General features: G+C 69.7%; 112 protein-coding genes and 3 pseudogenes (1 of these 115 cut by a window edge). 47 read left to right on the top strand and 68 right to left on the bottom strand.

Annotated elements, in window-relative coordinates; genetic code table 11:
• From ACVV2G_RS27865 to ACVV2G_RS27855, 3 genes are all read left to right on the top strand, one after another.
• A protein-coding gene (locus ACVV2G_RS27865) for a MerR family transcriptional regulator (protein ID WP_453845521.1) crosses the window boundary here: on the top strand, positions 1-566 show its 3' portion. 508 nt of this gene lie to the left of the window's left edge; the window shows 566 of its 1,074 coding nt (coding positions 509-1,074); its start codon lies beyond the left edge, outside the window; it ends in the stop codon at positions 564-566.
• Positions 567-606: 40 nt separating this feature from the next.
• Positions 607-1,260, top strand: coding sequence for a hypothetical protein (locus ACVV2G_RS27860; protein ID WP_453845520.1), 654 nt, complete (start codon positions 607-609; stop codon positions 1,258-1,260).
• Positions 1,261-1,502: 242 nt separating this feature from the next.
• Positions 1,503-2,672: an IS630 family transposase gene (locus tag ACVV2G_RS27855; protein ID WP_453845519.1), complete on the top strand. Its 1,170-nt coding sequence runs from the start codon at positions 1,503-1,505 to the stop codon at positions 2,670-2,672.
• 214 nt (positions 2,673-2,886) lie between these two features.
• Here ACVV2G_RS27855 and ACVV2G_RS27850 read toward each other — a convergent pair whose 3' ends face one another.
• On the bottom strand, positions 2,887-3,546 hold the full coding sequence (locus ACVV2G_RS27850) for an HNH endonuclease family protein (RefSeq protein WP_453845518.1): 660 nt from the start codon (positions 3,544-3,546) through the stop codon (positions 2,887-2,889).
• A 233-nt stretch (positions 3,547-3,779) separates the two neighbouring features.
• Here ACVV2G_RS27850 and ACVV2G_RS27845 point away from each other — a divergent pair, with 233 nt between their 5' ends.
• Positions 3,780-4,073: a DUF6207 family protein gene (locus tag ACVV2G_RS27845; RefSeq protein ID WP_453845517.1), complete on the top strand. Its 294-nt coding sequence runs from the start codon at positions 3,780-3,782 to the stop codon at positions 4,071-4,073.
• Here ACVV2G_RS27845 and ACVV2G_RS27840 read toward each other — a convergent pair.
• Positions 4,060-4,893, bottom strand: a complete 834-nt coding sequence (locus tag ACVV2G_RS27840; protein ID WP_453845516.1) for a hypothetical protein — start codon at positions 4,891-4,893, stop codon at positions 4,060-4,062. The genes ACVV2G_RS27845 and ACVV2G_RS27840 overlap by 14 nt on opposite strands.
• Positions 4,894-5,176: 283 nt before the next feature.
• Between ACVV2G_RS27840 and ACVV2G_RS27835 the strand changes: the two genes are divergently transcribed.
• Positions 5,177-6,190 (top strand): ATP-dependent DNA ligase, encoded by a 1,014-nt coding sequence (locus ACVV2G_RS27835; protein ID WP_453845528.1) that lies wholly within the window; start codon positions 5,177-5,179, stop codon positions 6,188-6,190.
• A gap of 255 nt (positions 6,191-6,445) precedes the next feature.
• Here ACVV2G_RS27835 and ACVV2G_RS27830 read toward each other — a convergent pair whose 3' ends face one another.
• A complete protein-coding gene (locus tag ACVV2G_RS27830; protein ID WP_453845515.1) occupies positions 6,446-6,682 on the bottom strand; it encodes a hypothetical protein in 237 nt (78 codons plus the stop codon).
• A 297-nt stretch (positions 6,683-6,979) separates the two neighbouring features.
• On the opposite strand from ACVV2G_RS27830, the gene ACVV2G_RS27825 reads away from it, so the two are divergent.
• Complete coding sequence (locus ACVV2G_RS27825) at positions 6,980-7,675, top strand: hypothetical protein (protein ID WP_453845514.1); 696 nt, start codon at positions 6,980-6,982, stop codon at positions 7,673-7,675.
• Positions 7,676-7,756: 81 nt separating this feature from the next.
• Here ACVV2G_RS27825 and ACVV2G_RS27820 read toward each other — a convergent pair whose 3' ends face one another.
• Both ACVV2G_RS27820 and ACVV2G_RS27815 read right to left on the bottom strand, forming a co-directional pair.
• Positions 7,757-8,221, bottom strand: coding sequence for a hypothetical protein (locus tag ACVV2G_RS27820; RefSeq protein ID WP_453845513.1), 465 nt, complete (start codon positions 8,219-8,221; stop codon positions 7,757-7,759).
• A 428-nt stretch (positions 8,222-8,649) separates the two neighbouring features.
• Entirely contained in the window at positions 8,650-10,323 is a 1,674-nt protein-coding gene (locus ACVV2G_RS27815) for a replication-relaxation family protein (protein WP_453845512.1), read from the bottom strand.
• Positions 10,324-11,032: 709 nt separating this feature from the next.
• Between ACVV2G_RS27815 and ACVV2G_RS27810 the strand changes: the two genes are divergently transcribed.
• The gene (locus ACVV2G_RS27810; protein ID WP_453845511.1) at positions 11,033-11,476 is read left to right on the top strand and encodes a hypothetical protein; all 444 of its coding nucleotides are present in this window, start codon (positions 11,033-11,035) and stop codon (positions 11,474-11,476) included.
• 577 nt (positions 11,477-12,053) lie between these two features.
• Here the strand turns inward: ACVV2G_RS27810 and ACVV2G_RS27805 are convergent.
• Positions 12,054-12,401, bottom strand: a complete 348-nt coding sequence (locus ACVV2G_RS27805) for a hypothetical protein (RefSeq protein ID WP_453845510.1) — start codon at positions 12,399-12,401, stop codon at positions 12,054-12,056.
• Positions 12,398-14,221 carry a MobF family relaxase gene (mobF, locus tag ACVV2G_RS27800; protein WP_453845509.1) on the bottom strand — a complete coding sequence of 608 codons (1,824 nt, stop codon included), beginning with the start codon at positions 14,219-14,221 and terminating at the stop codon, positions 12,398-12,400. The genes ACVV2G_RS27805 and mobF overlap by 4 nt, the downstream gene beginning before the upstream one ends.
• A 159-nt stretch (positions 14,222-14,380) precedes the next feature.
• Between mobF and ACVV2G_RS27795 the strand changes: the two genes are divergently transcribed.
• The 4 genes from ACVV2G_RS27795 to ACVV2G_RS27780 all read left to right on the top strand — a co-directional run bounded on the left by ACVV2G_RS27795 (position 14,381) and on the right by ACVV2G_RS27780 (position 17,380).
• Positions 14,381-14,578, top strand: a complete 198-nt coding sequence (locus tag ACVV2G_RS27795; protein ID WP_453845508.1) for a hypothetical protein — start codon at positions 14,381-14,383, stop codon at positions 14,576-14,578.
• Positions 14,579-14,799: 221 nt separating this feature from the next.
• The gene (locus ACVV2G_RS27790; protein ID WP_453845507.1) at positions 14,800-15,102 is read left to right on the top strand and encodes a hypothetical protein; all 303 of its coding nucleotides are present in this window, start codon (positions 14,800-14,802) and stop codon (positions 15,100-15,102) included.
• Between the two features lie 158 nt (positions 15,103-15,260).
• Complete coding sequence (locus ACVV2G_RS27785; protein WP_453845506.1) at positions 15,261-16,409, top strand: ParA family protein; 1,149 nt, start codon at positions 15,261-15,263, stop codon at positions 16,407-16,409.
• Entirely contained in the window at positions 16,406-17,380 is a 975-nt protein-coding gene (locus tag ACVV2G_RS27780) for a ParB/RepB/Spo0J family partition protein (protein WP_453845505.1), read from the top strand. Before ACVV2G_RS27785 ends, ACVV2G_RS27780 begins: the two co-directional genes overlap by 4 nt.
• A 94-nt stretch (positions 17,381-17,474) precedes the next feature.
• Here the strand turns inward: ACVV2G_RS27780 and ACVV2G_RS27775 are convergent, their stop codons facing one another.
• The 34 genes and pseudogenes from ACVV2G_RS27775 to ACVV2G_RS27610 all read right to left on the bottom strand — a co-directional run bounded on the left by ACVV2G_RS27775 (position 17,475) and on the right by ACVV2G_RS27610 (position 39,439).
• Positions 17,475-18,002: a hypothetical protein gene (locus tag ACVV2G_RS27775; protein ID WP_453845504.1), complete on the bottom strand. Its 528-nt coding sequence runs from the start codon at positions 18,000-18,002 to the stop codon at positions 17,475-17,477.
• Positions 17,999-18,418 carry a RapZ C-terminal domain-containing protein gene (locus tag ACVV2G_RS27770; RefSeq protein ID WP_453845503.1) on the bottom strand — a complete coding sequence of 140 codons (420 nt, stop codon included), beginning with the start codon at positions 18,416-18,418 and terminating at the stop codon, positions 17,999-18,001. Before ACVV2G_RS27770 ends, ACVV2G_RS27775 begins: the two co-directional genes overlap by 4 nt.
• 88 nt (positions 18,419-18,506) lie before the next feature.
• Positions 18,507-18,698, bottom strand: a complete 192-nt coding sequence (locus ACVV2G_RS27765) for a hypothetical protein (RefSeq protein ID WP_319130216.1) — start codon at positions 18,696-18,698, stop codon at positions 18,507-18,509.
• Complete coding sequence (locus ACVV2G_RS27760) at positions 18,698-19,180, bottom strand: hypothetical protein (protein WP_453845502.1); 483 nt, start codon at positions 19,178-19,180, stop codon at positions 18,698-18,700. The genes ACVV2G_RS27765 and ACVV2G_RS27760 overlap by 1 nt, the downstream gene beginning before the upstream one ends.
• Positions 19,177-19,386: a hypothetical protein gene (locus ACVV2G_RS27755; protein WP_453845501.1), complete on the bottom strand. Its 210-nt coding sequence runs from the start codon at positions 19,384-19,386 to the stop codon at positions 19,177-19,179. Before ACVV2G_RS27755 ends, ACVV2G_RS27760 begins: the two co-directional genes overlap by 4 nt.
• Before the next feature lie 20 nt (positions 19,387-19,406).
• Positions 19,407-19,706, bottom strand: coding sequence for a hypothetical protein (locus ACVV2G_RS27750; RefSeq protein WP_453845500.1), 300 nt, complete (start codon positions 19,704-19,706; stop codon positions 19,407-19,409).
• A pseudogene (locus ACVV2G_RS27745) lies at positions 19,703-20,144 on the bottom strand (ASCH domain-containing protein). The gene ACVV2G_RS27750 and the pseudogene ACVV2G_RS27745 overlap by 4 nt, the downstream one beginning before the upstream one ends.
• The gene (locus ACVV2G_RS27740; protein ID WP_453845499.1) at positions 20,141-20,818 is read right to left on the bottom strand and encodes a GGDEF domain-containing protein; all 678 of its coding nucleotides are present in this window, start codon (positions 20,816-20,818) and stop codon (positions 20,141-20,143) included. Before ACVV2G_RS27740 ends, ACVV2G_RS27745 begins: the two are co-directional and overlap by 4 nt.
• A 90-nt stretch (positions 20,819-20,908) precedes the next feature.
• A complete protein-coding gene (locus ACVV2G_RS27735; protein WP_453845498.1) occupies positions 20,909-21,214 on the bottom strand; it encodes a hypothetical protein in 306 nt (101 codons plus the stop codon).
• Between the two features lie 112 nt (positions 21,215-21,326).
• Positions 21,327-21,632 (bottom strand): hypothetical protein, encoded by a 306-nt coding sequence (locus ACVV2G_RS27730; RefSeq protein WP_453845497.1) that lies wholly within the window; start codon positions 21,630-21,632, stop codon positions 21,327-21,329.
• 13 nt (positions 21,633-21,645) lie between these two features.
• The gene (locus ACVV2G_RS27725) at positions 21,646-21,840 is read right to left on the bottom strand and encodes a hypothetical protein (RefSeq protein ID WP_453845496.1); all 195 of its coding nucleotides are present in this window, start codon (positions 21,838-21,840) and stop codon (positions 21,646-21,648) included.
• Positions 21,837-22,337 (bottom strand): hypothetical protein, encoded by a 501-nt coding sequence (locus ACVV2G_RS27720; RefSeq protein ID WP_453845495.1) that lies wholly within the window; start codon positions 22,335-22,337, stop codon positions 21,837-21,839. The genes ACVV2G_RS27725 and ACVV2G_RS27720 overlap by 4 nt, the downstream gene beginning before the upstream one ends.
• Positions 22,338-22,448: 111 nt before the next feature.
• Positions 22,449-23,195, bottom strand: a complete 747-nt coding sequence (locus ACVV2G_RS27715; RefSeq protein WP_453845494.1) for a hypothetical protein — start codon at positions 23,193-23,195, stop codon at positions 22,449-22,451.
• A 184-nt stretch (positions 23,196-23,379) separates the two neighbouring features.
• Entirely contained in the window at positions 23,380-24,360 is a 981-nt protein-coding gene (locus ACVV2G_RS27710) for an AAA family ATPase (RefSeq protein ID WP_453845493.1), read from the bottom strand.
• Positions 24,357-24,698: a hypothetical protein gene (locus ACVV2G_RS27705; RefSeq protein ID WP_453845492.1), complete on the bottom strand. Its 342-nt coding sequence runs from the start codon at positions 24,696-24,698 to the stop codon at positions 24,357-24,359. The genes ACVV2G_RS27710 and ACVV2G_RS27705 overlap by 4 nt, the downstream gene beginning before the upstream one ends.
• Positions 24,695-25,291 (bottom strand): hypothetical protein, encoded by a 597-nt coding sequence (locus tag ACVV2G_RS27700; RefSeq protein ID WP_453845491.1) that lies wholly within the window; start codon positions 25,289-25,291, stop codon positions 24,695-24,697. Before ACVV2G_RS27700 ends, ACVV2G_RS27705 begins: the two co-directional genes overlap by 4 nt.
• Before the next feature lie 115 nt (positions 25,292-25,406).
• Complete coding sequence (locus ACVV2G_RS27695; RefSeq protein ID WP_453845490.1) at positions 25,407-25,565, bottom strand: hypothetical protein; 159 nt, start codon at positions 25,563-25,565, stop codon at positions 25,407-25,409.
• A 21-nt stretch (positions 25,566-25,586) separates the two neighbouring features.
• Complete coding sequence (locus tag ACVV2G_RS27690) at positions 25,587-25,868, bottom strand: hypothetical protein (RefSeq protein ID WP_453845489.1); 282 nt, start codon at positions 25,866-25,868, stop codon at positions 25,587-25,589.
• 292 nt (positions 25,869-26,160) lie between these two features.
• Complete coding sequence (locus tag ACVV2G_RS27685; RefSeq protein WP_453845488.1) at positions 26,161-26,931, bottom strand: hypothetical protein; 771 nt, start codon at positions 26,929-26,931, stop codon at positions 26,161-26,163.
• Positions 26,932-27,053: 122 nt separating this feature from the next.
• Entirely contained in the window at positions 27,054-27,608 is a 555-nt protein-coding gene (locus ACVV2G_RS27680) for a DUF6197 family protein (protein ID WP_453845487.1), read from the bottom strand.
• A gap of 93 nt (positions 27,609-27,701) precedes the next feature.
• Complete coding sequence (locus ACVV2G_RS27675) at positions 27,702-27,848, bottom strand: hypothetical protein (RefSeq protein WP_158101671.1); 147 nt, start codon at positions 27,846-27,848, stop codon at positions 27,702-27,704.
• A gap of 90 nt (positions 27,849-27,938) precedes the next feature.
• Complete coding sequence (locus ACVV2G_RS27670; protein ID WP_189985984.1) at positions 27,939-28,127, bottom strand: hypothetical protein; 189 nt, start codon at positions 28,125-28,127, stop codon at positions 27,939-27,941.
• A gap of 82 nt (positions 28,128-28,209) precedes the next feature.
• Entirely contained in the window at positions 28,210-30,354 is a 2,145-nt protein-coding gene (locus tag ACVV2G_RS27665; protein ID WP_453845486.1) for a chromosome segregation protein ParM, read from the bottom strand.
• An 89-nt stretch (positions 30,355-30,443) separates the two neighbouring features.
• On the bottom strand, positions 30,444-30,863 hold the full coding sequence (locus ACVV2G_RS27660; RefSeq protein ID WP_453845485.1) for a conjugal transfer protein TraB: 420 nt from the start codon (positions 30,861-30,863) through the stop codon (positions 30,444-30,446).
• A gap of 20 nt (positions 30,864-30,883) precedes the next feature.
• Complete coding sequence (locus ACVV2G_RS27655) at positions 30,884-32,677, bottom strand: ATP/GTP-binding protein (RefSeq protein WP_453845527.1); 1,794 nt, start codon at positions 32,675-32,677, stop codon at positions 30,884-30,886.
• A 561-nt stretch (positions 32,678-33,238) separates the two neighbouring features.
• The gene (locus ACVV2G_RS27650; protein ID WP_453845484.1) at positions 33,239-33,547 is read right to left on the bottom strand and encodes a hypothetical protein; all 309 of its coding nucleotides are present in this window, start codon (positions 33,545-33,547) and stop codon (positions 33,239-33,241) included.
• Positions 33,544-34,020, bottom strand: coding sequence for a hypothetical protein (locus ACVV2G_RS27645; protein WP_453845483.1), 477 nt, complete (start codon positions 34,018-34,020; stop codon positions 33,544-33,546). The genes ACVV2G_RS27650 and ACVV2G_RS27645 overlap by 4 nt, the downstream gene beginning before the upstream one ends.
• Positions 34,021-34,221: 201 nt before the next feature.
• Positions 34,222-36,261, bottom strand: a complete 2,040-nt coding sequence (locus tag ACVV2G_RS27640; RefSeq protein WP_453845482.1) for a coiled-coil domain-containing protein — start codon at positions 36,259-36,261, stop codon at positions 34,222-34,224.
• An 84-nt stretch (positions 36,262-36,345) separates the two neighbouring features.
• Positions 36,346-36,717, bottom strand: a complete 372-nt coding sequence (locus tag ACVV2G_RS27635; protein WP_453845481.1) for a hypothetical protein — start codon at positions 36,715-36,717, stop codon at positions 36,346-36,348.
• A gap of 112 nt (positions 36,718-36,829) precedes the next feature.
• A complete protein-coding gene (locus tag ACVV2G_RS27630) occupies positions 36,830-37,216 on the bottom strand; it encodes a hypothetical protein (RefSeq protein WP_453845480.1) in 387 nt (128 codons plus the stop codon).
• Between the two features lie 111 nt (positions 37,217-37,327).
• Entirely contained in the window at positions 37,328-37,519 is a 192-nt protein-coding gene (locus tag ACVV2G_RS27625) for a DUF5999 family protein (RefSeq protein ID WP_453845526.1), read from the bottom strand.
• A 189-nt stretch (positions 37,520-37,708) separates the two neighbouring features.
• On the bottom strand, positions 37,709-38,014 hold the full coding sequence (locus ACVV2G_RS27620) for a WhiB family transcriptional regulator (protein ID WP_453845479.1): 306 nt from the start codon (positions 38,012-38,014) through the stop codon (positions 37,709-37,711).
• A gap of 241 nt (positions 38,015-38,255) precedes the next feature.
• The gene (locus ACVV2G_RS27615) at positions 38,256-38,417 is read right to left on the bottom strand and encodes a hypothetical protein (RefSeq protein WP_453845478.1); all 162 of its coding nucleotides are present in this window, start codon (positions 38,415-38,417) and stop codon (positions 38,256-38,258) included.
• A 161-nt stretch (positions 38,418-38,578) separates the two neighbouring features.
• Positions 38,579-39,439, bottom strand: a complete 861-nt coding sequence (locus tag ACVV2G_RS27610; RefSeq protein ID WP_453845477.1) for a hypothetical protein — start codon at positions 39,437-39,439, stop codon at positions 38,579-38,581.
• Between the two features lie 347 nt (positions 39,440-39,786).
• On the opposite strand from ACVV2G_RS27610, the gene ACVV2G_RS27605 reads away from it, so the two are divergent.
• The 3 genes from ACVV2G_RS27605 to ACVV2G_RS27595 all read left to right on the top strand — a co-directional run bounded on the left by ACVV2G_RS27605 (position 39,787) and on the right by ACVV2G_RS27595 (position 42,326).
• On the top strand, positions 39,787-40,539 hold the full coding sequence (locus ACVV2G_RS27605; protein ID WP_453845476.1) for a GntR family transcriptional regulator: 753 nt from the start codon (positions 39,787-39,789) through the stop codon (positions 40,537-40,539).
• A 183-nt stretch (positions 40,540-40,722) separates the two neighbouring features.
• Positions 40,723-41,760 (top strand): AAA family ATPase, encoded by a 1,038-nt coding sequence (locus ACVV2G_RS27600; protein ID WP_453845475.1) that lies wholly within the window; start codon positions 40,723-40,725, stop codon positions 41,758-41,760.
• A complete protein-coding gene (locus tag ACVV2G_RS27595; RefSeq protein WP_453845474.1) occupies positions 41,757-42,326 on the top strand; it encodes a phosphotransferase-like protein in 570 nt (189 codons plus the stop codon). The genes ACVV2G_RS27600 and ACVV2G_RS27595 overlap by 4 nt, the downstream gene beginning before the upstream one ends.
• 7 nt (positions 42,327-42,333) lie before the next feature.
• Here the strand turns inward: ACVV2G_RS27595 and ACVV2G_RS27590 are convergent, their stop codons facing one another.
• Both ACVV2G_RS27590 and ACVV2G_RS27585 read right to left on the bottom strand, forming a co-directional pair.
• Positions 42,334-43,170, bottom strand: a complete 837-nt coding sequence (locus tag ACVV2G_RS27590) for a DUF1932 domain-containing protein (RefSeq protein ID WP_453845473.1) — start codon at positions 43,168-43,170, stop codon at positions 42,334-42,336.
• Positions 43,171-43,174: 4 nt separating this feature from the next.
• A complete protein-coding gene (locus tag ACVV2G_RS27585; protein WP_453845472.1) occupies positions 43,175-43,822 on the bottom strand; it encodes an HAD family hydrolase in 648 nt (215 codons plus the stop codon).
• 102 nt (positions 43,823-43,924) lie between these two features.
• Here ACVV2G_RS27585 and ACVV2G_RS27580 point away from each other — a divergent pair, with 102 nt between their 5' ends.
• The 5 genes from ACVV2G_RS27580 to ACVV2G_RS27560 all read left to right on the top strand — a co-directional run bounded on the left by ACVV2G_RS27580 (position 43,925) and on the right by ACVV2G_RS27560 (position 50,423).
• A complete protein-coding gene (locus tag ACVV2G_RS27580) occupies positions 43,925-44,203 on the top strand; it encodes a helix-turn-helix transcriptional regulator (RefSeq protein ID WP_453845471.1) in 279 nt (92 codons plus the stop codon).
• A 904-nt stretch (positions 44,204-45,107) separates the two neighbouring features.
• Positions 45,108-46,592 carry a transcriptional regulator gene (locus ACVV2G_RS27575; RefSeq protein WP_453845525.1) on the top strand — a complete coding sequence of 495 codons (1,485 nt, stop codon included), beginning with the start codon at positions 45,108-45,110 and terminating at the stop codon, positions 46,590-46,592.
• Positions 46,593-46,601: 9 nt separating this feature from the next.
• Positions 46,602-47,480, top strand: a complete 879-nt coding sequence (locus ACVV2G_RS27570; RefSeq protein ID WP_453845470.1) for a DciA family protein — start codon at positions 46,602-46,604, stop codon at positions 47,478-47,480.
• Between the two features lie 180 nt (positions 47,481-47,660).
• On the top strand, positions 47,661-48,530 hold the full coding sequence (locus ACVV2G_RS27565) for a DciA family protein (RefSeq protein ID WP_453845469.1): 870 nt from the start codon (positions 47,661-47,663) through the stop codon (positions 48,528-48,530).
• Between the two features lie 114 nt (positions 48,531-48,644).
• On the top strand, positions 48,645-50,423 hold the full coding sequence (locus ACVV2G_RS27560) for a hypothetical protein (RefSeq protein ID WP_453845468.1): 1,779 nt from the start codon (positions 48,645-48,647) through the stop codon (positions 50,421-50,423).
• Between the two features lie 116 nt (positions 50,424-50,539).
• Here the strand turns inward: ACVV2G_RS27560 and ACVV2G_RS27555 are convergent, their stop codons facing one another.
• The gene (locus ACVV2G_RS27555; protein ID WP_453845467.1) at positions 50,540-52,141 is read right to left on the bottom strand and encodes a hypothetical protein; all 1,602 of its coding nucleotides are present in this window, start codon (positions 52,139-52,141) and stop codon (positions 50,540-50,542) included.
• Positions 52,142-52,333: 192 nt separating this feature from the next.
• Here ACVV2G_RS27555 and ACVV2G_RS27550 point away from each other — a divergent pair, with 192 nt between their 5' ends.
• Together ACVV2G_RS27550 and ACVV2G_RS27545 are read left to right on the top strand one after the other, a co-directional pair.
• Positions 52,334-52,924 carry a hypothetical protein gene (locus ACVV2G_RS27550; protein WP_453845466.1) on the top strand — a complete coding sequence of 197 codons (591 nt, stop codon included), beginning with the start codon at positions 52,334-52,336 and terminating at the stop codon, positions 52,922-52,924.
• A 62-nt stretch (positions 52,925-52,986) separates the two neighbouring features.
• The gene (locus ACVV2G_RS27545) at positions 52,987-53,646 is read left to right on the top strand and encodes a hypothetical protein (protein WP_453845465.1); all 660 of its coding nucleotides are present in this window, start codon (positions 52,987-52,989) and stop codon (positions 53,644-53,646) included.
• Positions 53,647-53,704: 58 nt separating this feature from the next.
• On the opposite strand, the gene ACVV2G_RS27540 is transcribed toward ACVV2G_RS27545, so the two are convergent.
• From ACVV2G_RS27540 to ACVV2G_RS27510, 7 genes are all read right to left on the bottom strand, one after another.
• A complete protein-coding gene (locus tag ACVV2G_RS27540) occupies positions 53,705-54,445 on the bottom strand; it encodes a hypothetical protein (RefSeq protein ID WP_453845464.1) in 741 nt (246 codons plus the stop codon).
• Positions 54,446-54,561: 116 nt separating this feature from the next.
• Entirely contained in the window at positions 54,562-55,320 is a 759-nt protein-coding gene (locus ACVV2G_RS27535; RefSeq protein WP_453845463.1) for an Abi family protein, read from the bottom strand.
• Positions 55,321-55,498: 178 nt separating this feature from the next.
• Positions 55,499-57,205, bottom strand: coding sequence for a hypothetical protein (locus ACVV2G_RS27530; protein WP_453845462.1), 1,707 nt, complete (start codon positions 57,203-57,205; stop codon positions 55,499-55,501).
• 129 nt (positions 57,206-57,334) lie between these two features.
• A complete protein-coding gene (locus ACVV2G_RS27525; RefSeq protein WP_453845461.1) occupies positions 57,335-59,314 on the bottom strand; it encodes a hypothetical protein in 1,980 nt (659 codons plus the stop codon).
• A 181-nt stretch (positions 59,315-59,495) separates the two neighbouring features.
• Positions 59,496-62,213: a S1 family peptidase gene (locus ACVV2G_RS27520; protein ID WP_453845524.1), complete on the bottom strand. Its 2,718-nt coding sequence runs from the start codon at positions 62,211-62,213 to the stop codon at positions 59,496-59,498.
• A gap of 53 nt (positions 62,214-62,266) precedes the next feature.
• Positions 62,267-62,599, bottom strand: coding sequence for a trypco2 family protein (locus ACVV2G_RS27515; RefSeq protein ID WP_453845460.1), 333 nt, complete (start codon positions 62,597-62,599; stop codon positions 62,267-62,269).
• Positions 62,600-62,829: 230 nt separating this feature from the next.
• Entirely contained in the window at positions 62,830-64,062 is a 1,233-nt protein-coding gene (locus tag ACVV2G_RS27510; RefSeq protein WP_453845459.1) for a DEAD/DEAH box helicase, read from the bottom strand.
• A 799-nt stretch (positions 64,063-64,861) separates the two neighbouring features.
• Between ACVV2G_RS27510 and ACVV2G_RS27505 the strand changes: the two genes are divergently transcribed.
• From ACVV2G_RS27505 to ACVV2G_RS27495, 3 genes are all read left to right on the top strand, one after another.
• Complete coding sequence (locus tag ACVV2G_RS27505; RefSeq protein ID WP_453845458.1) at positions 64,862-68,467, top strand: laminin G domain-containing protein; 3,606 nt, start codon at positions 64,862-64,864, stop codon at positions 68,465-68,467.
• A gap of 125 nt (positions 68,468-68,592) precedes the next feature.
• Positions 68,593-75,141 (top strand): RHS repeat domain-containing protein, encoded by a 6,549-nt coding sequence (locus tag ACVV2G_RS27500; protein WP_453845523.1) that lies wholly within the window; start codon positions 68,593-68,595, stop codon positions 75,139-75,141.
• A 5-nt stretch (positions 75,142-75,146) separates the two neighbouring features.
• On the top strand, positions 75,147-75,554 hold the full coding sequence (locus ACVV2G_RS27495) for an Imm10 family immunity protein (RefSeq protein ID WP_453845457.1): 408 nt from the start codon (positions 75,147-75,149) through the stop codon (positions 75,552-75,554).
• Between the two features lie 159 nt (positions 75,555-75,713).
• On the opposite strand, the gene ACVV2G_RS27490 is transcribed toward ACVV2G_RS27495, so the two are convergent.
• Together ACVV2G_RS27490 and ACVV2G_RS27485 are read right to left on the bottom strand one after the other, a co-directional pair.
• Entirely contained in the window at positions 75,714-76,055 is a 342-nt protein-coding gene (locus ACVV2G_RS27490) for a thioredoxin family protein (RefSeq protein ID WP_453845456.1), read from the bottom strand.
• 174 nt (positions 76,056-76,229) lie between these two features.
• On the bottom strand, positions 76,230-76,394 hold the full coding sequence (locus ACVV2G_RS27485; protein ID WP_453845455.1) for a hypothetical protein: 165 nt from the start codon (positions 76,392-76,394) through the stop codon (positions 76,230-76,232).
• A gap of 17 nt (positions 76,395-76,411) precedes the next feature.
• Here ACVV2G_RS27485 and ACVV2G_RS27480 point away from each other — a divergent pair, with 17 nt between their 5' ends.
• From ACVV2G_RS27480 to ACVV2G_RS27450, 7 genes and pseudogenes are all read left to right on the top strand, one after another.
• Positions 76,412-76,786: a PIN domain-containing protein gene (locus tag ACVV2G_RS27480; protein ID WP_453845454.1), complete on the top strand. Its 375-nt coding sequence runs from the start codon at positions 76,412-76,414 to the stop codon at positions 76,784-76,786.
• A 967-nt stretch (positions 76,787-77,753) separates the two neighbouring features.
• Positions 77,754-78,209, top strand: coding sequence for a MarR family transcriptional regulator (locus ACVV2G_RS27475; protein ID WP_453845453.1), 456 nt, complete (start codon positions 77,754-77,756; stop codon positions 78,207-78,209).
• A complete protein-coding gene (locus ACVV2G_RS27470) occupies positions 78,209-78,529 on the top strand; it encodes a replication initiation protein, RepL2 (protein ID WP_453845452.1) in 321 nt (106 codons plus the stop codon). The genes ACVV2G_RS27475 and ACVV2G_RS27470 overlap by 1 nt, the downstream gene beginning before the upstream one ends.
• 142 nt (positions 78,530-78,671) lie before the next feature.
• Complete coding sequence (locus ACVV2G_RS27465; protein ID WP_453845451.1) at positions 78,672-79,157, top strand: hypothetical protein; 486 nt, start codon at positions 78,672-78,674, stop codon at positions 79,155-79,157.
• Positions 79,158-79,617: 460 nt separating this feature from the next.
• On the top strand, positions 79,618-79,962 hold the full coding sequence (locus ACVV2G_RS27460; RefSeq protein WP_453845450.1) for a hypothetical protein: 345 nt from the start codon (positions 79,618-79,620) through the stop codon (positions 79,960-79,962).
• 546 nt (positions 79,963-80,508) lie between these two features.
• The gene (locus ACVV2G_RS27455) at positions 80,509-81,066 is read left to right on the top strand and encodes a hypothetical protein (protein WP_453845449.1); all 558 of its coding nucleotides are present in this window, start codon (positions 80,509-80,511) and stop codon (positions 81,064-81,066) included.
• A 219-nt stretch (positions 81,067-81,285) separates the two neighbouring features.
• Positions 81,286-81,489: pseudogene (locus ACVV2G_RS27450) on the top strand (IS110 family transposase); the annotation flags it as partial.
• 536 nt (positions 81,490-82,025) lie between these two features.
• Here the strand turns inward: ACVV2G_RS27450 and ACVV2G_RS27445 are convergent.
• Positions 82,026-82,253 carry a DUF6207 family protein gene (locus ACVV2G_RS27445; protein ID WP_453845448.1) on the bottom strand — a complete coding sequence of 76 codons (228 nt, stop codon included), beginning with the start codon at positions 82,251-82,253 and terminating at the stop codon, positions 82,026-82,028.
• Between the two features lie 178 nt (positions 82,254-82,431).
• Positions 82,432-82,821, bottom strand: coding sequence for a hypothetical protein (locus ACVV2G_RS27440; protein WP_453845447.1), 390 nt, complete (start codon positions 82,819-82,821; stop codon positions 82,432-82,434).
• A gap of 260 nt (positions 82,822-83,081) precedes the next feature.
• Here ACVV2G_RS27440 and ACVV2G_RS27435 point away from each other — a divergent pair, with 260 nt between their 5' ends.
• On the top strand, positions 83,082-83,585 hold the full coding sequence (locus ACVV2G_RS27435; RefSeq protein WP_453845446.1) for a lamin tail domain-containing protein: 504 nt from the start codon (positions 83,082-83,084) through the stop codon (positions 83,583-83,585).
• 90 nt (positions 83,586-83,675) lie between these two features.
• Here ACVV2G_RS27435 and ACVV2G_RS27430 read toward each other — a convergent pair whose 3' ends face one another.
• The 3 genes from ACVV2G_RS27430 to ACVV2G_RS27420 all read right to left on the bottom strand — a co-directional run bounded on the left by ACVV2G_RS27430 (position 83,676) and on the right by ACVV2G_RS27420 (position 86,179).
• A complete protein-coding gene (locus ACVV2G_RS27430) occupies positions 83,676-84,338 on the bottom strand; it encodes an HNH endonuclease family protein (protein ID WP_453845445.1) in 663 nt (220 codons plus the stop codon).
• 594 nt (positions 84,339-84,932) lie between these two features.
• Positions 84,933-85,673: a hypothetical protein gene (locus tag ACVV2G_RS27425; protein ID WP_453845444.1), complete on the bottom strand. Its 741-nt coding sequence runs from the start codon at positions 85,671-85,673 to the stop codon at positions 84,933-84,935.
• Positions 85,670-86,179 carry a hypothetical protein gene (locus ACVV2G_RS27420; protein ID WP_453845443.1) on the bottom strand — a complete coding sequence of 170 codons (510 nt, stop codon included), beginning with the start codon at positions 86,177-86,179 and terminating at the stop codon, positions 85,670-85,672. The genes ACVV2G_RS27425 and ACVV2G_RS27420 overlap by 4 nt, the downstream gene beginning before the upstream one ends.
• Before the next feature lie 449 nt (positions 86,180-86,628).
• Between ACVV2G_RS27420 and ACVV2G_RS27415 the strand changes: the two genes are divergently transcribed.
• From ACVV2G_RS27415 to ACVV2G_RS27400, 4 genes are all read left to right on the top strand, one after another.
• Positions 86,629-86,838 (top strand): hypothetical protein, encoded by a 210-nt coding sequence (locus tag ACVV2G_RS27415; protein ID WP_453845442.1) that lies wholly within the window; start codon positions 86,629-86,631, stop codon positions 86,836-86,838.
• A 64-nt stretch (positions 86,839-86,902) separates the two neighbouring features.
• Positions 86,903-87,592 carry a restriction endonuclease gene (locus ACVV2G_RS27410; protein WP_453845441.1) on the top strand — a complete coding sequence of 230 codons (690 nt, stop codon included), beginning with the start codon at positions 86,903-86,905 and terminating at the stop codon, positions 87,590-87,592.
• A gap of 433 nt (positions 87,593-88,025) precedes the next feature.
• Entirely contained in the window at positions 88,026-88,496 is a 471-nt protein-coding gene (locus ACVV2G_RS27405; protein WP_453845440.1) for a hypothetical protein, read from the top strand.
• A gap of 356 nt (positions 88,497-88,852) precedes the next feature.
• A complete protein-coding gene (locus tag ACVV2G_RS27400; RefSeq protein WP_453845439.1) occupies positions 88,853-89,470 on the top strand; it encodes an NYN domain-containing protein in 618 nt (205 codons plus the stop codon).
• A gap of 123 nt (positions 89,471-89,593) precedes the next feature.
• Here ACVV2G_RS27400 and ACVV2G_RS27395 read toward each other — a convergent pair whose 3' ends face one another.
• Complete coding sequence (locus ACVV2G_RS27395) at positions 89,594-92,269, bottom strand: ATP/GTP-binding protein (protein WP_453845438.1); 2,676 nt, start codon at positions 92,267-92,269, stop codon at positions 89,594-89,596.
• Between the two features lie 160 nt (positions 92,270-92,429).
• Here ACVV2G_RS27395 and ACVV2G_RS27390 point away from each other — a divergent pair, with 160 nt between their 5' ends.
• Positions 92,430-92,717, top strand: a complete 288-nt coding sequence (locus ACVV2G_RS27390) for a hypothetical protein (protein WP_453845437.1) — start codon at positions 92,430-92,432, stop codon at positions 92,715-92,717.
• Here the strand turns inward: ACVV2G_RS27390 and ACVV2G_RS27385 are convergent.
• Together ACVV2G_RS27385 and ACVV2G_RS27380 are read right to left on the bottom strand one after the other, a co-directional pair.
• Positions 92,675-94,507, bottom strand: coding sequence for a zeta toxin family protein (locus ACVV2G_RS27385; protein WP_453845436.1), 1,833 nt, complete (start codon positions 94,505-94,507; stop codon positions 92,675-92,677). The genes ACVV2G_RS27390 and ACVV2G_RS27385 overlap by 43 nt on opposite strands.
• 53 nt (positions 94,508-94,560) lie before the next feature.
• Positions 94,561-94,962, bottom strand: coding sequence for a DUF4357 domain-containing protein (locus ACVV2G_RS27380; RefSeq protein ID WP_453845435.1), 402 nt, complete (start codon positions 94,960-94,962; stop codon positions 94,561-94,563).
• A gap of 260 nt (positions 94,963-95,222) precedes the next feature.
• Here ACVV2G_RS27380 and tap point away from each other — a divergent pair, with 260 nt between their 5' ends.
• Together tap and tpg (ACVV2G_RS27370) are read left to right on the top strand one after the other, a co-directional pair.
• A complete protein-coding gene (gene tap / locus ACVV2G_RS27375) occupies positions 95,223-97,565 on the top strand; it encodes a telomere-associated protein Tap (protein ID WP_453845434.1) in 2,343 nt (780 codons plus the stop codon).
• A gap of 12 nt (positions 97,566-97,577) precedes the next feature.
• Positions 97,578-98,135: a telomere-protecting terminal protein Tpg gene (tpg, locus tag ACVV2G_RS27370; RefSeq protein ID WP_453845433.1), complete on the top strand. Its 558-nt coding sequence runs from the start codon at positions 97,578-97,580 to the stop codon at positions 98,133-98,135.
• Between the two features lie 192 nt (positions 98,136-98,327).
• On the opposite strand, the gene ACVV2G_RS27365 is transcribed toward tpg (ACVV2G_RS27370), so the two are convergent.
• Together ACVV2G_RS27365 and ACVV2G_RS27360 are read right to left on the bottom strand one after the other, a co-directional pair.
• Positions 98,328-99,176: an EamA family transporter gene (locus ACVV2G_RS27365; protein WP_453845432.1), complete on the bottom strand. Its 849-nt coding sequence runs from the start codon at positions 99,174-99,176 to the stop codon at positions 98,328-98,330.
• Positions 99,169-99,714, bottom strand: coding sequence for a MarR family winged helix-turn-helix transcriptional regulator (locus ACVV2G_RS27360; RefSeq protein WP_453845431.1), 546 nt, complete (start codon positions 99,712-99,714; stop codon positions 99,169-99,171). The genes ACVV2G_RS27365 and ACVV2G_RS27360 overlap by 8 nt, the downstream gene beginning before the upstream one ends.
• A gap of 867 nt (positions 99,715-100,581) precedes the next feature.
• Here ACVV2G_RS27360 and ACVV2G_RS27355 point away from each other — a divergent pair.
• From ACVV2G_RS27355 to ACVV2G_RS27345, 3 genes are all read left to right on the top strand, one after another.
• Positions 100,582-100,812: a hypothetical protein gene (locus tag ACVV2G_RS27355; RefSeq protein ID WP_453845430.1), complete on the top strand. Its 231-nt coding sequence runs from the start codon at positions 100,582-100,584 to the stop codon at positions 100,810-100,812.
• A gap of 6 nt (positions 100,813-100,818) precedes the next feature.
• Entirely contained in the window at positions 100,819-101,937 is a 1,119-nt protein-coding gene (locus ACVV2G_RS27350) for a helix-turn-helix transcriptional regulator (RefSeq protein WP_453845429.1), read from the top strand.
• Between the two features lie 97 nt (positions 101,938-102,034).
• Positions 102,035-102,595: a hypothetical protein gene (locus tag ACVV2G_RS27345; protein ID WP_453845428.1), complete on the top strand. Its 561-nt coding sequence runs from the start codon at positions 102,035-102,037 to the stop codon at positions 102,593-102,595.
• Between the two features lie 8 nt (positions 102,596-102,603).
• Here the strand turns inward: ACVV2G_RS27345 and ACVV2G_RS27340 are convergent, their stop codons facing one another.
• The gene (locus ACVV2G_RS27340; RefSeq protein ID WP_453845427.1) at positions 102,604-103,068 is read right to left on the bottom strand and encodes a DUF6233 domain-containing protein; all 465 of its coding nucleotides are present in this window, start codon (positions 103,066-103,068) and stop codon (positions 102,604-102,606) included.
• A gap of 61 nt (positions 103,069-103,129) precedes the next feature.
• On the opposite strand from ACVV2G_RS27340, the gene ACVV2G_RS27335 reads away from it, so the two are divergent.
• Positions 103,130-103,639, top strand: a complete 510-nt coding sequence (locus ACVV2G_RS27335; RefSeq protein ID WP_453845426.1) for a hypothetical protein — start codon at positions 103,130-103,132, stop codon at positions 103,637-103,639.
• 10 nt (positions 103,640-103,649) lie between these two features.
• Here the strand turns inward: ACVV2G_RS27335 and ACVV2G_RS27330 are convergent, their stop codons facing one another.
• Positions 103,650-104,699: a tetratricopeptide repeat protein gene (locus ACVV2G_RS27330; protein WP_453845425.1), complete on the bottom strand. Its 1,050-nt coding sequence runs from the start codon at positions 104,697-104,699 to the stop codon at positions 103,650-103,652.
• 51 nt (positions 104,700-104,750) lie between these two features.
• The gene (gene uppS / locus ACVV2G_RS27325; protein WP_453845424.1) at positions 104,751-105,416 is read right to left on the bottom strand and encodes a polyprenyl diphosphate synthase; all 666 of its coding nucleotides are present in this window, start codon (positions 105,414-105,416) and stop codon (positions 104,751-104,753) included.
• 1,313 nt (positions 105,417-106,729) lie between these two features.
• Here uppS and tpg (ACVV2G_RS27320) point away from each other — a divergent pair.
• On the top strand, positions 106,730-107,320 hold the full coding sequence (gene tpg / locus ACVV2G_RS27320) for a telomere-protecting terminal protein Tpg (protein WP_453845423.1): 591 nt from the start codon (positions 106,730-106,732) through the stop codon (positions 107,318-107,320).
• Positions 107,321-107,341: 21 nt separating this feature from the next.
• On the opposite strand, the gene ACVV2G_RS27315 is transcribed toward tpg (ACVV2G_RS27320), so the two are convergent.
• Together ACVV2G_RS27315 and ACVV2G_RS27310 are read right to left on the bottom strand one after the other, a co-directional pair.
• Positions 107,342-108,046 carry a hypothetical protein gene (locus tag ACVV2G_RS27315; protein WP_453845422.1) on the bottom strand — a complete coding sequence of 235 codons (705 nt, stop codon included), beginning with the start codon at positions 108,044-108,046 and terminating at the stop codon, positions 107,342-107,344.
• Between the two features lie 6 nt (positions 108,047-108,052).
• On the bottom strand, positions 108,053-108,217 hold the full coding sequence (locus tag ACVV2G_RS27310; RefSeq protein ID WP_453845421.1) for a hypothetical protein: 165 nt from the start codon (positions 108,215-108,217) through the stop codon (positions 108,053-108,055).
• A gap of 450 nt (positions 108,218-108,667) precedes the next feature.
• On the opposite strand from ACVV2G_RS27310, the gene ACVV2G_RS27305 reads away from it, so the two are divergent.
• From ACVV2G_RS27305 to ACVV2G_RS27295, 3 genes and pseudogenes are all read left to right on the top strand, one after another.
• Positions 108,668-108,901 (top strand): hypothetical protein, encoded by a 234-nt coding sequence (locus ACVV2G_RS27305; RefSeq protein WP_030655479.1) that lies wholly within the window; start codon positions 108,668-108,670, stop codon positions 108,899-108,901.
• The gene (locus tag ACVV2G_RS27300) at positions 108,901-109,173 is read left to right on the top strand and encodes a hypothetical protein (RefSeq protein ID WP_453845420.1); all 273 of its coding nucleotides are present in this window, start codon (positions 108,901-108,903) and stop codon (positions 109,171-109,173) included. The genes ACVV2G_RS27305 and ACVV2G_RS27300 overlap by 1 nt, the downstream gene beginning before the upstream one ends.
• A 931-nt stretch (positions 109,174-110,104) precedes the next feature.
• Positions 110,105-110,958 (top strand): annotated as a pseudogene (locus ACVV2G_RS27295) (IS5 family transposase).
• Positions 110,959-110,965 lie beyond the last annotated feature (7 nt).

The following is a 110,965-nucleotide window of genomic DNA, read 5'->3' as shown; positions in this document are numbered from 1 at the left end:
CCATGCGCGTCCTGAGGCCGGCGGTACTCGACGGAGGGCCCTGCCGCCTGCTGGTGCACGCGGCTGACCTGATCGAGTTCGGGCAATGGGCGGCGCGAGTCCATGAGGTCACCATCCAGGTCGGACCGGACGGCACCCGCGCACGCAGTAAGTCAGAGTCCCGTGTCCTGGTGACGACCGATGGCCTGTTCCCTGCCTACCGCGAGATGCTCTCGGCTCTGGCCTCGCCCGAATACCGCGTGATCGTGGATCGCCTGGCTCTGCGTGAGGCGGTCAACAGTCACGCAGACGCTGCACGCATCGCTCTGAGCTTCTCCGGCGACGAGCTGGTCGTCTCGCTTGCCGATCACTCCAACGCCGCTACCCTGCCCGCGGTCTGTCATGAAGACCTGCCCCAGCGGATCGGCTTCGACCCCGCCGTCCTGGGCCCCGCTCTGGAGGCCAGTGTCGGGCCCGACGTTCTGTTGGAGATCTCCGCCGTAGATCGGCCTGTCGTGGTGCGCTCCGCGGACCAGGGCAGCTTCACCACGCTGGTCATGCCGGTCGCCCTCGACACCTCCAGCTGATTCTTCCTCAACACCGCACCCTCATCATCTCAGGAGATCCGTGACCGACCCAGAGAACATCGTCGTGCAGCTGTGCGCGCAGGGTATGCAGGCCGAGGCCGAAGGGCGAGATGTCCGAGCACGGGACCTGTTCCTTCAAGCCTGGGAAGCGGCCGAGGACGACTACGACGCCTGCATCGCCGCGCACTACCTCGCCCGGCACCAGCCGACCCCGCAGGAGACTCTGTACTGGAACCAGGAGTGCCTGACTCGGGCCGACAAGGTCGGCGACGACCGTGTCCGCAGCTTCTACGCCTCGCTTCACGGCAACATAGCCCGGGCCCACCGGGACCTGGGCCAGATCGACCAGGCCCGCGAACACTTCGAGTCCGCCGCCAGGCACATCGACGACGTCCCAGCCGGCCCCCACCAGCAATGGCTCCGCTACCGCATCGCCGCGGGACTGCGTGCCACCACTTCGGCCGCACCACAGCAGCACGAAGACCCGGTCGGCGAACTCCTCATCAAGCTCTGCGCACGCGCGGACCTCGAAGCCCTGAGTCTGCTGTTGCCCCCGTACATGGGCAGCCTCGGCACATCCGAGGACGAGGAACGCATCACCACCGCTCTGCACATGCTCCACGCCGAGCGTCGCCTTCCCGACGATGAGCAGACCGCCCTCAGCCACGCGATCAAGGGCCGGTCCGCCGCGTGAGGGCCCCCGACCCTCGGTGACACGCGAGACACGCGCGTAGGCCACCGACCGCCTTCCTGGGCGCCGACGAACCTTCAACGATCACGATGGCCCGCCGACCTGACGGTCGGCGGGCCATCAGCATGCCGGTCACTACCGCTCTTCTGCCTCCTTGAAGATCCAAACGAGGCGGAAGGAAGAGCGGTGGACAGTCGAAATCATTCAGGCTTACCAGCCTGCCGCAGGATCCGGGGGACGGGTACGTGGCCATACGCGCTGCCGTGGCGGTGGTGCTGACCGCCTCCGAGCGCCACCGGCTGAAGAAGATGGCTTACGGGCACAAGACTCCACACCAAGCCCGGCAGCGTGCCGCAGTCGTCCTCTTTGCGGCACGTGGCCGGAGTAATGCCAGGATCGCCGCCGAGACCCACCTGCACGTGGACACGGTCCGGACCTGGCGGGGCCGGTTTGCCGCCGGCGGGCTGCCGGCTCTGGCCGACCGCAAGCGCTCCGGGCGCCCCGCCCGTTTCACCCCCGTGCAGGTCGCCGAGGCCAAGGCGCTGGCCTGCCAGCTGCCCGCCGAGACCGGCGTGCCGCTGTCGCGCTGGTCCTGCCCGGAGCTGGCCGCCGAGCTGACCGCGCGCGGGATCACCGACAGCGTCTCCGCGTCCACGGTGCGCCGCTGGCTGCGCGAGGACGCGCTCAAGCCCTGGCAGTATCGGTCCTGGATCTTCATCCGTGACCCCAACTTCCGTGCCAAGGCCCAGCGTGTCCTGGACCTCTACGCCCGCACGTTCGAGGGTGTCCCGCTGGGCGAGGACGAGTACGTGATCTCCAGTGACGAGAAGGCCTCCGTCCAGGCCCGCTGCCGCTGCCACCCGACGCTGGCCCCGGGCCGGGCCCGGGCGATGCGCGTCAACCACGAGTACGGCCGCGGCGGCGCGCTGGCCTACCTGGCCGCCTACGACGTCCACCAGGCCAAGGTCTTCGGCCGCTGCGAACCCAAGACCGGCATCATGCCGTTCATGGCCCTGGTCTCCCAGGTCATGACCACCGAGCCCTACGCGAGCGCCAGACGCGTCTTCTGGATCGTCGACAACGGCTCCTCCCACCGGGGGAAGAAGGCCATCGACCGTCTGACCAAGGAGTTTCCGAACGCGGTCATGGTCCACACCCCCGTCCACGCCTCCTGGACGAACCAGATAGAGATCTTCTTCTCCATCGTCCAGCGCAAGGTCGTCCAACCCAACGACTTCACGGACCTCACCCAGGTCCGGGACCGGCTCCGAGCATTCGAAGACCGCTACAACGCCACGGCACAGCCGTTCCAGTGGAAGTTCACCACCTCCGACCTGGACGATCTGCTGGCCCGGCTCGACCGACACACACCCGCCGACCGACAAGAGGAATCCTCCGTCGCCCTGGCAGCCTGATCAACCCCCGAAGGACTTCGTGAGCCGACCACTTAGGTTCCGCAGCGGCGCCCGGTGGCAGGTCGGGGCTCGCCACGGGCGTGGTGAGCATCGGGTCCGGCAGGGTCCACGTCATGGCAGATGCCTTCCACCATCAGCCGGAGTTCGCTGGGCCGCGCCAAACGGCGCTCGCGCCGCCGAGGGGCGGCGCGAGCGGTCGAGGCCGCGTCGACGGTTACTCGGCCGGCTCGTACGTCACGCTCTGGTCCGGGCAGCCCGCCGCCGTCTCTCGCAGGGCCGCCATCTCGGCTTCGTCGGCCGCCAGCGCCCACCGGAGTTTCGTGCCCACCCATTCCGCGACGTACCGACAGTGCACGTCAGCGGCTGGCGGCAGCCACGTCGAAGGATCCTGGTCGGCCTTCGACCGGTTCGAGCGGGCAGTCACCGCGACCAGGCTGGCGACCGCTCCCTGATCGTTGGCGTACGCCTCGCGGCGCTCCGGCGTCCACGCGGACGCCCCGCTGTCCCAGCTTTCCGCGAGCGGCACCATGTGGTCGATGTCCAGGCCGGACGCGGACGTCACCCAGGTCGCGTCGTAGTAGGACCACCAGGTGCCACCGGTCAGGCGGCAGCGAGGGCCGACGGTGGGCGGCTCAACCGCCTCAGCGATCAGGACCTCGGAGCGGGTGTGGCAGCCGTCGGACGGATCGTCCCCCTTGTTCCAGTGCTTGAAGGCGTCGCGGTCGTAGCCGGCGCGGGACTCGATATCCACCGGCAGGCGGCTGACCGCCTCCGACAGCGGCAGCACCTCTGCGGCGTGCGCGGGCGTGGAGACGGTGAGGGACAGGACGGCAAGGGAGGCGGCGGCCAGGCCGCGCAGCACAGTCGTGAACATGCCCCGTTGATAACGGCAGGTGAGGGGGCGCTCTCAGCCGTTCACCGAGTGCGCCGCCCGTGTGGGTGGAATCGTCGTACCGCAACCGGTGAGGCACGGCACTGCCGCAGCACATGACGGTCGGGATTGTGCCGCTGGTCGGCTGTCGGAGAGGCCGAGCCGGTCAGGCATCCACGGCACACGCCAAACCACAGCGGGAGGTCAGCACCGTACGCTCCGCCGTCCCCGGTCGAGTGACGCTGCCCGAACGCGAGAACTTCGGCGGGCACCGACGCGTCGTGCCGGGTATGAAGCCGATCAACGAGGCGCATGTAGCAGAGCCGGGACTTGCGGTGGTGGAAGTCGCGGCCGCCGATGACGAGACAGCGTTCGCGGTCCAGGAGCTGCTCGCCACACGGTGGGCGATCGCCCCGGCGGACCGCACAACCCACGAGCCGGGCGAGCCAGGTGTCCGGCTGCGCTGTTACCTGGACCTGCGGCAGCACCCCGGATACGAGGCCGATGGCCGGGTTCTTAGCAGTTGCTGATCAACTGCGCGCTGCCGGAGCCGAACTGGATGGTGCCGGAGCAGGGCGTCCTGGGATGGTAGACGGCTTCTGGGATGCGGGCTGCAGAACGTGTCAGCAGCTCGACTACTTGATCGTGTTCGGTGTCGGAGTGGGTGTCCCAGATGAGCCGGTCCGGGCGGGTGGGGTTGCCGGGGACCCAGGCCGGGCTGAGGTCGAAGCGGTACCACAGTGGCATGGAGCGCATCAGGAGGGCACTGCGCAGCGGTGTGCTGGCGGTGTACGTCCAGCTCTCACGGTGCGCAGCTTCTTCGACGGTGAGACCGTTGTGCCGCCACAACGGTGACCGCCCTTCCCTCTGATGCCAGCTGGTCTCCTGCCGGAAGACCATGCGTGCGGTGTGCATGTCGTGCCAGCGGTGCGTGTCCACGAGGTCGAGGCGAGCCGTTGTGGGGAGGTGGGTGAGGCGCACTCGCCGGCAGGTGACGTCGATCAGTCGGAGGCCGGGAACGCCACATACACCGTGGTCTTCATGGAGGAACGGCAGGATGCGGCTGGCGATGCGGCAGGCCGTGTTGGTGTGGATCTCCAGGTGAGCGGGCTGGTGGCAGATGGCGTTCAGGTAGCCGCTGATGCTGGCCATCGCGCTCCTTCGCGGCTGCTCCAGGGAATGCGGGTGCTCCCGGGTGCTCATCAGGCACTCGAAGAGCAGCCCCTGGAAGGCGAGTTGCCCGCGGTCGGTGGGGTCCAGGGCGGGGCGTTTGCCCCTGGTCTGGAGGCGTCCCAGGTACAGGAGGCGGGCGAGTTCCTGGTAGGTCCGCTTGTCGGTTGTGTGCGGCATGAGGTTCCTGCTCCGGCTGCGCCCGGGCGGCAGCCGCGGAGGAAGGGCCAGGCCTGCACGGATACCGAGATGTGTGTTGCGGGACCGGGCATCCCACCCTTGAGACTCCTGCGGGTCCGCCCGGGCGGATCGCTCGCCTCCAGGCCGTCCCTGGCCTGTCGCGCTGACAGTAGCGGCCCGCGCGCAGCTGGACACGTGACACGCCGGACCCGATCGGCTTCTCGTCTTCCGGCACGGCGAGTGGTTCGTCGCCGGGCGGTGGAAGGGATCTGGTGTGACGTGGATGCTGCCGGAGCCGATGCTGAGCACTCCCGTGTCCAGTCCTGATCTGCGGCCGGGCTGGGCGGGCGAGCCCAAGTGGGACGGGTTCCGGGCGGCCGTTTCGGTCGACGCGGGCCGGGTGGTGCTGCGCTCCAGGCGCGGTACGGAGATGGGGCCGGCGTTTCCGGAGGTTGTGGCCGGTGCCGTGCAGTTGCCGGATGCGACCGCGATGGACGGTGAGCTGGTCGTATGGGACGCCGCGGGTCGTCTCGCCTTCGAGCGGTTGCAGAACCGGCTTGTCCGACGTGGTGCCGGTGCGGTCGGGGCAGCTGCGGAGTGGCCGGCCCATTTCGTGGCGTTCGATCTGTTCAGGCTGTCCGGGACCGTGACGACCGGGTGGCCGTACTGGCGGCGGCGGGCGGCGCTGGAGTCGGTGTTCGCCGCCCGCCGGCTCTTTGCCCCGTGGGCGCTGTGCCCGTCGACTACTGACCCGGACACCGTGCGCGAGTGGCTGTCCTGGGCGTCGGTCGGGATGGAAGGCGTCGTCTTCAAACGGCTCACCGATGCCTATAAGCCGTCGGTGAGGGGCTGGCAGAAGTACAAGGTCCGCGAGACGAGTGAGGCGATCGTCGCCGGGATCACCGGCTCCCTGACCCAACCACGGACGCTGCTGCTCGGCAGGTACGACGCCGAAGGCCGCCTCCAGTACGTCGGCCGCACCACAACCCTCGCCCGAGCGGCAGGCACGGCGGTCGCCGGCCTGCTCGAGGCGGGACGGCGCGGGCATCCATGGACGGGCTGGTCGTTCTCCGCCGGGTGGGGCAGCCGGGAGCAACTGGACGTCACGCTGGTGAAGCCAGGGTTGGTGGTGGAAGTCGGCGTCGATGTCGCCCGTGATGCCTCCGGCCGGTGGCGCCATCCTGCGCGCTGGCACCGCGCCCGCCCCGACCTCTCCCCCACCGACGTACCCCGTCTGACGACGCCGCCGCACGACCGCGCCACGCGCGGAGGCCCCGGCCGACGCGCAACCGGCTGAGCGTGCTCCGATCCCCGGCCGCGACCGCGCCGCCCATCCCGCCCCTCCCATCCTCCTTCACTCAGCCGAGGGACATGGGCAGAGCAGCCGCAACGGGGATGTCAGCAGTCCGACCACGGCGAAATCGGGTGGTGGCCTGCGCGAACGCGGAGGCGGTCCGTCGGGTCGCGCAACAGTAGGCGCAACCTCCAGCGCAACAGCCAGGCGCAACCTCTGTCGCAACCTCGTGCTCCTGGTCGACCGAAGCGTGCCGGGTCACGCGGCCCGGACGGCTCCGCGAGCGCGGACCATCTGACGCAGCTCGGTACGCGCAGCCGGCTCCGAGGGGGTGGTCTTCCAGTACGGGTGCCACCACAGCCGTACGGACAGGCGCAACAGGCGGCGGCGCAGGGCAGTGGTGTCGCGGGGTCGGGGCGCGGCCAGCGCGTCGTAGGTGGCGTTCCAGGCGGCTTGCGTCTGCACCAGGTCGTCGGGGAAGTCGATCGCGTCCATACCGGCATTAGATCGCTTGTTCGAATTTGGTGTCACATCGGACACGCCCCGACCGGGGCTGTGGTCGGGGTCGAGGCGGGCGTGGTCGGCCTCACGGTCGGGCCTGTGGTCGGCCCCACCGCGACGGCCCGGCCTGGTCCGGAGCGGCATCCGGGCGGGTGATTTTCCTTCGCGTACGCGGGCGCAGTTCTAGCGGTACGTATCCAACTTGCCTGTTTTCAGGGGGTATTGACAGTTTTTCGTGTTGTCTGTCATGTTCTGTCCGCCGCTTCCGGCGAACGAGCGAGAGGTGATCTCATGCGACGAACCGAGTACGACGCGGGCCAGGCCGCCAAGCGCCTGAAAGTGCCCGCCGCGGCCTTCCGGTGGGCCCGGCACACCGGCCTCATCCCCGCCCCCGACGTGTCGTCGTCCCGGTGGTCCCGGGCCGCTGTGGAGGCGCTGGACGCCGACGCCATCCGGGCCGCGATGCCCACCCCGCCGATCGGCGGCGGCGCGGCGGCAGACCGGATCGCCGAGGCACTCGGCACCCCGAACCGGACCATTCACGGCGAGAAGGCGAACGTGACGGCCTTTGTGGTGCGCCGGTTCGTCGACCGCGGCCTGCTGGTCGACCTGAGCGCGAACCCGGACGGGACGCTGCACCACCCCGGCCAGGTCGCGGAGGTCTGCCGCCGCGAGGACCTGGCGGGCCTGGTCGCCGCCGACACCCCGCTCGGTCCCGAGCAGGCCGCCGCCCGCCTCCGGGTCCGCCGTGCCGACTGGGATCACATGGTCCGGCTCGGCTGGGTCCGCTCCCCGCAGTCGATCGAGGTCCGCTTCGGCACGAGCCGGGCCGGAGCCGTCGACGTCGCGCTCTACACCACGGCGTCCGTCGACGCGGTCGTCCCCGCCCACCCCGAAGTCGACTGGGAGCAGCTGCGCACGGTGGAGAAGGGCCGGCGCTCTCCGCTCGTGTCGCTGCGTCCGGAGCCGGCGCCCGTACCGGCGTAAGCCCTCCGGGGTGCTGCTCCCGCCCGCGCCCGGCGCCGTCCAGAAGGGCGGCCCGGGGCGCGGGCGTTTCTTGTGTGCCGTTCATGCGTGCCCGGCCGGCTCCCACAGCGGGCGGGCACGTCCCGTCCCGTCGCAGTGGAAGCACCGACCGCCTCCCGGTGTGCTGCGGGCACCGATGGTGCCGGAGGCGTGCCGGAAGAGCCGGGTGAGTCCGGCGACGTGCGCCTCGTGGACCGGGAGGTCCTGGCGTCTGCTGAGGGTGAGCTCCAGGGCGACGCCGGGCCCGGTGAAGTGAGCGTGGGGGAGGTCACCGGTCATCGCGCGGAGCGTGTTGTTCACCTCGTGCATCGTCTCCGCGCCGGTCAGCTGCACCCGGGCCGTGAGGATGGTGTCGGTGGCCGCGGTGAAGGACAGCAGTCCGGCCGGGCGGGCGAGCTGTCCGACGCGGCCCACGGGATCGGGATGGGTGTGGTGGAGCTGGGCCAGGGCCTGCCACAGGCCGCCCGGCAGATTCTGGGGTTCGGTCTCTTCTCGGTTGCGTCTCATGCGGCTTGTGTAGGGCCTGCGGTGAGCTGGTGGCGCCGGATGGGCCCGTCCGTCCCACGCGTTGGCACGAGGTCTTCGGTGCCCGTTCCGCTCACCGGACCGGAGGTGCTCTGCGAACTGGTCTTGGGACCGCCTGCTCTCGCTCGGGTCGATGGGCCCCTGTCAGATCGTGCTTCTGCAGATATCCCGTTTCAAGGGGCTCTAGGAGAAGTAGTCAGCGCGATTGCCACCCCTTGACTAGCGCTCTGACGTGCAGGTTCTCGCGTGTCCGGAAATTCTGGGGGCAACTTGTAGAGCAACCTGTAGGGCAACCTGAAAGGCAACTTGAAAAGCAACCTGTAAGGCAACCTCCGTCGCCGCTTCTGTTTGCCACCGCTCAGGGCGAGCCTCCCGTCCAGCACTTCACCGACGGGAGGCTCGCCCAGGAGTCACCTGCGGAAGCGAGAGAGCCAGGTTCCGCCGGCCTTCTGCTCGGGCAGAGCCTGCTCCTGGTGCTGGGGCTGGGGCTGGGGCTGGGGCTGGGGCCCGGCTGTCCAGCCGTACTCGTCGAAGGACCGCGCGATTCCTTCCTCCTCCTTCCGGTCGCAGTCCCCGCACAGCTTCGGACGGGCCTCCATGGGGACGGGGCCCCAGCCGGGGCGGTTCACCGCCTTCCACCGCTCATTGGTGAACGCCGCCTTGCACTCGGTGCAGCGTGGGCGATGGGGGTAGCGCAGGAAGTCCGTCTGCTTCGCCCAGTCTGGGAGCGGCTCCGGGCGGTCGGCTTCCTGAGCGTCGGCGACAGCCTGTTGCTTACACCCGTCGCACAGCCGCGGGTGGGTGTCGACGGGGACTCCCCAATTCGTCTTCTCGGCGGCCTCCCAGCGTTCATCGGTGAACCGTGCCCCGCATGTGGCGCAGGCGGGCCGGCGGGCCTCGCGCTGGGCGGCTTGCTGTGCCGCTTCGGCGGCCTTCTTCGCGTCGTGTTCCTGCGCCGCGCGCCGCATCTGCGCCTGAAGCTCCGCCCGCCGGGCCTCGGTCTCTGCTTCCTCGCGGGCGTCGGCGGCCTCGCGGCGCGGATTGCCGATCGCCTCCAGGAGCGGCTCCAGGTTGTTACGGCCGAAGCGGACGAACACGGCACCGGCCGGTCCGTGCGCACGAAGGTTCTTCAGCGCGACTGCGACGATCGGGATCTTCCTGTCGTAGAGGTGGTGGCCGCCGCGCTGCCGCTCCCCCTGCCACAGGTGGCGGGTCAGCTCTTGCAGGCGCGGGATGGTGTGGAGGGGGTTGCGTTCTCCGATGTGGTTGAACACCAGGAGCACGGGCGGATGCGGCGTGTCGCCGTACCGGCCCTGGGGGACCGTCCAGCGCGTACGCCACATCGGGCGCTCACGGCCGTCGGTGTCCTTCACCTGCCGCTTGAAGAAGCGGGCGTACTTCTCCAGCTTGGCGGCGAGCTCCTCGGCGGTCTCGTGGCAGTTGTCGACCTCGATGAACAGCAGCGGCACTCCGTCCTGCGGGGCGGTGAGCACGATGTCGGCCTGGGCGCCGCCCTTGCCGGGCGCGTTCCAGGTGCCGGTCGCCGGGAGCGGGACCTCGGTCCAGTACGAGGCGATGGTGCCGATGCCGTCCGGTGAGTCGACGGCGGCCTGGGCGGCGGCCTGGACGTGCGGCGGGTCGACGGTGAGCCTGGCCATGTTCGGCTTCGGGCGCAGCATCGCGATGACCGTCTCGTTGACGGCCATCGGGTGGGAGGCGCCACTGGAGCCCGCGCCGCGCGCGGTGGAGCCCATCTCCGTCAACGGCCGGTTCAGCTCGTAGGAGGCAGCCTGCAGGCCCTTGGGGGTCAGGTTCCGCAGGGCGTCGCCCGTCTCGGTGGAGCCGCCGTTCTCGGATAGGCCGTGCCCCCGCATGTCGGAGAGCGCGGCCGTGTGCGAGGCGGTGCGGGCCTGCTTGCGCTTCGACGGGGTCGGCTTGTCGGCGTGCCGGAAGGTCAGGTGCGGGGCGCCGATCCGCTGGATCTGATCCGTCGTGGCGACCTTCAGCGCTCCGAGCACGCGCAGCACGTCGCCGCGGTAGCTGTTCGTCGACCCCGCCGGGTTGTTCTTCCGCTTCCCCGCCATCAGCTCTGCTCCCTCGTCGCTCGCGACCGGCCGCCGGCCGACCGCCGCCGCTGCTGCCGCTGGCCGCGCCCGGCCGGGGAGGGCGTCCCGGCCCCCCGGAACCCGATGCTCTCCTCCCATGCGGACATGTATAGGAGAGAAGGGGTTTTGTGACGGCGCAGTTTTCGCGCCGATTACGCCGCTGACAAGGGCTTTTCCCACGCCCCCGGGTGCCGGGCACCAAAGGGGGATCCCAAGGGCCCTCCCAAGGGGGCACCCGGGGATCCCCCTTGGGCCTGCACCACGCGGGCCAGCCTTCCGGGAGGATCGGCCCGAGCGGCGGTGCTGCCCGGCCTCCGGATAGGTGGTCGTCATCGTCTGGTCTCCTTCGCTGCCCCGGCCGGGGTGGTCGGGGCGAAGGAGCAGCGTGCAGCCGACCCCCTTGACCGCGGCCTGACCGGTGCCGGTAGCGGACGCTGTCTAGGGGAAACGTGGCCGTGGTTGGGGCGGTAGCGGAGGTGGACAAGGGGTCAGAGCCGGGTTCGAGGTCGGGCCGACCCTGCCGGACAAGGGGGCCGCGTTTGCCCCTTGCAGCCCCGATTCGTCCGGTTCGATCGGAGGGGGAGAGTTCTCTCCCTCGGCGGCCGGACTCTGTCCACAGGGCCGCAGATCGAGGGTGTCTTCGAGGCCGCCGCGATCAGCGGGGCGGCCCGAAGATGAGGAGCCACCCATGCCCGAGAACACCGTCGCCACGTCGCTCGCCCCGATGGAGCCGCAGGACGTCGCCGACGCCTTCGCCTTCATCCAGGCGATCCATGCCGCCGACATCGACACCGCCGGCGCGGTCGCCGACGAGGTGGGCCCGGAGCTGCACCGGATGCTCCTGGACGTCGCCGCGCGCGTCTCCATCCCGGTCACCGCCGCGGACGACCACGACGGGGAGCCGTGCGAGCACTCCTTCCTGGCCGCCGCGCTCGGGCGTCTGCTGCTGGAGCTCCTGTGCCACAGCGTGTGCCTGGCCGGCGCGCGGGGCATGGCCGAGACCATCGTCCGCTTCACCGAGAACATCCTCACCGAGGACCACGGCGGCGTCGGCGAGGTCCTGCGCCAGCTGGAGGCCGCGGGGATGAAGCAGGCGATGGAAGCGCACCCGGTGCGCCTCACCGCCGTGTAGCGCGCACCATCCGATGCCGGTGGTGCGCACCCCGCACCGCACCACGCGCACCCGGTGCGCACCAGGTGCGGTGACGGCTTCAAGTGGTGCGCGCACCGGCGCACCACACACCCATCGCGGTGCGCGCCACCGGCCCCAGCGCACCGCGCCGGGCGCCTGCCACGGCCGGGCGAGCTCCTATATCACACACCCCCTTGACCGCGACCTGACTGAAAGCCCGCACCGGGCCTGGCAAGGGGAAACACGCGGGATGGCGAACCTGGTCCAGGAGTTGATGCGCGCCCGTCGGAACCCGGACAAGGGGTGGGCCGGTGGTGCGCGCACCCGGTGCGGTGCGGGGCATCGGGTGCGGCGCACCGGGTGCGCGCGAGTGCCGGGCGTCGTCGGGTGGTGCGGCGCACCGGGCGCGGTGGCGCACCATCGCGGTGCGCACCACGGTGGAGTCCATCGTCATCCGGCGCACCAGAGTGGGCTCCACTCGGTGGAGCCCACTCGGTGGAGCCCACTCGGTGTTCTACATCCGGTGGCGATGCGCGACATCGGGTGGACTCCATCGAGTGGACGGTGCCCGACCTCGTCACCACAGCCAGGCGTTGGAGTGCCGCACTCGGGACAGTGCGCGAGCATCGCGGCGCGCGGCCGCGTTGCCGATCCGGTTCTGCCGGGAGCGAGGCCGGCGCGAGTTCCTCGCGGCGAGGCGGCGCTTGGCGGCTTCCTGGAGTCGCTTGCGCTGCTTGCGCAGCTCCGCTTTCTTCGCCGCCTTCGACTTCGGCTTCCGCGGGCGCTTCCAGATCGGCTGCCACCCCACGGGCTCGTCGACTTCGGGCTCCTGGTCCTCGTCGAGCGCGGCGGCCATCTGCTCGCGGGCGGCACGAGCACGGGCGAGGGCTTCGTCGGGGTTGGGCTGGTCTTCCGGGGTGCTCACGTGACTCCTCCGATGGTTCGGCCCGGCATGTGCTGGGTGCCGGGTTGTTGGGTGTGCGGCGGCGGGACTGCCGCCGGAGCGGGCTGCGGGCGCAGGTTGTGGGCGGCTTCGCGCGCCCGCCGGCTGTCCTGGAGCGTGGCGGCCACCTGCGCGGCGGCGGCTTCCAAGGTCTGGCGGGTCCGCTCCACCGCGTCGACGCCGGTCTCCGGCTCCAGGGCGCGGCCGTCCTTCCGGCCGTCGCGGAACGGCCGCGGGCGCGACCTCGAGGTGGCAGGCACGGCGACGGCGTACGGGCGGGGGCGGGAGCCCAGGCGTTCCGCACGGCGCGCAGCGTGGACCCGGGCGGCCAGGGCATCGGCGGCGATGCGGGCCCGTTCGTACTGAGTCGCCGTGCGGCGGCGGGTCAGCGGGCGCAGCACGGCCTGGTCCTCGGTGTCGCGCGGGTACAGGGCGCGCAGGTCGGCGGTCACCCTGCGGCCGCGCCCGACGGGCCGGGTGTGGTCGTCGAGGACCGTCTGCACGATCCGTTCGTCCAGGCCCGGTTCGTGGCGGCGGCCGCGCAGGACGTAGGAGAGGTGGCGGCGGGCTTCGGCGAGGAGGTGGTGGCGCGCGAAGGCGCCGCGCATCACGTACACCACCGCGACGACGTCGACGGCCGCCAGGACGACGTCGACCACCGGCCGCACCCGCGCCCACACCGCCGCGGCCGCCGCCCGCGCCCGCTCGGCGAGCCGGTAGACGGTGCAGGCGCCGAACGCCCGGATCGCCGAAGCGCGCCATCGCGTCCGCAGCTCGGTCAGCGACAGCAGCTCGGTGCGCTTGGGCGGGCGGGTCTGGTCGGCGGCCTGACAGGCCAGCGCGTAGGCGGCCCGCTCCCCCGGCTCGTGCCCCTGCCGCTCCTCGTACCTGGCGGTGATGACGGACAGCGCGTCCTCGATCTGCTGGCGGCGGGTCGACTGCCAGCCGATCAGCCGCCGGTCGATCCCCGCAATGTCCATCACGGGCCGACGGCCGGGCGTCACCTCGCGCGGCTCCCACGCCCACCCGAGCCGCGCCGTCACCTCCTCCATGAACAGGAGGGTGTAGAGGGTGTCGGCGGCGACGATGTGGGTCATCAGCGAGTCCGCCGACAGGTTGCCCCACTTCCCGTCGTGCGGCCGCCGGGCGCGGACCGACACCACCGCGTGGCTGTGGAGCAGCGGCCGCGATTCCGTGGCGCGTGACTCGTAGTGCCGGAACACCGCGACGACCAGCCCGTCCTTGACCCGGGCCCGCTGCTTGCCGCCGGCCTTCGAGCGGATCTCCGCGACCGACGCCTCCAGCCACGCCAGGGTCTTGTCGCGGGCGATGCCGTCGCACAGCTCCAGCACCACGCGGTGCTCGTCGTCCATCAGGGCCCACGCGATGTGTGCCGTCGGCGGGGGCCGGAACACCAGGTCGAAGGCCAGCCAGGGCGTGCGCTCCTTGGCCTTGTCGGTCTTCGGTGAACGGTTGTGCTCGATGGGCCTGCCCAGCACGGTCGCCCGCCTCGCCTGCTCCGAGGTCTTGCCCTGCGCCAGGAGCTCGCGCTCGATCCGGTCGGCGTCCGGGTGCCGCCCCTCCCCCAGGAGCAGCTCGGCCTGCCGCTCGGTCACCACGTCCCCGGCCTTGAGGCCGAGGGCGGCCAGGCCCCGGCCCTTCCACACGCCGGGCGGGACACCGGCCTCGTCCTGGGCAGCGCGCAGCGGCGTGCCCACGGCACGGTGGCCGTCGCCGACCATCACGCCACGGAACAGGTAGCGCACCCCGGCCCCCGGGCGAACTGGCGACATGCTGATCATCGGCCCATCGAACCCCGGCGCTGACCTGCGCAGAAGTGTGATCCGGGGTCCATCCCGTCGGGCGGGAGGGCATCACCAGATCTTTACCGGAGCGCCCGCCAGGCGGGCCGCCGGGCCAGCCCGAGACGGTAAGCCGCCGGTGTGTGCACAGTCCGCCGCATGAACACGAACCTGCTCCACGGAGACCTCTGCCCGCTGTGCGGCCGGCCCCTCACGCTGCGCCCGACCGTCACCGTCCACTCGAACGTGCCGTACCCCACCCGGACCGACTACCTGCCCCACTGCACCAGCTGCGCCAACGACCTGCCCAACATGCAGAGGTGGAACGACCTGATGAACAACCGCTACGGCCTCTGACTCGGGCCGTGCGAATACTGCGCCCCGACCACCCCAACAGCATCCACCACGCGATCCGCCCCGAGCCGACTCCAACGTCATCCAACGCGCACCAACGCACCACTTCCCCAGCCGCCCACCACCGCTGAGCGCACCCCGTCACCGACGCCCTTCAACACGAACAGCCACCACCGCCCCCGGCCGACTCCGGCCGGGGGCTTCGTGCGTCCTGGAGGTTCACCGTGCCCACCTACGAGACCCTGCCGCGCTTCGCCGCCGACCTGGACCGCCTCACCCCAGAGCAGCGCCGTCGATTCCGCCGCACCGTGGCGGCCTTCGTCGAGGACCTGCGCACCGGCAGCTTCCGCGCCGGCCTCCGCGTCAAGCGCGTCCAGCGAGCACCGGGCGTCTACGAGCTGACCTGGTCCATGGGCACCGGTCCCGCAGGACGCGCGACGTGGGAGTACGGGCCCGCGTGCCGCCCCGGCACACCGCACATCATCTGGCGCCGCATCGGAGGCCACGACATCCTGACCGGGCCGTAACCCGGGACGCACGGGCGAATTTGCCCGCGAGCGCTCAAGTCAGCTCGAGCAAGGGCGCTTCGACCCCTCAGAAGATCCGTCGGTTCACCCGGCGCGAGCCGCATGAGATGCCGCAGGATGCTGAGCGAGCGAGGGCTTGCCTAGTAATGTTCGGCCGCATGAGCATCCCCAACCCTCGGGGAGAGCGAGAGAAGCTAATTACAGCCCTCACTCCCCAGCTACGTAGGCATCTAAAGATCCGCGCCTTTGAGCACGGCATGGACATCCAGGACGCGACCGAGCACGCGATTAACGCCTGGTACTCAGCAGAAGGCCTGCCCGAGGTCAAAACCGATGGGGCGAAGACCTGGGGCACGTTCCTCCCGGTCGGAGAGCCGGACAAGTTCAAGGCGACCTGTTCGGAGCGCGGCGTCACCTACGTACAAGGGCTGGCACAGGCTCTCTCTCTGTGGCTCGACAACCACCCCTCCCCCACAGCTCCGTTGGTGGCTCAGCCCGTGGTGCGGGTGATAGTGGCGAACCAGAAGGGCGGCGTCGGGAAGACATTCCTGTCCTCCGGCATCGCGCAGGCTCTCGCAGAGGCCGGCCATCGGGTTCTGCTCGTCGACTACGACCCACAGGGGCACCTGACGGCGGAGCTGGGCTTCGAGGACCTCATGTACGAGGACGACGTCGAAACCCTGATGATGCATATGGACGGCAGCGCCAAGGGCGACATCCGTGACTTGCTGGTGGCTTTGGACGGCGAGCGGTTCGGGGAACGGCTTCACTTGCTGCCGGCGTCTGACGACGCGTTCCTGCGTGACGTGGCTCTGTCCAAGGTGAGCTTCAGCGAGGCCGCGCTGGAGCGGGCGCTGGAGCCGCTGGAGGCGGACTACGACGTCATCATCATCGACGGACCGCCCAGCCTCGGGCTGAACATGGACACCGCCCTGTACTACGTCCGGCGTCGCGACGGTGAACTCGCCGACCGTTCCGGCGTCATCACGCCCGTCTGGGCAAACAAGGCGTCGCACCGAGCGTTCCGGCTCCTGAAGTCCCAGATGGACGATCTCTGTCGGAAGGGTCGCATCCAGGTCGACTACCTGGGCCTGATCATCAACGCCTACGACAGCCGCCGCGGCAAGCTTGTGAAAGAGAACAAGGATCAGTGGGAGAAAAGCAGCTCCCCGTCTGTCCTTGCCGTAATCGGTGATCTCAAGGAGGGGCGTGAGGCGGCAGACGGTGAGATCCCGCTGCTGGAGTACGCACCGGATAGTGAGCACGCGCAGGTGATGCGCGATCTGGCAAAGGAGCTGGCCGTATGACGCCTCCGACGCAGCGGGTCACCCGTGGCTTCAGCATCGACGAGGACGGTTCGGACTCGAAGCCTGCGCCCCGTCGGGTCCGGACTCGGCAGCAGATCATGAGCGGGGAGGGGAAGCGTCCGCCGGCGGCTGTGCCGCTGTCCGTGCTGGCTCACAATCCGCTCAACCCTCGCGATGAGCTGACCGAGATCGAAGAGACCGCGGCCTCTCTGAAGGAGAAGGGTCAGCTTCAGCCCGTGGCGGTCGTCCGGCGAGCGGCCTTCTTGACAGCTCACCCCGGCCGTGAAGAGGAGATTGGGGCGGCTGAGTACGTCGTCATCGACGGCAACAGGCGACTGGCGGCCGCGTCCGTCGCGGGTTTGGCAGAACTGCGGATCGACGTCAATGACGATCTCGCTGCCAGCGCGGAGGACATGCTTGAGAGCGCGCTGATCGCCAACGTTCACCGGGTCGACGTCCCCCCGCTGGACCAGGCGAAGGCCATCCAGGAGCTCCTCAGCAAGCACGGCAGCCAGGAGAAGGTAGCCAAGAGGCTCGGGAAGTCGGGGGCCTGGGTGTCGCAGCGCCTGGCGCTGCTCGGGCTGAGTGAGGACCTGCAGGAGAAGGTCGAGTCCGGCGAACTGACCGTCAAGGATGGACGCCGCATTGGTCGGCTCCCTGCCGACCAGCAGCAGACCGAGGCCGCCGCCGCCCTTAACCGGGTTAAGACGCCCCGGAAGCCGCGGTCCAAGGAAGCGAGTGTCCCGTCCGGGGACGCGGTGGCTTCTTCGATCCCATCGCAAGCGGCTGGCGCGAAGGAGGCAGAGGGGACGGGCACCGTAGGTCTTAACCTGGTTAAGGGGGAGCGGGCGAACAACAGCGGGCCGGACCTCCCGTGGAACGACCCGAAGTGGTTCAACGACCAGCTTCGCGCTCACATGTCGGCCGAGCATCGCGAGGAACTCGTGCTGCTCCTCATGGCGGACAGCTGACCCTCGGGGTCTTAACCGGGTTAAGGGTCCGAAACGCAGAAAAGGCCCGGCACCTCCCCCAGTTCGGTTTGGGGAGGTGCCGGGCCTTCGGTTGTCAGGCTGCCCAGGTCGCGGGCGCGCCCTCGTCGGGGTTGGGGATGCTGGCGGCGGTCGTCGGGGCGGCCGGGTGCCGCATGGCGGTGATCGGGACGGCTCCGGGTTCGGTGGCGGGTGCCCAGATCATTCGCCAGGTGTCATCCCACTCGCAGGCGCAGCCGTGGTCGGGGTGCGGGTGCCGTAAGAAGACGCCGTGCGTGAGGACGGCGCGTGGGATGCGGGGGATGAGCTCCGACGGGTCGTCGCCGGGGTAGAGGTGCAGGTTCCGCCACCCGTGGACGCGGGCCATGTACGCGGCGGCGGCCTCGATGATGTCGGCCCACCGCTGGTGTCCGAGGACGACGAAGCCGATCGGGAAGAGGCTGTCCTCGGTCGGGTCGTCGATGCCGGTGACGTACAGGTTGCGATGGACGATGAAGCCGTTCTCCGCTGCGTCCTCGCCGGGCGTCCAGAGCTGTTCGGCGGGGTGCATCGTGCCGTCGTCGCCCTCGCTGGTCACGAGGTCGTACAGGGGCGTGGTGGTCATGCGCTCGCTCCATTGCTGGTGTCGGCCGCCTTGAGGACGCGCGGCAGGTGGACGTGGAGGTGTTCGACGTCGACCTGGCGGCCGCGGTCCCGAAGTGCTCGGGCCAGGAGTTCGGTGAGACCACTGGCACGGTGTCGGCCTCCCGCGCACCCGATGGCGATGCGGCGGGGCCCGGCGGGGAGGTCGGCGTAGTCGGCGAGGTTGGCGAGCAGCTCGCGGGCGCCGGGGGTGTTGAGGACGACGTCCTGGACGCGGGGGTTGAGGCCGTCGAGGTCGAGGATGTCGCGGGCGGCGGCCGGGTCGCGGAGCCGGTCGCGTACGTCCTCGATGCGGTCGGCGGCGGGCGGGGCGGGGGTTCCGTCGGGGCCGGTGGGTAGGTGCAGGTAGCCGAAGGAGATCAGGCGGATCGGGTGCAAGGGTGCCTCCTGCTCAGGGGTGAAGGGCGGGAACGTGTGGAGCGCCGCGCCCGGCCGGGATGGGCGGGGCGCGGCGCTCCGGGTGGTGTTACTGGGTGGTGGTGTCGGTGACCACGAGAAACTGGTCGGTGCGCAGGTCCATCACGACCCGGGCGTCCGGCCTGCCCTGGGCGCGCTGGGCGGCGGCGTACTCTTCGGCCGGCCAGGAGCCGCGGGGGCTTCCGGCGGGGAATCGCTCGAGGACGGTCCGGGGCGGCGTGCTGGTGTCGGAGGTGGTCATCAGGCGTCGCCACCGTTCACGCGCTCGTGGATGTCGATGAGGGTGGAGATGGCGTCGGGGTTGTCCGCCAGGCCGACCCACTGCCCGTGCGCGGTGAAGACGGGCACGGCGTCGGTGTCGGCGTTGAAGATGACGCAGTAGTCGCCGTAGCGGTCCATCACCATGTCCCGCAGGATCGGGACCAGCGCGGTGTCCAGGACCTCCAGGGCGTCGACGGTGAGCCGGGCGGGCTCGCCGGGCGACGGCGGCTGGACCAGGGTGCCGGTGACACGGACCAGGTCGCTGGGCTGTATGCCGGTCAGCAGTTCGTGCGTGATCCGAGCGGTCTCGCTGGTGCAGGACACGATCGTGTCGGGGGCGTCCTTGGCGACGGTGTCCGGGTCGTCGGGTCGGACGACCAGGTCGAAGGTGGCGGTGCCGCGTGGGCCGGGGGCCGGTGGCACGTCGACCCAGCCGTCGACGGTGCAGTGCTTGGTGGTCATGAGTGGGCCTCCGCCAGGGTCTCGGTGGGGCGAGGGGAGCGGGGTCGGGTGGTGCGCTGGGCGATGTCCAGCAGCTCGCGGTTGCGCCGCTTCTGGGCGTCGGTGAGCGGGCGGGCCGTCGCGCCGCCGCGGCGGTGCCAGAGCGGGGAGGCGGGCGGCTCGGGGTAGGCGAGGGCGTGGTCGACGTCGCGTTCGGTGCTGCTCATGGAGGTCCTCCAGGTGGAGGTCAGGCGTGGTCGCCTTGGCCCTTCTTGGACTTGGGCTTGGGCTTCGGCGCGAGGTCGGAGGCGAACCGCCCGAGGCGGGCCTCAACGGGGTTGGCAGTGATCCAGTCCTCCGCGCATGCCTTGTGCACGGGCTCGCCGGCGTGGGAGCGCATGGGCGTGGGCTGGCCGCACAGCGTGCAGGGGAGGTCCTGCCACCGGTCGAAGTGCTGGCTGTCGCGCCAGACGAGAAGGTGGCCGGGAGTCGGGATCAGGCCCGGCTCGAACGACGGCTTCTCCTTCTTGCGTCCCCTGCGGGTCACGGCCGGAAGTTGGGCAGCTGCTGGGAACACGCGGTGCAGCAGGTCCGGCGACGGCTTCCAGGGCACGACCTGCCCGCGGGCGGGGACCGGCAGCGGCAGCTCCTGGACGTCGTCGAGCACCAGGTGCCAGGCGGCCGGGTGCGCCCACTGCGAGCAGAGCGGCGCTCCCTCGGGGTCCTGGTGGCAGTCGGTGATCCGGGCGACGCCGACGACCGCGCCCGTGACCAGCTGGCGGCCGCGGATGGTGCGGCCGATCAGCGGGATGCGCAGGGCGGGCTGGTCGATGGTCTTGCTGGTGTGCAGCAGCACCCAGCCGGTCCGCCACCGGCCGAGACGGTTCTCGATGGTCTTGACACCGGCGAGGATGCAGGCCGTGTACGGCTGCCTGATGCTGATGCCGCGGATCCAGTCGCCCTCGGGCAGGGTCGCGAGGCTCATGCGGCTCGCCCCCACACGGCCGTGCCCGGACGGCCGGCCCGGCGTCCGTTGACGGACGGCACCGCGACGTGCGCGGCGTCGGCGACGATCGCGCGGCCGGAGTGCTTGCCGTCGTACAGGGCGGCGTCGGCGGTCCGCTGCAACAGGCTCAGGTCGCGTGAGCCGACCGCGGCCGGGGTCGCGGCGCCGACCGAGGCGGCGACGGCGACGGTGCGCCCGTCCTCGAGGACGACGGGGGTGTGCAGCATGCGTACCAGCTGCGCGAGGCGCTGCTCCAGGCGGGCGGCGGGCAGCTCCAGGACGACGGCGAACTCATCGCCTCCGAGCCTGCCCACGGCCGCGCGGGGGCCCGCCCACGCGGTGAGCCGGGCGGCGGTCGCGGCCAGGACGGCGTCGCCGGCGGCGTGACCCATGGTGTCGTTCACGGCCTTGAAGTGGTCCTGGTCGATGAGAACCACGGCCACGTTGTCGCCGTGGCGGGCCAGGAGCCGGCGGGCGCGGGCGGTGTAGGCGTCGCGGCGCATCAGGCCGGTCAGCGGATCCTTGCGGGTCGCCGCGAGTCGGCGGTGCAGTGCCAGGGCGTGCACGGTCCAGCCGGTCAGCGGCAGCGCGGCGGTGGTGATCAGGAGGGTGCGCGGGCCGATCCGGCCCTGAACGCGCAGGACGGAGTCCATACTGGGGATCTCCCTCTCGTCTCGTACGGGTTGGGTGGGCCCGGGGCGGGCGGTTGGTTTGGACGCCGTGTCGTCCGTCCCGGGGCGTAGCTACAGCTCGAAGTCGCTGCGGGTGGTCCAGCTGTAGGGGCTCTTCCAGGGGCCGGCCTTCGCGGCGAGCCAGTCGAGCTCCCAGCCGGGTCGCAGCCCGTGCGCGGTCCAGCTGTCCGGCTGCCGGCCGGGGATCTCCAGTCCGGCCTGCTGCGCGGCGAGTGCGGCGTCGTACACCTCGTGGGCGCGGCGCAGGGCTGTACTGCGGGAGTCCGCCTCGCCGGCGAAGACGTGCAGGCCCCGCAGGGCGGGGTTGCTGGTGTGGTGTATCGGGACGTCGACCTCATAGACCTCGCGGTGCGGCATGACGACCCATCTCCTCTCGCTCTCGTGGTTGAGGGGCCACTGCGACCGCCCCGGCCCCGGCGGGTGCGGGGTCCGGGGCGGCACAGAGTGCGCTCAACTCGAAGGCGTGGGTTCAGCTGGCCGTCGTGACGGCGTCGCGCAGGTGCGTGCGTGCCCAGGCCAGCAGCGACGCCTGGTCGCCGTCCGTGCTGGTCAGTGCGTCGGTGAGGTGACCGGCGGCGCGGTCCAGTTCCTCGCTGGCCTCCCGCCAGGTGCCGATGCTGGACGCGGCGAGGACGTCGCGGACCTCTTCGACCAGGTCGATGAACGCGTTCGGCGTGGTGCCGCGCGGCGACTGGTCACCGATGAGGGCGGCGAGGTCGGCGGCGAAGCAGTCACGGAGCGCGGCGAAGGTGTCCGTCCGGGTCTGGGTGGCCATAAGGGCCTCCTTGTCAGAAGTCGAGCTCGATCGTGATGGGGCGCCGGGGGTCCCCGGAGTGGGTGTGGACCGTGCGGCGGTGCGCGGCGAGGCCGGCGGCCCCGCCCTGGATCGGGAGGTGGCACTCCCGGCAGCCGTGCCACCAGTCGTCTCCGGCCGGGAGGTCGGCCGGGGTGAGCGGATGCGGGTGCGGCGGCTGGGCTCTCATGCCGTCTCCCTCGAGCCGGGGACGTAGTCGATGGCCGTGGCGACGTGGTGGATGTGCATGAGGCTTCCGGCGTCGTCGATCCGGTCCCGCAGCCTGTCCAGCTGCGCCCACGCCCGCCGCAGCTGCTGCGTGAGCCACTCGGTGTCGCCAGGGGCAGCGGCGACGAACTCCCCCAGCGGAAGGCGTTCGGCGCCGCTGGTGCCGAGGACGGCGACAGGCCGGCCGTCGCCGTCCTCGATGACGCCGGTGTCACCGCCCCTCTGCCGCCAGCCGCCGGGAACGGCCTTCAGCCGGGCCTCGATGGCGGTCAGCCGGTCGGCGTCGGGGTGCTGGGCGGCCAGGTACGCGGTGGCCCGGGTGGCTTCCTCGTCGGTGAACAGTTCAGCGAGGCGGGCGCTGTCGGCGTACCGGGCGCGATGCAGGTACTCCTGGGCGAGCTGCCAGTCCGTCCGGTCCGGCTGCGCGCTGGTTTCACGGTGGGCCTGCTGGTTCGGCATGACGTCCATCCCTCTCTGGTCCTGGTCCCGGGGCTTTTTGCTGCTTGAGGGACCACCGCGACCGCCCCCGGCCTCCGTCGTACGGAGGCCGGGGGCGGCACGGAGCGTCCGTCAGGCGCGGTAGACGGGCGGGCGGACTCCGGCACGCAGCTCGCGGATGATCGAGCAGGGGCCCTTGGTGGCGCAGAACGCGTCGTCGGTGTCCGGGAGGGCGTTGCCGGTGGTGCCCCACATGTCGCGGGCGAGCGCGTTCACGGTGCGCAGCATGGCGCCGTTGTTGGGGCGGCAGGCGCTGTTGGTGTCGCCGACGCCGTGCCGGTGGGCGCTGATGATGTGCTGGCGGGCCTGGCGGGCGGCCCAGCGGCGGCTGCTGGGGCCGGTGTTCTCGTGGACGTGCCCGCTGTCGTGGAAGGTGTCGAGGTGGCAGGCGGTGCAGTGGTAGGTGACCAGCTGCTCCGGCTCACTGTCGGGAAGCCACTTGCCTTCGAATTCGTAGACGATGACTTCGGCGCCCGGGGTCTCGGTGTGCGCGAAGGCGGTGACGAGGCCGACGCCGTCCGCGATCGCACCGCGCGCCTGCACGTTCCAGAAGGTGCGGGGGATGAACGTGTCCCAGCCCTTGCCGTGGGGCCACTGGGCGTACAGGACGCCCTGCGAGGCGTCGAAGGTCGCCTTGCCGTCGACGTTCTCGCGCTTGTACTGCTCGATCTGCTCGATCGACCCGAAGTACGTCGCGGAGAACTCCTCGGACTCCAGGAAGATCAGCCCGTACCCCTCGCAGGTGTCGTGGCCGTTCTCCTTGAGCATGTCGACCATGTCCTCGTAGCCGGGGGTCGTGGGGGTGATGGTGGCGACCAAGGACAGCCGATAGTAGTCGCAGCTCGTGACGTGGGCCGGGTGGTCCTCGCTGACGTGGTGCGGGGTGCCCGTACGTGTTCGTGATCGTGATGCCCATGACGGGGTGTCCTTCCTGGGAAAACGGCGGGCGCCGGGTGTGCCCGGCGCCCGTGGGGTGGGGTTGTTCAACGTGGTGGCGTACGCCTCACGCGCGGACCGCGTCGGCGTACTGCGCTTCGAGGTCGGCGCGGCCCTCGGGGTCGTCGTCCTGGAGGTCGTGGTCGTCGTCCTCCTGGTCCACGCCGTCGCCGTGGACGGTGCAGACGAGGTCCGGGTCGTTGTCCATGGCGCCGGTCAGCGCCCGGAACAGGCAGCTGACGCTGTAGGCCGGCGCCCACGCCTGCCCGTCGCACTCCGGGTCGAAGGGGCACGGCAGCAGGATGTCGAAGCCGAAGTCGCCCTCGCCGTCGACGTCCTCGCGCAGCGCGAGGGTGAGGTACTGCTGGCCGAGGCGGATCTCCGCGACGCGGTCCCGGCCGGTCACCAGGTTCGAGCCCGGCCGCCACCGCCACAGCGGCAGGATCTCCGGGCCGAAGAAGCGGCGGGCCAGCCACAGGTCGCCCAGGCCCTCGCTGCCGTCACGACCGAGGTCGGCCTCCCGCACCTGCGAGAGTCGCTCCAGGAACGGCTCCAGCCGGTACAGGGCGTCGGCGAAGACCACCGTGTTGAAGCCTTCGGCCGCGAGCCGCTGATGGGACGCGACCATGGCCTGGTGCTGGGCGCGGACGACGTCCTCGGGCACGCGCCGGTTGGCTGGGCGCGGGCCCTGGCGCTCCAGGCAGACCGGCAGCGGCGTGGCGACGATGACCGCGACGGTCGGCATGCCGTGCCGCTTGGCGGCCATCACCAGTTCCACCCGCACGCTCTGTTCGACGTTGGTCGCGTCGATGACCGTGTTGAGCTTGCGGGCCATCCGGCGTTCCAGGATCAGCTTGAGGACGTCGGCGGCATCGGCCGTGGCGTCCTGCCGGCCGGGGTCGTCGCTGACCGTGCCGCGCAGGTCGTCGAGGGAGAGGACCTGGGAGGCCGGCCAGGTGCGGGCCAGCGTCGACTTGCCCGAGCCGGAGGCACCGATCAGGACAATCAGCCTGTTCTCGGGCAGGTCCGGGTACAGCACCGAGGTCATGCGTCGTCTCCTTGCGGGTCGAGGGAGCGGGCCGCCCAGTTCAGGCGCTGCCCGGCGTTGTCGGTGAGCAGCGCGGCGGCCTCGTGCAGGGGACAGGAGGCATCGCCGTCGCGGTCGGGCTCGAGCTGCTCCGCCCGCCGTGCGGCGGTACTGACCAGCTGCGCGAGGGCGGGGAAGAGGCCGCCAGGGTGGTCGATGTCCTCCTGGAGCTCGCGCAGGATCGCGGCGAGCTCGCGGGCGTCGACGTCGGCGGCGTTCAGGTCGTCCTCGATCTGCTGGAGGGCGAGCTGGGCGATGCCGAGCGAGGCCCGTACGCGGTCCAGGCGGGTGCGGCTCACCGGCGGCCGCCGGGGCGGGTGGTGAGCCAGGTGGTGACGGCGGCGGCGCCGATGCCGATGGCACGGTGAAGGGCTGCGTCCAGCTCCATCCATGCGCTACCCGGCCCGGTCACCTCCTTGGTGACCACGCCCTCGTCGTCGAGACGGACCGCCTGGCAGTGCTCGATGTAGCCGGTCTTCTTGGTCTTCCTCGCCAGCCACAGCAGTAAGGCGCCGCGGTCGATTGCGGCGTGCGTTCCTGCATTGATGGCCGCACCGGCGAGCAGCGCGGTCGGCGTGAGGCGGTAGCCGAACACGCGGGTGATGCCGATGGTCGCTGCGACCTGCACGGCGGTGTATGAGGCGACGTGGCGGGTCACGTGGTGGCGGCCAAGGATGCTTGCTCCCCAGACCGGTTCACCGCTCTCCTCGCGGGTGGGGTTCTGGTCGACGGGGGTGCCATCCCGGTAAACGAGATGGTCGCCGTACAGCCGCTTCAGGGAAGCCGACGTGGATCCCTGAGCCCAGTGGTCGCAGAGGGGATGCAGCTCGCCGAAAGTGGCCAGCAGGGTGCTGAAGACGGCGAGGCGCTCGGTGGTGAGGTGACGGGGCATGCTGGAGGTCTCCTGATCTCGAAGGGGTGAGGGAGCGGGCGGCCGGCCTTTTGCCGGTGCTGCGGCCGCCCGGTGCGGCCCCGTCCCGGCCTGTATGGCCGGGACGGGGCCCGCGTTACGCGGCCAGCCGGTGAGCGGCCAGGGCTGCGGGTGCGAGGTAGCTGCTGGGGTCCACGGGCGTGCCGTCGAAGCACTCGATGCAACAGCCGAGCTTCTTCGAGAGGCAGAAGAAGAACCGTCTCCCGCAGTCCCCGCAGGTCTGGCGTGCAGCCATGGCCCGGTCCAGGGCCCATTCCTAAGCGCGCGTCGGGACGCGCTTGGGCACGGCCAGGTCGACGCGGAGCAGGAAGCCGCGGGTGGGGTGGTTGCACGACCACTGCGGCCGGTACGAGCACCACTTGCAGCGCAGGATCGCGACAGGGCCGTCGTTGCCGCCGGGGCTGAGGCCCATGTCCCTGAGCTGGCGCCGCGTGACGAGTCCTTCGGGGACCGTGCCGCGATCGAACTCCGGCAGGAACGCCTCCGAGCGGGGCACGCGCTTGATCTCGCGGCGCCGCTTCCTGCGCCTCCTGGGCATCAGCGGCTCCAGGCGCCGGGCAGCCGGTCGGGGCGCTGCGGGTAGCGGGGGCCGGGACGCTGCGGGCGGGGCCGGCCGATCCGGCGGCGCGGGCGGGGGATGAGCACGAGTGATCTCCTCCAGTCGTCGGTGGGCAGCGCTGCGCCCCGTCGACGTGGTGCTGGTGTCGGCGGGGCGCGGCGGGTGGTGCGTTCGGCCGGGCGGCCTGTCCCGTCCTCGCCCGGCCCCTGGGGTGCGGGGCGGGCGAGGACCAGGCAGGGCGTCAGGTCTTCAGCGGGTGCGGAGCGTGCGGTCAGCGCTGGAGCGGGTGGACGTTGTCGTCGAAGTCGTCGCCCGCCGGGGCCGGGGCGGGGAGGTTGGCGTGCAGGTGGAGCTCGGGGTTGAACTGCGGCATGAACTGCGGCGGGTGGTTGTGGACGATGGGCCGCAGGGTCAGGCCGCGCAGCGCGAAGGCGCTGGCGAGGGCCCACATCAGGGCGGCGAGCCCGGTCGCGGCGGCGCGTCCTCCGGCCGGAGCTGCGGACCAGATCATGGCCAGACTCGCCAAGCCCCACAGCGTCCAGGCGATGCGAGCGCCGGCGTTGCCGAAGAACCCGCCGATGAGCCCGAGCAGTCCGGCCAGTTGCCAGAACGCGTACAGGGCGGCGGGCGCGACGGCGAGGTGGGCGGCCTGGTCGGCGAGGAACGCCCGAATCGGGTGGTCGACCGTGCCCCACAGCCCGCTGCCGTCACCGGCGTCGGTGGCCTGGACATCGGAGAGGCCCGCGAGTGTGGCGGAGGCGATGTCGCCGGCGGCGTCGACCATCATCACGATGAGGCTGAGCCCGGCGAGCAAACCGGCCGTTTTGATCCACACGGCGATCTCGTGCCATCCGGCGTGCCGGGCCTGGAACAGCTCCTCCCACCGCTGGTAGAGGAAGCCGCCTTCCTCCCAGGACTTGCGCCAAGCGGTACGCAACCGCGCCAGGCGCTGCGTGCCCTTGCGGGCGGGTGGCAGTTCGAGCTGGTCGAGGATGCTGTTCGGGCGGTGCTGGCCGTTCATCTGCCTGTCGTTGTGGGACATGGGGCAGTCGCTCCTTCGTCTGGGAAGTCGGTGGCGTGCGTGGGTGTCCGGCCGGGTGGCCTGCCCCCGCGTCCGGCCCCCCGGGTGCGGGGTTCGGGCGCGAGGCAGTGGACCCGGAGCGGTTACAGGCCGCGGGCGTCGGCGAGGCCGGCGGCCTGGTCGACCATGCGGATGGGGACGCGGCTGCTGCCGTGGGCGTCGTTGAAGGACGGCACGGAGTCGACGTCGCCGAACTTGCGGCGGATCGCGTCCAGGAGCACGGCGGCCGCGTCGGCCTCCAGGCCGCTGTCGCCGCGGGCCTCGGCTCGGATGGCCCCGAGCATGCAGCGGGCGCCGTCCTCGTCGACCAGCGCGCCGGAGCACCAGCCGCCGGTGAGCAGCCGGTGGTGGGCGCGCTGCAGAAGGGCCGCGACCGGCGTCGGGTAGGACTCCGGCGGCGGCTGGAGCGTCGGGGTCAGCGGGACGGTGACGACGTCGGACAGGTCCACGGACTCGGTGGGGATGTGCGCCGTGTTGACCTCGTAGGCGACGGCCGCTTCGTCCAGACGCGCGGTCATCGCCGCTTTAATGAACGTCAGGCGTTCCTCGAGGGTGAGCTCCGCCGGCGACGCGGTCGAGGCGGGCTGGGTGGTCGGGGCAGGCGGGTCTATGGCGGGGCTGGCCGGGGTGTGGGACATCGCGGGCTCCAAGCAGGGGACCCCGAAGGGCGCCGCCGGATCGTTCTCCGGCGGCGCCCTTCGGCGTCGTGCAGCGGGGGAGGGGGAAGGGCGCTAGTCGTCGGGGGTGTAGTTCAGCGCGCCGCAGTTCCAGCAGTCCCATTCGTCGGGGACTTCGACCAGGTCGCAGCAGTCACACCCCACGCCGTGCACCACGCAGTCTTCGCCGCAGCGCCAGCAGGTGTAGTGCAGGTGTGCCATGCCCTTGTCCCTCCCCGGGTCTGTGGTGGGGCCCGACAAGAGCATGCGCCAGATACCGGCGCTTTACTGCTGCGTTGGCGAAACTGGTGATTAGAGGCTGGAGAGCAGTCCGGCGATCGAGGCGAGGCCGCTGTTGATGGCCGGGGCCAGGCCGGTCGCGGCGAGGGTGAAGCCGAACAAGGTGCAGGCCAGCATGGAGCCGAAGCGGACGTGGCCGCCCTTGAGTAGGACGGCGACGATGATGCCCAGCAGCACGGCGGCGGAGAGGGAGAGGGCCACGGCGGGTGGTGCTCCTTCGAGTGTCGGGGTGGGGCCGGCCGCGCTCGGGCGGGCCGGCCCCGTGGATGGATGGGGATGGGGTTCAGGCGTCGGTGAGGCTCTTGATGGCCTCCAGCGCCTGGCGGGGAGAGGCGACCTGCGGCTCCGAGCGGCGGCTGCCGCGCTTGCCGCCGCCCTTGCCGCCTCCTCCCCCTCCGCCGCCGCGGCGGCGGCGGGACTTGCCGTCACCGTCGTCGTCCTCGTCGGGCTCGGGCCAGAACTCGCCGGGCCGCACGGGCTCGTTCCAGTCGAACCACAGGCCGCGCTTCTCCAGCTCGCTGATCTCGTAGTCGGTGAGCCGGTTGACCTCGTCGGGGAACAGGTTGGACAGGTCGGTGTCGAAGTCGGCGTACAGCGACCGCATGAGCACGGCGCGGCCGTTGTCGAGGACGATGACCGCGACGCCGCCCGTGCTGACACCGTTCTCCGGGTCGGCCTCGCCGCGCATGGCCCGCTCGATCGCGGAGCCTTCGCTGCGGGAGTAGCGGGCCGGGATGGTCGGCACGTCGTAGGCGTTCTCCATGGTGCCCTCCGCCGCCTTGCGGGTGGCGCCGGGCGAACCCATGTTGAAGATGACCGGCCTCGAGTTCTGGCGCAGGTTGTCCTTCATCTCGGTGGAGAAGCCGTTGTGCGCGAACGGCGACTGCCCGGCCGGGTTGAAGCCGATCCCGTACTTCAGTCCGGTGACCGTGAGGTCCTCGCCGTCCTTCTGGATGAACTCACCGAAGTCCGCGTCCTGCGCGGCGGTCATGAACTCATCGCCGTAGACGTTGAGCTGCCGGTACGGGCAGCGCGGGTCGCCCGGCTTGTAGTCGTGCGGCTGACCGTCGTGCGGCCAGGGCATGTCCGCCCGGATCTCGCACAGCGCCTTCGCCGCCCGCAGCGAGCGGGCCATCCACAGGGCGTTCGAGCCCTGCCGGTCGATGTACCGGCCTAGCACGCTCGTCTTCTCGTCCTTGCGGACGGTGCCCAGCCACACGACCTGGCCGTCCAGGGACTGGGCGGCCATGTGGATCGCGAAGAACTGCGTCTTGCCGGACCGGGACACCCCCAGCGTGAGGCCGTGGGCCGGGGCGTTCTTGTCGTGCTGGTACACCATCGTCTTCACCGGCTGGCCGGTGATGGTGAACCCGCACACGTACATGCCCTTGGCGTCCGGGGTGAGCAGCTCGCGGGTGGCGGGGAAGATCGCGGACAGCGGCGGGGTGTCGAACGCGCTGATCAGGAACTCCGAGCCGTCGATGAGGACGAAGACACAGGAGTCGTCCTCGGGCAGGTCCAGCGCGCGGCAGACCTTGGGCAGGTCGATGCGCGGGGACTCGGTGGAGTCGCTCATCTTCGCCCGGTAGAAGGTCACCTCGCGCTCGTTGTCGCGGGTCTTGTGGACCAGCTCGGAGCCGGGGGCGCCGCCCTTGGGGCCGGCGACCCGGTCGATCCAGCGCTCCTGGTCGGTCGGCTTGGTGCGGCGCCGGGCGTTGGCCTCGGGGGTGATGCGGGCCTCCATCCAGCCGGGTCCGCCCTGGCGGCCGGGCTGGGCCGGAATGTCCGCGAGGACGACGTCACTCGCGGGCACGGCGAAGGCCGCGCCGACGGCCTCGGGGGACAGACCGGTGATGGGCCGGCCGGTCTCCGAGGCGCGCAGCAGCAGGATCATGTCGTGTCGCATGCCGGGCATCCGGGTGGCCTTGACGACGTGGGTGCGGGCGGGCATCCCGGCGCGCTCCCACATCATCCGTGCCTCGCGGGTGAGCAGGTCCGCGCCGTCGTCCGGCATGGCCGGGGACGGCTCCGGCGCTGCGGCGGGCTGAAGCTGCGGGGCCGGGGCGGCGACGGCGGGACGGTGCCGGCGGCGGGCGTGCCGGGAGAACGGCAGCACGAAGGAGCCGGCCGCCGCCCATCCGGCGGCGAGCAGTCCGTCCAGCCAGTACGGGCCGAAGCCGCCTGTGTGCCCGGCGGCGACGTCGACGGCGGCGGCCAGGACCAGCGGCGACCAGCGCAGGATCTTGCGTCCGGCGCCGGGCTCGTCGCTCTTGGCGGCGAGGAAGATGCCGCCGATCGCGGCGGCGCCGGCCAGCTGCACGACGGAGCTGACGGGGCTGTCGGGGTAGACGTTCGGGGCCACGGCCAGCACGGGCGCGGCGAGGGTGTAGGCGAGGCGTTCGAGCGCGACACTGCGCGGCGTGGTCACCGGTGGTCTCCTTCGCGGAACGGGCACGGGCGGCCCCGCACTGTGTGCGGGGCCGCCCGTGGTGAGGGGTGGTGGGTGGGGGAGTGGGGTCAGCGGTTGAAGAAGCCCGGGCGGGGCGTCTTCTCGCGTCGGTTGGAGCGGATGTCGTCCAGCGCGCCGTAGAGCTTGGCGTGGGTGCGCCGGGTCTCGTGGGTGAGGTCGGCGGTCTCCTGGGCGGTGTCGGACAGCGTCTTCGCCTCCCGGGCGGCGCCGTCCAGGGCGGTGGCCACGTTGGCGGTGAGGCTGACGAACTTCGGGTCCAGGTCGGCGTTCTCAATGTCGGTGGCGACGCTGTCGGTGTGCTTGGCGTTGGCCTGCATGCTGCGCCGCAGTCCCTCGAGTTCGAGGGTGGCGTCGTCCATGGCCTTGCCGAGCTTGTCCAGCTTGGCCTGGACGGCCTCGTACCGGTTGTCGTCGTCGGCCACGGCGGGCGCCGCGCTGGTGTTGCGGGGTGCCAGGTCGCTGCTCATCAGCGGGTTTCCTCCAGGGCTTAGTCGTGGTGGGCGGCGGCCGACGCGTGCTTGAGGCCGGCGTCTTCCTTGACGGCCATGTCCTCGCCGTAGACGCGGGCGACCATCCCGGCCGCGAGCTTGGCGGCTTCCTTGGCGAGGCCGCACTGCTCGGCACAGCGCTGGGCCTGTCCCTTCATGCGGGCCGCGGAGTCGGCCAGGTCCGTGATCAGGTCGGTGACGGCGGTGGAGATGTTGTGGTCGCCGACCAGGTCGGCGGCCATGTCCCGCAGGGCGTCGGCGACCTTGGCGAGGGCCTCCATCAGGGCTTCGGCGCGCTCCTGGTCGGAGGCGGCCTTGATGGCGATGTTCGCCATCTCCACCAGGTACTGGTCGAACGTGATGTCGGTCCGGTGCTGGGCCCCGAGGCCGCCCGCGCCGGACGGCCTGCTGATTTGCGAGCTGCTCACGCTGTTCCCTTCCGTGCTAGTGGGGGGTCGGCTGGTGCCGGGCCGCGCGGTGTGCTTCTCCGGCGCGGGCGGCAGGCCCTTGGCACCGGTGGTCACGGCCGCGGGGGCGTCGGGGACGATGTCCGCGTCGACGATGTCGTCCTCGCCCTTGGCGGCGGGCTTGGGCGGGCGGGTGTCGTGCTCGGGCCACTCCACCGTCGGGGTGGAGTCCTCCGCACCGAACGGGCTGTCCGCCGGCCGCTCACGGCGCCCGGTCCGGCGGGTACGGCGAGGGCCGCGGGTGCGGCGACGCCGTCCGGCCTCGTCGGTGTCGGCGGTGCGGCGGCGACGGAACCGGCGGCGCTTCTTCTTCGAGCCGTCAGACGGCTCGTCACCGGCCTTGGAGGCCTTGCCCGGCTCATCGGACGCCTTGTCGTCCTTCGTGGCGCTGGAGGCCCCGTCAGGTCCGTCCTTGGCGCCCTTCTCGCCCTTGCCGTCGGTGCCCTTGTCCTTGGCGGCCTCCTCCTTCTTCGCCTTGTCCTTGTCCTTGGTCAAGCTGACCTTCGCCGTGCCGGCCTTGCCGTCCTTCGCGGCCTTGGCGGCCTCCGTGTCGGCGCGGCGCTTGTCCCAGCGGCGCTGGGCTTCCTCGCCGACGGCCTTGCCGAGGGTCGTGCGGCCCGGCTCGGAGGACGCGGCGGCTTCCCGCTTCGCCTTCCGTGCCGCGTCCCGCTCCGCCTTCTTGGCCCGGCGGTCCTCCCAGGCCTGCTGCCGGTGCGCGCGGGCCTGGTCCCGGTTCTTGGTCCGGTCGGCGACGCCGGCGGCGTGACCGGCGGTGCGCCGTTCCTGCCGTCCGGCCTGCCGGGTGCCGGCGCGCTCCTGGCGGCCGCGGGCCCGTTCGGCACGGGCGTTGGAGGCCGGGCCGTGCTGGCCCCGGCCGCCGTCCCCCTTCGAGCTGCCGCTGCCGCTCCGGTGGGAGCTGCCAGAGCCCTTCTGAGAGCCTTTCGGACCCCCGGCGGTCCCGCCGCGCCCGGAGTTGGGTGTACGGCTGCCAGAGGAGCGGTCAGGGCCCTTCGTGCCGCCCTTGCCGCTACCGCTGCCCCCGGAGCCGGAGCCGGAGCCGGAACGCCCGGCGGTGCCGCCGGAGTTGGAGCCGCGCGAGGAGTTGGGCCGGTTCGTTCCCGAGCCGGAGTTGCTGCGGGACGGCCCCGTGCCGCCCCCTCCGCCGCGCGAGCCGCCTCCGCCGCCGGCCTTCGAGCGGCCCTTGTCCGCGCCCAGGCCGGAGCTGGGCGACTTCATGCGGTCGGCGTCGGCCTTTCCGCGCGCCGCCGCTTTGTCGCCCTTCGCTTTCATCATCGCGGCGTGGAGTTTTCCGTTCTGCTCCATCATCGCGACTTCCTGCGCGGTGCGGCCCTCCAGCAGCGCGGCCTTCCGCGCTATTTCGGCCTCACGGAAAGGCGCTTCACCCTCGTGAAGCGCCCGCGCCCTTTCCAGCCGGAATTCCAGCCAGTCACCGAGACGGTCAGCGAGAGAACGAGGCTGCTCGTATTCGCCTTCCTCGTATTCGCCGTCATCTTCACCGGTTTCCGGTGCCGTAATTCCTTCCGAACGCAGCGCCGTAGCCGGGTCCGGAGCAGCCGGAATCGGCGGCAATTCCATCGTCGTCTCCTCCGGGCTCTCCGGGGGAGCCTCCGGAATGTCTTCCGGCGGGGGAATGGTGTCGATGAAATCCGGGATCGGCGGCAGCGCGTACGAGGAATCACCGCTCCAGGGGCCATGGACCAGGGTTCCGCCGCCGGCCTCATCGGAGTCGTCGGACACGGTGCACCTCCCTCCAGGGGGACTTGACAGACAGTGGGGTCTCGTGTGCACGCGCGTGCACGTGCACGTGTGCACGCTTTACGCGCGCGAGGCCCCGCCGGAGCCCGGCGGGGCCTTCGTTGGTGACGCTCAGTTACGCGGGCCGTGCTGCTTGAGGACGGTGTCCGCGTACTGCATGAGGTGGTCGAACAGCCGCGGGTCGCCCGCCTGCCGCTTCTCCAGGACCAGCTTGAAGAGGCGGCAGACCTGCGTGAATCCAGCGATGACATCGCCGCGACCGACTTTGACTTCCTTGGTGATTTCGGACCGAGTAAGGCGGAGCCAGAATTCCATCCGGCCGATTTCTCCGCGACTCTCGATCGCCTTGCGCTCTTCTTCCTGCAACCAGCTCATCCGCCCTTGAATGGAGCGTTCGACGCTGGTGAGGGGGCGCGTCACGCCGACTCCCTGTTACCCATGTCGTAAATCGACGTGGGACCACCATAGCCGAGATTCTGACTCTGCGCACCCTGCTGCGGCGGATTCGGCGCGACCTGGAGCGGCTTCGGGTTCTTCTTACGCTGCCTTTCCAGCTCCTTTTCCTTTCGCTTTCGGGCGGTATTTGCGACCGCCTCATCGTGGGCGCGGCGCTTGTAGGCGCCCTTTTCGAGGCCCTTGGTGACGGCCTCGACGTTCTTCAGGACGTCCTTGAACGCCCTTTCCACGGGCTGAGCGCGCAGCCAGGCGTCGTAGAACCGGTCACCCTCGACGTGGGTGTCGCGGCAGTGGACGCGGACCTCCTGGGCGAGGGTCTCCAGGTTCTTGCCGATGTCCAGCAGGACCCGCTGAACGTCGGCCAGGTAACGGGCGGTTGCCTCCGGGTTCTGCGCGACGTCGCGCAGAGGGGAGTAGTTCGGGTCGTTGCTGTTCACGGCGGGGTTTCCCTCCTGGTGTACTGGTGGGGCTGTCGACTGCTTCCGGCAGTCGCAGCGAGGGCCAGCCCGCTTCCTTCGGGCTGGCCCTCACTGGTGTGTGCCGGACGGTGCGGTGCGCCGGCCTTTCCGGCGGTCCGTTGAGTGGCGCGGTGCGTCAGGGCGCGAGGCCCGTCGGCGGTCGGTTGCCGCCCTGCGATCTCACGAGACGTCGCGGAAGCGGGTCCGTGCGATCTCAAGGCGGCGGCCGGCGGTGGCGCGTGAGACACCGAGGACGTCCTTGGCTTCGTCCACTGAGACGGTCTCCGCACCCTGGCGCCGGTACATGAGACTGAGCAGCGAGGTGATCTGCCCCTCGATCTCAGCGTCCCGGGCGAGCGCGGGGCGGCCGGTCTCACCGGAGCGCAGCGGAACCGGGGTCACGCCGGTGTCCGAGGAGTCCGTCTCACCGTCTGACCTGCGCGTCTCACTCGCGTGAGACGCCGTCTCAGTCGTGTTCACCGGGCCGCTCGTCTCAGCCGAACCGGTCTCAAGCTCCCGACGGGTCTCACCCTCACCCATCTCAGCAACGAGTGCCGGGGCGGTGCGCGGGTGGGGAACCGTCTCACCGAAGCCGGTGAGATCGGCGGCCCGGGTGTGCTCGGTCTCACCGGCGGGCGCGGTGCGCGTGGTCTCATCCGGCCCGGCGCCGCCCGCGGTGCCGGTCTCACCGGAGTCCGTCTCACCGGGCTCCTTGGTGATCTGGTGGATGCGCCACATCACCCACGGGGCGATGGCGGCGACGCCGACGATGAGCCACCACAGCGGGTCGCCCTTCTTGTCGACGCCGACCAGTCCGGCGTCCGCGAGGTGGTAGATCGCGTTCGCGGCGACCATGAGGATCAGCGCGCCCGCGACGTCGCGGTGCCGGCGGAACGCCTGCACGACGTAGACGTCGATCGCCAGCGGCAGCGCCCAGGCGACCTCCGCGGGCCAGCCGCTCAGCTTGGCCAGGGCGAATTCGCCGGAGGCGGTGAGGACGATCGTCGCGCCCAGGGCCACGCGCGGCCCCCAGGTGTTGACGAAGTTCTTCCTCTTCTCCTGCTTCGCGATGAGCGCCTGGGCCTTGGCGACCTCCTCGCGGGTCGCCTCCAGCTCCTTCCACGCCGACTGCTGCTCGGTACGGGCGCGGTTGCGGACCTGCTCGGCTTCCCGCTTGGCGTCGGCGACCAGGCGGCCCGCCTCCTTCTCCGCCGCGGTGATCCGCTCGGACGCGGCGGCCTCCGCGCTGGAGATGGCGCCGGCCGCCTTGGCCTCCGCGATCGAGCGAACCTTCAGGACGTCCTCTTCGGCACGGGCCTGCGCGGCCTCGAGGACCTGCTGCGCCTCGCCGCGCGTGTCGTCGGCGTCCTGCTCCGCCTCGCGCAGCACTTCGGCGGCCTGGCCGCGGGCGTGGTCCAGGATCCTCGCCGCGTCCTCTTCGGCCGTGGCGAGGTCCTCGCGGGCCTGGGTGCGCAGCTGCTCGGAGTCCTTCTCCGCCTGCTGGCGCATCTCGGTCGCGGCCTCGCGGCGGGCGCGGGCGTCGTCCTCGGCAGCGGCCACCAGGTCGGCGGCCCGCTGCTTGGCTTCCTCCACCAGGTGCGCGGCGTGCGCGGCGGTGGCGTCGGCCTCGGCCTGGACGCGGTCCTTGTCCTGCTCGGCCTCGGTGCGCAGCTGCGCGGCGCGGGCACGAGCGGCCTCCACGATCCGGGCGGCCTCGGCTTCGGCCTCGGCCTGGAGCTTCTCCGCGGCCTGGCGGCGGCGGGCGAGGGTCTGCTCGGCCGCCGCCAGGTCGCCGTCGGCGATCGTGCGGGCGCGCTGCACGGTCTCCTCCGCCGACGCGATCTGCTCCTCGGTGAGCTTGCGCATCCGCATCGCCTGGTCCTTGGCGACGGCGAGGATGCTGTCCGCCTCCGCCTGCGCCTTCTGCGCGGCGCCTTCGGCGTCGGCGCTCTTGCGGCGGGCCTGCTCGATCAGGTCCTCCGCCTCGGTGCGCGCGGCGGCCAGCAGCTGGTCGGCCTCAGCGCGGGCGGCGGTCACGATCGCCTCGGTGTCGACCTCCGGCACCGGCGCCGGGGCGGGGGCGGGCTCGGTGCCCACCGTCGTGTCGGCGGCCTCGCTCGAGCCGGCCGTCGCGGTCGTCTTGGTGGCCGGGGTGGTCTTGGCCCTGGCCGTCGTCTTCTTGGCAGGAGCCTTGCGGGCGGGCTGGCGTCGGGTGCTCACAGGCGGGGTCCTTTCCGATGTATGCCTGCCGGACCGCCGTCTCGGGGGAGGGACGACGGCCCGGCAGGGCTTGAGGGGGCGGGGTCAGTGGGGCGGCAACTCCGGACGCCGGTTGGCGGTGGCGGCCTGCTGGGCGAGCCAGGCCATCGCGGCCGCCGTCATGCCGTCGGCGGCGTCGGCGGTGTTCAGCGGGGCGGTGTCGATGTCCCGCATCGCGTCGAGCGGCGGCAGCAGCCGCATGTAGTCGCCCTGCGCGTTACGGATCAGTCCGCCCGTCACCGGCGTGAGCGTGTAGCGGATCGTGCCGCTGGTGTACCGCTCGGCGTAGGTGACGCGGCAGACGACCGTGTGGCCCGGCTTGCCCGCCCAGAACATCTCGGGGTCGCGGTACAGCACGAAGTCGTCGACCTTGAACGTGGTGGCCGCCGCGGTGGCGGCCGGGGTGGAGAAGGGCATCCGTAGCTCCTTGACGATCACGTGGTCCGGACTGTCCGGCTCCCCGCCGCCCTGTCCGCGCCGTCTGGTGCGACGGTCCGGGCAGGGGAGGCAGTCGGCAGGCCGACGCACATCAACGCACCCAGCGGCCGTCCTTGATGACCTGGCGGCCGTCCTTGAGCGTGAGGTTGGTGATGAACGCGGACAGAGTGGTGCCGTCCAGCGCACGCCGGGTGTAGTCGGTCGCCCACACGCTTTCGCCCTCGTGGGTGGCGAAGAGGTAGACCTTCGTCTCGAAGGCGGGCTCCAGGGCGGCCGCCGCGTTCTCGGCGCGTGACTCAGTGGGGAACAGGATCGTGCCGCAGTCGTCGTTGAAACCCATCAGGAACAGGTTGTGCAGCGCAAAGCCCCGCACGTCGAGGATGCTCAGCACGGGCTCGAGCGCGCCGAAGGTGTAGACGTGGTTCGGGTGGGTCTTCACCCAGCGGCTCTTGCCGTAGCTGGACATGTCCAGGGTCATAAGGAACTCCCGTTCAGATCAGCTGGTCCGGGCTGTCCGGCTCCCCGTCACCGCCCGACCCGGCCGCCACGGTGATGGGCGGTCGGTGCGGGCGGATCAGGCAGCCGTCAGTCAGGCCGCGGCCGCGAGGGGCCGGTGCGGGGCGACGACGCGTCCGTCGGGAAGCAGCTCGCCGGTGTCCTCGAAGAGCACGACGGCGTTGCACAGCAGGCTCCAGCCCTGCTCCGGGTGGCCAGCCACGACGACGGCGGCCTCGCGGTCCGGGCTGTCGGCCGACGGGCACTTCGGGGTGTGCGTGCACAGCGAGTCCGGCAGCCGGGTGCCGGTGACGGTCGGGGTGGTGCAGTCCATGAGCTCTCCCGGAGAGGAAGGAAGCCCGAGACTTTCCCGGGCTGGAGACGTGCGAAAGACCGGCCGCCCGTCGTACGGGCGGCCAGTCGATGGCAGTACTGCGGGGCGGGCCAGAAGTTGCCCGCCGGTCCCGTCCAGTGGTCAGGCGTCGGCACGCTTCCGAGCGGCGCGGCGCTTCATCCGGCGCCGCTCGTCCTCGTCGGTGCCGCCCCACACGCCGTGCTCCTGGCCGCTCTCCAGCGCCCACTGCAGGCAGCGCTCCATGACCGGGCAGCGACGGCAGGCCGATTTCGCCGCTTCGATCTGCAGCAGCGCCGGGCCGGTGTTGCCGATCGGGAAGAACAGGTCGGGGTCTTCGTCCTTGCACACCGAGCGGGCCCGCCAGTCGGTGTCGACCGGCAGGTCGGCGGAGGGTGCGTAGGTCGTGCGTACGATGGAGCGGTTCATCAGGGCCTCCCAGAAGGTCCGTACGGCAGCCCCGGGGGCGCAATCCCCGGGGCTGTTCACGTGTTGGCGGCCGGATGGCCGGAGCGGGGGTGAGCTCCCGACGCTCTCCGCCCGGAACGGGGCGGGTACGACGGGCAATGCCGGGGGAGTCAGCGGCGGTTGTTCTCCGACCGCTTGTTCTGCTCAGCGTTCTTGCGCGAGAGCTCCTCGCGCTCCGCGTCGGTCAGGCTGAGGACGGCGTTCACCGGACCGTCTCCATCTCGGAGAGGGTGCGGCGGGCGCGGCGGCCGGCCTTCGCGGCCCGTGCGTCGCCGTCGGCCACCAGGTGGCGGACCAGCCGGTGGAGAGCGACGGTGCGCTCGCGGTCCGGGCCCTTCGCCGGGGCGGGGATGGTGCGTGTCATGCTTTGCTGCATCAGGTCCTCCGAGTCAGGTCCTGGACAGCCCCGGGGGCCCAATCCCTGGGGCTGTCGCCGTTTTGGCGGGTCGTACGACCGGCCACGACCAGCGGCCACCCCTTGGTGTACTGGGGTGGCCGGTGATCGTGGGCGTCCGTCCGGGCTGTTCAGGCGGCGAGTACGGCCCCGCGGCAACGGGCGGTGTACGCGGCGGCGGTCTCGCCAGGCATCACAGCGGGCAACGCGGCCTTGACCGCAGCCACGAGAGCCGTGTGCGCGGGCTGGTCTGCCGGGGTCAGCGGACGGCCCCACATCGTGGCCAGGTGCGTGTAGGCGGCGCGGGTGACGTGCTCCGCCAGGGCATCGCTCGCCGACTGGTCCGTACCGGCGTGGGCCAGGGCGTGAAGGATGCCGATGGCCAGGGCGCGGACGGAGCGGTGGTCTCCGGCGGTCTGGGGGATCAGGGCCGGCGGGGCGCCAGCGGGTCCGTCGACGGCCCGACCGCGAGTGGTGGGGATCGCGTCGGCGGGGATCGTGCGGGCGGCGTCGGCCCGGCGGGCGGCGGGCATCGCACGCTCCCACTGGGCTCGCCGGTCGGCGGGGCGCTCCTGCGGCCGGGCGACCTTGAGGGTCTGAACGGTGGCGCGGCGGTGGCGGGTGAGGTCGACCGCGAGGCGCTCCTCGCGCGCCCAGTCCCTGTACTGGCGGCGCCAGGCGTAGTCGGTGATGTCCACGTCGACGAGGCGGTTGCTGGAGCGGCAGCGGATCGCGTCGGCGACGCCGGCCTTGCCGGTGTGGTGCGGAACCGTCTTGAGCAGGTAGGTGCCGCGGTGGGGGGTGACGGCCACCCAGGTGCCGCAGTCCGGGCACACCAGCGAGATACGGCGGGTCTGCGTGGTCTCCACGGTCCGCATGTCGATGTGACCGGGCGACAGGGTCGAAAGGACGATCGCGTCGAGGGAGCTGAGGCGGGAGGTGCGGGTGCGGCCCTTGCGCATAGCGGCTTTGGGCATGGCGAGCTCAGGCATGGCGACTCCTCGGGAGGAAGAGAGAAGGAGGGTGTTCGCGGGCGGATGCTCTCTCCGCCCACCAGGCCCACGAGCCAATGCCCGAGTCCTGGCAGACAGACAGCGCATCAGCGCTGATGTCGTGCAAGCAGTCCTGCCGACCGGGGGGTTTGGTTGTGCTACCGCCTCCGACCACCTGCCTGCCTCCGAAGAGACGAGCCGCAGGAACCGCGATGGTGCAGTCGTACTGGTGCGGAAGGCGCTTAGCGCTGGCCGCAGACACCACCATGAAGTCTTCTAGAAGAGATGTCAAGGTCTTCTAGAATGTGGTTGACTGTTCGGCACAAGCCGAGCCGAGAGGAGTCGCCATGACAGCTCCGGTCCCGAAGCCGCCAAAGTGGCGGCAGATCGCGGATGAGATCGCGAGAAGAATCGAGAATGGCGACTACGGCCCTGGTGATCGACTCCCGTCGGTCCAGGCCCTTGTCGCCGAAGGCAAGGGAGCCACGGCAACGGTCCATCGCGCCTACCAAGCCCTGGAGGCGGAAGGACTGATTCGTACGACACAGGGCAGCGGCACCACCGTGCTTGGCCCGAGCGACATCCCGCCGTCTATCCTCACGGGCGCCGCACGTTTGGAGCGCCTTCGTCGCACCGGCAGGCCGCTGGCTCCCCGGGAGACCTACGTGAACTCTCGCTCCGTTCTTCGCTCCTGCGCCGATTCCGAGGTGGCCAACCTTCTCGGGATCGACCTGTACGACGAGATTCTGCTGAGGAGCCGAACGTTCTTGCAGGACGGCAAACCCACGGTCTTGGCTCTGAACATGATTCACATGCGAGCCCTGGTGCCCTTGCCGGAACTGCTTGACGAGGGACCGATGCCGAAGTTCCGGCACGACCTCTACACCGAGCGCACTGGCAAGACGATCACCGCAGGGCCAGAGCAGAGCACGGCACGGTTGGCCTCCAACAACGAGCTTGATGAGTTCGGCATCGACGTGCCGCCAGAGGTGCCTGTACCGGTTCTTGTCCTGCGGACCCTCTACTCCGACGACGAAGGCCCGTTGGAGGTGTGGGAGGACATTCTCCGACCCGGTGTGTGGCATGGCGGTCGCGTCTGACCCTCGGTGAATGGCCACTGATTCGCCCCTCCAATCCCTTCGTTTGTGTAGGGGCCATCACACCGCCTGTAACTTTCGTGCGACATCACAAGTACTTGTCGAAGCCCGTGCGCACCCTCGTTCACGGGTTTTCAACATCCACGTACACATGAGATTTGGAGCCCGAGCCCTAGGCTCGCGACCATGACGATGACGGAGGGGCACGGGGTGGGGAAGCAGCGAGCAGGGTGGCGGCCAGACCGGTTGCGCGAGCAGCGGGAGGCTCACGGCCTGACCCTGGAGAAGGCCGGCGAGCGGCTACGGAAGGTCGCTGAGCAGGCCAAGCTGAAGGGGATCCCGGCCGCGAATCCTCAGACCCTGTGGCAGCACGAGCAGGGCGAGGTCTACCCGGGCCCGCACTACCGTCGCGCCTACTGCCTTCTCTACCGGGCCACCGAGCCAGACCTGGGCTTCCGAACTGCTCTGCCCGGCGAAGAGACGTCGTTCAAGCTCACGCCGATGGAAGACCACCTCAACGGCGCGCACGTCCTGGCCGTCGAACGGGCCATCCACCGCATCTCGCCCGGCAGCGAAGACGCAGGACACTTCGCTCTCCAGCAGCGCATCATCGACGCCTGGAAGCGGAGGCACACCGGCGGCGACCCGCATCGCCCCGTGCTGATCTTGGTCGGGGGATACGCCGGGAGCGGCAAGACAGAGCTGGCGAGGTTTTTCGTCCAGCTCACTGGCTGGCCCCTGCTCGACAAGGACCCGCTCACACGACCGCTGGTGGAACGGCTCCTGGTCGCGCTGGGCGGCGATCCGAACGACAGGCATACCGAGCTCTACCGGGAGCGTGTCCGATCGGTGGAGTACGACTGCCTCATGCAGTCAGCCATGGCGAACATCAAGTGCGGGATCAGCACCGTGCTCTCCGCTCCGTTCATCGCGGAGTTGACCGACGCAGCCTGGATGCAGCGCCTGACCAACAAGGCCGCGGCTATGGGCGTGGACGTCTTCCCGGTGTGGGTCCGCTGTGATGAGGAGTCGATGCGGGAGTACATCACCTTCCGCTCCGCTGCCCGGGACGCGTGGAAACTCCAGCGGTGGGACGAATACATGGCGACCATCGACCTTGAGCTGCGCCCGGCGGTGCCGCACCTGGTGGTGGACAACCGGCTGGGCACCGCCGTGAGCCTCGCCGACCAGGCCCGGCAGGCAATGGGGGCGATGTACACGTGAGTCCGAAGCAGGGCGTGATCCTGTACGGCCCGCCAGCGTCGGGCAAGGACACCGTCACCACCGCGCTCACCGAGCTGCACTCGAAGTACGCGCAGTTCGCCCGGCTCAAGGTCGGGACGGGCAAGTCGGCCGGCTATCGGATGGGCACTGCTGAGCAGCTGCACGAGCTGGAGGCCGCGGGCGACGTCGTCTACGCGAACGCACGGTACGGCAACACGTACGTGATCGACCGGCCCGGCGTCGACGCCGGGTTCGCGGCCGGTGTGCCCGTGGTGCACCTCGGGCAGGTCGACGGCATCCGGGCGCTGGTCGACGGCTATCCGGCCGACTGGTCGGTGGTGCTGTTGTGGTGCCCGCGCGAGGTGACCGAGCAGCGGTCGGCTGGGCGCGGCGACAGCGACACTGCGGCGCGTCTGGCGGCATGGGACGCGACCCGCGAGGACCTGGACGCGCACCCTGGCATGGCCTGGGACCTGACCGTGGACACCACGACGTCGGCGCCGCAGGACGCGGCGCGGCTCATCGACCAGCTGCTGGCGCAGCAGGCAGGAGCGGCGACGGCATGAGCGCGGGCTACGGCTGGACGAGTCGGTCCAGGGCGTCGGTGAGCGTGAGCTCGCCGTCGTCCTTGGCGTCGTTCCACCGTGCCAGCGTGGACGCGGCCGCGCGCAGCATCTCCGGTGGGAGACCGGCGGCCGCGAGGGTTTCGGCGGCTTCCCCCAGTTCCGGGCCCCAGCGCCAGGCGCGGGCCGCGGTCTTGGCTACGTATTGCGGCTCGGACAGGTACGAGTCGGTGCGCCTCGAGACGACCTCGATGAGCTCCTGGTCGACACCGTGCTCGCGTGCCATGCCGACCGCGAGCGCCACCAGCACCCGCGATGCTTTCTGGAAGCTGGCGTACGACAACTTCAGCGCGGACGCCTTCCCCACCTCTGCGCCCAGCACTGCGGCCTGGACGGCGGTGTCCGTGAACAGCGCCTCGATGCGGGCCGTCGCGTCAGCAGCCCCGGACAAGTACAGGGTCGGCGTCTTGCTACCGACCGGCGGGGAGCCGACGACGCCGCCGTCCACAACGGTGGCGTGGGAGAGCAGCGCGGCGATCCGCTGCGTGCGCTCGGGGTTGATGGCGTTCGCCTCCACGTACACACCGGCGAAGCGGTGCCCGGCGACGTCGCGCGCCAGGTCCTCGGCAGCGGCCGGCGGGCAGAGGCTGATGACGATGTCGCTGCGGTCCAGCAGCTCATACAGCGTGGCTACGGGCGTCAGGCCGAACTGGTCGGCGCGCGCAGCGGACGCGGTACTGCGCCCGGCCTCGCACCACAGAACCGCGGCCGCGTTGGTCGCGGCGCAGGCGGCGACGGCGGCGCCCATGCTGCCGGGGTGGAGGATGCCGACGGTCGGCTGGTCCACGGTGCTACTCCGTCTCGTTGAGCAGGATGGCGATGGCGTCGGTGACGTCGTCGACGACGTGATGCGCGGAGGGAAGGCCGTCCGGCCAGGGTCGACCGCGCAGCCAGATGGTGCGCAGGCCGGCCTGGTGACCGCCGCCGACGTCGCCGGTCGGGTTGTCGCCGACCATCCAGCCGCCGTCCGCGAGGCTGACGCCGCACCGTCTGGCTCCGAGTTCGAAGAGGCGCCGGTCAGGCTTGCGGATCTCGAGGTCGCCCGAGGCAGCGACTCCGTGCACCAGGTCGGCGAGTCCGGTCCCGGCGAGCTTGGCGCGCTGGATGTCGCCAGCCCCGTTGGTGATGACGCCGATCGTCCATCCAGCCGCGCGCAGGTGAGCCAGGCCCTCAAGGACTTCGGAGCGGCAGGTGACGGCTGCCGCCATGAGGTCGACGTACTCCTGCCACAAGTCCGCGGCCGACACCTCGAGGCCGAAGGCCTCCCGCAGTCGGGCGAAGTCGCCGGCGGTCGCGCGGTCGGCCAGCTCGGTGCGCAGCCACTGCTCGGCATCTGGGGAGAGCGCGCGGGAGCGGCACAGTCGAGTCAGCGCGTCGCTGAGCGCCGACTGCCGGTCGGCCAGCGTGCCGTCCAGATCGAAAAACGCGAGGCGGGACATGGGCACGGACCCTACCGGGCGAGGCGCGGAACACAGTTCGCGGTGACAACGCATGCCGAACCTAGATCACGTGGTGTATCTTTTCACGATACGTTGCCTGAGATGGAGGCTGGAATGCCGGATCCGATGCGTCGAATCGGCGCCGTCGTGGACGCCGACACGCTTCCCCCGCCTCGCGTTCGACAGCAGCTGCGTATCGCTGGGGGTCTCACTCAGGCGGAAGTCGCCAAGGCCATCGGTGTCCAGCGTGTCGCCGTCGCACGGTGGGAGGCAGGACTCACCCAGCCTCACCGCAACAATCGCCTGAAGTACGCCGAGCTCCTTCGCCAGCTAGCCGAGGAACATCCGGCCGCCGTACAGGAGGTGTCGGATGAGGACTGACCTCGCACCGGTTTCGGGTACGCCGACTCCGCCTTCGGTTTCGAGGGGGTCGGGGTGACGTAGCCGCCACCGGCCGCGCGCGCCAAACAGCGGACTGACAATCCACCGGCCTCGCGCGGCCCTTCGCTCCGACCGGGCTTGACACCCCAGTCGGCTGCTCAGTCCCGGTTGACGCCGGTCCTGAGCTTCGGCTCATCGAGCCGCTCTTCCAATCGCAAAACCCGCCTGACAAGCGGGTCAAGCCCCTTTGACAAGGGCCACCAGCAACACCCCCGGTCGCTGACAACGACCGGTGCTTCACCCCACCCGAGGGGCCCTGACGGGGGCCCCGCAGCAAGACCGAGATGAGAGGAGAAATCTCCCCCCACCACAGGCCGTGGTGGTGACGCTCACCCGCTCCTCCCGGAGGGGGCTCGGTGTCTCCCAGGCAGTTCGTCGGCCGTCCCGCTTTCGCGGGGTGGTCCGGCTCGCATATGAGAGTTGGTGTCCCCGCCATAGTGCACGACCTGGCGTCCCCTTGTCAGCTCGACCGTGCCCGATTCACACCGGTTCGAGCCCTCCACGCTTCCCGCGTGACGGGATTCGCACACCCTGTTTGCCCTGTTCAGGGCATTAGTCACGAAGATTCTTCGGGGTGGAGTGTCACACCGCCTCCGGTCCCCGACGCCTTTTCCGAGAGGGGGACCCCTGTCCTCCTGGCGGCGCCGGTCGCCGCGGTGCTGCGGGGCTGCGTCCCGTGGGGCGGGACGCGATCCGAAGTTGTTGCCCGCCGGGCGGGAGGGATCGGGGGTCTCGCCGGATCCCGGCCTCTGTCCACAGGCGGTCCGCGCGAGGCTGCCGGAATGATCTCTTTCTCGTGCATCCGGGCGGGCCGGTGAGCGCCGTGGCGGCACCGGCCGCCCTGATGCTTCCCGCTCCGCGTTCGTCGGTCGATGACGTCGACGCGGTCGCCGTGCTGCCCGGCCTGTTCGTGCCGGAGGCGTCGCAGTGGCTGTCGACGTCGGCGGGCCGGATCGCGGGCGACGGCTACTCGTGGATGCAGGCGGTCCACTGGGTCGCCGGGTCCGGGCTCTACAAGCCGCGGCGGCACCGGTCGCACGGGCCGCGGTCGTTCGGGCCGACGACCGTGCGCGTCGCCCAGGAGCTCGCGCAGCTCTTCCCGTGCCGTCCGGGGATCGAGTACCTGGTGCGCCGGACCGGACTGTCGGAGCGGTCGGTACAGAACCACCTGCAGATCCTGCGGGAGACGGGGCTGCTCGCGTGGATCGTCAAGGGCACCCGGGTGTCCGACGGGCCGGCGCAGGCCAGCGAGTTCGCGCGGATGATCCCGGTGGAGTTCGACGCCGCTCTGGGGATCCGCACGGTGCAGCGCGATGAGGACGCTCCGGCGTACACGCGGGCGATGTCCGGGATCGCGGAGGCCGGCCGGGAGCTGATGGCGAAGCTGGCGAAGAAGGCGGCCCGGAAGGTGCGCAAGCCGCGCTCGAAGACGTCGTCGAAGGTCCCGGCGAAGGCCTCTGCGGGGGGTGCTGAGCAGGGGGTTGTGACGGCTGTTTCGGATGAGGTCCGTTGCACCCCAATGCAGGTCGGTACCTCAACTGCTTCTTCTGCGGGTGGTACTTCCTTCTCCCCTGAGAGCAAGCTCGCAAGCGGTGATGCCAAGTCCCCCACCCCGAAGAAGTCCAAGGCGAAGGCCGGCGGTCGCCGGAAGCTGAACGTCGTCGGCCGCCGTTTCCAGCTGGCCCGTGAACTGACCCAGGAGCTGGACTGGCTGCGCGGCTGCTCAGTGCCCCGGATCGCCTGGGTGGCCCGGAACGTGGCCGATGCCGGATGGACCGTGACCGACGTCAAGGGCTGGCTGCACCTGCGCGGCGAGGCGGCAAGGGTCCGCCGGGGCTCGGGTCTGCTCGCCGTGCTGCTGGCCGGTGCCGAGACGGTCCTGGACACCCCGCAGAAGCGGGCCGACGCCGTCGAGCAGTGGCGCGGCGCCCAGGAAGCGGCCCGTCGGCACCGCATTCAGCAGGTCCGCGCCCGCACCGAGCGGTACGAGGGCGACTGGGACGCACCCACCAGCCGCGCGGTCCGCAATGAGGTGGAGGCCGCCTTCGCCCAGGTCAGGGAAGCGGCGAACGGCGGTCGCCATCACGACCAGGCCCTGGCCACTGATGACCAGCGTGAACCGCAAGGGCTGGCGGACCCGCAGATCGACCAGATGCGCGCCCAGGCACAGGGCGAGCTCATGCGAGGCGAGACCGACCTGATCGAACTGACCGTCGACTCCATGGGCCCCGAGGCCGCCGAACGCATCTACGGCGCGGACATGATGCGCCGCGCCCGCCAGCTCGCAAGTGCCGCACGCAGCTCGCTCATGACCATCACCCACCGGTAGGAGGCCCAGATGACCGAGACCACCACCCTCACCGAGCAGGCCACCGTCGACGGCCCGGAACGGACCGGCGTCGACCTCGCGCGGGTCGCGCTGCACGCCGCCCGCGAGGCCGCCCGCAAGCGCGGTAACACCGAAGACCGGACCCCGCGCCGCCGCCCCGAACGCCGCGCCGTGAAGCGCGACGGCCGCGAGCCGAGCGGCTTCGCCGCCGTGCTCCAGGGCCTGATGGCGGAGCGGGCCTGGGCGATCCCGGCCGCTGGCGGCAGCGTGCTGGACCGCTGGACGGACATCGCGGCCGCGGTCTCCTCCCGGCTGCCCGAGCACGTCCAGGCCGTGGCGTTCCACCCGGCCAGCGGGCAGCTGGACCTGCGCCCGGACTCGCCTGCCTACGCCACCCAGCTCCGGCTGATCACCGCCCGGATCATCGCCGCAGCGAACCAGGAGGTCGGCACCGACGCCGTCCGCGCCGTGCGGGTCCTGGCCGTCGGCGCCGCGCATGCGCCCCGTGCGGCGGAGCCCGCCCCACAGAGTGCGGCCGAGCCCCAAGCGCCGGTGAAGACCCGCGACACCGCTTCGCCGGGCTATCAGCAGGCGTTGGCAGCGCACCTGGCCGTCGTCACCGACAGGCGGGTGGACCCGGGCATCGCGGAGGCCGTTGAGCGGCAGACCAGGGCGATGCGCGAGCTGAGCCGGCGGGCGTTCCCGGAGCCGAAAGCACCCTCGGACGACCAGCCGGCCTGGATCGGGACGGCTCGCATTCAGCGCCGACGCGAGTCCGAGGCCACCCGCGCCCTGGCACTACGCCGGGCCCGGGCGGAACGTGCCGCCCGGCAGGAGCAGACAGTGGCCGACATAGCCCACCCGGCTGCACTGCGCACCACCGCGTAAACCGTCGTGCCGCCGGGACAACGACTGCGAACCTCGAAGCACCGAATTCTCCTCGAGACAACCACCCGACGCCCGACGGCGGGGCTGCCCGGTGGAGGCAGCCGTCGTTGGGCATGACCAAGGAACCCTCTTGCACGGCGCGCGCCGCCATGCCAGAACTGGAAGGCCAAGGCGATGGACATGGAACGCCCGGACTGGTTCGGCCAGGCCGACGACTGGTGGCGCGCTGCCGCGGGAGCCGATGTGGCCCGCCATGCCCAACCGGTTGGTGTCTCTTCCGACGGAAAGCTCTGCGTGCTGTGCTCCGACATGCCCTGGTCCGTCAACCTGCGCCTTCTTGCACCGCATATAGCCAGCCGCCTCAACGCCCAACGTCCTCCAGCTGTACCGGAGGTATCGGGGATCGCCGTGCTGAAGCCTTCCCCTCCCGAGGTACTGATCCAGCAGTGGGCGGACCTGGTCGGCGCGGACCTGGCCGACCAGGTCCGCCCACGCAGCCTGGCAGACTGGGGCCAGGAACTCGTCACGGAAGCGGACACAGCTCAGGCACGCGACCTGCTGGCCCAGCGCGCCACCGTTGTCCTCGATCGCCTGCGCTCCGTCCTGCCCGAGACGTCCATCGTCCGGCTGCGCGAGAGCAGCCTTCGCCCTGTGTGGGTGCTGGTCGCTACCTCACCCGGCTTCTCCGACCGGCAGTGTCTGGAGAACGTCCTCATGGACGTATGGCATGACGCGACGCAGACGGCCGGCCCCGAACACCCGCTGTGTCTTCTGCACGCTAATGAGACCGCGGCCGACCAGATGATCGAGGAATGGGCAACGTCTGTCCGATCGACTGATCTCCCAGCCCCACCACACGTCGACACCTTCACGTACCTCGGCACGGTCAGCCAGGGCGATGCGGACGCGCATCGCCGGCGCAATGAGTGGCTGGTGGGCACAGAGCGCGATCTCTGCGTCGCCTTCGTAGTCCGTGAAGGTGAAAAGATCCCCCTCGCCGAACTCGCCCGCGAAAGCGGAGCAGCCGTCTTTCAGGCTTGCATGCCGTGACCGTCAGACTCATCGGATGTCCGAGAAGGCGGCATGATGTCCTCATTCACCCCTGCAGGCCGAGCCTGGACGTTCCGGAAACGCCGCAGTCACCGTTGCATAAGGTGTGCAACTGTGACTGATGAGATGAGCGCGGTGCTGGCCGGGCTGACTCCCACCGTTGTTCCGGTCGACGGCGCCGACCCCGAGCTGATCGCGATCGGCGAACGCTACTGGGCCATGGCCGGTTTCCATCCTGAGCTGGGCACGCCTGTCTGGTGCGAGAAGACCGCAGACATCGACACACTCGGCTGGGGTGGCCCTCTCTACGTGATCGCGGCAGGTGGTGTGCGCGCCGTCGTCGACCACACCTGCCCTGAGTGCCAGCAGCAGCTCAGCCTGACCTCCCGGACCGCGCTTGCCGACCTGGCCAAGGGCGAGAGACCCGTGTGCGTGGCGTGCACGGAGTCCCTGATGTCCGCTCTGCAGACGCTCAACGACCCGAAACGCAAGGCCAAGCGTGAAGCAGCCCGTGCCCGCGCTGCAGAGCAGCAGGCACTCGATACAGCTGCAGCTGCCTGGCGACACGCACAGCGCGAGGTCATGGAAGATCGGTACCAGCTCACGTTCTCCAAGACGGTCCCCAGGGCCTCGGTGCGCGAGATGGTGGCAGCCTTGGCGTTGCTGCGGTACGCGCCGTCGACCACGCCGATCTCCGCGATCGGGTCCTGGCTCGATCCATTGCACCCCGCCCAGCGCGAAACCGTCCAGCTCCTGGGTGCACTGGTCCGGGCCGGCCTCATCAGGATCCACCCCACCACCTCGGTCACCGCTATGGAGTGGGAACCGGCCTCGTTCCAGGCCGCCCTCGCCGCGGCGGACGGTGCTCCCGACTCCGTACATGTGAGCCCTCAGCTGACATCGCAGTTCTTCCCGCTGGACAGCTGCTTCTACGCCCCGTTCGCCACGAGCGCGGGAACCGGGGCCCAGCACCTGGACACCGTGCTGAGCGAACGACTGGCACCGCAACGCCTCACTGCAGGCCAGCACAACGACCTCCTCGCCCTGACGCAGGAATGCATCGCTGAAGAGGCGCTGCGCTATTTCACCTACCGACTGGAAGACCTCAACCTTCCGGCCGTGACCGAAAATCACATCGCGAGATTGCGTGAGGCCGCCTACAAGGTGGCACGGCACCGGCCGCTGGGAGAGATCTACAACCTGGTCTGGCGCTCCACCCGGGCTGCTGCGGAATCTGCGCAGAAGAACCCCCGCGCTCCGCGCGTCAACATCAGTACACACGCGGTCAACCAGTTCGAGACCCACGCACTGCGCGCTGTCACCGAACCCACGTGGCCAATCAAGGCGTTCGGCGAGGTGACGGGCTGCGGACTGAGCGCCATGACCCGCACCCTCTTCTACACGGTGCTGGATCTTCAACCGCTGGAGACGTCTTTCTGCGACATCGAGCAGGGGCTTCCCCAGCCGGCCTCTGAGCCGGCACCCCCGGTTACTGAAACCGGAGTCCAGCCTGATGAGGCAGGCGTCCCGGACGATGACGACGAGCTGGCGTTCTTCATCCGGTGGCTCCACACCTACCCTGGCAGCTGGGACCCGGAGGCCGTCTTTCGGTGCCTCGATGACTTGGAGCAGACCGCTGCCGGGATGGAGTACGACGTTGAGCAGCGGGTCGCCAGGCGGGCGGTCGCGCACCTCAAGCTGCTGCACGAGCGTCTGGCCGTTGTGCTCGACCCGCGTCAGGCCGCTCTCGCAGTCGTGGCGGCTACCGATCTTCTGCAGCACCCGGTCACTGGCAGAGACCCGGAGTCAATGCGGCCCATCGGAGCCGTTGTGCGCCAACGCCTGGTGGAGACCGTCCTCCAGACGATGCCGGAGGCCTCGGCTGATGAGTGATCCGGCAATACACCGAACCTTCCAGGGTTCAGACCTCACGGCGAAGGCCGCCCGGATCACCCGGCGGCCTTCGCGCTGCATCGAACCTCCGTGCCGCTGCGTAGTTGGTTGTGCCGCTATGGGGTGCGGTAGCGGTCGTGGAGGATCTTGACGGTCTCGGTCCAGGCGCTGTCGGCCTGCTGGGGCAAATGATGGCCGGCGTGGTCAGCGAGCTGCCGGTAGACCGGGTGCATGGCCCCGTCCTCCGTAGTGATCAGAGCGGTGAGCAGGGCCGGACGTTGGGGTTTCGCGCTACGGGGGCGCGCGGTGGGCCTGACCCGGCGCAGCACCTGCGCCTGATCGGATTCCGTCAGCTCGCCCAGGCCCTTGACCTGGGCACACAGGTCGGTGAGGGGCACGGTCTTGCCCAGTCGGGCTGCGTGTTCCAGAACGTCGCGTACGGCGTCAGCGAGGCCTGCCCCGTTGAACGGTTCCGGGCGGGAGGCCGGGGGGCGCGGTGAGCGGCCGCGCGGCGGCTGAGGGGCCCGCGGCGCGGGTGCGGGTTCCGGATCGTTCTGCCACTCCTGCACCTGGAGGCGTTGTTCGTCGGTGAGCCAGGCCGAAGCCTGCTCCGCGGCCTTCGCGAGTTGGTTGAGCTGGCGGAGCGTGACCCCCATACCGTGCGCCTTGTGCTGTGCGAGAACCTGCAGCAGTCGTTCGACTTTCTGCAGGGCCTTGCGCTCCTGGAAAGTCGGTTCCCGTGGCGTCGGCACGCCGACTCCGCGCTCCAGCCTCAGCAGCGCGTCGGCAGCCTTCCTGATCAGTTCGTTTTCTTCCGCGGTGGCCCCGCCGTGCGTCACTTCCTCTGCCCTGTTCAGCCAGCGGCGGATCTCCGTACGGCTACGCCCGTCACTGACCGCCTCCTCGAGGGCGGCCATGACAGCGTCACGGTCCTGCGACGGGACACCGTGCGTGGCGTCGCTGACGGCCCGCGGGGTCGGCCGACTCTGTGGCGGTGGGGCCTTGGGCGTCCGTACACCGATGGGCCGCCGTATGGTGCGCAGCCGGCGGATTTCTTCGACCGCCGGGGTGGTGAGCCCCGAGTCGGTGAGCTCCACCTCGTCCAAGTCGAACCAGTCGGTGGTCCCGCCATGGCGTTCGGTACCTACCTGGATCCGGCGGCGGGTGCCGTCGGGGACGAGCTGGATGCGGTTGACATAGCCCTGCCGCAGCAGCACGTCCGGATCCGGCGTCATCTCCGGGCCGAGCACCAGTCGGGCGGGGTCCTCTTCCTCCGATGCGGAAGAGCCGGGTGATGAGAGCAGCACCCGAAGGCTGTCGCGCCCGGCGGGGTCGAAGAGCACGTCCCGGCCGATCGAGCCGTCGGCATCGCGCGCGATGGTGGCTGTGGCGGTGATGTCCTGGCCCGCCAGCCAGTCCAACAGTCCGTGCTTGATGTACAGGTGGTCCGCGCTGGAAACCCCGGATGCCTTGCGGGCGCAGGTGGAGGTGTGCTCGGGATCGGGCCTGTGCGCGAAGTGGCAGGCGCGGTCGGTGTACAGCTTGGTGAAGAGCTGGTGGCCGCACCCGCCCAGCCACGTCCCGCACCAGTAGGTCTGGTTGGCGTGGCGGGTCCGGAAGTCGTCGAGCTCTATCGCTTCCATCGGAAGGACCACGGGGAGCTCGGAATCGGGGTTGCCGATCACTGCGGTCTGCACGCGGCGTTTGTCCAGGGCCATGCAACCTCCAGCCGTACTGGAGACGAGATCCGCCTCCGGCCGGCACCCGGCCACACTGCCGGGCACCCAACTGATTGACAGTACCCCCCGCCACTGACAACGCTGGAGCCGCTAAGCACGATGTTCGGCCCGACAGTCTCCCCTGTCGAGGTAGGGGCCTCGGCTGTCGGTGCCACGCCGTAGCGTGCGCCCATGAGGTACACGTTCACGCCGCCGGTTCCGGCGGAACAGATCCGGCAGCTACCCACCCGAGACGTTGCGATCCTTCTCCTGCAGCACCTCGCCGGCGGAACCGGCTTCCTGCAGTACGCAGGAACGATGGGCTCGGCCCGCCAAGCGTTCCAGGACGAACCGGACGCCGAGAACCTCGTCGACCGCCTCTCCGATGCCTGGGCCTGGCTGGAGGCACACGCGCTACTGTCCCGGGTGCCCAGTCAGTCGGAGGGTTTCCGTCAACTGTCACCGGTGAAGACCCGCGACATGGCCCCGCCCGGCTTCCACCGGGCCTTGGCCGCCCACCAGGCCGTCCCGCGTGTCCAGCACGTCAGCTCGGGCGTCACCGAGGCGATCGAACGGCAGAACAGGGCCATGCGTGAGCTCAGCCGGCGCGCGTTCCCCGAGCCCGACGCCGCCCCGGACGATGCGCCGGCCTCGATGAACGATGCTCGCCTCCAGCGACGTCGTCAGGCAGCGGCGACCGAGGCCGCCGCCCTGCGCCGGGCCCGTGCCGAGAAAGCCGACCGCCCGATGGCCGCACCGCAGCAGCTGGAGCGGACCGCGTGATCCCGCAGCCGTCTGCCCAACCCGACCGTTTCACTCATGTGCCGCCGAAGAAGGAGACCGCCATGGAGCCCACATCCCCTCTTGTGCCGGATCAGCCGAGCCGGGAGCGCGCGCGTGCTGCTGTTCATGCAGTCCTGAACGGCCCCGGCCTGGCGGGTGAGCTCGATGCCGTACGGCTCGCCGCGGTGGTCTTGCAGGCCCTGATCCCACCCGGGGAAAAGTCAGTGACGCTGCGCTCACAGAGCCTGGGGGAGTGGGTCGGGGTGTCCCTCTCGCATGTGGCATCGCTCGTGACTCCCGGGCTGCGCCGGGCGGCTTGGCACACCGCTCCGGACGCGGACCCGGGCCTTGTGTTCACGTCGCCCACCGCGGCCGCCCCGGACGGGGCCCTGCGGCCTGTGGTGTCTGCGCTCTTCGCGCCGGGCACCGGGTTGATGGGAACGCGCACGGGACGCGGGGCGGCCACAGACCGGCTCGCGTTCCTGCTGCTGGTCCTGGATACCTCGGCAACGGGCGAGGTCCGGCTGATCGACGGACCAGTCGACAGCCAGCGCGGCCGTATCTCCGCGACGATCGCGGCCCTGCTGGGGTGTGGCTTGCCGGGAGCATCGAAGATCGCAGACCGGCTGGAGGCGATGAACCTGGTGGAGCGACGGCGGGAGGAGACCGCGTCTGGCCTGTATCAGGGCACCCGCCTGTTCATCCCCGCAGCCCGCCAGTAGGTGCTGCCGCCAAGCCAGGCCGACCCGAACATCTGCCCCCGGGGCGCGCGTTGTTCGTTCAGTGCGGGGTGTGACAGTTCGGGTCGGTGCAGCTGCCGGCCAGCGCCAGCGTGCGGTCCTGCGGGGGCGCATCCAGCCACTCCGCACGCATGGCCTGGAGCCGGTCGATGTCCGAGGCGAGTTCTGGCACCTTGGCCCGCAGCGCGTCGGCCCATTGCTGGGTGAGCGCCCGCCCGTTGACGTACAGCTCCCCGTCCCGGCCTCCGACGGCGAACAGCACGCCGCCCCTCTGGGCGGGGATCACCATCGCGCCCACCGGCTCGGCGACCTTGCCCTGGCGTACCAGCACCGCGGTGGCGGTTTGAGCCTCGGCCAGGGCTTCCTCGTCCACCGTTGGCATCGGGTCGGGGCCGGCGGGCGGCAACAGGGGCGTCACGCCGTCCTGGGGCGCATCGTCCAGGCCGCGGCCGGCGAACTGGTTGTTCTCGTAGAAGGTGACCATCCCCGCCAGCAGCGGCATGTCCTGGCGCAGCCGTTCGGCCACCGACGGCGTGAGCCGTTCGCCGTTGGCCAGCACCTGCCCGCTTCTGCCGACGGCGACGGAGAGCGCCTTGCCGTCCGGGGTGAAGTGGTACTTCACATCCGTGCCGCTGGCCATCAGCCCGGTGTCGATCGCCCGGTCCCACAGCCGCATGACCCGCTCGACTTCCGCCTGCGGGAACGGCGGCGCGGCCTGCGGCTGGATGCCAGGCTGGCGGCGCGCGTCACGTGCCGCGCGCTTCTTCTTGATCCGCCCCATCGGGGTCTCCCTTGCTCGTCGGCCGGCCCCCGCCGGTCAACGAACACCCCGTCGCTGCGGACACGACCGCGCCACTCGTCCGGCTCCGCTCGTGCGGTGTGCCGGACGCGGGTCAGTCAGGGCCGGGTACCTAGCAGGTCGGGGACACGGCTGGTCTGCCCCAGCCAGACAGCGACGTCCTGGTCGATGTACTCGACCAGGCGCAGGACCTCGGCGTGGGCCTCGCGCAGGGTGAGCCGGCGGGTCCGGCCGCGGCGGTCGCTCTGGCCCGGGAGGGGAACTCGGTCGATCAGCGGCTCATGGTGGGCGGCCCGGTTGCGCAGGGAACGGACGTGGCTGGCGGTGGTGAACACCGTCGTCCGCTTGCCGCCGCTGTTCGGGAACGCCTTGTGCAGGGCCTTGCGCCACAGGGTGGAGTCGTAGTCGACGTTCTTGCGGTACGGCCCGTCGCCGCGGGTGCCGCCCTTGTCGAGCAGGTTCACCCAGCAGCCGAAGGTCGACTCTGCCACGATCTTCCCGGCCGGGACCGCCTGGAGGGTCTTCTGCGCCGGCTTCCCGGTCGCCAGGTCGGCGGGCATGGTGATGTTGCGCCACGTCGTCTTGAAGCCGCTCATGGTCCGGTCGTCGAACAAGTCGGTGCGCGCGTACCAGGTGGCGCCGTAGGCGGCGGCGAGCTGCTCCGCTATGGCGTTGCGCAGGATGACCTCGGCAAGGGCGATCACCTCACCGAACGCGGCCGACAGACGCACGTTCCACAGGTACAGCTCCATCGCTGCCGCCGGCGTAGCCGTGACGGTGAGGAACGGAGCCAGGCGGGGCCGGGAAATCAGCGGCTCCAGGAGCTTGAGCTGCTCCGTCGTCGGTTGTATCTGCACCCCCCTGATGTATCATGGTCGACAGATTCCCCGGTTCAGCCTCTGGCTTACGTCACGCGACCGGGGTCAGACTTTTGAAGGCCCTCACCAGCTGGTGAGGGCCTTCAGCTCTGCGCCGGGCAGGCATCCACCACCAGGCTCCGAGGCCGCCCCGTTTCAGTGATCTCCGGCCCGACTGTCAGGATGTCTGCGCGCTGGCGGGTGCGGGGTCCAGAGAGTCGAGGAGCTCCCCGAAGGTGATCTCCTCGTCGTCGTAGTCGAAGGTCATGGCAGCGGCGAGCGCCTCCCACCGGTCGGTGCTGCGCCCGCAGCGGTCCAGCAAGATCGTCAGGGCGACGTCGGGTTCGTGGCGGGCGAGGACCTCGTCGGCGGGGATCTGGCGCAGGTGCTCCAGGGTGCGGTAGCGGGACTTCACGACGGCGCGGTAGACCTCGGAGCGGGAGAGGATCTCCCCGGTGGCGGGGGAGTCGAGCCAGGACTGCAGGACGGCCGCGGGGTCGGGGTGCTTGCCGAGTTCCTCGTCGTCCACCAGCCGCACCACACCGTCGTCCTCGTCCTCGTCCTCGGGCACTGGGATGGCGGCCGCCGCGGCCAGGAACCAGTCGGGGCCGCCGGCCTTCTCAGCGATCCAGGCCAGTTCAGCGGGGTGCAGCCCGTTCAGGACATCCGCGACGGCGGTGTGCGGGATGTGCGGGTTGCCGACGAGGACGGTCAGGGCCTGGACGCGGCGGTGCTCGTAGTGGCGTTCCAGGAGCCGGGCCGGGCGGTCGTGGTCGGGGTCGGTGTTGTCGAGGACGCGGATCAGGGTCCGGCTCGGCTTGGGGGAGACGACGGCCGGCTGATCCAGCCGGGCGAGCTGGGCACAGGCCCCGGCGAGGTGGTCGGGGTTGGCGCTGAGGAGGGCCAGGTCCTCGGCGAGACGCAGGACGCGGCCGTCGAACTCGTGGTCGCCTTCCTGCTTGTCGGACCAGGTGAGCAGCTGGCCGCGGGTGACGAGAGCGTCGGCGGCCGCGTGCAGCTGGTCGGCGGCGAGGTCGGCCAGGCGCGGGTTGCTGCGGACACGGTTGGCGATGTGGTACAGGGTCCGGCGGGCGGTCACCCGCGGGTTGGGCAGGCCGGCCAGCTCAGGCATGCACAGGGCCGGCAGGCAGGCGCGCAACAGGTCCTCACTGAGAGCGGGCGCCGGATCGGCGGGGAGTTCCGCGCCGTCGGGGTCGGCGGCGCGGAGGCGGGAGCCCTCGAGGGCCTGGGTCTCGGCTTGGTCCAGCAGCAGATGCTGGACGGCCGCCCCGAGCGTGGGGTGTGCGGCCAGCTCCGACCACCGCTCGGGACACCGGGCCAGCATCGCCCAGCCGCTGTGGCCGGCCAGGTCCAGCGACCAGTCCTTCGAGAAATCGGACACGGCCTCCCAGCCCTCTTCGGGCTCCGGGTGGAGCAGGTACGCGGCGAGCGGAGTCAGGCAGGCCTCCAGGACGGCGTCGAACAGTTCTGGCGGCACGGGCGGGGCAGGTGCGTCCGCTTCGGTGCGGGTGTAACGGTCGAGATCCCAGGACCGGACGACCTGCTCCACCTCGTAGCTGGAGAGGCGGGGCAGGAGAGCGATAGCGGCCTCGACCTGCCCAGGGTGCCGTGCCAGAGCGGAGACCAGCCCGGCCCAGGCCCTTCGGTGCCGCAGGATGGCGGGCACATCGGCGGCGGTCACCGTGCCTGCGGCGGCCAGGGCGGCCAGCGTCTTGTCGTCGGCGTGCACCAGGAGCCGGCCGCGCAGCCGCTTGGCCGACGTCCGAGTCAGCAGCGTGGGCAGTGCGGCATTGAGGGCTTCCTTGGAGAGGTCCTCGCTCATCGCGAGTTCCCGCCACAGCGGGTACGTACGGGCATTGACCATCCTCGGATCCCCTCCCACGCCTGACCTGGCGTCACCGCCCGGTCGCCGTCCGTGAGACGACCGTACGGCGCATCCGGGCCCGGGTGGGGCGCGATCCACAAAGTTCGTCGGATCACGACGCCGGTGGCGTCACACCCAGAAGGGGCCGCCGCGCTGGGACAGGACGGTGGGGGTGAGCGTGTTCTCGAGGACGGCTTGCCGCCACAGGGTGCGGTTCTTGTACTGGGCCTGGTCGATGTCCTGGGGGTTGTGCTGCCACTCGGCCAGATGATGAGCGACGGCGGCGAGGACAGCAGCGTCACCGTCCGCGGCCTCCTGCAGCCTCGCCGCGTGCAGAGCGGCCACAGCGGCAAGGGCAGGGTGATAGCTCAGCCCCATCACGGGCTCCGGCGCGTCAATCCCCTGCCGGAGCGCGGTGATCGCCTCCTGGAGGTGCTCGTCATCTTCCGGTGCGGGAACCGTCACCAGCGCCTCGAGGAGCACCGCGGCCTCGGTGGTGTTCAGCAGCGTGGTGGTACTGCCGCTGAAGGCGTGGTGGAAGACCCGCAGAAGCACGTCGGTGAGGCGGGGCTTGGCCCGCCGGTCGAACAGGCAGTGGGCGCACAGCCAGGCCATCGGGACGTACGGCCGACGCGGGTGGGGCATCCGGCCGATGAGCTCGCCGGCCACCACCGGCGCGGCGCACAGGTTGCAGGAGGAGTCCGCGACAGCCGTCTTCGTGCGCATCGGCGCGACCAGACCGCCGGGCGCGGGCGGCTCGGGGTGGCTGTAGGCGCGGTACGAGTCGGGGTCCTCGATCCAGGCCCGGGCCTGGATGATGGCGTCGCGCAGCTGCTCATCCGTTGCCTCGGCACGGCTGGGCGCTCCCATCCAGTTGTTCAGCTGCGTCTGGACGAAGGGGATCGGTTCGCGCAGTGCTCCCGCTAGCGGCCCCACGTAGGTAGCCAGAAGCTTGCGCAGCTCGGCCCGGTACAGCTTGTCGGGATCCTCGTAGGAGGGAGCAGGAAGCCCACTCGGCATGGACGACGGGTCCTCCAGCCACCGCTCGACATTGGTGAGCGCGACACCGAGCTGAGCCAGCGAGACACCTGACCTCGTCTTCGCCCCGATCGAGTCGTTGACGATGCCGTTGATCCGGCGTCCGTGAATGCCCGTCGCGGCGGCGAGCTGCTCCACCCTCCAGTTGAGCCGTTGCCTCGCCTGGCTCTCGGTGAGCAGGACGACCGGCTCGCACGTCCGGCACGGAACTCCGGCCGCGGAGGCCGGCCGTTCGCCGCACTGCCCGCACACGAACCCCGGGCACGCCGAACACAGCGTCTCCAGACCCTCGCCCTCCCCAGCCGCCGGCGGACACTGCTCCTGGCGCAGCTGCTCGGCGAGCGACCGGCACTCGCCCGCGCAGTTCTCGGTGGCGGCCGCGGCGCCGGGCTGATGGACCAGGGCCTCACGCACGGTAGGCCACAGCACGGTCGCGTGGGGGTCGGTGAAGTCGTCGGCATGCCACTGCTCCAGCTGCGCGGCCCGGTAGGCGGCCAGCAGGCGTTTGTCGCTACCGTTTGCAACCTTGCTGTGCTCGCGGTCATCAAGGCAGCCGCAGCGCAGCCGCTCGGCGTATCCGCAGAACTCGGCGCCGAAGGACCCGCACTGCGGACACATCGTCCACTGATAGGGCTCGTCGTCGTAGGTGCGCATCCCCGTCACCTCGTGAAACCGCCAAGGCCCGCCCCAAGGGTCGGGTCGCCCCCAGGAGTCGATGCCCGGATCGTCGTCGGGGAAGAACGGACCCTCGGACAGCAACGTCAGCCCCTGCCACTCCTCCGGCACGCCTACCGGCAGACAGCGGCCGGCCTCCTCCCCCCAACTGCCACCCCAGTAGTCGCTGCCCTCGGCGGCCATGGCGAACCGGCCCCACCACACCGGGGCCTCCCGCTCGGCCGCGAACCAGATCCGCTGCTCCGGCAGCCAGAACGCCGGCGTGCACGACGAACCCTTGCTGTCGTAGAAGGTCACCGGCTCGTACGCCCAGGGCACTCGCAGGTGGTCGAAGAAAACCGACCAGCGGGCATGGAGTTCCGTGCGGAACTCTGTCGTGACCACCTCGTACGTCATGGATTTACGCCCCGCCCGGTCTGTTTTGGTCTGCCGTCACACGATGGGCCCGCCGGGCGGGGGCGGCTGGCCGGGGTCACCGGTTCAGCCCAGTGAAGTCGCCCGGCAGAGGGCGTGGCGAGCTACGAGTTGGACGCCGATGCTGACGGGTCTGCGGCATGCGTAAGTTGGCGAGGGGCGGCTATGTGGTGTCGACGTACCTGATCTGGCCGAGCCAGGCGCGGACGGCGTAGGTGAGGGCCAGGAGTCCGGGCGAGAAGATACCGGCCCATGCTGCGCCCAGGGCGATGGGGTCGAGGTGTACGCCGTGCATGTCGCTGAAGCTCACGGCGCACAGCACAGTCATCACAATGATCGCGGGTGGTAGCACCACGGCCACAAGAGACAGGGGCATTTTGCGGTGGCCGTAGAGGAGACCGATCACCAGATGGAAGAGGGTGATCACCGGAGGCAGGAGCCAGGAAGTTGGTCCGGCGAAGTCGTCGGAAGAGTAGGCAATGCTGCCGGTCACGAAGGCTACGAGCGCCAGGTGGGCGAGCCCCACGGAGGTCAGGACGGCCCGTGCAACCGGGCTGGTGATCGTGTGGACATGGACAGTCTTGGTACTGCGACTGCGGTGCGGTGAGGAAGCGGGGGGCAGTGGGGCCCGGGAGTCCGGGGCCACGGTCTGCTCGTCTTCCGGTCCGTCCTCGTCTTCGTCTTCGGTGTCGGTGCCCCAGTCCGCTTCGGCTTCTTCCCCGTCGTCGACGTCTTCGTCCAGGTCGTCATCGTCGTGTCCGGTAGAGCCCGGCTCGGGCGGCGGTGGGGGCGCGTCGGCGGAGGCGAAGTAGTCCTCGAACCCGGTTTCCAGGTGTGTGAGGGAAGCACTGACGACGCCGACGGCCCAGGCGGAGGTCGGCTGGTCGGCGTCTGGCTGCTGTGCCTGGTCGGTGATGGCTTCCTGCAGTCCCAGCAGCCACGGGCGGGCGACCTCGGGGGCGAGTTCGGATGCGACGGTCCTGGCCGCCAGGGATAGAAGCTGCCTTGGTGCCGCGGCTACGGCGCGGGCCGCGCCCGCGGCGAGCGCAGGCTGGTCGGGTGTGGCCCGGGCGATGACGGTAAGGCCCTGATGTCGCTGTTCTGTCGAGAGGTGGGGGTGGGGCAGGAGCTGTTCGATGAACTGCTGGTCGCTGGCTTCTTCGACTTCAGTGACCAGGGCGGCCCCGAGGAGGTCGGGGCCCATCGTGCCCCAGCGGGCTCCGTCGCCGGAGGGGTAGGCGGCGGTGAGGATGTCCTCGTACGCGGCGAGCCGGGCCCCGTCGTGTGGTGCCGTGTTGGGGAAGCCGCTGTAGTGCACGTCGAAGCCGGCCGCGACGGCGGCTCGGGCGTCGGACCGTCTTCTTGCGCCGGTCAGGGTCTGGACGGAGACGAGGGTGCGCATCAGGTTTTCGTCGAAGAACAGTCCGCGGGCCTCCACGATCCTGCGCCAGTAGCTCATCTCGTGGGCGATCAGTACGTCCATGGGGTTCTCGTGGCGGGCGAAGGAGTCGTTCAGCGTGGTGAGGACTTCGGCAAGCGCCGCCATATGCAGAGAGATGACCTTGTCGTCGTCCGGCTTCACGGTGCCGGTTAAGGTGCCGTCCTTTTCGGTGTCCGGGGTCAAAGGGGAGGTGGCCCATTCGTGGCCGGCGTTTCGCAGGGCACGGATGCGCTCGGTGAAGGCTCGTTTGGCGTCGTCGAAGGCGGACTCCGTGCTGGTGTTGCTGAGTGCGTCGGCAGGATCGATCGCGACGGGGGCGCCGGTGCTGATCACGCTCGTGCCCTGCCGGGCGAGGCGCAGGGAGGGCCACCAGTTGTCGTGGCCGCGGGCCAGGAGGAGCACGCGCACCGGTTGGCCGCCGCGGCGTGCGGCGAGGATGTCGAGGATCTGGTCGATCTGGGTGCGGCGGGTCTCGGCGTAGTCGACGGCGATCAGCAGCGGGTATTTGCTGGTGGCGAGCATGCCGTAGGGCGGCGGTTGTTGGAGCGGGGTGTCGGCGAGGAAGCCGCCGGTCCATCCCCGTGCTGCGGGCTGGTCCGGGCGGGGCTGGGCCAGGCGGTGGAGTAACTCGGTCATCAGGCGGGTCTTACCGATGCCGCCCATGCCGGTGACGGCGGTGATGTCCGTGGAGCGGCTGGTGCGGCACCAGGCGTCGAGAGTGTCGAGCTGTCCGGTCATGCCGGACATGGGGACGACGGCCGAGCGGGCGTGGAGCAGGTAGGAGGAGGAGAGCTGCGGGTCGGGCACGTCGGTGAACAGCACGCTCAGGTCGGCAGGCTGTAGCTGCGGCGCCATTCCCGTCACGGAAGTGACCGCGTCGGTGAAGCCGGGCGAGGCGAACAGCCGGGCGGCCGGCATCACGTACAGCAGGCCGCCCTGCCAGTGGTCCGAGGCGAAGGTCGCCACGCCCACGAGCATGTCGTGGCAGAACGCTCCGGCCCCGGACATGCCCCGCCACAGTTCGGCCGAGCCGGTGGACGCATCGCTCAGTTCGAAGCCGTAGTGCCCGCCCCGGGATCCCGTTTCGGGCTTGATGTGCCCGTCGACGCTCTTTAGGTCAGGGACGAACGTCTGCGGGTCGTCGGGCAGCGCCAGGCGCATGGCCCTCGGGAAGCCGGTCATCGTGCACATCGGCCGGGCGGCGGGGTAATCGCAGGTCAGCTCTCCCCAGCGTGCGACAGCGAGGTCCGTGCCCAGCACGGAGTGGTCAGCGGACAGCAGGACGACGTCCAGCGCGGCATCCGCCCAGATGACCTCGGCCTCCGCTGTCCGGCCGGCCTTGTCCCGGACCGTGACGGGCTGCATGTCCCCGCCAGGGCAAGCGACATGGTGCGCGGTGAGGACGACTCCGGGCGCGACCAGGCAGCCCGACCCGAACATCGGGACACGCGGATTGATGACTTCGACAGTCCGCTGCTCCACCGGCTGCGCCGTTACATGCCGGCAGGAGGAGCGGGGATCGGGTCCAGGCCCCGTTCGTCACCGATGAGTGTCCGGCGACCATCCGGCGAGGACTCGACTTCCAACGTGACGGTCATGCGGTGGGTCGCGGTCCGGGCACGCTCCCCGCGGGCGTCGGCCGAGACGACGAACGCCTTGACCCCGCCGCTGGCTGACGCGGCATGGCGCAGCTCGATTCCAAGGTCGAGAGTGACGTCCTTGACGGTGAAGCGGACCGGAGAGCCGTCCCCATCTTGTTGGGCAGCCACCAGTCCGGCACGAACCGCCTTGATCGCTTCGGACAGCTCAGTTCCTTCTAACTCCATGTGTCCCCCCGGATTACTTCTGTGACGGGCCTAGTCTGCCGACCGGTGCCCGGATAGGGAAGGCGTCCCCGCGCCGAAGAGCGCAGAACGGCTGAAGGTGATGGACCTGGTGGAGCGGCGGGTGGAGGGGACCGCGTCCGGCCTCGGCCTGTATCAGGGCACCCGTCTGTTCATCCCCGCAGCCCGCCAGTAGGCGCTGCCAGCATGAGGCAACAGCCTCCTCGCGACGATCAGGAGCGGCGGGCGGTGACCAAGCGCCATCGCCACCGTGTGTGCTGTGCTCCGTCGATCCAGCGGGTCGGTGAGGCTTCCGGGAGGGGCAGGCCGGCCATGAAGGCGGCGATGTCGCTGTAGTAGGCGAAGTCGCCGCCGCGGGTGTCACGGTCATAATCCTCTTCGTGACCGTACTGATCACCAAGGGTATGAAGCCGGCCGACGCCGTCCTCGTCGTTGGCTGCACCGGTCTCCTCGGAGCCGTCGTAACGCGAGCCTGTACCACCAGCAGGCTGACCGCACACTTGCGCCCCGCCTGGGCAGAGCTGCAGGCCACCCCGGCCTGACTTCTCAGCATGTCCACCGTTCACAAGGTCCGGCGCCTCAAAGAGGTGCCGGACGGCGACAGCGCCATCGGCCAGTTGGCCTGTGCCCTGCGCAGGTCGCCGTGCTCGCGGACGTAGACGGTCGCTGCCTCGATGCCGCGCCGCCAGTGTGCGTGCTCGGGGTTGAGCGGTGCCGTCGGTGGCGACGCCAGCCGCGAACTCGGCGAGGACCCGGCGCCGGTGGCCCGGATTGTGGTCACCGCACAACCAGTCGGCCCGGACCGTCTTCGGGAACAGCCCGGGGTCGTTGGCGTGCAGTTTCGCGGCGACGTCGGGAAGGCCGGCCGCGAACGCCTCGGCTTCCTTGACGGCGTGGTGGAAGACGAGCGTGCGCCGAAATCCCTCCTCCGACGACGCCCTGAGCAGCGCGGTCTGCAGGGCGGCGAGCCGGGCTCCGCGGACCGCGTCCGAACGTGCCTCGGTGCCGAAAGCTGGGCGGCCTGGAGCTGGGTGTCGGTGATGTCCACACACACCACCTGGTAGGGCTCGCAGATTCCGCGGTCGATCGTTTCCGAGAGTCAGCGTGAACGTCCTGCTGCCGAAGGGTCCTGCGGGGTCGTCTTCCATACTCGCGACCAGCTCGCCGGGTGTGCCGGCCACGTCCTCGTCCCCGAGCTGCCACAGGCGGGGCGTGGCTGTCATGAACAGGCGCCGAAGCGACGGGATACGGGCGTTGTCGTGCACGACGGCCCACGGCTCACCGATCCGGCCCGAAGTTCGGTGGGCTTCGTCCACGACGATCAGGTCCCACCCCGGAAGGCCCTCCTGGTGGGCGCGCTCCAGCGTGCCCAGCCCGAGGGAGGCGTAGGTGGCGAACACGGTGACCTTGTCTAACGGCCGCACCCAGTCGACCAGCTCCGGCACGTCCGTGGTGTTGGGGGGACCCCACTCCCTCACCCCGCGCGTCGATCTTCCAACTGTCGCCGTCATCCCAGCACTGGACCCGGTAGAGGGCGGTAAGGCAGCTGGTCGAGTACGCCGGCCAGGTAGTAGTCGGTGCCGCACCCACGTCTACCACCGTGCCCTGCTCAGACACGGCGTCGGCCGCCAGACGGGCCCCGACTTCGCGAATGGGCGCGTAGGCACACCCGCCGGTGCTGCCGGGCCCCACCCTGCCGCCCTCGGTACCCCACGCTCGCGTCCGTCCCGTGGGCCGTCGGTTCAGGTGGCAGCGCCTGCTGCCGCCGCTGGTGGCGCTGACGGTCAGAGTCGGCCTCTTGACGGTCGGGGTTGTGGCGTCGGATCCAGCAGTGGGCCAGCAGTCAGTTGACGACGGTCTCCACCAGGGTGCCTGTTCGGTCAGCAACCAAGTTGATCTTGCCGTGCCGGTATAGATGCGGAGGTGTGATCTCTTCCCGTACAACCCTGGGTAAACGTCGGGTTCCTCACATGGCCTTCCGGAACTTGGCGTGTTGTTGTCCGTTTCCTGCCCGTTGACCTGGCGTTCTGTTGAGGCGTTAGTTACCCCTGGCTACTTTGTAAATCTTGTGGGTGGGGTGTGGCGGGGATGTGGACCCGGTTGCGGGATGGGCGGGGAGTGGGGCCCGGGCCAAAGGGCCGTGCAGGGGAACCTGGCGGAAGACGTGGACGTGGTCGCTGTGCCAACGCGGGCATGACCGCGGTGGTGTGTGCGGCGGTGCTCGCGGCTCTCCTGCCTGGTCCGATGGCCTATGCGGCAGGTGACGAGCCGCCCGCCTCGCCGTTGTCGGACGGGCAGAAGGCTCTCGAGCAGGCGCAGGAGACCGGCCAGCGGGTGGAGGTGACGGGGGAGCGGACGGAGCGGACCACGGTGTTCGCCAACCCCGACGGCTACACGTTCACGCTGGAAGAATCGGTCGTCCCGGTGCGTGTGCCGGCGTCGGACGGTGGCTGGAAGGCGCCGGACGCGACGCTGGAGAAGCGGTCGGATGGCACGGTGGGCCCGAAGGGTGCTGCCGTGCAGATGGTGTTCTCCGGCGGTGGTGACGCTGCCCCGCTGGCGCGGATCGAGGACGAGGGCCGGTCCCTGGCCCTGAGCTGGCCGGGCCAGCTGCCCGCCCCGCGTCTGGACGGCTCCAGCGCTGTGTACCCGGAGGTTCTGCCGGGTGTCGATCTGCAGGTCACCGCGACCCCGGAGAGCTTCCAGCACGTGCTGGTGGTGAAGACCCCCGAAGCGGCAGCCAGCGAGGAACTGGAGAAGCTCACCTTCGGTCTCAAGACCAGCAACCTCACGGTCCGTGAGGGTGCGGCCGGTAACCTGGCTGCTCTCGACGGCAACGGAACCACCGTGTTCAAGGCGCCACCGGCGCGGATGTGGGACTCGGCGGGCCAGGACGCCACGGGCGGCGCGCAGCCCCAGCTGCTGACCGGGGACGCCGCTGGCACCGATGATGGCACTCAGACGGTAGAGCCGTCGGATCCGTCGGAGACGGCGCCGTCCGGGTCGGGTCTGGAGCCGGGCCAGGGGGACACCGTGGCCCGGATGGACGTCGAGGTCGGCAAGGGCAAGCTGTCGGTGATCCCGGACGCGGACATGCTGACCGCCACCGACGAGTCGGCGTTCCCGGTGTTCATCGACCCGACCGTGACGTGGGGAGAGTCGGAACGCACCCTGCTGCGCAGCGACGGCTACGAGTCCTACGGCTGGGGCAACGGCGACGACGGCCACGGCAAGGGTGCCGGCAAATGCGGTTCCTGGTCCGGCTACTACTGCGGCCCGGGCTATGTACAGAAGCTGTACTTCGAGTTCTCCCCTGCCAAACTCGCGGGCAAGAAGGTCCTGGACGCCACCTTCCGGATTACGGAGCCGTGGGCGTTTCAGTGCGATCCGCGCTGGGTGGACCTTGTGCGCACGAACAACATCTCCTCGTCCACCACCTGGTCCTCGCGTCCCAAGGAACTGGACTGGATGGTCGACCGGTGGGTGTCAGCCGGCCGCGGCTCACTGTGCGACCCCGATTCGCCGGACGCGCCGATCGAGTTCAACGACAATCCGGAAGAGTCGAACGAGAACCTCACGCCGACGGTGCGGGACTTCGCGGCCGGCAAGTTCTCCCGGCTGACCCTCGAAGTCCGCGCTCACGATGAGTCGGACACCTCCGCCTGGAAGCGGTTCAAGAACGACGCCGTCCTCGCGGTGGACTTCGTCGGCCTGCCGGACAAGCCCACCGGCGTCGGCCTGCAGGGCGGAGGATCCAGCACGACGCCGGTGTGTGAGCCCAACGCGGCCGATCCGGCGATCGTGTCGTACCCGGAGCCGACGCTGAAGGCCACCGCACAGACCAAGTCGGGCGGCGACGAGGACGCGCAGCTGCGGGTCTACTTCGACGTCGATGTGCAGAACGCCGACAAGACCTGGACGGACGTCGCCCCGGGCAATGGTTCCCTCAGTCCTTCCACGGGCTACGTGGCGGACAACCGGGCGCTGTCCCTGAAGTGGTCGAAGCTGGCCGACGGCAAGCTGTACCGGTACCACGCGTGGACGTGGTCGTACTACGGCTCGAGCCATCTGAGCAGCACCGCCTCCGACGGTTTCTGCTACTTCCGGATCGATACGACCCAGCCCAAGGCCCCCCAGGTCACCATCGGGGCTCCGTACAGCGAGTGCACGACCAACGCCTGCGCGGCCGGAGGCGGACCGGGAACGCCCGGCACGTTCACCTTCAAGCCCGCCTCGGGGGACACCAACACCGTTTACCAGTACAAGCTGTCTTCCGCATCCGCCTGGTCCGCCGAGCTGAAGGGCGCAACTGCCTCGGCGAAGATCACGCCTGCACGGGCCGGCCTGCACCGCGTCTATGTGCGGGCCAAGGACACCCTCGGCTGGGGCTCCCAGTCCGTGGTCGACTTCCTTGTCGCGGCCGGTGACAAGCCCATCGGCAAGTGGCACTTCACTGAGACGAGCGGAACCGCGGTGGACTCCGCCACCACGGACGGCCGTGACGACGCGAGCCTGGCCGGGAGCGCGGTCCGGGACAACCGAGGCCGACGCGGAGTGATCACGCACAACGCGGACGACGTCCCGCTGGAGACACCGGTCACCGACAAGGGGATGGCGCTCAACGGGAGTACCGGATACGCGACCACCAGCACACCGGTGGTGGAGACCCGGGCCTCCTACACCCTTTCCGCCTGGGTCCGCGTCGATACCGGCGTCAACCACACCATGACGGTGCTCGGCCAGATACCGGACAACCCCAGCCCGTTCGCGAAGAAGTACACCCCGTTCGGCCTGTCCTACGCCGGCGGCGGAGCCAACACCTGGAGCCTGAGCGCACTGGACGCCGACGGAAACCTCCACAAGGCCACCGCCCCGCAGGCCACGCCACGCGGAGTATGGACCCACGTCGTGGGCGTACACGACGCCACGAACAAGGAGATCCGTCTCTACCTCAACGGGAAACTGCAGGCCACCACCGACTCCGGGACCCCCTGGCAGACGACCGGCGCCCTGCAGATCGGCCGGGCCATGTGGGCTGATGCCCCCACCGACTACTTCGCCGGCTCCATCGACGAGACCACAGTGTGGCAACGAGCCCTCACACCTGCGGAGATCAGCGACGAGGCACGTCCGATGAACTCTCCGAACCGCGCTGCCGTCGAACTCATCGCGGACTGGTCGGCCGACCGCGCCAGCGGCAGCACCGTTCAGGACACCACATCCGGCTACGGCAGAACACTGACGCTGGCCGGCGGCGCGTCGCTGGACGGGGAAGCGATCGTCCTCGACGGCGTGGATGACACGGCCACCGCCTCGGGGCCGCTGGTGGACGACACGGGTTCATTCACCGTCACCACGCTGGCGGCCCTGGACCCGGAGAAGCTCGCCTCCAAGCCGGTCGGCTACACCGGGCAGGTCCTGGGCCAGCGCACCGCGGACGGTTCGGCATGGGGAATCTGGTACAAGCGGACCGGCAGCACGACGGTGTTCGACGAGGAAACGCTGGAGGAGAAGACCGTCCCGGAGGGCTACTGGTACTTCGGCCGGCTCAACACCGACGGCACATTCAGCGCGGTGATCTCAGAAGAAAGCGCTGCTCTGGACGGCATGGTCCGCCTGACCGGTGTCTTCGACACCCGAGAAGGCACGATCAGCCTCTACGTCGGCAGTGTCGCCAACGGGGACACCCAGGCATTCACCGCGAAGATCGGATCGGGCGATTTCGCTGTGGGCACGGGCTTCACCACCGGTAAGTGGCAGCACTACCTGCCCGGCCGCGTGGGCGAGGTACGCATGTGGGCCGGTGCGATGGCCACCTCCGAGCAGGTCGGCGAGACCGTGGGCGACTGACGGGTGACCGGTGAGGACAGCCGCAGGCCGGCTGTCCTCACCTGACGACGACATGCCAGTCGCGGCTGTGGTCGGTGAACGACGTGCGGGACCTTTTGATTCAGGAACTGGGTGGGGCGAGAACGATGATATTTGGCAGAGGCACATCAAGGAGGCGTGGAAAGGCCCAGCGCCGGACGGGCCGTCTGCTGGCGCAGTCGCTGGCCTTGGCGCTGATCGTGCCCACCGGCCTGGCACAGGTGGCTCAGGCCGCCGGCCCGGATGGCCTGGGCCGCCCCGATGTGCCCAAAACCCCGGTCACCAAGGTCAAGGCCTTCGACGGGCCCGGGGCGAAGAAGGCACGCGCGAAAGTTGACAAGGAACGCAAGACCAACGCGGAGCAGGCCAAGCACGCGACGACGGACCGCAAAGCCGACTGGCCCAAGCGCGGTACCGCGACACTTCCGCTCAAACCCGGCGCTGAACGCAAGGCGGCGCCGGGCGGGGTCCCCGTCACCCTGAGCCCGGCAGCCGCACCCGCTTCACGCTCCGCATCGTCTGCTGCCGCGGCAGCGGGCCAGGCCCAGATCACGGTCCTGGACCAGAAGACGGCCCGCCGTGCTGGCGTGATGGGCGTGCTCCTGACGGCCGCAGCAGACATCCCCGGCGCAGCAGACGTCCAGGTCGACTACAGCGGCTTCGCCTCCGCGGTCGGCGGCGGCTGGTCCCAGCGCCTGCGCCTTGTGCAACTGCCGGCGTGCGCGCTGACCACCCCGGACAAGCCGGAGTGCCGCAAGCAGACCCCGCTGGCATCCGACAACGACCTCAACGACCAGACCGTCGCGGCGAAGGTCCGCCTGGATAAGGGGAACAGCGGCGCGTCCACTCAGATGCTCGGCGAGTCGGGCAGTGCCGCTTCCGGTGCGACAGTGCTGGCGGTCACCGCTGCTTCGGCGGGTGCGGGCCAGTCACCCAAGGGCGCGGGGGACTACTCGGCGACGAAGCTGTCGGAGTCCTCGTCCTGGCAGGCCGGCGGCAGCTCGGGCTCCTTTACCTGGTCCCACGACTTCACCATGCCGCCCGCCGCGGCAGGCCCAGTGCCGCCCCTGTCCCTGTCCTACGACTCGGGCAGCGTCGACGGCCGCACCGCCACCACGAACAACCAGACGACAACGGTGGGTGAGGGTTTCGCGCTCACCGAGTCCTACATCACCCGCACTTACGGCTCCTGCGACGACGACGGACACGACGACGTCTTCGACCAGTGCTGGAAGTACGACAACGCACGCTTGGTCCTCAACGGCAAGTCGACCCGCCTGGTCAAGGACGACGACAGCGACAAGTGGCACTTGGAGAATGACGACGCTTCTACCGTGATCCGCTCCACCGGAGCGGACAACGGCGACGACAACGGCGAGTACTGGACCGTCATTACCGGCGACGGCACCAAGTACGTCTTCGGCAAGAACAAGCTCGACGGCGCCGACACCCAGCGCACCAACTCGACCTGGACCGTTCCGGTCTTCGGCGACGACTCCGGTGAACCCGGCTACAGCGGCGGTGACGCCTTCGCCGACCGCGCCCTGACCCAGGCCTGGCGCTGGAACCTCGACTACGTCGAAGACACCCGCGGCAACGCGTCCACGTACTGGTACACCAAGGAATCCAACTACTACAAGAAGAACAAGGCCACCAAGGCCAGCACCTCCTACACCCGCGGCGGCTACCTCAACCGCATCGAGTACGGGCTGCGCCAGGACGCCCTGTTCACCGACAAGGCCGACGCCAAGGTCACCTTCACCTACGCCGAGCGCTGCACCGCATCCGACTGCGCCAGTCTGACCAAGGACACTGCGGAGAACTGGCCGGACGTGCCGTTCGATGCGATCTGTTCCAAGGACGACGACGAGTGCAATGCGGCCGGTACATCCTTTTTCACACGTAAGCGGCTGACCGGCATCGACACCTTCTCCTACGACGCCACCAGCAGCGCGTACGACCCGGTGGACTCCTGGGATCTGACTGGGCAGTACCTGGACGGCGGTGACATCGGCGACAGCTCCGACCAGGTCCTGACCCTGAAGTCGCTCAAGCGCACCGCGAAAGCCGGCGACACGGCCATCACGGGCGACCCGATCGCGTTCACCTACCAGATGCGACCGAACCGGGTCGACGCCACCGACGACATCCTGCCTCTGACCCGCCCCCGGATCTCCACCGTAACCTCCGAAACAGGTGCGATCACCGAGGTCACCCTCTCGTCCCCGGAGTGTGTACGCAGCGAGGTCCTGGACGCGGCACCGGACACCAACACCCGCTCCTGCTACCCCCAGTACTGGCACATCAACGGCGCCGAGAACGCGGCGATCGACTGGTTCCACAAGTACCGCGTCAGCGCCGTCGGCGTCCACGACCCCGCGGCCAGCAACCCGGCCGTGGAGCACGCCTACTTCTACAGCGGCGCCGCCTGGCACCACAACGACGACCCATTCACTCCGAAGGACGAGCGGACTTGGTCGGACTGGCGCGGCTACCGCCAGGTCACCGCCTACACCGGCGCCGCCGGCGGCATCCGCTCCAAGACCGTCTCGCTCTACATGCAGGGCATGCACGGCGACAAGAAGAAGGACGGCACCACCAAGTCCGTCACCGTCCCACCGCTGCTCGACACGGACGTCGACTTCTCCGCCCCGTACGACAGCGATCGGTACAAGGGAAGCCTGCGCCAACAGGTCACCTACAACGGCACCCAGCCCATCAGCAGCGTCTTCAAGAACTACACCTACAAGAACACCGCCACCCAGACGGTGCCGGACGCCGCCGACCACACCGCCCTGTGGGTCCGCAACTCCTCCACCTACACCAGCACCTACCTCACCGGCTCCAAAACCTGGCGCACCCACACCACCGGCCAGAAGTACGACGACCTCGGCATGGTGTACGCCGCCGACGACTGGGGCCAGGCCGGCCTGAGCGGCGACGAAACCTGCACCCGCACCTGGTACGCCCGCAACGCGGACGCCGGCATCACCAGCCTGGTCTCCCGGACCCGCACCGTCGCCAAGACGTGCTCGGTCACCGACGCCAGCCTGAACCTGCCCGCCACCAGTGCCACCTCCGGTGACGTCCTCGCCGACACCGCGGCCGTCTACGACAAGGCCGACGCCACGACCTGGCTGGCCACCCAGAAGCCCACCAAGGGACAAGTCACCTGGGCTGGTCGCGCCACCGGCTACACGGCCACCGCCAGCGGCGACGGGCAACGGCTGCCGTCCGGCTGGCAGACCACCGCCACCACCACCTACGACACCCTGGGCCGCCCGCTGGCCGTCACCGACACCGCAGGACGCACCACCTCCACCGCCTACACACCCGCCGACACCGGCCCCCTCACCAGAACGCTCTCGACCGACCCCAAGGGCTACCGCTCGGTCACCTATCTCGACCCCCGCCGCGGCTTGGCACTGCGCAGCTACGACATCAACTCGAAGAAGACCGAGCAGCACTACGACGCGCTCGGCCGGGTCACCGAGGTGTGGCTGCCCAACCGCTCCAGCGGCAGCCAAATCCCGAACATCAAGTTCACCTACCACCTCGACAACACCAAAGCGTCCTGGGTCTCCACCTCCACCCTGACCAACAAGGACACCTACACCACCAGCTACACCCTCTACGACGCCCTGCTGCGCCCCCTTCAGGCCCAGTCGCCCACCCCGCAGGGCGGACGGCTGCTGACGGACACGCACTACGACACCCGCGGCCTGGCCTACGAAACGTTCGCCGACATCTTCGACAGCGCCAGCACCCCCAACGGCACCTACACCCGCGCAGAGTACGGCCGCGCCCCGACCCAGACGGAGACCGCCTTCGACGGCGCCGGCCGGCCGACCACCAGCACCCTGTACGTCGGCGGCGTCAAAAAGTGGGCCACCACAACCAGCTACACCGGCGACTCCACCGCCACCACGGCCCTCGACGGCGGCTCCGCACAACGCACCATCACCGACATCCGCGGCCGCACCACCGAAACCCGCAACTACGCCGGCGAAAGCCCCGCCGACGCCGACTTCGGCACCGGCCCCGGCGCCAACTACACGTCGACAGAATTCACCTACGACCTCGGCAACCGTCAGAAGACGATCACCGGCCCGGACGGTGCCACCTGGTCCTATGGCTACGACCTGTTCGGCCGCCAGACCAGCGCCGACGACCCGGACAAGGGCAAGGCAACCACCCAGTACAACGCTCTCGACCAGATCACCAAGGCCACCGACTCCCGCGGCAAGTCGGTCGTGAGCGCCTACGACGAGTTGGGCCGTCCCACCGGCACCTGGGCCGGATCGAAGACGGACGCGAACCAGCTCACCGGCTACACCTACGACACCCTCCTCAAGGGCCAGCCGACCTCGACCACCCGCTACATCGGCGGCAAGAGCGGCGCCGCCTACACCAAGACAGTCACCGCCTACGACAGCATGGGCCGCGCCACCAACACCGAACTGCAACTGCCCACCAGCGACCCGATCGTCAAGGCCGGCCAACCGGCCACGCTGCCCTTCGAGACCCACTACAACATCGACGGCACGCTGAAACAGACCAAAGACCCGGCCCTCGGCGGCCTGCCAGCCGAAACCGTCGGCTACGACTACAACGACCTCGGCAACCTCACCGAGATCGGCACCTACCTCACCAAAATCGACTACTCGGCTCTGACCGAACCACAAATGCTTACCATGGGCACCGGCGAAGACCAGGTCTACATCGCCAACCGCTATGAAGAAGGCACCGGCCGCCTCACCCGCAGCTACACCCAGGACCAGACACACCCCTACCAGCTGCAAGACCTGAACTACAGCTACGACCAGGCCGGCAACGTCACCTCCATCAGCGACCCCACTACCCTCGGCGGCACCAGCAGTGCCGAAACTCAGTGCTTCACCTACGACGCCCACCAGCGGCTCACCGAAGCCTGGACCCCCGCCTCCCAGAAGTGCACCGACCCCCGCAGCGCCACCTCACTGTCGGGCCCGGCCCCCTACTGGACCAGCTACACCTACAACACCGCGGGTCAGCGCACCACCGAAACTCAGCACACCAGCACCGCCACTACCAAGACCACCTACTGCTACACCAACAAGGACCAGCCCCACACCCTGACCGGCACCACCACCAAAACCGACTGCACCAGCCCCGAGCACACCTACACCTACGACACCACCGGCAACACCACTAAGCGCCCTGGCGTAGCCGACAACACCACGCAGGACCTGGCCTGGTCGGAAGAGGGCAAACTCACCCGGCTCACCGAGGATGACCAGTCCACCGACTACCTGTACGGCGTCGACGGAACTCTCCTCATCCGCGCCACCGAAAACGGCGAGCGCATCCTGTACGCCGGTTCCACCGAACTTCACCTTCGTGCCAACGGCACCACCTGGGCCCAGCGCTACTACGCCGCCGACGGCGTGACCGCCGCCCTGCGCTCCAACCAGACTGGCACCAACAAGGTCACCTTCCTCGTCAGCGACCACCACGGCACCTCTAGCCTGGCCATCGACCGACTCGACCAGCAGTTCACCAAGCGTTACACCTCCCCTTTCGGAGAAACCCGCGGCAAGCCCAAATACGGCCCCTGGCCCGATGACAAGGGCTTCTTGGGAAAAACCCGTGACACGAACACAGGCCTCACTCACATCAGCGCCCGTGAATACGATCCCGCGACCGGCCAATTCATCAGTGTCGACCCCCTGCTCGAACTCGACAAGCCACAGACCCTGAATGGCTACAGCTACGCTGCCAACAACCCCTCGACTCACTCGGACCCGACCGGGACAAGGCTTGCCGATTGTGAAGGCGGCTGGAACGAATGCGGACCTGGCCCTAAGCCTAGTAGGGGCGGCGGCAACAGCGGTGACGGATCACCTGGAAATGACGGCGACTCAGGAGGCGGCGAAAAAGCTGACGAAGTATTTTCCATCGTCATCGTTCAGGGAAAGCCGAAGAGCGAAGGAGGATGCAACGACTGGGGATTCCTTTCTGACATCTGTAAGGGCGTTGGGGAGTCGTTCTACGGGCTCGTCAGTAACGCCCCACATATGGCCGAATATTTCGCCTGGCCATTTGATGAAGACTGCAGAGGTGACGGCGGCGGGCCAGGAACACCTGGCTGCGACTATGGCTCCCAATTCGACAACTGGATCGCAGAAGAGGGCGGCTACGACAACAGTAGCGACTCCTACCAAGTACCTAGCGCCCTGGCGGCGATCTTCGGTGGCCCGGCGTGGCGTAGCAAGAACAAGCCCTATGCCGGAACCCTCGTAGGACCCACCACCAAGAAGACACACTGGGCCGAAGTGGAAGTGCGCAATGCAAAGGGGGAATTGCTCAACGCATATACCGTCCGCAGTGGAAGTCAAACTCCCGAAGAAAAGGCTCTTGGGTACCCTAGAAATGCTGCGGCGAGTCACACTGAGGCTCGAGTGACTAGAATGTCCGGCGCAACACCGAAGGTGCAGATCGGCAACGACCGCTACGCGAACCTGACCCCGGTAAATCCCGGCGACACTGTGGCCATTTACGGAACCAACCCTGCCTGCACCGGGTGTCAGGCATCCATGAGGAGCGCAGCACAAGAGACTCGTTCCACCTTCTTGTACATCACGCCAGACGGGAAGACCTGGAGCAGTGCAGAATGAGCGGCATGACAAGTAGCGCGCAGTGGGTAGTCAGGGTCACGGTGGTGACCAAAGATGAGGACTGTTACACGGTAGGCATGGCCGAAGACGATGAGGGCGAAGGTAGTTACCTGACCCTTCAGTCCGGCGTGAACGATCCCGACGCGCAACAGCGTCAGCTGGGGTGGGACACCTACTGCGTGATGAACGAGACAGGCGCTGTATGTTACGGGGGTATTGAGAGGGCCTCTGTAACCAACCAGAAGATCTTTTTTCGGTTCAGCCCGGAAGCTGCAGTCGAGTTGTCCCTCGCCGATGAAGACCTTGAGCTCGAACTCCACGCGGACGCGGACGTAGAGGCTCTGAGGAGCGGGTTGCGCACTGTTCTGACGTACGGAGACAGCCGAAAGAGGCCGACCGTCCTGGACGTTTGATCAGGGTCTTTGGTGCGGCGACCTGAAGGCGCTTCTCTTCAGATCGCCGCACCGATGCGTGCAGTTTCGGCAGGTACGGGTTGATGAAAGAGAGGAATTCAAGCCCTGAAGCCGTCCCTGGCGAGAGAGGGCCGCAGTAACCCGACTTCTCTCGTCGGATCAAGAAAAGCCTCTCACCTCTTTTTCGAGTTCCGCCTTGTTTGCCCCCACTACTACGTTAGCCTGTCGCACGCCATCTTTGAAGAAAATGAACGTCGGAAAGGCGACGACACCAATCTCGGCACCGACTTCTTCAAACTTCTCGATGTCAGCTTTCACGAAAGTGATATGGGGTGCTTCGTTGGCAAGCTGCTCGATGGTCGGCTCAATGAGGCCGCATGCCCTTGAAAAGGGGGAGAAGAAGTTCACTACGACTCTAGTGTTGCTGCTCAGCGTGTGGTGAAAGTCGCTGGCATTCTGAAGCTCTCTAATCATTACCATCCCTGTGTAGACCAAGGGCATGTCAGTCGCTGTCTAGACGCCCCTTTTTTGTGCTTAGCCTATAGGGTGACACTCCCAAGTAGGCACAGGCCTGGTCGGCCCCAGTCGCCGTGTGAGACGTGACATGCGCTTCGGACCCGCCGGAACGCGACGGACACGGCAAGTCCCCCAATTTACCTGCGGGCCGGGACATCCTCAGCCTGGCAGCTGGCCCCGGCTTCCCACCGTCGCCTGCAGCACGGTCCGAGCGAGGCCGAGCGGGAGCAGCGTGCTGTCGAGGCGGCCCGCGAGATCGGCATCGAGTACACCGAGCAGGTGCAGCAGGTCGGCCAGGACGCCTGGGCAAGGGTTCGCGCCCATCAGGGCGGCGCCGCCGCGTGAACCTGACGGCCGTCCTGGACCACACGGCTCTGGCCGCCTTGTACCGCGCGGACTCCTTCTTCACGGGCCTCTACATCGAGGCCTCGCGCGGCACCGGCCGTGTCCTCATCCCCTCCCTGTCCGTGCTCGCTGCCGAACGGCAGGTTGCGGGCGCCGGCCAGCACGCGGCATCCCTGCGGTTCGCGGAGAACGTTCCGTTCGCCGCGGCGCACGCGGTGGACGCGATGGACTGGACAAACGTGGACTGGCCGGTGGCCCACGCTGCTGCGATCGCCTGGCACGCGGTCAAGGCGGGGGAGCCGCTCACCGTCCTGTCGCTGGAACCCAAGCTGTACGCGGGTACGGGCATCACTCCACTGAACCCCACCTGACCCGCGCCGCCTCAAGCAAGGGGCTGTTTCCCGTGGGAAACAGCCCTCTTCTGTGGTCAGCGCCCGGTGTGCAGTCGTCCCCGCGCCCGCGGGGGTCGGCGGCCGCCGACAAGCCGGTCATCGACCGCAGCGGTACGTACCCCTCGGTGGAACGGCGTCAGCCGCCTCCCCGCCGTCCGGCGGACCAGGGGCTGTCGCTGCTGGCCGCCGCACCGTCGGCGAACCCTGCCCGCGCCTGGCCGCTGGTCTCGCCCGCGCTGCTCGGCGGTCCGCGGTCCCGCCCGCCGGCGAAGGGAGGGCAGGTCAGTCTGGGGCTCGTCCTCGCACGTCTGGGTGGGGCTTGAGGCCGGTGGGTATGGGGGCGAGGGCTGGCCTCGCTTCGCGTGCGGCGCCGTACGCGGGTGCGGGTCGTGGACAGCAGCAGCGGCGCTGAGTCCCGGGTGGCTCGGGCCGTGACGGGAAAAGGGCGGGAAGTGTTGGCTGGGGTCGGTGTGGGTGCCGCCGTGAGGCCGTGGCCGGCCGCACGGCTGGGTGGCCTCCCGCCCGCTGAGGTAGACGTGCGGCGCCGTGGTGCTGCACGGGTTGTGGCCGAGGACGCCGTCAGGGTCCGCCGGGGCTGATCAACGAGGGAGGGCTGGGCGACGCGCCGGACGCTGTGGGAATGTTGCGAACGTACGACCCGATGGTGGGGCCGCTCCTGTACGCATACAGACAGAGTCACGCCAGGGCTCTGTGTGACCTGGTGTTTTGCCAGTCCGGGTACCGGTTCTAAGATCGGATATGCCGGTCGGTGGACCGCCTTATACGGGCTCGCGGACCTGTTCATCCAGGCCCTCCGGTCCGGATATCAGGACCAGAGGACCAGCATGCATGTACTGGAAGTACATGTCCTGTCAGTTCACGGATCCGGCACGAGGTAACGTGACACCTGTACTCATAGGACATGTCGAGGGACCGGAGACTCCCGATGCCGCGCTCCGCGCACCAACGGCACGACGGCCGCGGCGAGCCGCAGACCCGCTTCGGCTACATCGACTCCTACAGCACCATCGACAACGCCCGCCTCGAGGCCCTCGCCGCGGTACCCAAGAAGGACGGCGGCCTGACCGACCGGGAGTTCCGGATCCTGCAGTGGTTCGTGGGTGCCACACCGGGATACGACCAGCCCGTCATGAAGACCACCGCGTACATCGCCCGCCGCAACGGGATGACGGGCGACGCGCTGGGCCGGATCATCCGCACCCTGGTCAAGCGCCGGCTGCTGTTCTTCGCGGAGGAGTTCGGCCGCCAGAAGTTCTACAAGGTGACCCCCTACCTCGCCAGCCAGGGATCCTCCGCCGAGCAGCGCGAAGCCGTCCGGGCCTACAACCCGCCCGACATCCCAGGCCTTGCCAACGGGCCCGCAAGGGGGGACCAGTCGTGATGACCGCCGACGATTCGCAGGCACTGGCGCGACAGGTCCTGCGCCGCTCCAAAGCCTTGACCCCCAACCAGCGCCTCGTACTGCAGCTGTACGCGCTCATGCCGAAAGAGCCGGGCGGCGCGGTCCGCAAGACGGCCCGCGAACTGGCGGAGGACGAGCTGGGCTGGACGCCGAGCCTGTTCTCCCGCGTCCGCGGCCAGCTCGTAGAGGACGGCTGGCTGGAGTTCGTCGACAAGCTCTCCAACTCCCCCATCTACCGCCTCGGCGAGCGCGCTACCGGCCAGCGCACCGTCATCCAGCTCCGCTCCCGCACCGCCTGACTCACCACAGCGCCGAACTCTGCGGGCCGTCCGCAGCACCTGGTCAGCGGACGGCGAGCGAGGCCGGACTTGACCCGGGCGCGGGGGAGGGTGGCCGATTCGCGCTCTATTCAGCGCCTTTGCCTGATGGTGGGCTGGTCGAGTGTCGGGGGTCATTGCGGCGGCCATCGCCGTCATCGGAACGCCGCTCGGTGCAGTCGTCGCACACCGGTATCAGGAGAAGAGCGCCGCCCGATCCGCAGAACGCGCTGATCGTGAGCGAGGCCACCAGCGACTTCTCGATGCGTGCACCGACTTCATCGCCCTGGCGGAGGATTACCGGCGTGCGCAGTACGACCGGTGGACAAGCCAGCATGCAGGGCCCGATTCTGAGGCGGCCCTCGCGACCCGGGCTGAGTCATACCGGCTCTACGTCGAGATCCGCAGCAGTGTCTTCCGGCTCCGCCTAGCTGCCCTTAGCCATGAGGCTCAGCGCCTCGCCGAGGAGGCTGCTGCGATCCAGGTGAAAACACGGGAGATTTTCTTCGCTACTGACAAGGCCGACATGCTTGCCCGTGGCGAGGCAGCACAGCATGCCTGTGAAGCCTTCGTGGTCCGCGCCCGAGAGGTGCTCGCTGCGGGAGCCTGACGACCGGTCGGCGTCACGCGGACCGGGATCAGACTTGGGAAGGCCCTCACCAACTGGTGAGGGCCTTCTGCTCTGCTGCTGTGCCCGCCAGCCGCGAGCCTTGAGTGCCGCCCGTTCGGGTGTCGGGTGGTGCCGGTCCGGATCGATAAGTGAGCGCCATCGGCTCAGAAACTCATACTGCGCCACGAAAAGGGTTAAGTCGCCGATTTTAACCCATATCGCATTCCTGAAATTCCATGCTCTTTTTTCCGGTCGCACAGTTTGTGGCTTGAAAAAGAGGGTGTGCGTTTTGCTTTATCGGGTATCGAGAGCCTGCCTTGAATGCGAATTCGAGATAGGTGGTTGCGAGGTCGAGCGATAGATGCATATGGTCGGGATCGCTCGGCAGAAGCAAGGCAAGTCAACCAATCAGGGGGTGTGGTGGCTTTTCTCTTCGAACCCGCCCCGCGAAGGGATGACCGTGAAGAATAAGTTCGCAACTGTTCTCGCATCGGCTTCAGCGATAGTTGCTGCTGGGGTTTTCGCCGCTCCCTCGGCGTCTGCAGACGAAGGTCCCTCCCGGGCCCCGTCCGACTACGAGTACACCTGTACGTCGAGTGCGAAGGGCAACACGGGGTCTGCCAAGTGCGTCGACCTGTCCTCGCTCGACCGCTACCGCGTCAAGGTCACCTGCACTGACATTCGTGGCGTCCTGACCGTCTTCTACGGCCCGTGGAAGGGCGGCAGAAGCGGCGCCTGGTCGAGTTACACCTGCCCGGGGTCCGGACTCCTGTACAAGACCGGCTACCAGGTAGACCTCGGCTGACCCACTCGCGCAAGTCCGCCAACAGCGTCCAGCGAACAGAGAGGTGAGCAAAATCAAGAGGGTCGGTCTCATCGCAGCCGGAGTTCTCATCGGCCTGGGATTCGCCGCGCCAGCGGCTTCGGCGAGTGAAAGCGGAGTGCAGTCCGTGGACTGCAACACATGGTCCTCCGGCAAGACGGGGTACGCCTACTGCTCCGGTCTGGGCTTCGTCGGCGCCCACCGCGCCAAGGTGGTCTGCACCGACACCCGCGGCGTGGAAACTACATTCTACGGACCGTGGGTGGGTAACGCGAAAACGTCCTCTGTGTCGTGTCCTGGATCGGGCTTTCTTCTTCGTGTGGGTTCGGTGATACGGGATTAAGGACCTGCGAGGCAGGGTCGCCAATTCACGCGCATGGCCGCCTTTCGGTCGCATACTCCGCGCCTGAAACTACGCCACCGCGCTGTATGGGCGAGGCGAACCGCGAGGCCGGTGCATTTCTGCTGAACAGCGGATGCGCTGGCCTCGCGGCCGTTCGAACGTGACAGGGCGGATAGGGTTGGGGTATGAAGGTCAGTCCCGTACCGCCTGCCTATGGACGCGAAACCATGTTTTCACCTGTCCGTATTGTCTCCTCTGTGGCTGCTGGTGCCGTCGTTGCCGCTGCTGCCTACGTTTGGCATCTTTCGCGCAACGACTCGCATGGACTTCCCTCCTACGTTGCACTGGGGCTGACCTGCCTTGCCCTAGGCATTGGAGCAGCAGCCTGGGGAACGTGGGCCGCGCGCTCCCGGCTGCGTAACCCGTTGACCCAGCTGATGGCCGCTTCAGGGGCCCTGATCCTCGCCGTTGCGGCGACGTCAGGGGCGTTGCTCGGCTGGGCCTTCTCTGTCCCCGAGGGGCGATACGCGCGCTCCTATGGAGGAACTGATCAGTGCCTGGCCGGCACGGTCTACGCCAGCTCGCGCGTCGCCATCAAGGTAGGACGCCACGACACCATGACGGCAGCGCCTTCCCAGAGCGGCACTGAGCAGCCCGAGCTCCACTTCTCACATGCCTCGAAGGGCGGCTTGTCGCCTGCAGACAAGCAGACCCGGCGCGTCCTTGACGAGCACGGCTGCTAACAATCGCGAGTTCGGCGTTGCCCAGCTCCTGATGGCAACAGGTACAGGCGGGCCGCCGAATGATGGGTGAACCGCCCTGGCTCGCGTCTGGGGGTGCAGCCACGCTGATGGCCCAACGCCTGAGAGTGCACCCGCACTACCGCGCCCCCGACCGGTCCGACCGGCGGGGGCGTTGCCGTACCCGGCGTCCGACCCGACTCGTTGACCCTGCATGACCATAAGCTGAGCGGGAACCTGCGCCGTCCGCAGCGATACAACCGCCGCTTCCAACGCGTCTTCGACACCTCGGCGTTGTTCAGCATCCGGCACTGCGACGAGTCGCGTCGGTTCTACGACCGCAAACGAGCTGAGGGTAAGCGCCACACCCATGGCAGATGTGCGGCACTCCCCGTCACAGCAAGCAGGAAGCCGAACAGTACGTGAGCCGGCAGTAACAGGGCCCGGAAGCTGCATCAGCCTACCGGCTGGTGTACGCCTTCACCGACCACGACATCGTCCGGGTCTGGGGCACCCCGCCCCCTCGCCAGGTCGACCATTGAACGACCAGCAGCGCCCGGGCACCGAGGCACGCGTCGATCTGGCGAGGGTGGCTCTGCATCGGGCTCGCGAGGACGCTCGGCAGGGCCGCTTCACCGAGCGTTCCCCCTCCGCTCGCCAGCAGCGAGTACGAGGCCGACCCGCCGGGATTGCGCCGCCGGGGGTGGGCACTCGCGTCATGTCTGGCGGTGTGACCCTTCAGCAGGCCCCGCCAGACGTCGGGCGCCGCAGCTTAGAACAGGCTGCGGCGTCCGGCCCACCCGTCCTCGCCCCCGCTCGGGTCCATCGCATCCCGATCGTGGACAGTTGCCTCACCCGCTCCGCGCTCAGCGTCGTGGCCCGGCTCCGCTAATTCCCGATCCACGCGTCCATCTGAAGCTCCCGCTCGTCCTGGTCGCCGCCGCCGCTTCCGTCACTGCCACTTACCAGCAGGGGTTGTCGGGCGTGTTGAGGGGCTGGCGCAGGTCGAGGTAGCAGCGCAGCCGGACGCCTGGTTGTCCAGCCTCGCGTGTGGTGCGTTCCACCGACGTCGTCGCCCACCGGGCGGCCAGCGCGGTGTGGAAGGCGAACGCGGTCTCGTCGTCGGCAGCGGCGACGTCGACCACGATCAGGCCGGGTTCGGACACGTGCACATCATTGATCGCTTCCATGACCGGCACGACGCCCTGGCCTTGGTCGGCAGTTCTCCATCCGCTTCGCATTCACCCCTGCGAGTCCCTAGGTGATCAACTCCAAGTGATGCCTGCAGGGGTGGGCGGCGGCCGAAGCCACCGCGAGACGGTCAGGCGGCCGGCTGTCGGCCGTGGTTGTCGAGGTGGCAGCGGGCGGTCAGGCATCAGGGTCGACTTCGGGGCGGGTGAACCGCACGGGCTTGCCCAGCGACCGGGCGTAGGCGATTTCGGCTCGGGTGCTGTCTCCGATGTAGTCGCCGACTACGAGCACCTCATCAGCAAGCCGGATCTTCGCCCGGTGCAGACCGTCGAGCCGAGCCTTCAGCGCCTCGGCCTCGACAGGATCGGACCAAAGTTCGTGCGGCGACTTCATGTCACAGCCCGGTTTGACGACAATCTTTCCCGCTTTCGTCTCCCGCAGATCGGCCTCGGTCATCTCGGTCATGAAGCGGGTGGAGCCGCAGATCACGACGATACGCGGGAGGCTCAGCTGCTTCTTCGCGTCGGCGAGCCTCTCCTCGGGGGTGAGCAGTTGCGGGTATGACACTGGTTCCTCCTGGTGGTGTGGTCCAAGGGGTGCCTGCGGAGACGAGAACGAGGGTGTCCAAGATCGTTATGTGCCGAACGGCGATGGACACCCTCGCAACAGCACCCTCTGCGACGACCGACGACATCCTGCGCCCTCACCAGGGAGAACGTCCTGCTGCAGCCGAGATGTAGTCACACTTTCTTCACTTTATCCCCACTTGATGATCACTCCCGGTAGGCTCCGGACGCTCCATTCGCACCACTGAGGGGGGATTCCTCATGCGCATCCGTCGCATCCTGACCGCTTCCGCGACCACGGCGGCCGTCGCCGCGCTCGGCCTGGCTGGTGCTGTTCCGGCGCAGGCCGCCGAGTACTCCTCGGCCCTGAAGATCAAGGGCGTGCAGTACGACGCTCCGGGCCGGGACTCCAACAAGTGCTCGGGCGGGAACACCGCGGCCGAGTACCTGACGATCAAGAACTACTCGAAGACGGCGACCGTGAACCTGAAGGGCTACAAGGTCAAGGACGCCGCTGGCAACTCCTTCACCTTCACCAAGAACCACACCCTGCAGCCCGGTGACCAGGTGAGCCTGCGCGGCGGCCGCGGCACCGACTCGGACGCGGGCAACGTCGTCTACCGCCAGAACTGCAACTTCATCTGGAACAACGACAAGGACACCATCTACTTCTACAAGCCCGGCGGTGCCCGGGGCGACGTCCACTCGTACACCAAGAGCGCCAACGACAAGGACGGCAACGGCTACATCACCTACCACGGCTGAGTCGGCCGCTCATGTGAAGAAGCCGGCCGCCGGGCAGATGCTCGGCGGCCGGTCCCGTGCCCGCCCCGCCGCCCGGGGCGGGGGAGGACGCTACGGGGCGGGCTCGTAGGTCACGCTCTGCTCCGGGCAGCCGCTCGCCGCCTCCCGCAGCGCTGCCACCTCCGTCTCGTCCGCCGTCAGATTCCAGCGCAGCTTCGTGGCCACCCACTCGGCGACGTACTGGCAGTGCACCTCGGCGGCCGGCGGCAGCCACTGGGCGGGATCCTGATCGGCCTTGGACCGGTTGGACCGGGCCGTGACAGCCACCAACGACGCCTCCGCACCCTGGTCGTTGGCATACGCCTCACGCCGCTGCGCCGTCCATGCGGAGGCCCCGCTGTCCCAGCTCTCCGCCAGGGGCACCATGTGGTCGATGTCCAGGCCGGAGGCCGAGGTCGCCCACACCAGGTCGTAGTAGGACCACCAGCTCCCGCCCGACAGCCGGCACCCGGGCCCGACCGTAGGCGGCTCGACGGCCTCGGTGATCAGGACTTCGTTACGTGTGGAGCAGCCGTCGGCCGGGTCGTCACCGCGGTTCCAGTGGCGGAAGGCGTCACGGTCGTACCCGTCGCGGGACTCGGTGGCGACCGGCAGGCGAGTGACGGCTTCCGCGACAGGAAGCGTCTCCGCGGCGTGGACCGCAGGTGTGGACGCGGTGACGGACAGGACGGCGAGGGAGGCGGCGGCCAGACCGCGCAGCGCAGAGGTGAGCATGAGCTGTTGATAGCGGTCGGCAGCGGGGCGCTGTCAGCAGTTCTTCGAGTGCGCCGCCCGTGTGAGTGCAATGGTCATACCGGCCCCGGCCCGCCGCGGCCGCCCTGCCGATATGCGGCGGCCGACGCGAAGTTGTCCGCCAGCGTCGCGAGGACGAGGAACACCACACCCAAGCTGCGGTGGGCCCTGGCGGTGGACGAGGCCGAGGTGGCGAGCAGGTGGTGACGTACGAGCCGGCCGCATAGCGGGCGGCCGGCGGGGTGACCGCCGGCCGTCCTGCGGCCGTTGCACCGGGTGGTGCGGACGATTGGCCGCGGTGACGGCGGCGACGGCCGCGGCCCGCCGGCGGCCTGCGTCTGCCCGTCGACACCGGGGCGTAGACGGCCCCGGCCGCGGCGGTCTCCGAGGTTCCCGGCCGCGTACCGGAGGACGGCCCCGGCGGCGCGGCTTGGGCCCGGGGGTCCAGGGCATCGGCTGACCGCCCGTGAGATGAGGACGGCCGGCTCGTCGAGGACGACCAGGCCCACCGTGGTGATGCCGGCTCTTGCGGTTCCCGGCGGTCTCGGTCGCGGGTCTTGCGTACGGGCGTGCCTGTCAGTCGGCCGCCGTCCCGGGTGCAGGGACGGAGCTGCGGGACGGCACGGGACCGTCGCCCGGCGGGGCGGGTCGTTCCTTGTCCTTCCTGAAGTGCAGCCACGCGCTCAGCGCCGCCTGCAGTTCGATCACCGCCGCCCGGTCGAGGACCTCGCCCGTCGGGCCGACGCGCAACCGCACGCCCTGGCCACTCACCGACCATCCGACAGGCCGCCGGCGCGCCGGGGTGAGGGCGGAGCCGTCCTCGAGGGCACGCAGCATCGCGGCGACGCGGGGCGGGAGCGCCTTCTCGCGGGGCGCCCAGGTGATGTGCTCGGGCCGGGAGCGCAGACCGAGCGCGGCGCGGAAGGCGGTGATGGCCGCTTCGAGCGACTGCGGGGTGTTGGGCGCCGCGCCGATGAACGCCTGGAACAGCTCGCGTTGCACCGCCGGGGTTAGGGGCCGGGGCTCGTCGTAATCAAGGCACACGACGGACGGCGGGATGAGGATGCGGATGTAGCCCTTCTGCGTGTACGCGGCGTGGTGCCGACGCAGGTCGGCGATGGGGCGGGCGAGAGGGTGCTCGCCCTGGAGCGCCGGGATGGGGTTGTTCACCGCGGGGGACCGCTCGGGGCGGGACAGCCGCGCCAGCTTCCCGTAGAGGCCCTGGGCCCGGTGCAGGTAGCCAGCCTCGGTCACCAGGGCCGTCACCTGCCGGGTGGTGGTGTCGTTGCCCAGCCGGAACCCCACGGTCAGCGTCACGGCTGTGCGGGCGATGCGTTGTCGGCGTTGCCGGCCGCGATCCGGTCGTCCAGCCAGATAACCGCATCCGGGTCGCCCTGGCCCCGGGCGGCCGCCAGGTTTTCGAGGGCCTCGGAGATGGCCCGGCCGACCCGCCGGCCGACGCCCCGCTCCAGGTCGGTCTTGAGGACGCTCTGCGCCTCGAAGCACCAGTCGAAAAGCGCGGCGAGGGACGAACCCCCGAGCGCAACGGTGACGATCCCGTCGGCGCTGGTGGTGATCTCCTCACCGGTCGCCGGGCGGAACGCCTCCGGCCGCGTCCTGATGCTCTTCCCGTGATGCGCCTTTGCTTCCTCCTGCAAGTAGTCCCAGGTGGTGGCGTGGCAGCGGACGCGAACCACACCGACACCGGCCGCCTTTGCCACCTCGTCGATCCGGTGGCGCCGCCCGGGCCAGACGGCTGGCTCATCCTGTGCGGGAACGCTCCTGGCGCCGCCGGTGTCGCGCCGCTTGCCCAGAATGCCCACGAGGTCTCTCCTTCGAGACGCGATCGGTCCGTGACCGCGCGTTGCCGGACGGTCACCGTGTTAGATGTGACCGTACGACGCGGGAGATCACCGGCGGAGGGATTCCACGGACTCTGTCCGACATCGGTGTCTCGCCGTGGGGCAGCGCTTTGGGTGCGGGGCGGGCAGGCGGCGAGCGAGCCGACGCCCTGCGCCGGGCCCGAGCCGAGAAGACTGGCTGCCGGACGGAGCGGCGGCGCTTGAAGCAGACGTGTGAGGGGCGACAGGCCAGGTGCTGGCCTCCGGCTCGTGGGGCTCCGGCCGCGCGGTATCCGGCCAGGTCCGATGGCTTTGTGCCATTCGTCGGCAACCCGCCTCCGACATCACCAAGGTGCCGCTAAACAAGAGGGCTGGCGGCGACATCCAGCCGTCCCTGGGGTGAATGCCAGTCGGTGGGGAGGCCGGGGCGGTTGGTGACCATCGACGTGGCGGTGCTGCTCGTAGTCGTCGTCATCTGGCGGCTGCGGCGGCGTACGGAGGCCCGCAGCCGTTTCGACGAGAAGCTGACCGTCGTCATCGTTCTGGCGTTGGGCGTCCTGATCGCCCCCACCCCGGTCGGTGAGGGGATCGTGAACGTCCTGGGGCAGTTGGCGAGCGGCGTCACGCAGGCTGACCGATGAGCTGCCGCACCCGCAGGGATCCGGTGGCGCACTGCGGACCTCGGACCTGGGGAGCGGGGGAGTGATGGCGGCACGTCGACGGCGCCGGCGCTTGAAGAAGCAGACCCGCAGGCAGCTGCAGGGCTGGGGCGCGGTGGCGGCGCTGGCCGCAGCGGTGTGGGTCGCCGCGAACTGGTCGACGGTGTGGCCCGTCCTGGTGACGGCGCTCGCCGCGGCTGCGCTGGGCGGGGCCGGCTGGGCGCTGCTGCGGGCGCACCGCCAGGCGGTCAGCCGGGACCAGGCGTGGCGGGCACAGGAGGAGGCCCGGGCTCGCGAGTTGTCTATGGCCCAGGTCGACGCCCTGACGTGGCAGCAATTCGAGACGTACATCGCGGAGTTGTGCCGGCGGGACGGCTGCAGAGACGTCGTCGTCAGCGGCAAGAGCGGCGATCTGGGCGCGGACGTCGTCGGCTACCTGGCCGACGGCCGCAAGCTGGTCATCCAGTGCAAGAAGTACGCGGCACATCGGAGCGTGTCCTCGCAGGACATGCAGAAGTTCGTCGGCACCGCCCGTCTCGAGCACGGCGCGGACGTCGCCCTGTTCGTCACCACCTGCCGCGCGTTCACGAGGGACGCGCTGGGCCTGGCTCTACGCCAGGACATCGTGGCCCTGCACCGCGACCTGCTGGGTTCCTGGGTCAAGGGCGCTCACCTGGAGAGCCTGATCCCGCTGAACGGCAGCGGCGGCGGCACCAGGCGGCGCCCCTCTGCCTGACCGCGACACGCTGCCGTCGGTCTCGACCTTGGACCAGACACCGAGGATGGCCAGCCCGTCCGGACGGAAGCGGAGTACGACCTCGTACTCGACCTCCTGGTCCTCGAGGACCTCGCTGTCCACGACGTCGGTCCCCTACTGCCTCTTCGGGCGGCGAACCGGCCTGACGCCCGGAGCAGCTAGGCCGGGCGGTCAGTCGCTCGTCACGCCCCAGCCCATGTCCCGGGTAAGGCCCCAGCCCGGGGCCTCAGTGACTCCCCAGCCGACATCTCCGTATCCCCATCCGCTGTCACGGTCCATGACTGTCTCTTCCCGTCCTACGGGCGTTGTCCGTGCCTCGTAGAAAGCCGACCGTATGTACGGCTCATCTGCTGTCACCCCTGTTTCTCCCGCTCGGCCCACGGCTTCGCGGCAACGTGCCAGGATCAGAAGCATGGCGATCATCGGGGTACGCATCGAGTTCTACGAGAAGGTCGGCGAGGTGGGCGAGCCGTCCGAGAACATGCTGGGCGCGCTCGACCGCGACCGCGGGTTCAAAGCCGCGGCGGTGCCCAGGGTGGGGGAGCTATTTCGTCTGTCCTCCCTGCGGGTCGGATCGGACGCGCTCCCCGTCGGCTTCGGCTCCACGGTTCCCGGCCCGTTCCTGCCCGTGCGGGCGGTCGAGCACTACCCCGTCCCCATCGACAAGGAAGGCAACCCCCTCCAGTGGTGGGACCAGTCTGCGGAACCCTCGGCGTACGTCGTGCTGCACACGACGAAGTCGGATGACCCGCTTCCGTTCCGCACGATGCTGGAGCGGTTCGCCGCACCGGATTCCGGCTGGGACGGGGTTTTCGAGCCGGGCACAGAGCTGGACCGCCTCTGGTGGGAGCGGCGTGATGCCCACGGCCCTGCCGCCGGATAGGCGGTCGCCGGCTGCTCCGTCCGGGCCGTGAAGGGCTGGCGGCCGTTCCCCTCGGAAACGACAGCGCCTTTGGGTATCATGCCTGGTCAAAGGGTAGAACGGGTGTCCTCGGTCCGCGCGGCAGGCCTGTTGTCCGGTGCCGCCGGCGGCTGTCTTGCATTGACGTGAGGCGTTGCAGGTCGTACGATCTACACATACCCCGCCGGGTCTGCAAAGCCCCGGTTCGACGGCCCCGCAAGGGGCCGTTTTTGTATTCATAGGCAGGTTGTGCGCGCAGGCGAGCGAACCCCGGCTGTTCACGGCTGGCAGTACCAGGGCCCGGGCATCGCCTCCGGCTCTCGGGAGGGGCACCCAGCGTGTCTGAGCTGATCGTCTACGTCGACGGTTTCAATCTGTACCACGGGCTCCACGACAAGTACGGCCGCCGGTTCCTCTGGCTTGACCTGGAAAAACTCGCCCGGTCGCTGCGTCCCCGCGACCAGCTGGTGAAGGTCAAGTACTTCACCGCATCCGTCATGAACGACCCTGGAGCCTTGAGCCGGCAGGACGCCTACCTTCAGGCTCTTCCCGCGCACAGCGGCGACACGGTGGAGATCATCAAGGGCCGCTATCAGGCGAAGCAGAAGACGTGTCGGCAGTGTGGCAGCAACTGGACGCACTACGAGGAGAAGGAGACCGACGTCAACATCGCGGTGTCCCTCGTCGCGGACGTCGCGACGAAGTCGGCGACCTCGGCCGTCATCATCAGCGCCGACAGCGACCTCGCCCCCGCTGTCCGCAAGGCCAAGAGTCTCGCGCCGGGGACGCACATCATGGCGGCGTTCCCGCCCAGAAGGTTCTCCAACGAACTGAAGACGCTGATGCCGGCGTCCTTCCTGATCGGCCGTGCCAAGTTCGCCGGCGCCCAGCTGCCCGACCAGGTCGTCGACCCGGCGACCGGACACCTCATCGAACGCCCGGCGAAGTGGACCTGACGGAGAATCCCGGCGAGGCAGCAGCGGCTGTTCGCGGGCCGGTGGCCCCGGCACCCGACATGCGCGAGCCCGGGTCAGCAGACTCACCTGCTGACCCGGGGCCGCGTTGTATGCCAGGGCAGGTCAGATGGGCCGGGTGCGCAGGTAGGCCTGGCGGTTTTGGACGAGGCGGCGCCAGGCAGTGCGGACCTGTTCTTCGCTCGTGGTCCAGCGAATGGCCGAGAGCTCTGGGAGGGGCAGGCCGGCCATGAAGTGGGCAACGTCGACGAAGTAGGCGAAGTCGCCGCTGGCCGTGAGCTCCCGAAGGCGGCCCACGGTGGCGGCCAGCTCCTGGTGGTCGTCGCGAACGGCATGGTGGAAGGCGGTCGCGAGTTCCACGAACCGGTGGAGGAAGGGGAGTCCGGCGGCCTCGATGTCGCTGTGCAGGTTCTGGGCGCGGTCGGCGACGCCGCTGGTTCCGGCGTCCTTGATCAGGTCGGCGACCTCGGCGAGGAGGGTGTTGGAGCGCTGGTCGAGTCCTTCGAGGAGCTGGCGGGCCAGGACGAGCTCGTCGCCAGCCCGGGCAGGATCGGCGAAGGAGAGCGCCAGGGCGAGACGGACCTGCGTCATGGCGCGCTCGCCTGTGGCGCCCCGTTGTTCGGCTTCGGCGCGGCCGGCTTCGAAGGCGGCGACCGCGGCGGCGGTGTCGGCCTGGGACCAGTGGATGTCGCCCAGGACGCGGTGGTGGCGGCCCTGCCACCCCAGGGTGGGGACTGCGGCCAGGGCCGTGGGGAAGTCGCCAGCGAGGCGGGCCAGGTTGGCCAGCGCCCGGCGGGCCTTGACGGCGAGGCGACCCTCGGCGTCGACAACCTGCTGCATCCCGGTGCGGGCGGCATCGTTCTGGTTGAGGTCCTTCTGGGCCTTGGCCCGGTAGTAGAGGGCCATCTCGGTCAGCTCGGCGGGCAGCAGTCCCGTGTCGAGGACGGAAGTGAGACGTTCGGCGGTGCACCGGCGGTGTTCGTGCTGGCGGCGGGTGATCGCGGTGAGCAGCTCGGCCACGGCATCGGCCGAAGTGTCCGGAGCCTCAGCGGCGGCCAGGGTGAGGGGTTCCCAGACGGAGTCTTCGGTGTAGGCGTAGGCGGCGTCGGTGAGCCAGCCCAGGTCGCCCAGGCGTTGATCGCGGGCCAGGCGCAGGCCCTGGCGCAGACAGGCGACCAGGAGCAGGCGGCCGGGGCCGAGCGCGGCTGAGCCGGCCCACTGCTCGCCCAGGGCGGCCAGGGCGCGGGCGGCGGCCTGGTGCCAGTCGGCCGGTGTCCAGCGGTCGTCGCTGTGTTCGTCGTCGCGGACGGCGCTGCGGATCGCGCGGTGCAGGTGGTAGGGCCACAGGGCGTACGGGTTCTCGGTGACCAGGGGCCGCTCGACAAGGCGGCGGGCCACGGCCTGCTGGGTGAGGCCAGCTGTTCGGGTGGCCAGGTCGAGGTCGAAGGCGTCGAGCAGGCTGGCGGAGCGCAGCAGGTGGCGTTCCTCGGGGGTGAGGTCGGAGAGGGTGCGGGCGAGGAGGGCGGGGAACGTGCAGTCGAAGTCGGCTGCGGTGGGGGTGCGGCCGGTGCGGCGGATCTCCAGGAAGCGGGAGACGGCGAGGTCGAGATGGAGGGGCAGGCCGTGGGAGCGGGCGGTGATCGCGGCGCGGATGTCGGCGGCGATGAGGGGTTGGCCGTCCTGGACCAGGCGGCGGGCGAGGTGGGCCTCGCAGTCTTCGGGGGAGAGGTCACCGATCAGGAACTGCCGGGCGCCGGAGCCGGCTGCCCGGGGCTGCGGGACCGTCAGGGAAGACGGGGCGGAGGCCAGGCCGGGCCAGGCGGCGGGGCCGGTCCAGTCGAGTTGGCCGTGCAGTGCCGGGTCGGCCCACTGCAGCCGGCTGCGGCCGCCGATGACGAAGAAGACGTTCGGCATGAGCCAGACCAGGCGCTGGAGCAGCCGTTCGAAGTCGCGGTGGCGGTCGGCGGTGTCCTCGAAGGTGTCCAGCAGGACGACCGGGGTGAGCCGCTTCTTCGCGGGCAGCTGGTTCAGGTCCCAGGCCAGCAGGTGTGGGTAGTAGGACAGCGCCTCCAAGTCCGGGGTGGCTTCCAGCAGGGCCGCCGTCCGGGTCGCGCCGGCCAGGGCCCGGGCGCGCTCCTGGCGTTCGCGCAGCGCCGACACGAGCGCGGAGGTGAGCTGCCCGGCCGCGGAGCCGACCGGGCCGGGCAGCGCCAGAGCTGCGGCGATCTCACCGACCCCGGCCTGCAACTGGCCGGGCAGCACGTTGGCGAAGCGGCCCGCCAGCCCGGAGCGCCGGACGTACTCGTCCAGGGGCTCCCCGGGGTGCACGTGTTCCCAGTAGTGCCGCAGCGCCACGTCGAAGGACGGCACCGTGCGGTCCAGGGCCCCGGCGAGCGCGAGGCGGATCGTCAGGATGACCCGCTCGAAGTCCGAGCCGGTCGACGCGGCCCGGGAAAGGTCAATGCGGATGGGCAGGACCCGCTCGACCCAGGTGGGTGCGCCCCACTGCTCGGGGCGGTGCTCGGCGGCGGTGAGCGCGGCCTCGATCTTGCGGAGCAGGGTCGACTTCCCAGCCCCGCCGACCCCGTGGAAGACAATCAGGTTTGTGCGGGGAGCTTCGAGGTCCTCCACGTCGAAGGACCCTTCGGCGACGCGGCGCAGGTGCTCCTCCAGCGCGGCGGCCACCGCAGCCCACTGACTGTTGCGGTCGGTGAACGCCTCCGCGACATCGAACGCCGACGGGTCGTTGGAGCTGAACAGCGCACGCAGGTTGTCAGCCATGGTCCCCCCACAAGTGATCGTCTGGCCCCAACTTATGCCGCTCGGTGGCTCGTGGAGGACACTCCCGGTCGGCACGTCCGGTGCGCGCCGGTGGTGGACTGGATATCGGTCACGGCCCGAGAATGATCCTTTTTCCGTCATCCCGTGAAGGTTGGTTCCCATGCACGATCCGGCATCCCCCTCCAGCTCCTCCGAGCCGGCCGACGCGGTCAGCCCGCAGGCCCCCGCTGACGTGGTGGAGGAGGTGATGGCCTGGTACACCCGGGAGCTCCTGTCCGAGCGCCGCGCATCCCACCCCGCCCCGGAGCGGCTGGAGCACCTTCTCGCCCGACAGCAGGAATGTGTGCGCGACCGGGCGCGGCTGGAGGAAGCCGACGTGCAGGAGGCCGCCCGTATCACCGCGTCCTACGCGGCCCGGCTGAAAGAGCTGAAGACCACCGGCCCGTAGCCGTCGTCGCCGCGGGCCCGAGGCAGAGGGAGGGCGGCCACGGCCATGGGGCCGGAAAGCCTGCGCGGCTGAAGGTGAGCGGGCATCAGCGCCCGCGCCAGGCGGGCGATCTGCTCCAGGTCGTGGCGGAAGTGCGGGAGCTCGGTGTGCAGGCGGCGCTGGAGGGCCCAGAACCGTGCCGCCTCCTGGGCGGTGTAGGGACGGTTCTGCGCGGCGAGCAGCACGTCCGCCGCGGTTCCCGGCCGTGACCAGGAGCCCCCAGAGGCGCGGTCGTTGCGGTAGAGGACGGCACCGTCGCGCCCCCACACCATGACGGAGTCGGCCACCGCCTGCTGCTCGGCAGCGGCGACCGCGTCGGCGAGCACGGCGAAGTGGTGGTCGTGCCCCTGCGCGGTGGTGAAGCGGCCACGGCCGCCCAGCCGGTTCACATCGGCGCAGCGCACCGCGGTCCCCTGCCGGGAGTCCGCCGCCCGCACAGCAAGCACCACCAACTCCACCCGGTAGCCCGCCCGCCGGTAGGCCATCGCTCCCTCCACGAAACCGGCTGCGCTGCCGGGGGCGATCTCGATCGTCACATCTCCACGCCGCTCCCGTACGGCTGCCTCCGCCATGGCCTGCCAGGCCCGGTAGTCCGCGCGGATCCGCTCGCCGGCCGTACGCGGTTCCTCGTGCAGCAGGCTGTAGTAGTCCGGGTGGAATGCCTTGAAGGAGTCGCCGCTGATCCGGGTGGGTCGACCGCGCAGCGCCCGGCGCAGCACCCGGGCCGTGGTGGTCTTGCCGGAGCCGGGCTGGCCCATCACGTACACCGCGACCGGCCGTTCCTGCGGGGTGATGTCCTCCAAGAGGGTCGGGGCGATCAGCATGTCGAAGATCCAGCGGTGCTCTTCCGCGGAGAGCCGGTGGTAGTCGACGCCGGGCGCCTCACGCCGGGCCTGGGCGGTACGCCGTAGCGGCTCGGCGAGCGCGGCGGCTCGTTCACCATCGCGCCGTACGGCCAGCGCCCAGTCCTCGGGCAGCCGCGGATCGTGCGCACGCCGGTCGGCATCAGCGAGCTGGCGGCGGAAGACGCCGGTTTCCGCTGCGCCCCACGGACGTAACCGCTCGCCCAGCAGCGCCTCGCGCGCACCCGCCGGCTGCCGCCAGCGGCCTTCGGGCGCGAGTTCGTTGGCGTACAGAACCTCGCCGGCGCGGCGGACGACTACGACCCGGTCGGCCAGGCGCCCGGCCTCGATGTCCGCCAGGGCTGTGGGCAGCGCGGCCGCGCAGGCGTCGTGGTTGTCCCACCCCACATACCGGGCCCGGCCTTCCTCGGCGAGGCGCAAATAGCGGTCCAGCACGCCAAGCTGGGACACGGCCTCCGGCACGGCCAGGGCCACGACCTCGATCCGGTACCCCGCCGCGCGGTAGATGGCGAGCGTGGCCAGCCACCCGGCCGGGTCGGCCAGGGCCTCCTCCGCCACCACGTCGAACCGGCCGCTGCGGGCGTGTGCTTCGACTTCGGCCTGCCAACGGCAGGTCTCCGGCCGCACCCGCACCCCGGCCGTCCGCACGTCCTCCGCCAGGAAGGCACCGTAGTGCGGATGGACGGCCTTGTACGCGTCGCGGTCCACCCGCACCGCACCGCCCCGCCGCTCAAGGGCGGCGTGCACCAGGTCCATCACTAGCGTCTTGCCGCTGCCGGCCTGCCCGGCCACGAACACCACCACCGGGCGCTCCTGGGCGACCGCGCCCGCCGTCAGCTTCGGCACGATCACCGTGGCGAGCAGCTCGCCGTACTTGTCCACCAACATCTCCCGGCCACGTGCGCGTTCTTGTGTCCAATCCGAAAACGGCGAGGGGCCGGCTACTTGGCGTCCAGCTTCTGGCGCAGCTGGTCCAGGGTGGATCCGTCGGGCGTGTGCCACAGGGTCCAGCCGTTGATGACGTTGCCGGTGATGGCTTCTGCCGCCTTCGACGGGGAGGGGAACGGGGAGGAGTGGCCGTCGACGATGAGCTGGCCGTCGGCGGTCACCACCGCGCGGCCGGATCGGCCCGCGCGGCGCTGGTGGAAGGTGAGGACGGTGTCCGGCTTCAGCAGGCCGGCCTGCATCAGGGCAGCGAGCGGCCCGTGAGGGATGACGGGCGTGGCCTCCGGGGTGGCGGACCCGCCACCGAGGGACAGGGTGACGTGGATGGTGTCGTCGCCGCTCGCGCTGGTGAGGCGGGCGATGACGGCGGGGTCGAAGTGGATGCTGAGCGTGGCCATGCGATCTCCTGCCGATGCGCTCCGAAGAGCCTGATCACTTGCTTACGCTTCGATCGTAAGTAGCTTAAGCGCTTATTTCAACTCTCTTCTTCAGTAGTGCAGCAGAGATTGCCCGCCAAGGCCGCAGGCTCCTGGAGATCGGCCTGGGCGGGCTCGCGGACGCTCCCACCTCCCTCGAACGCACCTTGTACGGTACCCGTACGGTGAAAGTGCGCGATCCTTACGGTTGATGGGGTAGAGTGTGGGTCAGGAGGTGTTCCATGTCCGAGATGTTCGACGCGGTCGACGCGCTGGTCGCGTCCCGCTCTCCGCTGCCGCCGGCGGAGGAGCGCAAGCGGCTGCGCACCGCGCACGGCCTGACGCTGGACGAAGTCGCCGGCGCGCTGAAGGTGCGTCGGGCCACGGTGTCCGCATGGGAGTCGACGAAGAAGCCGACCGAGCCGCGCGGCCCTGAGCGTGAGGCGTACGCCCGGCTGCTGCGGCAGCTCGCGGAGCTCTACCCCGCACCCGCCACGCCGGAGAAGCCGGCTGCCCCGGTGCCCGCCACCTTCGCCGGCGCTGTCGACTCGGAAGGAATCGTGCCGACCGCTGTAGTCGACGAACTCGCCGCATCCCTCTCCCCCTCTCCCGGCGTGCCCCGCCCGGCGGGCTTCGCCGACCCGGCGGAAGCGCGGACTCTGTCCACAGGGGAGGCGTCCGAGGCTCGGGCCATGACTGCAACCGAGAACACCCAGACCCCTGTCCCTGTCGCCACTGCTCCGGCGGCCGCGCCGCGTCCGGCGCGCACCACCAGGACGTCGTCGACGTCGCGCCGCCCGGGTGCGAAGAAGGCGGCCCCGGCCGGAACCCCGGCGGGCGGCGCCGACCCGCGCTTCGAGAACGGCCCGTTGGCGGTCGTCGACGTCGAGGACGACGGCACGGTGCTGGCGTACTGCACCGGCGGTCTGGTCCTGGACGTGCCCGCCAAGAGCATCCCGGCCCTGGTGGACTGGACGCTGCGCGAGGCCAAGCTCGGGGCCCCGAAGCTCGCTGGGCCGGGCAAGGACGCCGACCCGCTCATCGTGCTCACCGAGGCCGCCCTGGAGCGCTACGGCCTGCCCGTCACGCTCACGGAGGAGGAGAAGCACGCCGGGCGGATCCCGGAGGGCCACAAGGTCATCAAGCAGCTGGCCCGCGCGGAGTGGAAGCTGACGAAGAGGGGCTTCGGCCCGTGGGCGCGGATCTACCGCCCCGCGACCGGTTCGGAGCGGGCCTGCGTCCAGCTGTGCATCCCGTCCTGGAACGCGCTCGACTCCCGGCACTGGGGCGAGGCCGGGCAGCTCCCGCCGGCGGAGCTCGCCCGCGTCCTGGGCGTGTACGCCTCCCGCGTGATGACGCCGCGCGGCTCCACGGCCGTGACCGGCCTGGAGCTGATGACCGCCCTGCACCCGCCGACCCGGGCCTCCGAGGCGGACGCCGACGGCAAGCGGCACTCCGAGCACAACTCCGGCTCGCTCGGCAAGGACGCCATCGACCCGATGAACTGGCCGCCGTGCGAGGTCCCCGACGGCCACCCGGTCCTCAAGGACCTGCCCCGGTTCCACGTGCGCGGCCCCGGCGAGAAGCTGTTCGAGGAGGCGTACGACTGGGCGCGGCCGATGACCGACGCGGAGTGCACCCTGCGGTACCTGGTCGGCATCGACGTCAACATGGCCTTCGCCGCCGGCGCGAACGGGTTGAACGTCGGCCTCGGGGAGGCGACGCACGTCAAGGCCCCGGAGTTCGACCCGAAGCTGCCCGGCTCGTGGCTGGTCGACCTGTCCCACGTCGACCTGTCCCGCGTGAAGGTCGGCAAGGAGTGGGGGGAGCTGGACGGTTCGCTGCTGCCCTCTCCGTTCACGCCGAAGGGCGAGCGCCCAACCGGCCCGGCCTGGTACGCGACGCCCACCGTCGCGTACGCGGCGGAACTCGGCTACGAGGTCCGGCCGATCGAGGCGTGGGTCCGGTACGACAACGGCCGCTACCTGGACGGCTGGTACAACCGGCTGCGCGACGCCTACCTCGCCACGATGGCCGACCTCGGCGTCGACGCCGACCTGGCCCCGGCCGACTTCCTCGCCGCGATGGACGGCTACAAGGCCCGCGACCCGGAGCTCGCGATCGTCACCACGGCGATCAAGGCCACGGTCAAGGGCGGCCTGGGCAAGCTCCGCGAGCGGCCCCGCGGCGAGGGCTGGAAGCCCGGCGAGCCGTGGCGCGCCCTGTCCCGCCCGACGTGGCGGCCCGACATTCGCGCGGCGGTCATCTCCCGCACCCGGATCAACCTGCACCGCAAGATCGTCAAGCACGCCGCCTTCACCGGGCAGTACCCCATCGCGATCCTGTCCGACTGCGTCGTCTACGCCGCCAACGGGCCCTCGCCGCTGGACTTCCTGCCCTACCGGGAAGGCAAGCCGCTGCCCGGCGGCTTCAAGCTCGGCATCAACCCCGGCCTGGTCAAGCACGAAGGCACCCAGAGCGTCCTGTGGGGCGAGGAAGTCCGGGAGCGGTTCAACGCCCCGGAGCTCAACCTCGCCCGGTACATCAAGGACGGCACCGTCACCGACGTCGACAACGGAGAGTAGGAGTAGGCCACGATGAGCCTGTTCGGGGACGGCCTGGAGGCCGCGGTGCAGAAGGCGTTCACCCGCCCGGCACCCAAGAGCGCGGGTGCGCAGATGCGGTACCTGGTCAAGCAGCTCAAGGGCACGAAGGCGGTCGCCCAGATGCTGCGGGTCTCCCAGCGCACCGTCGAGCGGTACGTGAAAGACCAGATCAAGAAGCCCCGCCCGGACCTCGCCGCGCGCATGGAGCGCGAGGTGAAGAAGCGGTGGCAGCCGCAGATCCGCGCGAAGGCCAAGGAGAAGGCGGCCAGCACGGGCGGCATCGTCATCGACACCCGCGCCCGCATGGGCTACACGGCCCCGATCGGGTCGACGGACCAGGACCGCATCCGGCACCTGACCGTCGCCCTGCCGCCCGCCTACGCCGCCCACCTCTTCGCCGCCCAGGAGGCCGGTGCCACCGACCAGCAGCTCCAGGAGATCGCGGCCGAAGCGCTCAAGGAGGTGTACTTCCAGGACGGCGGCCGCCGCGCCGGCTCCCTGGAGGAGGTCCGGTTCACGGACATCGAACACCTCGAGTTCGACCTCTAGCAGCAACGCCCCGAACAGCCCGCGAGCCCCGGACCTGAGCCGAAGCACGATAGTTGTCACATCGGCAGGCTTGTTGTCACCGACGCCGGTGACTTCGCGTCCTACAGCCTGAAGGACTACACCCGCAGGCACGTCGTGCCCTGGGGTCGTGAACGCACCCGTCGGTCCCTGACGACAGCCGAGCCGGCGGGTTCAGCGCAGTGCGATGAGCCCGATCGCAAGCGCCGCGCAGATGAGACCGACGGCCTGTCGGCGGTTCAGGCGTTCCTTCAGCAGTACGAGGGCGAGGATGACGGGAATGGCGGGGTAGAGAGCGGAGAGTACGGTGGCGATGGCCATGAGCTGTTGTCTGGTGGCCTCCAGATACAGCACGATCGCCAGTGTGCCCAGGGCACCGGCCGCCACCGTTGCCCCCCATGGCCTTCCCGTCAGCCCCCAAGGGGCACCATAGGCACCCAGGACCGCGGCGATGACCACGACGGAAACCATCCGACTCAGCACTACCGGCCACAAGCCGCTGTCCGTGCCCACCTGCGCCATGGCGAGGAACTGCACGCCGAATCCCAAACTGGCGATCAAGGCACTGGGGACCCCTGCGGATATCGCCCCGCGCTGTTTGTCACCGAGACCCGGCGAGTTCTGCGAGACCAGCCACAGCGCCGGCAAGACGGCGGCGATCCCCACCCATGCAGGCAGGGCTGGGCGCTCCCCGAGGAAACACACCCCGACCAGGACCGGAAGAGCCACAGCTCCGACATCGCTGACCGGGACGACCACACTCATCGCCCCCTGTGACATCGCCCGGTACAGGAAGGCGACCCCCACTCCTGTACCCACCCCCGACAGCGCACCCCAACCGAAGTCGGCGAGCGAGGCGGCTCCACCGTCCGGAAACAGTGCCAGGAGCAGCCCGAGCACGGTGCCGCCCAGTTGGGCGTGAAGTGCGACGGTCAGCCCGTCGTGTCTGCGCGAGACCAGGCCGTTGACGAAGTGCGTGATACCGAAACACAAAGCGGACAGCAGAGCGAGCAGCTCACCCATGGTCACGCTCGTGGCTCGCCCGGTGGTCCCGGTCCGCCTGGCCCACCGGGCAGGCCGCACCGTCCCGGACACAGACACACCGGTCGCACAGCCGGCAGATGCGTTCGGCGTCACCGGGCTGCTGGTACAAACCCGTCAGTACCTTGCTCAGCAGCTGGCCGAGCTGCTCCCTCTCGCTGTCGTCGAGGCAGTTCAGCGCCTGTCGCAGTACGTCGCTGCGGCAGGCGAGGAGAGTGCGTGCTGCCTGTGCGCCCAGATCGCTGAGCTGAAGGCGGACCCACGCTCCCCAGCTGGCTTCTTTGCGTACCAGTCCCTGTTTTTCCAGGCCATCGACCATGCGGGCCGCCGCAGACTGGCTCAGTCCTACCCGCCGACCCAGCTCGGTGACACTCAAGCCAGGGTCTGTGGACAACACCGCCAGCGCGGCAGCTCCGCTCGAACTCGTGCTGGCCGCCCGCGTCGCCTCGGCGACCACCACGTCACTGAGGGCAAGCGCGGCGGCTCCCAAAAGATTCGCCGTACGTGATTCTTCATGCATGAGTCATGCATGCCCATAATGAAGTGCGGAAACCGTACTGTCGCGGCTGAACCGCCTCAGAACTGCCGCCAAGCTTTCGATCGTCGCTTCTATGACAGAAGGCCTGCTGGATGAGCGTGTGTGACAAGTCGGATGCCTCGTCTGTGACAACCACGCTGCTTCGACCGATCTCTTTTGCCAGCCCGCCCACCTCCACTGGTGACAACCTGCGTGCTTTGGCTCAGGACCAAAGCAGGTCCGGGGCTCGCTCGCGTATCCGCGGGAGGTCGGATGTTCATGCCCGCACCGTGCTCGAGGCCTCCGGGCACCGCTGGTTGCTTCGGGTAGGAGGCCGTGAATGACGAGTTGCTGTCGTGAGGGGGAGGCATGTCCTGCATCCTGAACGCTGGTGCGCCGCGGTGCTGATAACGCAACAGGTGGCGCATCCTCACCGGACGCGCCACCTAGGGGCGCCGCGCTGGAACACGGTGGGCCCGGACCCTGTTTCATGGTGCAGCCATGGCGCCAGGGGACTCCGGCGGCAAAACCGGAGTCAGCGTTGCGAGGACCATGACACCTCGGCTGGCCATCGGCAATGCCTCCTGGACGAAATTGCACGAAAAAAAAAGTTTCAGCTTCTCCACCTGGGGCTTTCGCGAAACTGGAGTTCAACTCGTCCACGCGTTCGCCACCCTGCGGCCATCTCGTTCTGGACGCAGCCGCATCAAAGGCCCGGCCTGGGAGGACACGCATTGTGATCGTCGGGTAACCGGTGAGAGGATCAGCCGCGCCGACGGGCCGACCTGGAAGTCGCCCTCGGTCGTTCACGGTGCAGCCAACTCCCCATGCCCGCACCGGGCATGGCATGACGACAGGTAGGTCCCAGGCATGCGTCCCATCCCTTCACCGCCGGCCCCCGGCCCCGAACCCGTCGGCGGGCCGCTCACCATGCCGGAGGTGATCGTCGTGATCGTGGTCGTCATAGCCGCCGCTACCCTCGCGGCGCTCGGCATGCCGGTCACCGGTGCCCTGACATTCATCGTCGGAGCCCTGGGCGTCACCGCCCACTCCGTCCGGGTCCTGCGCGGGCCGCAAGCACCGCCGCCCGACATCGTCTGAGCGACCATGGGACGGCGTGAGAACGCCGTTGCCGCCGACACCCGGCAGGCCGCTGCGCTCGCGCGATGGCTCCGCGCCCAACGCGAGCGCAGCGGTCTCACCTACGCGGCAATGGCCAAACTGACCGATCACGAGTTCACGGCGTCCGCGCTCTCCCGCGGCGCCTCCGGCCGGGTGGTACCCACCCGGCGCCTACTGCTCGCCTTCACCGCTGCGTGCGGCGCGGACCCCGACGAGGCCCTGCGCTTGTGGACGGCCGCGCGACGGGCCAGGGAAGACCGACGGCGCCGTGCCGGCATCTCTCCGGAGTTCCAGGACCTGGCGAAAACCCTGCGTTCAGCCCTGCTCCACCCTGAGAACGTCGACAGCTTCGGCCAGCTCCACGGCGTCATGATCGAGATCCGCGCACGCCGAGGACAGCCGACGCTCAGCGAACTCCAGGCCGCGGCCGGCTGCGCGCCCGACGGACGCCACCGGCTCCCCAAGAGCAGTCTCAGCGTCATCCTCCGAGGCGAGGCGGTCCCCTCGCGCGAGCACCTCACCGCGTTCATGGAGGCCATGAACGTCTCCCCGAGCGGCGTACGCCGCTGGCAGGAAGTCTGGGACAAGCTCTCCGGAAAAACGACTAGGAGGCCGCTCACCACGCCTGTGAAGGTGACGAATGCCCCACTGAGCGAAGATCCGGTCGGCCATCGCACCCTGTCCGCACAAGTCGCTCTCGGGTCCGCAGACAACTTCGGCTTCCCACACATCCCGTTGACGACGCGGCACTCCTCCGACCCGAACGCGCGGAGAGGACCCCGAACGGCCCGCCCACCGGCAGGCAAGACCCGCGCCGGTCTCCCCGTCCGCAGACCGCGCCGCTACACCCTCACCTACCGCGTCACCGACAGCCAGATCATCGGAGTCATCACGCTCCAGCCCCGGGAAGCCCCCGACGACTTCCCCGCGGACTTTTGGAGGCCCGGTCTCAGTCCAGTACTGCAAGCACAGCTGGCACCCAACGTTACGGCACAGGAGTCCACAGCTGTAGCACAGGAGGCCACGCACCGACCGACTAGGCGACCCTTCATCGTGCTCCGCAGGGACAGGCGGCGGGACCACACCCGCTGGCCGAACTTCTGACCGGGCTCTGTCGGCGGCGATCCCGAACTGCACGTCGTTGCCGGTCGATGCTGGTGAAGCCGTCCGGAGGAATCGTCGGCGCACCTACGATGCGGTGGTGCGGAACACGAAGGCGTTCAAGGAAGCCGTTGCCCAGACGCTCGCGGAGCTGGCCCGCCGGGGTGTGACCCTTGCGCCGGCGACCGTGGAGGACACGATCGAGAAGGAGATCACCACCGTGGCGGAGCGGCTCGGGATCCAGGTGCGCTCCGCCTGGCGGTACTTCGACGCTTCCGTCACGGCCGACCGGCTCGCGCAGAGCGTGGCGTCGTACGAGGAGAGCAGCAGCGAGAAGGGTGTTGGGCAGGCTCCGATGCCGCCGCTCGACAACCCGGAGCTCGCCCTGGTCCTCGCCGGGGTGCCGGACTCACTCGCGCAGACCGGCGGCGACCTGTACGCGGTCATGATCAACGTCGCCGTCAACGCCTGGATGGCTGGCCACATCCACGGCGAGGACGGCTGCACCGGCTGCGACGGCAGCCGCGGCCCGGCCGGACACGACTGGGAAGCCAGGATGCGCACCATCACCGAGCTCCAGCCGAACATCACCAAGTGGTTCGACCGCGACGTATGGACCGCCGCCGTCAACAACGCCGGCTACACCGTCACCCGCCGCTGACCTGACGCTCAGGTCTCGTCGAAGCCGCGGTCGAAGCCCGTGAGGAAGGGGTCCAACTCGGCAGCAGCGCCGCACAGCGAGCACAGTCGGACCCCCGGCTGCTCGGCTGCGTCCAGCGCCCGGTCCAGCGGCAGCACCGGCGTTCCGGCCGGCGCCTCTGCGCAGTCGACGGCGTGCACTACACCGCCCCGGCCGGGACCGCGCCCGCCGGCCTTCGCCAAGCCGAGCAGCGGCGCGACCGCACCCGGCAGGCCGTGCTGGCACAAGTCGAGCGGCTGCATGCCGAGGTGGATGCCGTCCACGCCCCGGAGCTGATCGGGGTGCTCAGACACCTGTACTGGCAGCAGCCCGGCATCCACGGACGCCCCCTGGCTGGAAGCCGCCGGCCTCCAGCTCCACGACATGCTCGCGGCGATCGGCCCGGCGCCATCGGGGATCTTCTGCGCCGACTGCGGCACGGAGCTGCTGCGCACCAGCCGCTCGTGGAAGCCGTCCGCTCGGTACGGGCCGCCACTGTGCCCCCACTGCCTGTCCGTGGAACGCGACGCACGTTCGCAGAAGTGGCGGGTGGCGGCCCTGCGGTCCCGCATCGTCGCGGAGGCCCAGGTGCAGGCGCGAGCCATGGACTGGCGCGCCGCTGCCGAGCTGGTACTGGCCTTCCCGCCGCTGTCCCAGAAGGTCAGCCGTGGCAGCACCGCAGACCAGCAGGAAGGCGTCTGGCGCGGCTGGGAGAACGCCCGGGTGATCCGCAACCGCCTGATTGCGGCGGCCGCCGCTGGCGACGACACCGTGGGCGTCGCCGTCGACGAGGCGCAACTGCTCGTGGAAACCGCACTGCGGGTTGCCGACTGGGACACAGCTCACACCCGCGACATCGTCGACCCGATCATCCACGAACCTGCCCTCGCCCTGCTCACCCGCCTGAACCGCGAGGTGCGCGCCACCGCTCAGGCCGCCCGGAAGCGTGCCGACGCCGCATACCCGGACGGCTATGAGCTGACCGAGGACGAAGAGTCCGAGGAGCGGGGCAGTACTGGCCGGTGATGGCGAAGGGTCACTGCGGGCCGCTGGCCGCCGTGAGGGCCAGGCCGAGTTCCTCGTGTGCTCGGTCGACCATGGCTCGAGCGTGCCGGAGACCGATGCTGTCCATTTCGGTACGCAGCTCGTCCAGGTCGGCCGCCGTCTGTCCGCGTTCCCGGCCAAGGCGGGCTCGGGACTTCACCAGCCCGAGCCGGGAGAGGGCCTCACCACGCCGTTCGCCCATATCACGGAACTCCGCCAGGGCCTGCTCGTAGACGTCACAGGCCTCTGAGTAACGTCCGGCGCGGTACAGCACGTTGCCGCGCATCTTGTGGTTGTAGGCCAGAGCGCTGTCCAGCCGCATGGTGCGGCAGGTGCTCTCTGCCTCGGTGAGCAGGTCCAAGGCGCGGGCGGTGTCCCCGTCTCGGGCAGAGACTATGTCGGCGACACCGCGCAGAGCCCAGGCGTGCCCGCGACGGTCGTCGGCCTCGGTGGACACCGCGACGGCCTCCTCGAACAAGGCGAGGGCAGAGTCATACCTGCCACTGTTGCGGCGAATCTGAGCCAGGCCCTCAAGGCACCAGACTATGTGCCGCGCCTCCCCGCGCTGACGTGCCTCGGAGAGCAGTTGTTCATGCAGTGTTTCGACCTCCTCGTAACGGCCCTGGATGCGTCCGGTCTCCGCCATACCAGCCAGCGAGTAGCCCCGGGCGACGGCGTCCCCGCCACGCTTCCCTGCTTCGGCGGCGTATTTGTGAAGGCGGAACGCCAGCGTGAGCGCGCCGCGCTGGCGTGCAAGGTTGCCGCCGCTCCACAGTGCCCACGCCATTGCGCCGAAGTCGCCGTCGGCGCGGGCGTCCCTGTAGCTGGCCTTCCACGCCTCATCGGCCTCCGGAAGGTTGCCGAGCCTGCGGTGTGCCTCAGCGACGGCGAGCCCGCAGCGTGCCATCTCACGCAGCGATCCATCCTCCCGGGCCACGCGCAATTGTTCGACACCCTGAACGAGGACGTCCTCGAGCGAGGTGTTAACCGACAGGTTCGCCAGGGCCCCTTGGTATTCGGGAGCGGATGCCTTCTCACGCATAAATAGTATTCCTTGAAAAAATTGAGCTGAATTAAGTTCTGACGGACACCGCTAGAGACCGTATCTGCGCTGTCGCGAAGAGAAATCTTTCATGGCCAGGTCGAAGTCAGATTTTCCGAAATCGGGCCACAGCGTGTCAGTGAAATGCAATTCCGCCTGTGCGGTCTGCAGGGGAAGAAACCCAGAGAGGCGCCTCTCTCCGGACGTGCGGATGACGAAGTCGATGCCCGGCTGCCCAGCCAAGTCCAGACTGTCCCTGAAATCTTTTACGTCCGTAAAGCCGCGATTCATGGCATGGCGTATCTCTTCATCACTGTCGTACCCAACGGCTAGGTTGACGTTCAGGTCCGGGCAGGCATGGCTGAGGGCGACTGCGGCCTCTATCCGACGCCGAGAGGTGACGGGAAGCAGGCCGAGGTTGCCAATCGTCCTCAAGCCCGTAGCAGGTACGAGCGACAACCGATCGAAGACGTCTTCCACCGCCTGCAGCAGCGGGACGAGTTCCTCAGAAGGACGATCAAAGTTTGTGCGGGACATCAGAAAGATGGTGAGGTGAGATACTTTCCAATCGCGACACCACTCCGCCAGGGACACCGCCCGCCGCGCCCCCTCGGCGTGGCCGGCCCCCGGTGTCATCCCACGCTGGCTGGCCCATCGCCGATTACCGTCAGGAATGACGGCAATGTGGCGGCATTGTTGGGTAAGTTCGAGAGTCATGGGCCTGCACCTTGCGAATTCAATTGGGAATATCAGAGCTTGCAGTGCGATCTTGCTTTGGTGCTCTTCCGTTTGCCCGATAGGGCGATTTAGTCGCCGCTCATCGGCTCCTTGAGCGGAGTGATGACGACAGGGCCATGGCGGCGTATTCCATCTCCCGTTCGATCGCTTGGGAGTATCCAGTCCGACCGTGGTGTGCCGGTTCCTGGTAGAGAATCCTGACCAGACCTCGGCATACCACGTGTTCGCGGTGGCGGTCGGAGCACGAGGCGGGCACGCGGATCCAAAGCGTATTGGCCGGGCCGTTCTCTACGACCCCATTGGCGAAGTGCTCGTCGGTCGGTACCACGGCGATCGGCCGACCGGCACGGCGACCCACAAGGCGGACAACGTCCTCAAGGTCGGCGGTTGGAGGTACTTCGAGCTTACGGACAGCGTCGAGTGCCCACGCTTGTTCTCCCTGCCGATGCCGTATGCAAAGCCTGGCCAGCAAATTGCGCATCCGGTGAGGACGAGACTCGTCCTCACTCATGGTTGTCCATAATCTCGCTCACTGCCTCTCTAACTGCGCCTACCTACCAACGCCTGATCGCCTCAATGACGCTCACGCCGCCTGCTGGAGTCGGCTGGAACAGGAGGAAGGTTAGCGCTTGCAACGGACATGACTATAAGGTGCTGCGGCAAGCACAGGTTGGTCGGGGCAGGAGACCGCGCTGCGGTCGATCAGATGGCGTCGGTTCCGCGCAGTTCCTCTGCCTTGCGGATTTGCCCGCTGCCAGGTTCATCCCGCCGTCACGCAGAACAGGACAGCCGCCGTCGGCAGCCGGACGGGCGGCTCCACGCGCGACGTCAAGCGCCCTCACCTGGAGGCGCGGGATTTTAGTCACCCTTGCCATCACGGGGCCGTCAGACGGCGAAGGCCGGCCGCCGGACAGTCGGGGTCTCCGCTGTCGCAGGCCTCGCACAACTCCAGGGGGATCGGCCGCCCGTGTCCGTCATTCTGCGACGCAGCTCTGCTCAAGACTGCTGATCTGAGCCGCCAACCCCTTGTGACGTTGCGCGATACATGGCGGGCCGTTCAGCGAGACGCGTTGCTCCGTAATTGGCGAACCTGATGCGCCGTAGTTGGCGAGCTGGGGGGAGTGCTGGGCTTCGGAGCCAAACGCGCAGGTCACGTGATCGGGTCGGCCGGACTCGCCAACCACCGCGCAAAGCAGCCAACTACCGCGCAACGTGACACACCCTCGCCAGCAGGCGATTGGGGCCGCCGCGCCCGGAATCTATCCACAGGCGATCCGTGATCCCTAGGAGGTATGAGCGATCACGAGCAGCAGCAGTGGGCTCCGCGGCGCGGCAAGGTCCTGGAGGCCCTTGCGCGGGCGGAGCGGAAGGTGTTCACCCGGCCTGCGCCGAAATCCGCGAATGCACAGGTGAAATTCCTCCTCACGCGAGTGAAGGGGTCGGCCAAGGCCCTGGCGGAGCGCGTGGGCACCTCGACCCGCACGATCGAGCGCTACCGCGCCGGGAAGCTGAAGACCCCGCAGAAGCGCCTCCAGGCCGCCCTGGTGGAAGAGACCGAGTCCGAGTGGCAACCGCAGGTCAGGGCACAGGCACGCGAACAGGCGTCCACCTCCGGCGGCATGATGGTGGAGGTGACCGCGTACTTCGGATTCACGGGCTCGGGCAGCTCGGACGACGGTCGCATACGCACCATCACCACCCCGATCTCGCCCACCTACGCGAAGCAGATCCTGGAACTCCAGGAGGCCGGTGCGACGGAGGAGGAGCTGCATCCGATTGTCGCGGAGGCCATCACCGAGTCGTATTTCACGGAATGGGGCACCCGCGCCGACGGTCTGCGCGCGGATTTCACGCACGTTCAAGCCATTGAGTTCATGTTCTGACCCGGTCGAATTCCGAGCCTGCTATAAAGCAATCCGGCGGGTCGCCGTACAGCGCTCTGGCGGCGGCCCGCTCTGATTTCTCACCACGAATGCGAGGTCGAAGATGACCAGGATGTGGCCGCCCGGCGGCGGTACCCGTCGACCGCTCGCCCCTCGCGTCGCCGTGCCCCGCGAGCCGGTCGATCCGGCCCGCATCGGCCGCCGGGTCGTGCGGCGCCGGGCGAAGGGGATGGCCGCCGGCGCTGTCGCGGCGGCCCTCGAGGAAGCGCGGTTCGATACCCGGCAGGCGTCCCGGCACGAGGACCTGGCCGACGACGTCCGCGGCCGGCGGAGCTCGCGGAGTGGGAGCGCCTCGCCCAACTGCTCGCCGACGCCGCCCCGGGCACCGTCTGCAACCTGGACGCCGACGACGCCGTCCGGGCCGAACTCGCCGCCGACGCCGCGGCCGCCGCCGCCCGGGAAGCCGAGCTGCGCGAAGCCGCCCGCATCGCGGCCCGTGCCGACGAGCTCCAGGCGTTGCGCGAGCTCGGCACCCTGGAGCAGACCGAACCCCGTACCGGAGACGAAGCCGTCCGAGACGAGCTCACCCGGCGAGCCGGCGGGTACGTCCAGGCCGACGTCGACGCCTGGCTCGCGCACGCCCTGGCCGCACACCGCGGGCACTACCGCGACCCCGCCGCCCGCGAGGAAGCCGCCGGCCTTCTCACGCCGCCAGTCCTCGCGCACGCCGCGCTACTCGCCGAACTCGCCCGCCTGGTCCCCGGCGCCGACGTCGACCAGCTGGCGTTCGTGGCCCGGCTCGCTACCACCGAGCCCGAAGCCACCGGCGCGCTCGCCGCGTTCCTGACCCGCGCGGAACGTAGCACCGCATCCGTGATCACTGAGGGTGACTGTCACGCTGTCACGCCGACCGGTGTCACGCACCCCGATCCAGCTGTCACGTTGAGGTGTCACGCTGACGATCCGGCCCGGAACCACGGGCCCGGCCCCGGATCTGGGCCACCTCGCCAATCAACGTGACACCCCTCCCGGAGCGACTACAGTCCGCATCCGGCTGCGATTCCTCACCCGCCTGAACAGTGGGCCGATCTGTGTCATCGACCCCCTGTTTCCCCAGGTGGACACGCTCACCTGTGTCACTGTTCAGCTGATCTGTGTCATCGGACAGCGGGAAGGCACCACCGCCCGGCAGCACCCCGAGGCGGGGTCTCTGTCGCCCGGAGTCGGGCTCTCGTGCGAGCCGCCGGGATCGTCCTCGGGCGGCCCGGGGAGTGCGGAGCGGCCCCACGGCTGCCGTGCGGCCGATACCGTGGTGACACACGCCCGTTCGCGCCCTGGAGGCCCTCGATGAGCGAACAGCCGGCCCCCGCCGACACCGCCGCCCGGCAGCTGGAGCCCGCGGCCGCCGACGCGGTCCGCGCGTACGCGGCCAAGACCCGCGCCGACGCCGACCGGTTCGCCGCCGTCCTGGAGGACATCGCCACCAACGGTCTGCCCGACCCCGAGCAGTGCACCCCGTGGGAGGAGCTGCGCGAGGCCCACCTCGCCCGCCTCGCTCGGCAGCGCCCGGCCGTCGCCTGATGGCCCCGCAGCACGGCCCCCGCCGCGCCCGGATCGCGTTCTCCGACTCCGCCGCCAAGCAGCTGGAGAACATCACCAGCGAGGCGGAGATCCACGCCCTGGACCGCGCCCTGGTCGTCGTCTCCGTCGACCCCGACGTCGGCGAGCCGATCCCCGGCGACACCGCCGGCCCCCAGCTGCGCGAGTACGCCGACGAAGTCGAACGCGTACGCCTCCTGTACTGGGTGACGGCCTTGAAGACCGTGGTCGTCGTCGCCTACCTCGAGGTCTGACCCGCGACGTTCTGGACCAGTCCGACCGCGTGCTGCTGGCCACGACGGGCCTCTCCGCATGTTCGTCGGTTGGTGAGGGATCGGGTCTGTCGGGTGGTGAGGGATCGCTCGCGTACAAGGAAGACGTAGGACTGACTGACCTGATGACGGGCGCGCTCTTCTTCACCCGCCGTAGGCGAAGTACCGGAAGTACGGCCGGGTAGACCTTGCCTGCCACCCGCCTTGCACTCTTGCACCCCGACCTCCGGACGCTGCGCCGGGCGGCTCGGTGCGGGCCTGTCCGGAGACGGCCTTGCACCCCATTGGTAGGTACTACAGGTAGTACCTACGTGCGGGTTGTAGATCTCTCCCCCTGAGAGCGAAGCTCGCTGCGCGGACGCACACCACCCGCCGCCATCTGTACTGAGGTCCACCTCGCCCACCCGTCGCACATGATCCTTCCCGGCGCTGTACGGCCGCCTGCGACGCTCTGACGCCCTCCGGGCCCCGAGTCCGATCAAGGCCCTGAAAAGCGCTCACAGCGGCGCACAGCGCTTCGGGCGGCGGTGAAAGCACCCTGCTCCGACGTCACCCACTCCCCCGCGGGTCGCCGCCTCTCGCTGCTTCCGGCCCGAGCTCTGCCCTCAGAGGGAAGGAAACTCAACCCGCACATAGGTACTACCTGTAGTACCTACCAATGGGGTGCAAGACGCGCTCCGCTCCGCCAGGCCGCGACCGTCGGCGGCTGTCACCGACCGGGTGCAGCGCCTCGCGCTGCTCGGTCGCTGACGTCCTGCTGCTCCTGGTGGTGAAGGGTGCAAGAGGTCTGCTGCACGTCCGGCAGGGAGTGCACCGCAGGGAGTGCACCGCAGCATTCGCACGGTCCAGGTGGCACACGGGTGCTGCACGGGTAGCAAGGTCGGCTTACTGGCTCTAACAAAAGCTGCTGATCATGAGGCTGTCGGCCGCTCTGCCCGTATGTCTGGGCATGGGAAACCGTCAGTCGCGGCCGTGGATCGTGTCGGACGAACTGTGGTCGCTGGTCGAGCCGTTGCTGCCGCAGCCGGGTCCGAAGAAGGCCGAGGGCAGACCGCGGGTGCCAGACCGGCAGGCCCTGTGCGGCATCCTCTTCGTCCTGCACACCGGAATCCAGTGGGAGTACCTGCCCCAGGAACTCGGCTTCGGCTCGGGCATGACCTGCTGGCGGCGCCTTGCGGCCTGGAACGAGGCCGGCGTCTGGGACCAGCTGCACCAGCTGCTGCTGAACGAGCTGCGGTCGAAGAACCAGCTGGACTGGGAACGGGCGGTGATCGACTCCTCGCATGTGCGGGCCGCCCGACGGGGCCCAAAAGCGGGCCCAGCCCGGTCGACCGCGCACGGCCGGGCAGCAAACACCACCTCATCGTCGACGGCCAGGGCATCCCGCTCGCGGTGTCGCTGACCGGCGGCAACCGCAATGACGTCACCCAACTCGAGCCGCTGCTCGACAAGATTCCCGCCGTCGCGGGCCGGGTCGGCAGGCCGCGCCGGCGCCCGGATGCACTGCTGGCCGACCGCGGCTACGACCACGACAAGTACCGCCGCCTGCTCTGGCAGAGAGGCATACGCCCCGTGATCGCGAAGCGAGGCGAGCCGCACGGCACCGGCCTGGGCACCTTCCGCTACGTCGTTGAGCGCACGATCGCCTGGCTCCACGGCTTCCGCCGCCTGCGCATCCGCTGGGAACGACGCGACGACATCCACGAAGCATTCCTGGGCCTCGCCGTCTGCCTGATCACCCACCGCCACGTCCAGCGGCTTTGTTAGGACCTCT

The sequence above is a fragment of the Streptomyces sp. JK94 genome (genome assembly GCF_053613315.1).
The sequence above is the reverse complement of the archived record's forward strand: the minus strand, read 5'-3'. Positions and strand labels throughout refer to the sequence as shown.

Coding starts and splice junctions, on each gene's coding strand:
- ACVV2G_RS27700 (WP_453845491.1), bottom strand. CDS start 25,291: ATGCCCCGTCACCTCACCACCGAGCGCCTCGCCGTCTTCAGCACCCTG.
- ACVV2G_RS27585 (WP_453845472.1), bottom strand. CDS start 43,822: ATGTCCCGCCTCGCGTTTTTCGATCTGGACGGCACGCTGGCCGACCGG.
- ACVV2G_RS27620 (WP_453845479.1), bottom strand. CDS start 38,014: ATGAACCGCTCCATCGTACGCACGACCTACGCACCCTCCGCCGACCTG.
- ACVV2G_RS27730 (WP_453845497.1), bottom strand. CDS start 21,632: ATGGCCACCCAGACCCGGACGGACACCTTCGCCGCGCTCCGTGACTGC.
- ACVV2G_RS27630 (WP_453845480.1), bottom strand. CDS start 37,216: ATGACCCTGGACATGTCCAGCTACGGCAAGAGCCGCTGGGTGAAGACC.
- ACVV2G_RS27575 (WP_453845525.1), top strand. CDS start 45,108: ATGCTTCCCGCTCCGCGTTCGTCGGTCGATGACGTCGACGCGGTCGCC.
- ACVV2G_RS27765 (WP_319130216.1), bottom strand. CDS start 18,698: ATGACCACCTCCGACACCAGCACGCCGCCCCGGACCGTCCTCGAGCGA.
- ACVV2G_RS27430 (WP_453845445.1), bottom strand. CDS start 84,338: ATGCTCACCTCTGCGCTGCGCGGTCTGGCCGCCGCCTCCCTCGCCGTC.
- ACVV2G_RS27500 (WP_453845523.1), top strand. CDS start 68,593: ATGATATTTGGCAGAGGCACATCAAGGAGGCGTGGAAAGGCCCAGCGC.
- ACVV2G_RS27300 (WP_453845420.1), top strand. CDS start 108,901: ATGGCCCCGCAGCACGGCCCCCGCCGCGCCCGGATCGCGTTCTCCGAC.
- uppS (WP_453845424.1), bottom strand. CDS start 105,416: ATGACTCTCGAACTTACCCAACAATGCCGCCACATTGCCGTCATTCCT.
- ACVV2G_RS27570 (WP_453845470.1), top strand. CDS start 46,602: ATGACCGAGACCACCACCCTCACCGAGCAGGCCACCGTCGACGGCCCG.
- ACVV2G_RS27760 (WP_453845502.1), bottom strand. CDS start 19,180: ATGACCACCAAGCACTGCACCGTCGACGGCTGGGTCGACGTGCCACCG.
- ACVV2G_RS27850 (WP_453845518.1), bottom strand. CDS start 3,546: ATGTTCACGACTGTGCTGCGCGGCCTGGCCGCCGCCTCCCTTGCCGTC.
- ACVV2G_RS27610 (WP_453845477.1), bottom strand. CDS start 39,439: ATGCCTGAGCTCGCCATGCCCAAAGCCGCTATGCGCAAGGGCCGCACC.
- ACVV2G_RS27810 (WP_453845511.1), top strand. CDS start 11,033: ATGCCCGAGAACACCGTCGCCACGTCGCTCGCCCCGATGGAGCCGCAG.
- ACVV2G_RS27600 (WP_453845475.1), top strand. CDS start 40,723: ATGACGATGACGGAGGGGCACGGGGTGGGGAAGCAGCGAGCAGGGTGG.
- ACVV2G_RS27490 (WP_453845456.1), bottom strand. CDS start 76,055: ATGCCCTTGGTCTACACAGGGATGGTAATGATTAGAGAGCTTCAGAAT.
- ACVV2G_RS27725 (WP_453845496.1), bottom strand. CDS start 21,840: ATGAGAGCCCAGCCGCCGCACCCGCATCCGCTCACCCCGGCCGACCTC.
- ACVV2G_RS27360 (WP_453845431.1), bottom strand. CDS start 99,714: ATGCATGAAGAATCACGTACGGCGAATCTTTTGGGAGCCGCCGCGCTT.
- ACVV2G_RS27580 (WP_453845471.1), top strand. CDS start 43,925: ATGGAGGCTGGAATGCCGGATCCGATGCGTCGAATCGGCGCCGTCGTG.
- ACVV2G_RS27785 (WP_453845506.1), top strand. CDS start 15,261: ATGAGCATCCCCAACCCTCGGGGAGAGCGAGAGAAGCTAATTACAGCC.
- ACVV2G_RS27365 (WP_453845432.1), bottom strand. CDS start 99,176: ATGGGTGAGCTGCTCGCTCTGCTGTCCGCTTTGTGTTTCGGTATCACG.
- ACVV2G_RS27675 (WP_158101671.1), bottom strand. CDS start 27,848: ATGGCACACCTGCACTACACCTGCTGGCGCTGCGGCGAAGACTGCGTG.
- ACVV2G_RS27455 (WP_453845449.1), top strand. CDS start 80,509: ATGAAGGTCAGTCCCGTACCGCCTGCCTATGGACGCGAAACCATGTTT.
- ACVV2G_RS27550 (WP_453845466.1), top strand. CDS start 52,334: ATGAGGTACACGTTCACGCCGCCGGTTCCGGCGGAACAGATCCGGCAG.
- ACVV2G_RS27685 (WP_453845488.1), bottom strand. CDS start 26,931: ATGTCCCACAACGACAGGCAGATGAACGGCCAGCACCGCCCGAACAGC.
- ACVV2G_RS27840 (WP_453845516.1), bottom strand. CDS start 4,893: ATGCCGCACACAACCGACAAGCGGACCTACCAGGAACTCGCCCGCCTC.
- ACVV2G_RS27565 (WP_453845469.1), top strand. CDS start 47,661: ATGGAACGCCCGGACTGGTTCGGCCAGGCCGACGACTGGTGGCGCGCT.
- ACVV2G_RS27695 (WP_453845490.1), bottom strand. CDS start 25,565: ATGGCTGCACGCCAGACCTGCGGGGACTGCGGGAGACGGTTCTTCTTC.
- ACVV2G_RS27680 (WP_453845487.1), bottom strand. CDS start 27,608: ATGTCCCACACCCCGGCCAGCCCCGCCATAGACCCGCCTGCCCCGACC.
- ACVV2G_RS27355 (WP_453845430.1), top strand. CDS start 100,582: ATGCGTCCCATCCCTTCACCGCCGGCCCCCGGCCCCGAACCCGTCGGC.
- ACVV2G_RS27710 (WP_453845493.1), bottom strand. CDS start 24,360: ATGACCTCGGTGCTGTACCCGGACCTGCCCGAGAACAGGCTGATTGTC.
- ACVV2G_RS27505 (WP_453845458.1), top strand. CDS start 64,862: ATGGCCTATGCGGCAGGTGACGAGCCGCCCGCCTCGCCGTTGTCGGAC.
- ACVV2G_RS27820 (WP_453845513.1), bottom strand. CDS start 8,221: ATGAGACGCAACCGAGAAGAGACCGAACCCCAGAATCTGCCGGGCGGC.
- ACVV2G_RS27390 (WP_453845437.1), top strand. CDS start 92,430: ATGCACGATCCGGCATCCCCCTCCAGCTCCTCCGAGCCGGCCGACGCG.
- ACVV2G_RS27825 (WP_453845514.1), top strand. CDS start 6,980: ATGCGACGAACCGAGTACGACGCGGGCCAGGCCGCCAAGCGCCTGAAA.
- ACVV2G_RS27690 (WP_453845489.1), bottom strand. CDS start 25,868: ATGCCCAGGAGGCGCAGGAAGCGGCGCCGCGAGATCAAGCGCGTGCCC.
- ACVV2G_RS27635 (WP_453845481.1), bottom strand. CDS start 36,717: ATGCCCTTCTCCACCCCGGCCGCCACCGCGGCGGCCACCACGTTCAAG.
- ACVV2G_RS27655 (WP_453845527.1), bottom strand. CDS start 32,677: ATGATGGAGCAGAACGGAAAACTCCACGCCGCGATGATGAAAGCGAAG.
- ACVV2G_RS27525 (WP_453845461.1), bottom strand. CDS start 59,314: ATGACGTACGAGGTGGTCACGACAGAGTTCCGCACGGAACTCCATGCC.
- ACVV2G_RS27305 (WP_030655479.1), top strand. CDS start 108,668: ATGAGCGAACAGCCGGCCCCCGCCGACACCGCCGCCCGGCAGCTGGAG.
- ACVV2G_RS27780 (WP_453845505.1), top strand. CDS start 16,406: ATGACGCCTCCGACGCAGCGGGTCACCCGTGGCTTCAGCATCGACGAG.
- ACVV2G_RS27475 (WP_453845453.1), top strand. CDS start 77,754: ATGCCGCGCTCCGCGCACCAACGGCACGACGGCCGCGGCGAGCCGCAG.
- ACVV2G_RS27740 (WP_453845499.1), bottom strand. CDS start 20,818: ATGGACTCCGTCCTGCGCGTTCAGGGCCGGATCGGCCCGCGCACCCTC.
- ACVV2G_RS27755 (WP_453845501.1), bottom strand. CDS start 19,386: ATGAGCAGCACCGAACGCGACGTCGACCACGCCCTCGCCTACCCCGAG.
- ACVV2G_RS27435 (WP_453845446.1), top strand. CDS start 83,082: ATGCGCATCCGTCGCATCCTGACCGCTTCCGCGACCACGGCGGCCGTC.
- ACVV2G_RS27470 (WP_453845452.1), top strand. CDS start 78,209: ATGACCGCCGACGATTCGCAGGCACTGGCGCGACAGGTCCTGCGCCGC.
- ACVV2G_RS27720 (WP_453845495.1), bottom strand. CDS start 22,337: ATGCCGAACCAGCAGGCCCACCGTGAAACCAGCGCGCAGCCGGACCGG.
- ACVV2G_RS27520 (WP_453845524.1), bottom strand. CDS start 62,213: ATGTTCGGGTCGGGCTGCCTGGTCGCGCCCGGAGTCGTCCTCACCGCG.
- ACVV2G_RS27555 (WP_453845467.1), bottom strand. CDS start 52,141: ATGGCCCTGGACAAACGCCGCGTGCAGACCGCAGTGATCGGCAACCCC.
- ACVV2G_RS27660 (WP_453845485.1), bottom strand. CDS start 30,863: ATGAGCAGCGACCTGGCACCCCGCAACACCAGCGCGGCGCCCGCCGTG.
- ACVV2G_RS27445 (WP_453845448.1), bottom strand. CDS start 82,253: ATGGAAGCGATCAATGATGTGCACGTGTCCGAACCCGGCCTGATCGTG.
- ACVV2G_RS27605 (WP_453845476.1), top strand. CDS start 39,787: ATGACAGCTCCGGTCCCGAAGCCGCCAAAGTGGCGGCAGATCGCGGAT.
- ACVV2G_RS27530 (WP_453845462.1), bottom strand. CDS start 57,205: ATGGTCAATGCCCGTACGTACCCGCTGTGGCGGGAACTCGCGATGAGC.
- ACVV2G_RS27545 (WP_453845465.1), top strand. CDS start 52,987: ATGGAGCCCACATCCCCTCTTGTGCCGGATCAGCCGAGCCGGGAGCGC.
- tpg (WP_453845433.1), top strand. CDS start 97,578: ATGAGCCTGTTCGGGGACGGCCTGGAGGCCGCGGTGCAGAAGGCGTTC.
- ACVV2G_RS27330 (WP_453845425.1), bottom strand. CDS start 104,699: ATGCGTGAGAAGGCATCCGCTCCCGAATACCAAGGGGCCCTGGCGAAC.
- ACVV2G_RS27350 (WP_453845429.1), top strand. CDS start 100,819: ATGGGACGGCGTGAGAACGCCGTTGCCGCCGACACCCGGCAGGCCGCT.
- mobF (WP_453845509.1), bottom strand. CDS start 14,221: ATGATCAGCATGTCGCCAGTTCGCCCGGGGGCCGGGGTGCGCTACCTG.
- ACVV2G_RS27395 (WP_453845438.1), bottom strand. CDS start 92,269: ATGGCTGACAACCTGCGTGCGCTGTTCAGCTCCAACGACCCGTCGGCG.
- ACVV2G_RS27405 (WP_453845440.1), top strand. CDS start 88,026: ATGGCGATCATCGGGGTACGCATCGAGTTCTACGAGAAGGTCGGCGAG.
- ACVV2G_RS27735 (WP_453845498.1), bottom strand. CDS start 21,214: ATGCCGCACCGCGAGGTCTATGAGGTCGACGTCCCGATACACCACACC.
- tap (WP_453845434.1), top strand. CDS start 95,223: ATGTCCGAGATGTTCGACGCGGTCGACGCGCTGGTCGCGTCCCGCTCT.
- ACVV2G_RS27815 (WP_453845512.1), bottom strand. CDS start 10,323: ATGGCGGGGAAGCGGAAGAACAACCCGGCGGGGTCGACGAACAGCTAC.
- ACVV2G_RS27385 (WP_453845436.1), bottom strand. CDS start 94,507: ATGTTGGTGGACAAGTACGGCGAGCTGCTCGCCACGGTGATCGTGCCG.
- ACVV2G_RS27515 (WP_453845460.1), bottom strand. CDS start 62,599: ATGGAGTTAGAAGGAACTGAGCTGTCCGAAGCGATCAAGGCGGTTCGT.
- ACVV2G_RS27410 (WP_453845441.1), top strand. CDS start 86,903: ATGGCGGCACGTCGACGGCGCCGGCGCTTGAAGAAGCAGACCCGCAGG.
- ACVV2G_RS27835 (WP_453845528.1), top strand. CDS start 5,177: ATGCTGCCGGAGCCGATGCTGAGCACTCCCGTGTCCAGTCCTGATCTG.
- ACVV2G_RS27380 (WP_453845435.1), bottom strand. CDS start 94,962: ATGGCCACGCTCAGCATCCACTTCGACCCCGCCGTCATCGCCCGCCTC.
- ACVV2G_RS27830 (WP_453845515.1), bottom strand. CDS start 6,682: ATGGACGCGATCGACTTCCCCGACGACCTGGTGCAGACGCAAGCCGCC.
- ACVV2G_RS27615 (WP_453845478.1), bottom strand. CDS start 38,417: ATGACACGCACCATCCCCGCCCCGGCGAAGGGCCCGGACCGCGAGCGC.
- ACVV2G_RS27540 (WP_453845464.1), bottom strand. CDS start 54,445: ATGGGGCGGATCAAGAAGAAGCGCGCGGCACGTGACGCGCGCCGCCAG.
- ACVV2G_RS27485 (WP_453845455.1), bottom strand. CDS start 76,394: ATGGGCGCGAACCCTTGCCCAGGCGTCCTGGCCGACCTGCTGCACCTG.
- ACVV2G_RS27495 (WP_453845457.1), top strand. CDS start 75,147: ATGACAAGTAGCGCGCAGTGGGTAGTCAGGGTCACGGTGGTGACCAAA.
- tpg (WP_453845423.1), top strand. CDS start 106,730: ATGAGCGATCACGAGCAGCAGCAGTGGGCTCCGCGGCGCGGCAAGGTC.
- ACVV2G_RS27795 (WP_453845508.1), top strand. CDS start 14,381: ATGAACACGAACCTGCTCCACGGAGACCTCTGCCCGCTGTGCGGCCGG.
- ACVV2G_RS27775 (WP_453845504.1), bottom strand. CDS start 18,002: ATGACCACCACGCCCCTGTACGACCTCGTGACCAGCGAGGGCGACGAC.